Origin of the sequence: Rhodobacter sp. NSM (genome assembly GCF_052244495.1) — a bacterium.
GTDB lineage: Bacteria > Pseudomonadota > Alphaproteobacteria > Rhodobacterales > Rhodobacteraceae > Cereibacter_A.
Genome location: NZ_JBQPXH010000011.1, coordinates 1 through 87415 on the forward strand (window position 1 = coordinate 1; position 87415 = coordinate 87415).

The window sequence follows — 87415 nt, forward strand, 5'->3', positions numbered from 1 at the left end:
AGCGGGTCGCCGCGGTGCGGCCGGATGTGATCGACCTCGGCCGCGGCCACCACGAGCCCGAGCCCGGCGCAGTCGGCGCAGAGCGGATGGGTCGCAAGGAAGCGCGCCCGCGCCCGCCGCCATCGGCCGGTGGCGTAGAAGGCGGTGCCTGCCCGCGCCGCGGCGCCGGCCTTGGCTCGAGCTTTCCGGCTGCGGACCTTCGCCTCGGCCTCGGCGGCATGGTCGGGGCAGTGCGCCTGGCCGGCCGGCGCGAGCTCCTCGCAGCCCGGTGCGCAGCAGAGTTTGCGGATCAAGGGGAGGGCTCCAAAGCGAAGCCCATTATCCACAAGAAAAAGCAGAGGAAGAGCCGGGCCTGCGGGTGAAGGCGTTGCGGACCACGCGGAGGAAGCTGCCACTAACTTTGGGCGAGCCCATTTACGACAGTGGGCGCCTTCGTCCAGTGAATATCTGATTGGACATGGTCAGCGCGAACGTATTTTCCCATTCGGCGCGGGATCTCATCCTCCGGGAATGACCGGGCATCCCGGGCGACGAAACCTTCTTGCCGGTCCAGATCCAAAGCCGCCGCTATTTCTTCCAGCAGGCCATCTCGATACGCTCCGCGATAGAGCGTCGGCACCGGTTGGATGCCCAGCTCACTGAACCGCGCCAGTGTCGCGTCCCAAGGTTGAACGATTTCGTCGACGATCCACGCGAAGCCGAGGAAGTAAGACGGGAGCCTGTCATAGCTGACCGAGTGACGAGCATAGAGGTTCTCGCCAACGATCCGTTCGCTCTCGGACATCTGCGGGGATACGCCAGCGGCGAACGCCTTCAGCCAGTCCCGCGACGGGTGATAGCGACTGTCAGGGCTCCGAGCGTGCGAGCCGCCAGCGTGGATGGTCGTATTCTCCCCATCCATCTTTTCCGTGATGACGAGGGCTTCCACGATGAGACCTTCGAGCGACACCATCCTTTTGTCATCGCTGGTCGCACCGGGCGAGATCGGGAGATGGAAAGTGCGGCCGTATTTCCTCATGCACCTCTGATAGCAGGTGGGCCGGCCATCGACTATGGGCTCTTGCAGATCTCCCGTGTGACAGCATCACGGCCATTGCTGCTCAGGAGGTGGCCAGCAAAAACGCCCGGAGAGCTTGGGGCTCGCCGGGCGCTTGTCTTCGATGATGGCAATCTGCCGAACCGAACGGGCCGCGTCAAGCGGGTGTCAGCTCCAGGCTTCGTGGAGGGCCTCCAGGCCCCGCTGAAGCCGGTCGAGCTGGCGGGCCTCGTGCCGGCTGTTGAGCCGCCCGGGCAGGCTGCGGAGCGACTGATCGTCCAGAACGACATGCTGAATGACGGGTCGGGCGAAGGCGGGGATCTCCTCCCACATGCGGAAGAACTTGCGGCGCCGGTCCACCCGCTCGGCCTCGGGATCATGGGTGCCGCTGGTATCGACGCGGACGATGGCGGCCAGCGGATCGCGGGCCGGCATGCCCGAGGCCGCCTCGAAGAGCTCGGCCGCGATGTTGGCCTGCTCCACTGAGAGCTTTCCCTGCCGGTGGTAGCGCCCGACCCAGGTCTCGCGCCTCGTGCGGATCACCCGGTTCGGGTTGCTCGTCTTCCCTGTCTTCGGATCGACCTCGGCCACCTCCTCGATCCGCTTGCCCGCGATCTGCGCGGGCGTGAGCGGCCCGAGATCCCACGGCGCGAGCTTCAGGCTCACCAGCTTCGCCTTCATGGCCTTCCGGCCCTTCGCGCCCTTCATGCGGCACCCCTGTCCTTGTTCTTGTTGTTTTTGCTGTCCGCTCGTCCGCACCGGCTCTGCCCGCATCATGTCCACCGCGCCGCCGATCATGCCGCCGCCCCTTCCTTCCGGCCGCGGCCGGCGTCGACCAGCGCGCGGGCCTGCGCCCGGTCGCGGAGATAGAGCTCGAGCCAGTCACGATCCTCCCGGCTCACCGTCTCCCGGTCGATCCGGTCGCGGATCAGCTCGCAGCGGCGCGCGTTGTCCTGCGCCTGGTCCCGGATCTCGCGCAGGTCCATCGCGAGCGGCGGGCGGGGGTGTTTGAGCAGCCAGCGGTAAAGCTCGACCAGATGCCCGCCGGCCTCGGCCTTCGGCCCTTCGACCGAGGCGAGCCAACTGGAGACCAGCCGCCGCTCGGCCGGCGGTGGCTCCTCAATGGCGCGCGCGAACTGCCGGATCAGCACCTCGGAGGGCCAGACGCCATCTGCCGCGCTGTCGATCAGCACCTCGGCCAACGTCATGAGGTTCTCCTCGCCCATGTAGCCCAGCTGCTCGCAGAGCCGCGCCATTGCCGCCTCATGCGCCGCGGCCGCCGTGCCGCGCCGCCTCACCATCCCGGCCTGCTCCAGCCGGTCCACCACCAGCGCCTTCACCCGCGCCCGCTCCTCTGCCTTCGTCATGGCCATCCCTTTCTCAGCCAGCCACGCCTGCCGTCTCGCCACCGCCCGATCTTCTCACCCCTGCAGAAGGGATGTCTTGTCAGGTTCTGTTTTGTCGGGTCCTGTCCTGTCCTGTGGGGCAATTACAGTTCCGGCCCTGAAAATTGCTGTAAATGACTGTAAGGATTGCAGTCGATTACAGTCGATTACAGCTGTAACTCATTGGACCTGCACGAGCTTGGGCCCGCCGCGCGTGGCCTCGAAGGCCGCCCGCACATTGTCCGTCGTGATGTAGAGATCCCGCTCGCCGAGCCAGTCCGCGATGGCGATCACCACGTCCGGGCTCTCGGCCGCGCGGCCGCATTTGATCTCGATGAGCTTCTTCTTCACCCGCGTCCGCGCCACGGCCTTGGAGCCTTCCGTCCGCGCCTGATCGCGCCCGCGCTTCCGGCGGTGCATGTCGCGGGCGATGCCCGCGATCATCACATGGCCGAGCCGGCGGTTGCCCGGAGCCTCCTCCTGGTTCGAGATATGGGTCTCGCGCCAGCCGTAGAGCGCACCCTCCCGCGCGGCGCGCCAGCTCTCGAGATCCGCGCCGTAGCCCGCGAGGCGGGCGAGCTCGAGATCGTCGTCGGGGAGCGTCCCGGCCGGGTCCTGCCGGAAGGCCTCGCACCAGAGGAGGAGGGCGGTGCCGATGTCGGCGCGCCGGTTCTCGGCCAGCGCCCGGGCGACGAAGCGGGAAGTGAGGAGGCGGTTGATGTGCAAGGGCACCCATTCGTGGCTCGAGAGCGTGTCGCCGAAGGCCAGCGGATATTCCCAGAAGTCGCCGAGGATCTCGGTCGGGGGCTCGGTCGCGGGCTCGGTCAGTCGGTCATGCGGCACGGGCACCTCCCGCGCGGCATTCGAAGCGCTCGGGCTTCGTCATGGCAGGCCTCCATAGATGAAGACGGGCACCTGGGCGGCGAGGGCGCTCTGGACCTCGTGGCGGATGCCGGAGGATTGCGCCCAGCCGCGGATCTCGGGGACCACGACGGCGGCGCAGACGGAGAGGATGGGGCGGCACCAGTCCTCCCAGAGGACGGGGTTGAACGGATCGATCCGGAGCCGGGGGAACATGGTGGCATGGAGCGCGGCGGCCGAGAGGACGACGGGCGAGATCGCGGTGACGCCGACCTCGAGGAGCCGCGCCACCTCGCGCGCCGCCTCGGCCATGGCGGTCTCGGACTGATCCCGCGACCAGCACCCGTCCGGGCCGACGGCGCGGAGCGTGTAAGGGGTCGCCAGATAGACCGGCCGGCCCCAGCGCGCATGCCGCGCGACGAGCGCCGGATCGGCATGCCAGCGCAGCAGATCCGCGCGGCCCGCGGGATGGCGCCGCAGCGCGGCCCAGCCGTTCGATCGAAAAGCGCCGGAGGCCGCAGCCCCCGGCGAAGTGGCCGCGTCCTGTACAGGCAAGGGCGCGGCGGCGGTCACAGAAGGCTCCCGAGAGCCGTGGCGAGGATCGCAGAGCCGGCGAGAACGGAGGGCACGAGCCACCAGCCCGAGGGTAGGCGATAGGGGCCGTACGCCCGGTCATGATGCTCTGCCGTGCCCTCCTGCCCGAAGGATTGGTCCTCCGCGTCGCAAGAGGCGTCCTGCGGAAAGTGTTGGGAAAGTTTTCCCAAGCGCTTCCGGGCATGAGCCGCCCAGAAGTCCGCCACCGCACCGAGGTGGATGGCTGCCATGATTTCGGCCACGAGGACCTTGCGCATGATCGTGATCATTCCTGTGCCTGTAGGGTTGTCGCCGCCTCTGCGGGGAAATTCTGGTAGGCGAGGCCGACGACGAACCCGCTGGGGGAATGACTGCCGTCCCACCATTTGCGGGCCGTCGATCCGTCGACACCGAAGGTCATGGCCGCATGCTCGGGACTGTCGAAGTTCTCGCGCACGAAGCGCGACCAGCGCGCCGCAAAGAAGGCGCGATAGGTCATCGCCTCCCGCTTGGCGGAAGACTTTCCGGGGGACTTTCCTGACATGATTGCTCCATCCTGAACCCGACCAGAGGCTTTCGATGACGAAGCGATTTGATGAAGTGCGAGGGGGGCGGCGGGATACATCATGCTGCCCCTCTATTTTCGGTCGGAGGGTTGTCCTCAATGAAAGACAGGATGCGCCGCACCGTGGATCGGCGTGGGTCACGGCCCGCCTTCAGGCTAGCGACCAAACTTGCGTCGTTTGCCACGGCCTTCCCGAAGCGCGTCGGCGGCATGCCGGTTGCGTCCAAGTAGGTCGTAATCGTGTTGATGAGATCGTTCTGGTCCAGCTGCATGCGGAGAAGTTATGAAACTTCCGAACAACCGGCAAGGGGGTGGATTCGGAAATTTCCGCATTGCGGCTGTACGGAATTCGGATAACCCCGAACCCATGGATCGGGACCCGATATCTCAGCTGGTGGCGGAGAACCTTGAGCGCCTGCTCAAGGAAAGGGACATGAGTGCACTCGCTCTTGGAAAGAAGTGCAAGCTCGGCCGCTCAACCGTTTACGACATCCTGGACGGGCGCAGCGAGAGTCCGCGGCTAAAGACCATAGCGGCCTTGGCTGACGGCTTGGGGGTTCCGTTGAGCGACATGTTCCTCACGCGGGACCAGCTTCAGGCGCAGTCTGAGCTTCTTCGGGCGTATCAGATGCTTCCGCCGGCTGAACAGAAGCGGCTGGCGCAGGTCGCGAAAGCCTGGCGCCTAGACTGAGCAGCACCTCGGCCAGCAGCTTCTTTTGCTGCAGGCTGGATAGGGAGGCGATGTCGGAACTCGTCAGCGGCTCGGTCATGAAAATTACCAGAATTGTAGAAAGGAGCTCGGCGGGCTTAACCTTTGAGGCAGTTGCGGCAACCGATTCGGTTCGGATGCGACCGACTGACGCTGTCGCATAGTTCGGAAATATCCGACAATCCGGCTTGACATTCGGAATTATCCGAACAAGATCGCTCTGTCAAATTCACGGAGAGCGATCTATGCGACATGACCCTAGTTGTCCTCAGTTGATGCGTCGCCGCAGGTCCATGCCCCTGACGCCCCGCGATCTGAATGCCGTGCGCCATCGTGCCGAGCATGCGCCCACGCCCGAGACCCGCGAGGCCGCCAGCCGCCTGCTGACGGAACACGAGCTGGCCGTCGCCATCGGCCGCCCGCTGCACCGCGCCCGGCCGCGGCCCGCCTTCCGCACGAGCAGGCCGAGCCCGCTCGGGCCGAACCTGACCGGCTTTCTGGTGGGGGCGCTGGCGCTCCTGGGATTTCTGTTCGTCGCCACCGTGCTCTGGGCGCACGCTACCGACGTGGCCGAGACCATGCGCCAGCAGGCCAGCGCCATGCGGGGGATGTGATGGAGGCCGCCCCGCAACCCGCGCCGCGTGCGCATCCCGTTCCGATCGACAGCCTCAACGCGGCCGACCTCGACCGCATGACGGCCGCCATCGACAGCGGCCGGATCCGCAAGCCGCCGATGAAGGAGACGCCGGCCGACTGCGCCGTGGCGGAGGCCGCCTATCAGGTCGCGGCCGACGAGCTCCGTCAGTTCATCGAGCGCTACGAGCAGCTCGAGGCGGAGAAGAAGGAGATCGGCGGCCAGCAGAAGGAGCTGATGGCCGAGGCGAAGGGCAGGGGCTACGCGCCGAAGATCCTCAGGATGATCGTGGTCCTCCGCAGGCGCACCCCTGACGACATCGCCGAGGAGGAGACGCTCCTCGATCTCTACAAGGCCGCGCTCGGCATGGCCTGAGCCACCCCCGGCGCGGCGGGCGATCCGCGCAGCTTCCGTTCAACCTGCCCGGCGTCCCCGCGGCCCGGGCCCTGGCCCGCGCTCCGGCGCGCCGGAGAAGATCTGCATGAAGGGCATCCCGCATGGCTAAGGACTTCGCTTCCCGAGGCGATCTGCGCCTCATCCCGCTCGCCGAGCTCCGGCTCTCGCCCCTGAACAGTCGTCAGGAGATCGCGGCCGAGGAGGTCGAGGCCATGGCCGAGAGCCTCGCCGTCGCGGGGCTCCTGCAGAACCTGATCGGCCATCTGACACCCACGGGCATCGAGATCGTGGGCGGCGGCACCCGGCTCCGCGCGCTGCAGCTCCTCGCGGCCGAGGGCTGGAGCAGGCCCCCGGATCTCATTCCGATAGATCCGGTGCCGGTGAAGGTGACGGCCGACCTGCAGGAGGCGGTGGCCTGGGCCGGCACCGAGAACAGCGCCCGCTCGGCGCTGCACCCGGCCGACGAGGTCCGCGCCTATGCCGCCATGCGCGAGCGCGGCGCGAGCCTGTCGCGGATCGCGCGCAGCTTCGCGCGCTCCGAGGCCCATGTCGAACGGCGGCTGAAGCTCGCGGACCTGCCGGCCGAGGCGCTGGCGGCGCTGCGGGCGAACGAGATCTCGCTCGAGATGGCGAAGGCGCTGACGCTGGCGCCGAGCGGCGAGCGCTGCCTCGAAGTTCTCGCTTCGGTGCGCGGGCGCGACGTGCGGCCGGAGCAGGTCCGGCGCGAGCTCACGCCCGGGACCGTGCCCTCGACCGACCGGCGCGCGGTCTTCGTGGGGCTCGAGGCCTATCTCGCCGCCGGCGGAACCTCTCAGCGCGATCTCTTCGCCGACCGGACGCTTCTGGAGGACGAGGCGCTTCTCGACCGGCTCTTCGCCGAGAAGGGCGCGGCCGAGGCCGAGCGGAACCGCGTGGAAGAGGGTTGGGAATGGGCGACGTGGGTGCCGGAGGAGTACGTCTCCTGGACCGCGACGCAGAAGCTGGTGCGGCTCCATGCCCGTCCGGGGAAGCTCTCGGAGGGAGAGGAAGCGGAGCTCGCGGCGCTCGAGGAACGCGAGGCCGACGACACCCTCGACGAGGCCGGCTGCGCGCGCATGGCCGAGCTCGAAGCCCGGCGCGCGGGCGGCTTCACCGACGCGCAGCGCGCCTCGGCCGGGATCTTCGTCTATTGCAGCAGCCGGGAAGGACTCTCGGTCGAGCGGGCCTATCAGCAGCCGCGGGCGGTCCCGCGGGGCGCGGCCGAGGCGGCGCCCGACCTGCCGCAATCGCTGATCGAGGACCTGCACCGGATCCGGCTCGGAGCGCTGCAGGCGCGGCTGATGGACCAGTCCGAGCTCATGCTCGACCTTCTCGCCTGGTCGCTCGGCGCGGGTCTCCGCCCCTGGGCGCGCCCGCTCGCGATCTCGCCGACCGACCAGCCGATCGCACCGGAGCAGGGGGAGGGCACGCGCTTCCCGCCGCGGCTCGCGGCGCGGCTCGAGCCCGACACGAGCCTCGGGCCGGACGGCACCCCGGCCGAGTTCGAGGCCTTCCGGGCGCAGGGCAAGAAGCATCGCAACCAGATCCTGACCGAGGCGCTGGCACGGACCTTCTGCACCGGCAGCTCCGGCCTCTCGGCCGCGCTCGCGCGCCAGCTCGGGGTCGAAGTGCGCCGGATCTGGACGCCGACCGCCCAGGGCTTCCTCGGCCGCTGCAGCGCGGGCTATCTCGACCGGCTCTGGAGCGAGCTCGTGCCGGCGCCCGAGGCGGATCCGCTGCATCAGAGCTTCCAGAACCTGAAGAAGGGCGAGAAGGCTAAGCGCCTCGAGGCGCTCTTCGCGGATCCCGCCACGCGCGAGGCTCTCGGTCTCAGCCGCGAGGACTGCGCGAAGATCGACGTCTGGGTGCCGGCAGAGCTCGACTGGCCGGAGGGGGAGGGATGACGGATGCTCTGGATCTGGCCGAGATCGTGTCGCGGGCCGAGCTCGCGCGGGAGCGGGCGCAACGGGAATGCTCCCGAGAGGCAGTGCCCGCGACGTGGCAGGCCATCGCGGACGATATTGCGCGCGTCCTGATCGAGGACTGCGGTGCGTGGGTGTCCTGCACCGGCTGCTACGCAACCGATGAAGGCTATCCGTCAGCGGGCACCGATCCGGTATTCGGCTGCGTTCTGGTGATTGGGTGCCGGGAATGCAAAGGGCTCGGGGCGGTCTGGGATCCGACCGACTGGAGTGCTCTCGCGGCGGAGGACGAGCCGGCGGAGGGGGACCTCTGCCGGAATGAGCCTCATGCGGCGGCGCCCGGATCGGGTGCCGCGCCATGAGGCGGGCCTCCTTCCGTCAGGTGGACCTGACCCGCGCGATCCGCGCGGCCAAGAATGCCGGCATGGATGTCGGGGCCTGCGAGATCATGCCGGACGGGCGCATCGTGATCCGCGAGAGCACGAAGGCACCGCCGGTCGACGACGCATTCGGAGCATGGAAGGCAAAACGTGAAGGTCGAGTTGAAGGGCGTTCATAGGGTCCGCCGCAAGTTGGCGAACGGCAGGATCGCCGTCTACCACTATGCGTGGCGCGGCGGCCCGAGGATCGACGCGGCCCCCGGAAGCGCCGAGTTCGTGGCGGCCTATAACGCCGCCCACGCGGCGCGGGACCGGCCCGTGCATCACGACGGCACGCTGCAAGCGTTGATCACGGCCTATCAGAAGACGCCGGCCTTCACCGATCTCGCCGAGGCGACCCGGAAGGGCTACATCCGTCATATCCGCCAGATCGAGGCCGACTTCGGCGACATGCCGGTGCAGGCGCTGGCCGATCCGCGCGTCCGGGGCGAGTTCCTCGACTGGCGCGACCGGCTGGCGCAGAAGAGCAAGCGCAGCGCGGACTATGCCTTCAGCGTCCTCGCCCGGATCCTGTCCTGGGCGCACGACCGGCGGAAGATCCCGGTGAACCCCTGCGAGAAGCCCGGCCGGCTCTATACGGGCTCACGCGCCGACTCGATCTGGACCGAGGCGCAGATCGCGGCCTTCCTCGCCGCGGCGCCGCGGCCGGTCCGCCTGCCGTTCCTGCTGGCGATCTGGACCGGGCAGCGCCAGGCCGACATCCTCCAGCTCTCATGGACGGCCTACGATGGAAAGGCGATTCGGCTGCGCCAGAGCAAGACCGGCCGGCACATGCTGATTCCGGTGGCCCAGCCGTTGCGCGAGGCGATGGAGGAGGCGAGGGCGCGGCGCAGGACCCTGACCATCTGCGAGACCTCGCGCGGCCAGCCCTGGACCAGCGACGGCTTCAAGACGAGCTTCGGCAAGGCGCAGGCCTCCGCTGGCATTGAGGGCGTGACGTTTCACGATCTGCGGGGAACGGCCGTCACCTTCCTCGCGCTCGCCGGCTGCAGCGTTCCGGAGATCGCGGCGCTCACCGGGCACAGCCTCAAGGATGCCGAAGGGATCCTGTCGAAGCACTATCTCGGGCGGGATCGTCGCTTGGGAGAATCCGCCGTGGCGAAGCTCGAAAAGCACGGAGTCGGAACGCCCGCTGTAAAACGCGCTGTAAAACGGCGCGGACCAGAGGGCGGCGATTCGGTCTAAGTGCTTGGAAACCGATGGTGGCGAGGGGGGGACTTGAACCCCCGACCCCACGATTATGAGTCGTGTGCTCTAACCAGCTGAGCTACCTCGCCATCGGTGGACGCTGCACTATGGGATGAGCCATGGAGCGTCAAGCGCAAAAAAGCTGGTTTGCGCGCTCTTCACGCCCGTTGTGGTGACAAGGAACCGAATGCGTGTCCAGGAGCCGCCGCGGGTCGCCCTGTGACAACGCGTGCCGTGCCGCTCAGGTGCTCTGGCACCTGGCGTGGCAGGCGCGCCGCATGGGGCCCGCGCCCGGCTGAGCCGGTTTCATCGCAAGCCGCGAGGCGCGAGAACGCGGTGCCACCGGGCCGATCAGAAAGCGTTCAGCGTAACTGTGGCGGGGAGGCGACCCGGGGGACTTACGCGACGCGGGTGCGGCGGCGGCGGCGATGTCCCGGAGGGATACCGAGCATCTCGCGGTATTTCGCGACGGTTCGGCGCGCGAGGTCCATGCCCTCGGCCGCCAGCGCCTCGACCAGCGCACCGTCGGAGAGGGGCGCGCTGGCGTCCTCTCCCGCGACGAGGCGCGAGATCGCAGCCCGGATCGCGGCGGCGGATGGCCCCCCCTCCGCCACGCTGCCACTGAACATGCGCCGCAGCCACCACGTCCCCCGCGGCGTGTCCACGCAGGTGCCCGAGACGACGCGACTCACCGTGCTTTCGTGGATGCCAAGGGCCTCGGCCACGTCGGACATCGTGAGGGGCGCCAGCGCCCCCGGGCCCTCGTCGAGGGCAGCCTCCTGCCGGGCAAGGATTTCACGGGCCACACGCAGGAGCGTTGCGTTCCGGCTCTCGACCATCCTTCCGACGGCCTGGGCCTGCGCCCAGGCGGCACGGGCGACCGGCGTCGAGGGGCGCTTGTCCGGCTTGCGGATCTGCACCGACGGCAAGGCGGATCGGTTCAGCGCGACCTCCCAGCCAGCCTCGGTCTTCGTGGCGATCAGGTCGGGTTCCCGCACCGGAGCCGCACCCGGATCGAACTGCGCCCCCGGCTTCGGGTTGAAACCGCGGATGAGGCGCAAGCGGGCAGCAATCGCCGCTTCATCGACCTCGCAGATGCGGGCAAGCCGTGGGAACGCTCCCTGCGCAACCAGATCGAGGTGATCAAGCATGGTGGACAGGACCTCGTCGAGGCAGCCGGCCTCGATCGCCTGCAAGCGGAGGCAGTCGGCGAGGTTTCGGGCGAAAAGGCCGGCAGGCTCGATCTTCTGGAGCGTGGCCAGCACGGCCTCCACCTCGGCCGTCGCGACTTGGCATTCCTGTGCCACCCGCGCGGGGTCGAGGCCGAGCCAGCCGGACGGCTCCAGCCCCTCGGCGAGGGCGATGGCGATGCGCCGCCCGGGGTTTCTCGGGAAGAGCCGGTCGATCCGTGCCATTACATGCGCCATCAGGCTGGGCCCGGCTGCGGCCGTCGTGTCGTCCTGCGGCTGCCCGCCCCCGGCGCCGCGCGGAAGAACTCCGGACCAGCGGGGCAGCCAGTCCGTCGCCTGCACGCGCTCGAGCTGGATATGGGGGTTCTCCGCGGCCTGCTCTTCCAGATAACGTGTAAGCCCTTCCGCATCGGCATTCAGCACGCGGATCGACGCCGTGAGCCCAAGGTTCAGCTGCAGTCGCTGGGTCTGGGCGATACTGATGCGTTGCCTGGATTTCATGATCGGCCCGAGCGTAGCGCCCGTCTGCACCCCGCGCAACCGGATGGTGAGTTGCGGCCGAACGATATTTCTTCAGATTGATCCGCAGTGCAGATTTGCGGTTCGGCCGCGACCCGTTCGCCAGAGCGCAACAGTCGCTGACCCTTTGCGGCTGACACGCGCAGTCGACCCCGCCGGGAGAGCGGTCGGTGCTAAGGTCCGTCCCATGGTTCGAGGCATTTCAGCCTGCCGCGGCCGGTCCTGCCGCTGCCGTCAGGCCCGGAACTGGCTCATGAATTTCCGGTCGATCCGGTCCTTCCACCGCCAGAGCCACGCCCCTTCGAGCCTCAGGCCGAACTTGTCGGCGACGGCGACACGGCCTCCGCAGGAGATCAGCTTGAGATAATCCCTTTGCGGGTGATACTGCCGCAGTTGCCCGCCCTTCAGGGCCGCCTCAAGATTTGACCGCAGCACCGGAGCCTCGCGAACCGCGAAAACGCCGGCCTTCGGGCGGGGCGCATGTGTGAGATGCGCGCAATCGCCGGCCGCAAAGACGGCGGGATCGGAGGTCTGCAGCGTCGGCCCCACCCGCAGGAAGCCGCCCTCGAGATCGAGACCTGTGCGGGCAAGCCACTCCTGCGGCTGCGCCCCCGCCACGGCGAGGGTGAAGTCCGACTCCAGACGGGTCCCATCCGTGCAGAGGACCGCGTCCGGTTCGATCCGGGAGACCTCGATACGGGTCAGCAGCCGGATACCCAGCCGCGCTGCGCAGCCGAGAAGCGCCTTGCGCGTTCCGGCGGCGAGGCCGGACAGGGGAGTGGATGTCCGCTCGATCACCGTGATGCGGGGATGGGCGCCGGCCTCCTGCAACCTGAAGGCGGCGGCCATGGCGAGTTCGATCCCTCCGGTTCCGCCGCCGATCACCACCATCCGCGGCTCGGGCGGACAGTTCGACACGAAATGGTCCCAGCGGTCGGAGAACGGTCCGAGCGGCTTGGCCGCCACCGCATGGTCGGTCGCGCCCGGAACCTGCAGGCCGGAGGTAATGCCCGTGTCGATCGAGGCCACGTGGTAGTCCAGCGATGCGCCTTCGGCGAGGAGGATCCGGCGCGAGCGGGGATCGAGGCCGATGGCGCGATCGAGGACGAGACGCGCACCCTTCCGCTCTACCAGCGCGGCGAGATCGATCATCATCTCCGAGCGGGTGTAGTGGCCGGCGACATGGCCCGGCAGCATTCCGGTGTAGGGCGCCGAAGGCTCCGGGTTGATCAGCGTGACCCGTGTGTCGGCCATGGGGGTCCAGGCGTTCAGGACCAGGGCATGGGCATGTCCGCCGCCGACAAGGACCAGATCCCGGAGGCCGCCGCCCATTCAGCGCACCGCCACGTGCTCGACACGCTCGGCAATCCGGGCGGCCAATGCGGGAAGGTCATCCAGCGTCTCGGCTTCCACCACCTCCCGGGTGCCACCCGACCGCTCGCGGTGCTTCACGTAGCGCGGGTCGTAGTGCCGCTCCATCAGGCCCGCCGCCAGTTCCTCGTATCGGCCGGACGCGGCCATTCCGTGCCAATCCTCGATAAGCTTGGCCGGATGCAGCGGTCGCAGCAACTCGATGATCTGTCCGAGCCTTTCCGCATCCTCCACCAGATCGCGGTAGGCGCGGACGAGGTAGGCAGCCCGCGCGGGAAGTGGCGCCGACACCTCGATCCTCGGCGCGCTCCGCATGGCCTTCCAGAGGCCCGGTGGCAGGCGGACGTCGCCCACCTTGCTCGATTCTGCCTCGACCACCACCGGCCGGGCCGGATCGAGCCGCGACAGCGCAACCGCCAGACTGCTCTCGAAGCCGCGCTGCGCCGGCTGCCCGCCTGCCATCGCGCCGAACAGCGAGCCACGGTGGTTGGCGAGACCTTCGAGGTCGAGGACCTGCACCCCCAAGGCCGCGAGATGGCCCAGAAGGCCGGTCTTCGCGGCGCCGGTATTGCCGTCGATAACGACGACGGGTGGCCGCACCGGCGCCTCGTAAAGCTCTCGCGACACGAGACCCCGCCAAGCCTTGTAGCCGCCCTCCAGCACCTCGACGCGCCAGCCGATCTGGCTGAGGATCATCGCGAAGGAATTCGAGCGCTGACCTCCGCGCCAGCAATAGACGAGCGGCTGCCATCCGCCCGGACGGTCGGCCAGCACCTCCTCGATGTGGCGCGCCGCGTTGCGCGCAACCAGGGCCGCACCGATCTTCCGGGCCGAGAAAGGGTTGACCTGCTTGTAGATCGTGCCCACGCGAGCCCGCTCCTCGTTATCGAGGACCGGAAGGTTGATGGCCCCGGGCACACGGTCTTCCTGCCACTCGGCGGGTGAACGGACGTCGATCACGTCGTCGAAGCCGTGGTCGATGAGCTGAGAGAGATCTGTCGCGCGGAAAGCCATGCGCTCTCCTAGCCTGCCGCACGCCGCTTGGCCAGAAGCCCCGCACGGCCCTCCCGGTATCCCGCGCGGACAGGCCTGCGTTCCCGGGCACACAAAGCCAGGGCGGATGCCGCCATTCCCTTGTCGGTGAATGGCGGGACGCGTCAGTTCTTCGGCTTCATCGACGTGTCGACCAGTTCGGCCTTTTTCCGCTGCGCCCATTCGCGCCCGGGATCGCCTCCCCAGAGAAGCCAGCCCACATATTCCGGCGAGGGATCCTCCTCGTTGCCGAAATTGCGATCGGCCTTGTGCACCTCCTGCCTGTCGAAGAAATTCACCATCCGCTTGATCGTCTGCGGAGAAAGCGACTTTCTTCCCTTCAGGTCGCGGGCACGGGCGACGCCTACGTTCGTTCCGCCGCGCTTGTACTTCCGCCGAAGCTCCAGCCCCCGCTCGGCCACCGAGGCGACCTCCGGCGGCGGCGTCAGATCCACGGTCCTGTCTTTTATCTTAACCATACCAGTCCCCCCACGGAAACACTGCCTAACGCGCGGAGACGTGGTAAGGTTCCAGCCATCCTACTCCTGCGAGCGAAGAACCTGCGCGGGCCGCGCTCGCAGCGGCCGAAGCGCGAAGGCGAGACCGGCGAGAAGCGTGGCGAGCACGCCTCCGGCGACGATCGCCAGGGCCGAAACCGGCTCGAACCGGTAGCTCGAGTCCATGACGAAGGTCATCACCGCCCAGCCGGCGAGGCCGCCCGCGAGGATCGCGACGAGGCCCGCCGCCGCCCCGAGCAGCCCCGACCGGAGCGCGAAGCTCGCGAGGATGCGCCCGCGGGTGGCGCCGAGGGTCTTCAGCACGGCGGCCTCGTAGATCCGTCCGCGCTCGCCCGCGGCCGCCGCCCCGATGAGCACGACGAAGCCCGTGACGAGGGTCGCCGCCGCAGCCCAGGCCGTGGCCGTTGCGATGGCCGAGAGCGCCTCGCTCACCTGGTCTATCGCGTCCTTTACCCGGATGGCGGTGATGTTGGGATAGGCCTGGGCCAACTCGCGCAGGATCCGGCCCTCGGCCTCGGGTTCGGCGTAGACCGTGGCAATGAAGGTGTGCGGCGCACCCTGCAGCGCGGCCGGGTTCATCAACATCACGAAACCCATGCCCGCCGAGGAGAAGTCGACCTCGCGGAACGAGGTGATCTCGGCCTCGATATCGCGCCCGAGGATGTTGACCGTCAGGCGGTCGCCGAGCTTCAGACCGATCTCGGCGGCCTCCTCGGCGGCGAAGGAGACCTGCGGAGGACCCTGATAATCCTCCGGCCAGAAGCTGCCCGCCACCACGCGGGCCGTCTCGTCGGGACGCGCGGCATAGGAGATCCCGCGGTCGCCGCGGACCACCCAATGCTCGCCTGCAACCTCTCGGGCGGGGCGGTCGTTGATCCGGGTGAGAACCCCGCGCAGCATGGGTGCGGCCTCGACCCGGCTCACCTGATCATCGTCGTTCAGCCGGCCGAGGAACCCGTCGATCTGGTCCTGCTGGATGTCCACGAAGAAATAGGACGGGGCGCGTTCGGGCAGGTCGCGCGAAATGGCCGAGCGCAGGTTCGCGTCGATCTGGCCGACGGCGGCCAGCACCGAAAAGCCGAGGCCGAGCGACAGGATCACCGAGGCCGCCTCTTCCCGTGGACCTCCGATGGAGGAGAGGGCGAGCCGTAGCGCCGTCCGACCGCGCGTGAGGCCCGAGCGTGCGGCGCTACGGGCGGCGCGGCGCAGGAGAAGCGCCGCCACCGCGAGCACCGCCAGCGCGCCTGCGATGCCGCCGGCCGAACCGAGCGCGAGAAGCGCGGTGCCGGAGAAGGCCACCGCGCCTCCCACCAGCAGGGCTGCCAGCGCGGCCGTCGCCAGCAGCCACGGCCAGCGCGGCCGGCCGCCCCCGCCCGTGCCGCGATAGAGGGCGGCAGCCCGGACGCCCTCGGTCCGCGCGAGCGGCCAGAGCGTGAAGAGGAAGGCGGTCAGGATGCCGTAGAAGGCGGCTTCGGCGAGCGGTGCGGGATAGATGCCGAAGGAGATCGGGAAGGGCAGGGAGGCCACGATGAAGGGCGAAGCCGCGAGAGGCAGCAGGATGCCGAGCACGAGGCCCGCAGCGACGCCGATGGCCGTCAGGACGCCGATCTGGAACAGGTAGGCGAGAAAGATCGTCCGACCCGTGGCCCCGAGCGTCCGCAGCGTGGCGATCGTCGCGATCTTGCCCTCGAGATAGGCCCGGACGGCGGCCGAGATGCCGACACCCCCCACCGCAAGCCCCGCGAGCCCCACGAGGACAAGGAAGGATCCGGTCCGGTCCACGAAGCGCTCGACGCCGGGGCTTGCCCGGCGGCTGTCCGACCAGCGCATCCCCTTGTCGCGAAAGGCTGCCTCGGCCTCGGCCTCTGCCGCGGCAAGATCGGTGCCCTCCGGCAGGTCGAGCCGATATTCGGTCTCGTAGAGCGTGCCGGGACCGAGCAGGCCGGAATTGGTCAGGGCAGAGCTGCGGACCAGCGTCCGCGGCCCGAAGGCGAAGCCGCCGGTAATGCTGTCGGGTTCGCGCACGAGGAGCGCGCCGAGCCGGAAGCTCTGCGTGCCGAGCCGGAAGCTCTCGCCCACCGAAATGCCAAGCCGGTCGGCGAGCACCCGATCCATCACAGCGCCGGGCAGGCCGCGGTCGGCCAGGGCCTCCTCGAGCGGGAAGGGCGGGTCGAGCTCGATCGCGCCTTCGAGCGGATAGAGATCGTCCACGCCCTTGACCTGCGTCAGCGCCCGGTCTTCGCCCACCACGGCCATGGAGCGGAATTCCACCACCTCCGACACACGCTCGGCACGCTCTTCCATCCACGCCCGTTCCTCGGGTGTGGCGAAGCGATAGGTCAGCTCCATCTGCGCATCGCCGCCGAGAAGCACTGCGCCCTGTTCCGTCAGCCCTGCCTCGATGGCGGCTCGGACGAGCCCCACCGCCGCAATGGCCGCCACCCCGAGCGTCAGGCAGGCCAGGAAGACCCTGAAGCCGCCGAGGCCCCCCCGCAGCTCGCGCCGCGCGATCCGTGCCGCGTTCCTCATGCCGCCTTGCGCTCCTCGCCCTCGATGCGCCCGTCGGCGAGCCGCACGACCCGGTCGCAGCGAGCGGCAAGCTCCGGCGCGTGGGTCACGAGCACCAGCGTGGCCCCGTGCCGGTCGCGCAGCCCGAAGAGGATCTCCATGATCGCCGACCCGTTCGCCGCATCGAGGTTTCCGGTCGGCTCATCGGCCAGAAGGATCGCCGGACGCGGAGCGGCGGCGCGTGCCAGCGCCACCCGCTGCTGCTCGCCGCCCGACATCTGCGAGGGATAGTGATCCATCCGCTGGCCGAGTCCGACGGCCCGCAGTTCGGCCTCGGCGCGAGGGAAGGCATCCTCCTTGCCCGCAAGCTCCAGCGGGATCGCGACGTTCTCCAGCGCGGTCATCGTGGGGATGAGGTGGAAAGACTGGAAGACGACGCCCATATTCCCCCGGCGGAACCGCGCGAGCTGGTCCTCGTCCATCGCCGTCAGGTCCTGGCCAAGCGCCGTGACCGTGCCTCCGGTGGCGCGTTCCAGCCCGCCCATCAGCATCAGGAGCGACGACTTGCCCGATCCCGAAGGCCCCACGAGCCCCAGCGTCTCGCCGCGCCGGATATCCAGATCGATTCCCTTGAGGATTTCGACCGGACCCGCATTTCCCGCCAACGTCAGCCGCGCGTCCCTCAGCGCCAGGATCGTCTCGCTCATGCACCTTGCCTCTCTCAGCTTCAGCACCCGATATGGCGCGCCCCGCGCGATGCGCAACACGGCGCTGGCCTTCGTCTTCTCGGTCACGCCGGCGCTCGCGGCGGAAGAGGTGACGGTGCTTGCCCTCGGCGACAGCCTGACGGCCGGCTACGGCCTGCCCGAGGGCGAAGGCTTCGTCCCGCAATTGCAGCAATGGCTGAGGGATCATGGCGAGGCGGTCGAGGTGGTGAATGCCGGCGTCTCGGGCGACACGACGGCAGGAGGCCTCGCGCGGCTGGACTGGAGCCTGACGCCCGAGGTCGATGCCATGATCGTGAACCTCGGCGGCAACGACATGCTGCGGGGGCTGGATCCGAAGCTCAGCCGCAGCAACCTCGAGGCGATCCTGAAGGAAGCCCGCGCACGCGACCTGCCGGTGCTTCTCGTGGGGCTCGAGGCTCCGGGCAACTACGGGCCGGACTACAAGCGCGACTTCGACGCCATCTTTCCCGAACTCGCGGCCAACTACCATGCCGAGATCGAGACGAACTTCTTCGCGCCGCTCGCGGCACGTCTCGACGAACCCGATGCGCGGCAGCGCTACATGCAGCCCGACGGGATCCATCCGAGCGCCGAGGGCGTGGCCGTCATCGTGGACGAGATCGGCCCGAAGGTGCAGGCGCTGGTGGAGCGGGCGCGCGACTGACCGTGCACGCCGCGGGCGGCATGCGGCCAGGCCTGCAGGCGCAGCGGCCGGGCGGCCTTGCCTTCGGACTTGCGTCGGGCACTGCGGGCCGCCGCTGCCTGGTCAGGTCGGCGCCGGTTCTGTCCGCGCACCACGCAGGCGTCGACCTCCTTGCATCCTCATCGGCTGGGCGTTGGCCCCCCTTCCGGCGGACAGGCACCCCAACTCAACTCAGAACCACTGGCCGGGCTCCATCAGCCCGAGGTCCATCAGCTGCTGGGACGTCCAGTCGAAGCGAACGGAGTTCCGCCAGAGGAAGGTCGGGATCTCGTGACGCGAGCCGGGATTGCTTTTCAGCGCCTTCGCGGTGCGGAACGAGCAGATCGCGGCCGTGATGTTGTTGTGCCAGGGGCAGGCGTAGGTGTTCAGCTCTTCCTGCTCGAAGGTGAAATTCCGCCTGAGCACGAGGCCCGGACGCGCGCGGACGAGGGCGATCCTGTCGATCTTGCGCCGGTCGGGTGGCACATGTTCCTCGAACCGCCAGCGCAGGCCGCCGAAGAAGTCGAGCTGCCGTTCCTTCGGATGGCCATGATTGCTCGGGTCGGGCCGGGCGAGAGCGTAGTAGCCCGACCGGTCCAGCATGGCCTCGGACACCGACACCGCGTTCGGAAACCGGCCGAGATCGCCTGCGTAGAGGTCGATGACGTAGGAGAGCATCGCCTCGCGCCTCTCCTCGGTATGAAAAGCCAGCATCTCGCCGACCGTGCGCGTCTCGCAGAAGGGATAGAACAGGAACTCGGCGTTGTAGCCATAGTAGAGCCACTGCCCGGAAACCGCCGGGATCAGCCGGTTGACCGCCGCAACCAGCGCGTCGGGCGCGAAGGGATCGTGGTCGATGCGCTGGACGCGCGCCGCCGTTTCCTCGTCGAGGTCAAGCGCGGGATGGGCCAGAAGCAGGATCGTCCGGAAGCCCGCGCGGGCGTGGTGGTCCACGGTGCGGGCCAGTTCCACGTCATCCTCGGCCATCAGGAGGGCGACCGGCCCGCGGACCGGCGCCGCGCGGCACTGCGCGAGGAAATCGTCAAGCTGGCCGTATCGCATCGAGGCACCGTCCGTCGTCGCCGCAGCATTCGCCGCCGCTCCGGCGGATTGCAAGCTCCCTGCGATTCCGGTTAAGACCCCCCTTCATCGAAAGGGGTCGCGCCATGACCGAAGCCCGCAAGCTCTTCATCAAGACCTACGGCTGCCAGATGAACGTCTACGACAGCGAACGCATGGCCGAAGCGCTGGGTGCGAAGGGCTATGTGCTGACCGACACCGCGGACGATGCGGACATGGTGCTCCTGAACACCTGCCACATCCGCGAAAAGGCGGCCGAGAAGGTCTATTCGGATCTCGGCCGGCTCCGGCCGCTCAAGCTATCGAAGCCCGACCTGAAGATCGGGGTCGCCGGATGCGTGGCGCAGGCCGAGGGCGAGGAGATCCTCAAGCGGATGCCGCTCGTCGACCTCGTGGTGGGCCCGCAGAGCTATCACCGGCTTCCGGACATGCTGGAGCGGGCCGAGGCGGGCGCGCGCGTGGTGGACACGGACTTCCCCGAGGAGGACAAGTTCGACCACCTTCCCGAGCGCAAGGTGACCCGCGGGCCTTCGGCCTTCCTGACGGTTCAGGAGGGCTGCGACAAGTTCTGCGCCTTCTGCGTCGTCCCCTACACCCGCGGCGCGGAAGTCAGCCGGCCCTTCGCGCGGCTGATGGACGAGGCGCGCGCGCTGGTCGGGAAGGGTGTGCGCGAGATCACTCTGCTCGGACAGAACGTCAACGCCTGGTCGAACGACGGTCGGGGCCTTGGCGGCCTGATCCGCGAGCTTGCCCGGATCGACGGGCTCGAGCGGCTGCGCTATACGACCTCGCATCCGAACGACATGGCCGAGGACCTGATCGAGGCGCATGGGACCGAGCCGAAGCTCATGCCCTACCTGCACCTGCCGGTGCAGTCCGGCTCGGACCGGATCCTGAAGGCCATGAACCGCAAGCACACGGCCGAGCAATACCTGCGGCTGGTCGAGCGGATCCGCGCGGCGCGGCCCGACATCCTGCTGACCTCGGATTTCATCGTGGGCTTTCCCGGCGAGACGGATACAGATTTCGAGGCGACGCTCGACCTGATCCGGGCGGTGGGCTTCGGCTCGGCTTTCTCGTTCAAGTATTCCGCGCGACCGGGCACGCCCGCCGCCGAGAAGCCCGAGCTTCCGGCCGATCTTTGCGATGCGCGGCTCCAGACGCTTCAGGCGCTCCTGTCCGAACAGCAGCGGGCGACGCAGGAGGCGATGCTGGGCCGCGAACTCGGCGTGCTCTACGAGAAGGCCGGGCGGATGCCGGGCCAGATGGTCGGCAAGTCGGACTATCTTCATGCCGTCCATGTCGCCGATGCCGAGGCCCGGCCCGGCGACCTCGTCCGGGTGCGCATCACCGCAAGCGGCCCGAACTCGCTCGCCGGAGAGCGTATCGGAGCCTGATCGGCCCCACAGGAAATCAATTTTTCGGAAGGCTGCGGCACACTCCGCGGCCTCGTTCATTTCTTGCGTCCTATGCGTGCAGCATCACAAGAATTTGTGGTTTGGTCACCTATTTTCTTGCCTTGGAGCCTTTGCAGCCCCACTCTTGAGTCATTGCCCTCCAGCACAAGGAGATGTCTTTGGGCATCAGCGCGCTGACCCCCCCGACCCGTTCCGAGGATGTCGTGGAAACGCTTCTCGAATTCCCGGACAACCGTCTCTTGATCGATCTTTGCGGCGAATATGACCGCAACCTCGCCCAGATCGAGCACCAGATGGGAGTGCACATCCTGCGCCGGGGAAACCGGCTCGCGGTGATCGGCGACAGGGATGCGAGGGATCAGGCGGCCTCGATCCTGCGCGGCCTCTACTCGCGGCTCGAAGCCGGTCGTGGCTTGGTCGCGGGCGACATCGACGGCGCGATCCGGCTCGGCCGTCCGGCCCCCGACGCAGCCCAGGGCGAGCAGATCGAACTTTTCATGCCGGGAAAATACGAGATCCGCACCCGGAAGAAGCCGGTCGAGCCGCGCACCGAAGCGCAGAAGACCTACGTGGCAAATCTCTTCGACCATGAACTGGCCTTCGGGATCGGCCCGGCGGGCACCGGCAAGACCTATCTCGCGGTGGCCGTGGGCGTGACCATGCTGATCGGCGGCGTGGTCGACCGGATCATCCTGTCGCGTCCCGCGGTCGAGGCGGGCGAGCGCCTCGGCTTCCTGCCCGGCGACATGAAGGAGAAGATCGACCCCTACATGCAGCCGCTCTACGATGCGCTGAACGACTTCCTGCCGCAGAAGCAGCTCATGAAGCTGATGGAGGAGAAGCGGATCGAGATCGCGCCGCTGGCCTTCATGCGGGGGCGGACGCTTTCGAACGCCTTCGTCGTGCTCGACGAGGCGCAGAACGCGACCACCATGCAGATGAAGATGTTCCTGACCCGGCTTGGCGAGGGCAGCCGCATGGTGATCACGGGCGACCGCACGCAGATCGACCTGCCGCGCGGCACCGCCTCGGGCCTTGCGGACGCCGAGCGTGTGCTGAAGTCGGTAAGGGGCGTCTCCTTCAACTACTTTACCGCCAGGGACGTGGTGCGGCACCCGCTTGTGGCGCGCATCATCGAGGCGTATGAGGCCGAAGATGGAGCCTCTGGTTGACACGGTGATCGAAGACGCGCGCTGGGAGGGCCTCGACCTCCCCGCACTCGCGACCCGTGCCGCCGAAGCCACACTCGCCGGGCTCGACCTGCCCGGCGAGGGTTTCACCTTGGTGGTCATGGGGTGCGACGATGCACGCATCGCCGAGCTGAACGGCACCTTCCGCCAGAAGGGCAAGCCCACGAACGTCCTGTCCTGGCCTTCGGAAGAGCGCGGGTCGGAAGAGGCGGGCGTTGCGCCCGAGCGTCCCGAGCCTGGCGAGCCTGACGATCCGGAGCATCTGGGCGATATCGCCATCGCCTGGGAGACCTGCTCGCGGGAAGCCGCCGAGCAGGGGAAGCCGGTCGCGGACCATGTGACACATCTTCTCGTTCATGGCATCCTTCACCTGATGGGGTATGACCACGTCGAGGACGCGGATGCCGTCCTGATGGAAGCCACCGAGACGAGAATACTTGCGGGGTTGGGGGTGCCCGACCCATATTGAAACGGCGCCGCACCGGGCGTGGCCATTCGGAAAGGACAGATGGACAGTAGCAGCGACGGGTCTATGGCAGCGCAGGGCGCGCCGGACCAGACGGAAGACGACCAGGCGGACCCTGGGCCAAGGGGCCTTTTCGGGCGTCTATTCAGTGCCTTCTCGCCGGCCGAGGCCGGAGGAAGCAGCCTGTCCCCCGAGGACCGGACCTTCGCCATCGCGCAGAGCAGCCTGACCCTTCCCGGCATCGCCAACCTCCGCCGCCTGCGGGTGGACGACGTGGCGATTCCCAAGGTCGAGATCGTGGCCGTGCCCGTCGACATCGGCAAAGAGGATCTGGTTGCGGTCTTCCGCGAGCACGGCTTCTCGCGCCTGCCTGTCTACCGCGAGACGCTGGACCAGCCCCTCGGCCTCGTGCTGCTGAAGGATCTGGCGCTGGAGCACGGGTTCAACGCCGGTGGCGACTTCAACCTGAAGGCCATGCTGCGGCCGCTCCTCTACGCGCCGCCCTCGATGCCGATCGGGGTCCTGCTGCAGAAAATGCAGCGCGAACGCGTGCACATGGCCCTTGTGATCGACGAATACGGCGGCGTGGACGGTCTCGTGACCATCGAGGACCTGATCGAGACCGTGATCGGCGAGATCGAGGACGAGCATGACGAGGCCGAGGGCCCTCTCTGGACGCTCGAGAAGCCGGGCATCTACATGGCCCAGTCGCGCACCCCGCTCGACGAGTTCGAGGCCGAAATCGGCCTCCGCCTGCGCCGCGACGAGGAAGACGAGGAGATCGACACGCTCGGCGGCCTGGTCTTCCTGCGCACGGGTCGCGTGCCGGTGCGGGGCGAGATCGTCCCCCACGAAAGCGGGGCGGAGTTCGAGGTCATCGATGCCGATGCGCGCAAGATCAAGCGCCTGCGCGTCCGCCTTCCCGGTCACGCGACCGGCGCGTCATTGGCGAAGGCGGCCGAATAGGCCGCCGGTTCAGGTGGCGCCGTCTGTGCGCCGCCGGATCCCCACGACCCGATGATCACGCCCGCGCGACCGGGCGGCCCTTGACGGCGCGCGCCGTCCGGGGCACGCACGGCTCCGGAAAACCGGAGCCCGGATGATCGCCCTTGCCCAAAGCCGCCCGTTCGGAGCGCGTCTCGGCCTTGCCTTCGGGGTCGGGGTTGGCATGGCGTTCGGGCAAGCCCCCTTCGGCCTCTGGTGGCTGGCCTTGCCGGCGCTGGCCGGCCTGGTGGCGCTGGTCGCGGGGGCGGCGGGCCGCAGGCAGGCGGCGCTGCTCGCCCTCTTCGGGGGGGCGGGCCATTTCGCCTTCGCGCTGAGCTGGATCGTCGAACCCTTCCTGATCGACGTCGAGACCTATGGCTGGATGGCGCCCTTTGCGCTGGTGCTGATCTCGTTCGGGCTCGCCCTCTTCTGGGCCCTCGCCGGCTGGGTCTCGCATCTTGCGCCGGGCTGGCGGCGGCCGGTCGCCTTCGCGACCGCGCTCGCCGCGGCAGAGCTCGCGCGGGGCTATGTTCTGACGGGCTTCCCCTGGGCCCTCATCGGCCATGTCTGGGTGGGTGCCTGGCCCGCGCAGGTTGCCAGCCTGATCGGCCCGTCCGGCCTTGCCCTGATGACGACCCTCGCCGCGGCGCTGCCGGTGGCACTGCGCGCAAGAGGCCTCGCGCTATCGGCAGCCCTGCTCGCTGCCGCGTCGGGCTTCGGCCTCTGGCGACTGTCGCTGCCCGAGCCGGCACCGGCGGGCTCCGTCCTGCGTCTTGTCCAGCCCAACGCCGAACAACGGATGAAATGGGATCCCGACCTGGCCGCCACGCATTTCGGCCGGCTGCTTACGCTGACCTCGGACGGTTCCCGGCCGGACCTCGTGATCTGGCCCGAGACCTCGGTGCCATACCTGCTCGATCGCTCTCCCGGCATCCTGACCGAGGTCGCGGCCGCCGGTCGCGGCGCTCCGGTTGTCATCGGTATCCAGCGGGGCGAGGGCTGGCGCTTCTGGAACAGTCTCGCCGTGGTCTCGCCCGACGGGCGGATCGGGGGACTCTACGACAAGCACCATCTCGCTCCCTTCGGCGAATATGTCCCGATGGGCGATCTGATGTTCGACCTCTTCGGTCTGCGCGCCTTCGCGGCGCAGGAAGGCTTCGGATATTCCGCCGGCACGGGGCCTCAGGTGCTCGACCTCGGACCCGGCCTCGGCAAGGTCCTGCCGCTCATCTGCTACGAGGCGGTCTTCCCGCAGGACCTTCGCACGCAGGAGCGTCCGGACTGGATCCTCCAGATCACGAACGACGCCTGGTTCGGCACCTTCAACGGCCCGTACCAGCATCTGGCGCAGACCCGGCTCCGCGCCATCGAGAACGGGCTTCCCCTCGTGCGGGTGGCGAATACCGGAATCTCGGCGCTCGTGGACGCGAGGGGGCGCGTTCTCGCCGAACTGCCGCTCGGAGAGGCAGGCTACAAAGATGTCGCACTGCCGGGCCACCTTTCGGCTACCCCCTTCTCTCGCTTGGGAGAATTGCCGCTTCTGGTATGTCTGTTCTCCCTTTGCGCGCTCCTCTTCGCGACACGCGGCCCTCGTCGCGCTTGACCCGGCCCTCTCGCGGGGTGTAGCGCGGAAGGCAACCGTCACAACGGCTTCCTGGCGTGACGGGGTTAACCCCAACGGAGCACTTTCCATGTCCCGCATGAACTACGTCTTCACTTCCGAGTCCGTCTCGGAAGGTCACCCCGACAAGCTGTGCGATCGCGTGTCGGATGCCGTCCTCGATGCCTTCCTGACCGAGGAGCCCAACGCCCGCGTCGCCTGCGAGACCTTCGCCACCACGAACCGTGTCGTGGTCGGCGGCGAGGTCGGCCTGTCGGATCCCCAGAAACTCGACGAGTTCATGGGCCGCGTCGACGGCATTGTTCGCGACTGCGTGAAGGACATCGGCTACGAACAGCAGGAGTTCCACTGGCGCACGATCGAGGTGCAGAACTTCCTCCACCGCCAATCGGCGCATATCGCGCAGGGCGTGGACAAGGACGGCGCCGGCGACCAGGGCATCATGTTCGGCTATGCCTGCCGCGAGACGCCCGAGCTGATGCCCGCCCCGATCCAGTATTCGCATGCGATCCTGCGGCGGCTGGCCGAGGTGCGGAAATCGGGCCAGGAGCCCGACCTGCGCCCCGACGCCAAGTCGCAGCTCTCGCTGCGCTACGAGAACGGCAAGCCCGTCGAGGTGCGCTCGATCGTGCTCTCGACCCAGCACGCCCATGACGAGCAGACCTCCGACGACATTCGGGCCATCGTGGAACCCTACATCCGCGAGGTTCTGCCCGAGGGCTGGATCACCGAGGCGACGGAATGGTGGGTGAACCCCACGGGAACCTTCGTGATCGGCGGGCCGGATGGCGACGCGGGCCTGACGGGCCGCAAGATCATCGTGGATACCTACGGCGGGGCCGCGCCGCACGGTGGCGGTGCGTTCTCGGGCAAGGATCCGACGAAGGTCGACCGCTCGGCCGCCTATGCTGCACGCTATCTGGCGAAGAACGTGGTCGCCTCGGGTCTGGCCGACCGCTGCACCCTTCAGGTCTCCTACGCCATCGGCGTGGCCAAGCCGCTGTCGATCTACGTGGACACCCACGGCACCGGCAAGGTGGACGAGGCGCAGATCGAGAAGGCCGTGGCCGAGTGCATGGACCTCACGCCCCGCGGCATTCGCGAGCATCTGAACCTTTGCCGCCCGATCTATGCCCGCACCTCGGCCTATGGCCACTTCGGCCGTGCGCCCGAGGCCGATGGCGGCTTCTCCTGGGAGCGGACGGACCTGACCGAGGCGCTGCTGAAGGCCGTCTGACTCGCGAGAAGGCTGCGGGTCATCCCGATGTCGCGAGGCTTCGGGATGACGCCCGCCCGCGGATGGGGCCTGCTGCGACAGCCGGCAGGAGAACCTCGCGGCACTCTCGTTGGCCCGAGCGGTCGTGAACGAAATGAAGCCCCGGCGATCGCCGGGGCTTCTGTCGTTCTGAAACTCTTGCTGAAACGTGCTTTGTGAAATTCCGATCAGCCGCCGAGGCTGTCCATCACGCCGAAGGCGCCGGCGACGCTGCCAAGCTGGCCCGAGCGACCGCTGTCGCGGGCATAGGCCTCGACTGCAGCCGAAGTGCCGGGGCCCCAGGCCCCGTCGATCGAGCCCGAGTAATAGCCGTAGCGGGCGAGCGAAATCTGCACCTCGCGCCGCATCTGCGGCGAGAGCTCGCGGAAGGCCTGGGCTGCGGGCGTGTAGTGAACGCTCGGTGCGACGTAGCGCGGCTGGTAGGTGACACGGCGCGGGGCGGTGGTGGCGTAGGTCGCCCGCGGCTGGACGTAGTACTGCGTCGGCGCCGGCGCGGCATAGCGCGGCTGCTGGCGGGCGAAGGGCCACTGGCCGTTGCTGCGCATGTTCTGGATGACGACGCCCGCGACGGCCGCGGTCGCGGCGCCGGCAATGAAGGCCTTGTCCTTCTTGCCGAGCGCATGGGCCGGCGCGGCTGCGGCGGGCACCAGCGAGAGCGCGGCCAGCGCGGCGATGGCGGTCTTGCGAAGGTTGATGGTCATCTCGGTCTCCGTTGTTCGCGCCCCGGTCGGGGGGCGGTGGCATCTGCTGCGTCGGAACATGGTCCGATGGCCGCTGTCAGGCAAAAACTCCCGATTGCTATCGCATAACAGTGGCTACCAATCCGGCTAAGCATTTGAAATATAATAAGACGATGGCCGGCTCTGCTTCTGGTTCCATCGGAGGCAAGGAAGGGCCTTCGTGAAGGTTGACCTGCTGGGCTGGGGCGTTTAGGGGCTGGCGGACGCTGCAGAGGTGCCGAAATGAGCGACAAAGACACCCCGGATTCCGCCCCCGGTCCCCTCGACGGCGGCCCGGCCTCGCCCTGGCGCAATTTCTACGGTCGGCGGTCCGGCAAGACGCTGCGCCCCTCGCAGAAGGTCTATCTCTCCGAGGACCTCGGGCGGCTGCGGCCCACCGGCATCAGCCGGGAGGAGAACCCCGAGCGCCGACCACTCGATCTGGCGACGCTCTTCGGTGGCCGGCCGGTCTGGCTCGAGATCGGCTTCGGCGGCGGCGAGCACATGGTGCACATGGCGGCCCAGAACCCCGGGATCGGTCTCATCGGCTGCGAGCCCTTCGTCAATGGCGTCGCCATGCTGCTTGGCAAGATCCGCGCCGCTGGTGCGGAGAACCTTGCGATCCATCCGGGCGATGCGCGGGACCTCTTCGACGTGCTACCTGAGGCGTCGATCTCGAAGGCCTTCCTGAACTACCCCGATCCCTGGCCCAAGAAGCGCCACCACAAGCGGCGCTTCGTTACCCAGGGCCATCTCGGGCCGCTGGCCCGTGTCATGGCACCGGGTGCAGAATTCCGCGTGGCGACCGACATCCCGGATTATGTCCGGCAGACGCTCGAGGAGGTGCCGCAGGCGGGATTCGATCTCGTGGAGCAGAGCGATCGGCCGTGGGAGGACTGGCTGTCGACGCGCTACGAGCAGAAGGCGCTGCGAGAGGGACGACAACCGCATTACCTCACGTTCCGTCGGCAGTAGCGCAAGATCTGGAATTATGGCGCAAGGATATACCCTTACACCGTAATCTTCACCCGAACGATGAACACAGTTGCTCGCTCCGGAGTCAGAACAGACTTTTCGGATTCCTCGCAACGGCGATTGGTGGATCCGCTGACACCGGATCACATCGTGCCCGAGATGCTCAACGTCGGGGGCATCGGCTCCGGATTGGATCGCGAATGAATTGCGCCGCCCTCACCTTGGCTGGCAGCGTTTGGATGCAGGACCGGTCCAGAATTCCGATGCGACGCCCGGGGTCGGCCGGATCAGGTTTGAGGCTGGACCGGGATGGGCGCATTCGGTAAGGCTCACGCCGTCAATCTGGAGGAAGACCATGTCCGGACACGGGCCCGCGCAACCGATGACCGCCCGCCGCTCGGGTCCGCTCAGGGGGCGCGCCGAGATACCGGGCGACAAGTCAATCAGCCACCGGTCGCTGATCCTGGGTGCGATGGCGGTCGGTGAGACACGGATCAGCGGCCTCCTTGAGGGACAGGACGTGATCGACACCGCGACGGCGATGCGCGCCTTTGGAGCGGAGGTCATCCAGCACGGGCCGGGCGACTGGTCCGTCCATGGCGTGGGCGTCGGCGGCTTTGCAGAGCCCTCCGAGGTGATCGACTGCGGCAATTCGGGAACGGGGGTCCGGCTGGTCATGGGGGCCATGGCGACGTCTCCCATCACGGCCACCTTCACCGGGGACGCGTCGTTGCGCAAGCGGCCTATGGGGCGGGTGACGGATCCTCTGGGGCTCTTCGGGACGCGGGCCTACGGGCGCAAGGGCGGGCGGCTGCCGATGACCATCGTGGGGGCGGCCGATCCGGTGCCGGTGCGCTATACGGTGCCTATGCCCTCGGCGCAGGTGAAGTCGGCGGTCCTTCTTGCGGGGCTGAACGCGCCGGGAGAGACGGTGGTCATCGAGCGCGAGGCGACGCGGGACCATTCCGAGCGGATGCTGCGCGGCTTCGGGGCGGAACTGACCGTCGAGGCCGGGCCCGAGGGGCAGGTGATCACCCTCACGGGTCAGCCCGAGCTCAGGCCGCAGACGGTGGCGGTTCCGCGCGATCCGTCCTCGGCGGCCTTTCCGGTCTGCGCTGCGCTGATCGTCGAGGGCTCCGAGATCCTCGTGCCAGGCGTAAGCCGCAATCCGACGCGGGACGGGCTCTACGTGACGCTGCTCGAGATGGGTGCTGACATCGCCTTCGAGAACGAGCGCGAGGAGGGCGGCGAGCCGGTGGCCGACCTCCGCGTGCGCGCCTCGGCGCTGAAGGGGGTCGAGGTCCCGCCCGAGCGTGCGCCCTCGATGATCGACGAATACCCGATCCTCTCGGTGGTGGCGGCCTTCGCGGAAGGCGCCACGGTCATGCGGGGCGTGAAGGAACTGCGCGTAAAGGAGAGCGACCGGATCGACGCCATGGCGCGGGGCCTCGAGGCCTGCGGCGTGCGGATCGACGAGGAAGAGGACATGCTGACCGTTCACGGGATGGAGCGCGTGCCCGGCGGCGCGACCTGCGCCACGCATCTCGACCACCGGATCGCGATGAGCTTCCTCGTGCTCGGCATGGCTGCCGACATACCGGTCTCCGTCGACGACGGCTCGCCGATCGCGACCTCGTTTCCGGCCTTCCGGAACCTGATGGTCGGGCTCGGGGCGGATCTTTCGTGAGGCCGGAAAGCGGGGGCTTCGCGCCCCCGCACCCCCGCGGGATACTTGAGCGAGAATGAAAGGCGGCGGCATGCGCTTCACGGTGGCGATCGACGGGCCGGCGGCGGCCGGCAAGGGCACGCTCTCGCGGGCGGTCGCGGCGCATTTCCGCTTCGCGCATCTGGACACGGGGCTGCTTTACCGCGCCGTGGGCGCGAAGGTCGCCGAAGGGGCCGAGCCGGTGGCGGCGGCGCGCGGCCTGGAGCTCGCCGACCTCGAGCGTGGCGACCTGCGGTCGGCCGAGGCGGGGCAGGCGGCGAGCCGCGTGGCGGCGCTGCCCGAGGTGCGGGCGGCGCTCGTCGACTTTCAGCGGCACTTCGCCCGGCGCGAGGGCGGGGCGGTTCTGGACGGGCGCGACATCGGCACGGTGATCTGTCCCGAAGCGGAGGTGAAGTTCTTCGTGACCGCCTCGGACGAGGAGCGCGCGCGGCGGCGCTGGCTGGAACTGGCGGCGAAGGGCGGGGCGGGCACCGAGGCCGAGATCCTGGCCGATCTGCGCGAGCGCGACCGGCGCGACCGGGAGCGCGAGGCGGCGCCGCTGCGGCCGGCGCCCGATGCGCTCTTGCTCGACACGACGGAACTGACTATAGACGCGGCAGTGAACAAGGCGATCGAAGCCATCAGACTCAGGCAGGCGCAGGGTCGGGAGTAATCCTCGGCCCTTGTTGTTTTGAAGCGCCCGTGTTCGCTGCGGATGCGAAAAGACCGGCGGAGCCAACCGCCAGGCCCGTGAAAAATGATGTGAAAAGGAAAACTGACTGCATGTGCGCTAAAGCAACCATGGAAGAATTCGAGGCCCTCCTGAACGAGAGCCTCCAGATCGATACCCCCCAGGAGGGTTCGGTCGTGAAGGGCAAGGTCATCGCCGTCGAAGCGGGCCAGGCCATCATCGACGTTGGCTACAAGATGGAAGGCCGCGTCGACCTGAAGGAATTCGCCGACATGAGCGGCAACGTCGACATCTCTGTCGGCGACGAGGTCGAGGTCTACCTTGACCGCGTGGAAAACGCGCGTGGCGAGGCCGTCATCAGCCGTGACAAGGCCAAGCGCGAGGAAGCCTGGGACCGTCTCGAGAAGGCCTATGCCAACGAGACCCGCGTCGAAGGCGCCATCTTCGGTCGCGTCAAGGGCGGCTTTACCGTCGATCTCGGCGGCGCCGTGGCCTTCCTGCCCGGTTCGCAGGTCGATGTGCGCCCCGTGCGCGATGCCGGCCCGCTGATGGGCATGAAGCAGCCGTTCCAGATCCTGAAGATGGACCGTCGCCGCGGCAACATCGTCGTGTCGCGTCGCGCCATCCTCGAAGAGAGCCGCGCCGAACAGCGCGCCGAGGTCATCTCGAACCTCTTCGAAGGCCAGACCGTTGACGGCGTCGTCAAGAACATCACCGAATACGGTGCGTTCGTCGACCTCGGCGGCGTGGACGGCCTGCTGCACGTCACCGACATGGCGTGGCGCCGCGTGAACCACCCGTCCGAGATCCTGTCGATCGGCGAGACCGTGAAGGTCCAGGTCATCAAGATCAACAAGGAAACCCACCGTATCAGCCTGGGCATGAAGCAGCTCCAGTCCGATCCGTGGGATGCGGTGGAAAAAGCCTATCCGATCGGCTCGGTGCACAAGGGCCGCGTGACCAACATCACCGACTACGGCGCGTTCGTCGAGCTGGAAGCCGGTGTCGAAGGTCTGGTCCACGTCTCGGAAATGAGCTGGACCAAGAAGAACGTGCACCCCGGCAAGATCGTCTCGACCTCGCAGGAGGTGGACGTCATGGTGCTGGAAATCGACAGCGCCAAGCGCCGCGTGTCGCTCGGTCTCAAGCAGACCATGCGCAACCCTTGGGAAGTCTTTGCCGAAACCCACCCGGTCGGCACCCCGATCGAGGGCGAGGTCAAGAACATCACCGAATTCGGTCTGTTCGTGGGTCTCGAGCACGACATCGACGGCATGGTGCACCTCTCGGATCTCAGCTGGGATCAGCGCGGCGAGGAAGCCATCCAGAACTACCGCAAGGGCGACGTCGTGAAGGCGGTCGTCACCGAGGTCGACACCGACAAGGAGCGGATCTCGCTCTCGATCAAGGCGCTCGGCGACGACACCTTCTCGGAAGCCATCGAGGGCGTGAAGCGCGGCTCGGTCATCACCGTGACCGTGACGGCGATCGAGGACGGCGGCATCGAGGTCGAATACAACTCGATGAAGTCGTTCATCCGCCGCTCGGACCTGTCGCGCGACCGTGCCGACCAGCGCCCCGAGCGCTTCCAGGTGGGCGACAAGGTCGATGTTCGCGTGACCAACGTGGACGCCAAGACCCGCCGCCTCGGCCTGTCGATCAAGGCGCGCGAGATCGCGGAAGAGAAAGAGGCCGTCGAGCAGTATGGCTCGTCCGATTCGGGCGCGTCGCTGGGCGACATCCTCGGCGCGGCGCTGCGCAACAGCGAACGCGGCTGAGTTCGCCTCAGGGACTAAGGGAGGGCTCCGCGGGATCGCGGAGCCCTTCGCATTTCTCCGCCCATTGCCCGGAAGTGCCCCTGATTCCACGGTTTTCCAGTTTGTGCAGAGCTATTTTTTCCTCTATCCTCCCCTTGCATAAGGCGTCCGCCGAAGGCGGCTCAGGGGGGCAAGGATGATCCGATCGGAACTGATCCAGAAAATAGCCGACGAAAATCCCCACCTCACCCAGCGTCACGTCGAGCGGATCGTGAATACCGTCTTCGAGGAGATCATCGAGGCCCTGGCCCGCGGGGATCGGGTGGAACTGCGCGGATTCGGCGCATTCTCGGTCAAGTCGCGGGATGCCAGAGTCGGCCGCAACCCGAGAACGGGTGAAGCCGTCGAAGTCGAAGACAAGAAGGTTCCCTTCTTCAAAACCGGCAAGCTGCTGCGCGACCGCCTGAACGCGAAGTGAACGCGCGGCATTGCCCCTCTGAATGGTGAGCAGGACCCTATGATCCGTTGGTTGCGTATCCTCTTCCTCGTCGTCCTTGCGGTGGTGCTGCTGACCGTCGCGCTCGCCCACCGGGATCCGGTGGCGGTGAAACTCATGCCGGAAAACCTGTCGACCTTCGTGGGCACCGACTGGGCTGCCTGGTCGATGGAGCTTCCGCTCTATGCGGTGATCTTCGGCGGCATCGTCGCCGGCCTGCTGATCGGCTTCTTCTGGGAATGGATGCGCGAGCACAAGCATCGCGCCGAAGCCCGTCGCAAGGCGAAGGAAGTTAAGACCCTGCAGCGCGAGGTCTCCACGCTGAAATCCAAGGTCGAGACGGCGAACGCCGCCGGCGCTCCGAAGAACGACGTTCTGACGGCGCTCTCGAAATCGGCCTGATGGCCCCTGTCCGCGTCAAGGTCTGTGGGCTGCGGACGGAAGCAGATGTAAAGGTGGCCGCGTCCTCGGGCGCGGCCTACTTCGGTCTGGTGTTCTTCCCGAAATCGCCGCGCAATGTCTCGCTGGATCAGGCGCGCTTGCTGGCCCTGTCGGCACCCGCCGGCATCGCAAAGGTGGCCCTGACCGTGGATGCCGACGACGCGGCGCTCGACGCGATCGTCGAGGCCGTGCCGCTCGACATGATCCAGCTCCATGGCCACGAGAGCCCCGAGCGCGTGGCCGAGGTGCGCGCCCGTTACGGCCTGCCGGTGATGAAGGCGGTGGGCGTGGCCGACGAGACTGACCTGCCGCAGATCCTCGAGCAGTCGCTGGCGGCGGACCAGATCCTGATCGACGCCAAGGCGCCGAAGGGCGCGGCCCTGCCCGGAGGGAACGGGCTTTCCTTCGACTGGCGCCTGATCGCGGGAAGGCACTGGATCCGACCGTGGATGCTCGCGGGGGGGCTCACGTCCGAGAACCTGGCCGAAGCCGTGCGGCGGACCGGGGCGTCGCAGGTGGACGTCTCGTCCGGCGTCGAATCCGCGCCCGGCGTGAAGGATCCGGACCGGATCGCGGCGTTCCTCAAGGCTGCCCGATGATCGTATTTCGCGCGGCCGAACGCGCGGACGTGGCCGCCATCGTGGCGCTTCTGGCCGATGATGCGCTCGGCGCGCAGCGCGAGACCGCGGATCTGGAAACCTATCTCGCCGCCTTCGACCGCATGGCCGAAGCGCCGAGCATGTTCCTGCTGGTGGGGGAGATCGAGGGGCGGGTGGTCGCGACCTATCAGCTGGCGATCCTGCCCGGCCTGTCGCTGCGGGCCGCGACCCGCGCGCTTGTCGAGGCGGTGCGTGTGTCGGCCGACCTGCGCTCGCAGGGGCTCGGCGCGTTGCTGATGGCGGATGCCGAGGCACGGGCCCGTGCGGCCGGGGCCAGCCTGATCCAGCTCACGACCCACCGTTCGCGCGAGAGGGCTCACCGCTTCTACGACCGCCTCGGCTTTACCGCATCGCACATCGGGTATAAACGGGCGCTGGACTGAGAGGGAGTGGGCGCCATGGCGGACGACGGCATCAACAGCTATATGACCGGCCCGGACGAACAGGGGCGCTTCGGCATCTTCGGCGGGCGCTTCGTGTCCGAGACGCTGATGCCGCTGATCCTCGACCTCGAGGCGCGCTACGAACATGCCAAGACCGACCCGGACTTCTGGGCCGAGATGGACGACCTGTGGACGAACTACGTTGGCCGCCCCTCGCCGCTCTACTTTGCACCGCGGCTGACCGAGCATCTCGGGGGAGCGAAGATCTACCTGAAGCGCGACGAGCTGAACCACACCGGCGCGCACAAGATCAACAACGTGCTGGGCCAGATCATCCTCGCCCGCCGAATGGGCAAGACGCGGATCATCGCCGAGACCGGCGCCGGCCAGCATGGCGTGGCGACGGCCACGGTCTGCGCCAAGTTCGGGTTGAAATGCGTGGTCTACATGGGCGCGCATGACGTCGAGAGGCAGGCGCCGAACGTCTTCCGCATGCGGCTGCTGGGCGCCGAGGTTGTGCCGGTGACGAGCGGTCGCGGCACGCTGAAGGACGCGATGAACGACGCGCTGCGCGACTGGGTCACGAATGTGCGCGACACCTTCTATTGCATCGGCACGGTGGCGGGGCCGCATCCCTATCCGGCGATGGTGCGCGACTTCCAGTCGATCATCGGCAAGGAAGTCCGCTGGCAGCTGGCCGAGCAGGAGGGCGAGGGACGCCTGCCCGACACGGTCATCGCGGCCATTGGCGGTGGCTCGAATGCCATGGGCCTCTTCTTCCCCTTCCTCGACGACCCTTCCGTCCGGATCATCGGCGTCGAGGCCGGTGGCAAGGGCGTGGACGACCGGATGGAACACTGCGCCTCGCTGACCGGCGGACGGCCGGGCGTGCTGCACGGCAACCGGACCTATCTCCTGCAGGATGCGGACGGACAGATCCTCGAGGGCTTCTCGATCTCGGCGGGCCTCGATTACCCGGGGATCGGGCCGGAACATGCGTGGCTCCATGATACGGGCCGCGCCGAATATGTCTCGATCACCGATGCCGAGGCGCTCGAGGCATTCCAGCTCTGCTGCGCGCTCGAGGGGATCATCCCGGCACTGGAGCCGAGCCATGCGCTGGCCCATGTGATCAAGATCGCGCCGACGCTGCCCCGCGACCACATCATCGTCATGAACATGTGCGGCCGCGGCGACAAGGACATCTTCACCGTGGCGAAGCACCTCGGCTTCGACATGAAGATCTGACCGCGCAGGTTCGCGACCGCCCCTCCGGTCCTCCTGACCGTGAAGCGCATCCGAACCCGCGCGCGGAGGGCGGTCTGCCGCGGCCTGGTCGAATGGCCGGGCTGTCCCCGCGGCTGTTTTTCCGGAGTGAAGAATGCCTGGTCAGGCGAGGTCGATGGCGTAGAGCTTGAGAACCTCGAGGGGGACCACCTCGAGCGTGCGGCGATGCGTGGCGCCGAGACGCACGCGGGGGGCCGCGCCCTCCTCGTGCGCCTGCAGGAAGCGGCCGGCGCAAAGGCACCAGCGGTCGCCGGGCTTCAGGCCCTTGAAGCCATGTTCCGGTCGCGGAGTGGAGAGGTCGTTGCCGAGGTACTTCGACAGCGCAAGGAATTCTGCCGTCATCAGCGCGCAGACCGTGTGCTGTCCCCTGTCGGTCGGACCCGTATCGCAGCAGCCGTTGCGGAAGAAGCCTGTGAGCGGCTCCGTCGAGCAGGTCTCGAGCGGCTCGCCGAGCACGTTGATCGAGCTTTCCATCATGGTCCTGCCTCCTTCGGTGGCCACTCTGCCTGATGAAGGCTGCGGTGCGAAGGAAAAAGCTGGCAAACATGCGCGCGAGATAAAGAAAAGAATCGAGGGCGGCGCGTCGGGTCGAGCCGGCCACGCAGATCGCGGGTTGCGCATGGCGGCACGCCGCTGCTCTGCCAGTTCCGCGCCGAGCACCGGAGAGGGCGACGCGACCCGCGTCGTGGCGATTGAACTTCCCGTGCGATCCGGGAACAACAGGAAGACGGGCCCTGTGCGGCCGCAGCCGGGAGACTGCCGATGTACGATTATGCCGTGCTCTGGGAATGGGTGATGATCGCCGCACGCTGGACGCATGTCATCACTGCCGTCGCCTGGATCGGCTCGTCCTTCTATTTCATCGCGCTGGATCTCGGGCTGCGGAAGACGCCCTCCTTGCCGCCGCTTGCCTATGGCGAGGAATGGCAGGTTCATGGTGGGGGCTTCTACCATATCAACAAATATCTCGTCGCGCCTGATTTCCTGCCCGAGCATCTCACCTGGTTCAAATGGGAGAGCTATGCCACCTGGCTGAGCGGCTTCGCCATGCTGGTCCTGCTCTATTACTTCGGCGCCGAGCTCTTCCTGATCGACCCCAACGTGATGGATCTGACTGTCTGGCAGGCCGTAGCCATCTCGCTGGCCTCGCTGGGGCTCGGCTGGCTCGTCTATGACGGATTGTGCCGCTCCCCGCTGGGGCGGCATCCGACCGTGCTGATGCTCCTGCTTTTCGCGGTGCTGGTGGCGATGTCCTGGGGCTATACGCAGGTCTTTTCAGGCCGGGCGGCGCTTCTGCATCTCGGCGCCTTTACGGCCACCATCATGAGCGGGAACGTCTTCCTCACGATCATGCCGAACCAGCGGATCGTGGTGGCGGACCTGAAGGCCGGGCGGCGACCCGACCCGAAATACGGCGAGATCGCGAAGCAGCGCAGCACGCATAACAACTACCTGACGCTGCCCGTCATATTCCTCATGCTGTCAAACCATTACCCGCTGATCTTCGCAACCCGCCACAACTGGCTCATTGCCGCGCTGGTGTTTCTCATGGGGGTCACGATCCGGCACTGGTTCAACAGCCGGCATGCGAAGAAGGGCAACCCGCACTGGACCTGGGCAGCAACCGCCGTGATCTTCCTCGTTCTGGCTTGGCTCTCGACGGCGCCAATGCGGGCTGCGGCGCCGGCGGACGAGGCGGCGCTCGGCGGAAGCGCTGCGCGCTTTGCCGAAGCTGCGGGTTTCGAGGAGGTGACGGACATCGTGATGGGCCGTTGCTCGATGTGCCATGCGGCGGAGCCGGGATGGGACGGGCTCCTCTGGCCGCCGAAGAACGTGCGGCTCGAGACTCCGGCACAGATCGCGCACGAGGCACGGCGCATCTACATTCAGGCGGGGATCACCCATGCGATGCCGCCGGGCAACCTGAGCTACATGGAGCCCGAAGAGCGGGCGGCGATCGTGCGTTGGTATCGCGCGGCAGCGGGCTGAAGCGCAAGGCGTTCGGGTGGATCGGAGACGGCCGTCACTCCCTCGACGCCGAGAAGGCGAGGCGCGTCTCCTGCCGGAAGACCTCGCCCGGCGACAGGGTGATCGTCGGGAAGGCGGGGTGGTTCGGCGCATCCGGCCAAAGCTGCGGCTCGAGCGCGATCGCATCGAAGGCCCCGAAGGGGCGGCCATGGTGGCCCCGGAAGGGGCGGCTGTCGAGGTCGCGGCCGGTGTAGACCTGCAGGCCGGGGGCCGTCGTGGCAAGGCTCAGGCTGACGCCGGAGCGGCCGGTGAGGCAGGCCACCTCGGTCAGCGCACGCGCGGCTTCGGAGAGGCAGAAGTTGTGGTCGATCTCCTCCGCGGCCTGGAACGTGCGGCCGGGACGAAAGTCCATCCGGTCCCCGACCTCCCGGATCTCGCCAGTGGGCAGGCCGTCCCGGGTCGGCAGCCAGTGGTCGGCCGCCACCCGAAGGTGCTGTCGGGCGATCCCCGGCTCGGGGTCGAGGGTCCAGTAGCTGTGGTTCGCGAGGTTCATCAGCGTCGGCGCATCTGAGGTCGCGGTCAGGCGAAGGCGAAGCGTGGCGGGCGCTTCCAGCAGGTATTCCGCCTCGATGCGGCGGTTGCCGGGAAAGCCGTCGCTGCCGTCCGGCAGGTCGAGGCGGAGAAGCGCGCGGGCGTCCTCCATCACGACCGTGTGCCACCGATGGGCGAAGGTGCCCTGCGGCCCCGAATGCAGGAGATTTCCGCCCTCGTTCGGTGTGAACGCCACCTGCCGGCCGCCAATCCGCGCGCTGGCGCCGCCGAGCCGGTTCGCCACCGGCCCCACGATTGCCCCGAACCAGCGCAACGGCCCGAGGTAGGCCTCGAAATCCGGCGAGCCCGCCGTCAGCGGCCAGTCGATCCCGGCCATTCGCACGTCCTGCAGGATCGCGCCCCAGTCGAGCACGGCGATACGGAGATCGCCAGCCCGAAGCTCGATGCGATGGACGGTCTGCCCGTCGGGGGCGGTGCCGAAGCGGGTGGCGGACATCGGGTTCCTCCGGTTCAGGTGCGAAGGCTGCGCCGGAGGGCCCGCAGGGTCAAGGTGCGACGCAGGAGAGGATGCCGTCGGCGAGGCCGCGGATGAGCTGCGCATAGAGTTGCGGGCCGGGCTCCAGCGTGCTGCCCGAGGGATCGAGCGCGGGCCCGGCTTTTGCGCCCGTCTCCTGCGCAATCTGCTCGACAAGCCTCGGATCGTGCTGCGCCTCGGGGAAGAGGCAGGGCTGCCCGCCGGACATCTGTTGCCGAAGTTCGGCCAGATGCGCGGCGCCGGGTGCTGCCGCGTCACCGGCCGAGACGCTGCCGGCAACGCTCAGCCCGTAATGGGACGCGAAATAGCCGTAAGCTTCGTGAAAGACGTAGAACGGATGGCTCTGCGCCGCCTTCAGGCGGTCGGCCGTCTCGCGGTCGAGATCGGCAATCGCGGCAGCCGCGCTCTCGGCATTGGCCGAATAGGTCGCGGCATGTTCCGGGTCGAGCCGACCCAGTTCGGCCGCGACACGGGCGAGCCAGAGCTCGGCGTTGGCCGGATCGAGCCACATGTGCGGGTCGAGCCCCGCATGGTCGTGATCCTCGTCGTCATGACCTCCGCCCTCGGCATGGTCGGGCTCCACCTCTGCGGCATGGTCGTGATCGGCCTCTTGGGCTGCGGGGTTCCCGTCGTCGGCGAGGTGGTCGTCAGCGGACGCGGAGCCGTGGTCATGATCATGCGCGGCCCCCGGCCCGAAGTCCTGCCGGTGCGTTCCGCTTACGGTCGACAGACGGATGTCCTCGCCATCCCGGCCCTCGAGCGCGCGGTCGAGCCACCGGGTCATCTCGGGTCCGATCCAGACCACGAGGTCGGCATTCGACAGCGCCCGCGCCTGGCTGGGGCGGAGCTGGAAGGAATGGGCATCCGCACCACGGTCGAGCAGCAGGACCGGATCGCCCAGGTCGCCCATCACCTGGGCGACCAGCGAATGCACCGGCGGCAGGTCGGTCACCACACGGGGAACGTCGGCCATGGCCGGGCTGCCGAGCAGGCTGGCGAGGGCAATTGATATGGTATAACGCATGAAACGGCCTTTCCTTCGGGGTGGCACAGAGGTAATACGTTATAACGTAACACGTCAAGGGGAAGAGGATGGTCGCTTTCACCGCAGGCACCGCGGCCTTTGCGCCGCATGACCACAGCCGATGTGCGGCCTCGATCCTCGCCCATGCCGAGGCAGCGGCCGAGGCGGCCGGGGTCCGGCTGACACCGGTGCGTCGGCGGACGCTGGAGATCCTGCTCGAGGAGCATCGCGCTCTGGGTGCCTACGAGGTGCTGGACCGCCTGGCGCAGGAGGGTTTCGGCAACAAGCCACCTGTGGCCTATCGGGCGCTGGATTTCCTTGTGGAGCATGGCTTTGCGCATCGCATCCGGCGGCTGAACGCCTTCACGGCCTGCATGCATCCGGGCGAGACCCATGCGCCGGCCTTCCTGATCTGCAGCCAGTGCGGTGCGCTGGCCGAGGCACCGGCCGAAGCGGTGCGCGAGGCGCTGGATACTGCCGCCGACCGGTTCGGTTTCACGATCGAACGGACCAACATCGAGGCCGTCGGCCTGTGCCCTGCCTGCCGGACGGCCGCATGAGCCTGATCGCCGCTCATCATCTGGCCGTCCGGCGGGGCAGGGACGAGATCCTGTCGGACGTCAGCCTCTCGATCGCGCCGGGCGAGATCGTCACCATTGTCGGGCCGAACGGTTCGGGCAAGAGCACGCTGCTGCGCGCGCTTCTGGGGATCCTGCCGCCCGCCGCGGGCAGCGTGAGCCGAAAGCCGGATCTCAGGATCGGGTATGTGCCGCAGCGGTTGCAGGTGGACGGGACGCTGCCGCTGACGGCCGCGCGCTTCCTGTCCTTGCCCCGCCGCCGCTCGCGTGCCGAGGTCGAGGGCGCACTCGGGCGCGTGGGTGTGCCCGAAGTGGCTGGGCGGCAGCTTGCGGATCTTTCGGGCGGGCAGTTCCAGCGGGTGCTCCTCGCCCGCGCGCTGTTGACCGACCCCGAGATCCTGATGCTGGACGAGCCGACCCAGGGGCTGGACCAGCCGGGCGAGGCCGCTTTCTATCGGCTGATCGAGGAGGTCCGCTCGACCACCGGCGCTGCGGTCCTGATGGTCAGCCATGACCTGCATGTCGTGATGGCAGCCTCGGACCGGGTGATCTGTCTCAACCGCCATGTCTGTTGCGAGGGCACGCCGCGGGTGGTCTCGAATGCGCCCGAGTATCGCGCGCTGTTCGGACATGGCACGCAGGGGGCGCTTGCGCTCTACCGTCACGAGCACGACCACGATCATACCCACGACGCCGGCCATTCCCACGATCATCACCATCATGCTTGACGATTTCCTCATTCGCGCCGCGCTGGCGGGCATCGGCGTGGCGCTTGCGACGGGGCCGCTCGGCTCCTTCGTGGTCTGGCGCCGCATGGCTTATTTCGGCGACGCCACCTCCCACGCGGCGATCCTGGGCGTGGCCCTGGCGCTCGCGATGGAACTGCCGGTCGGGATCGGGACGCTGGCTGTGGCGTTGGCGATGGCGGCGACGGTGGCCATGCTCAGCGGGCGAGGCTGGGCGATGGACACGATGCTGGGCGTGCTGGCCCATTCGGCGCTGGCTCTCGGTCTCGTCGCGGTGAGCTTCCTGCCCTCGGTGCGCACGGACCTCTCGGCCTGGCTCTTCGGCGACATCCTTGCGGTATCGCCGCGCGACCTCGCCTTCATCTGGGCCGGAGCCGCCGGTGTGGTCGCGCTGCTGCTATGGCGCTGGTCGAAGCTTCTCACCGCCACGATCAACGAGGATCTGGCCGCGGCCTCCGGCATCGATCCTGGGCGCGAGAGGCTGATTCTCACCCTGGCGCTCGCGGTGACGGTGGCGGTGGCGCTGAAGGTCGTCGGGGCGCTGCTGATCTCGGCCATGCTGATCATCCCGGCCGCGGCGGCACGCGGACTTGCGCGCAACCCCGAGCCGATGGCGTTCCTCGCGGCACTCATCGGTGCGGCGGCCAGCCTCGCCGGCCTTGGCGCATCCTTCGCCTTTGACACGCCCGCCGGCCCGTCCATCGTTGCGGCCGCAGCACTTGCCTTCGCCCTCTCGGCGCTTCTGCGGCGCGCCTGAGTCTGGCTCACGAGGGTTCAGGGATCTCCCGTGCAAGGCGCAGGGAAGAGCGTCTCGGGCGTTGACACGCTCGTCGCCTGCGGCCGGACATCCCCGCACCGGGCCTCCTCGACACAGATCTGACGGGTTCGGCGCCGGCCTCGCCGGGCATCGACCTGCTCTCGCCCGTCGAAGCTGCGCATCCATCCCGATCCCATGTCGTTTTCGGACGCATTAGGTCGGGCTGACCTGTTCCGAATGGCCACGATGAGTCATTGATGCGGCAGACCCTGCGGTGACGGAGTGCGCGGATGAAGACCCATGTGAAAGCCCTTGTCGTCGGCGGCGGCGCCGTCGGGAACGGCATCGCCTACCATCTCGCCAAGGCGGGTTGGGATACGATGCTGGTGGAGCGCGACGAACTGACCGCAGGCTCGACCTGGCACGCGGCGGGACTGCTGCCGCTGTTCAACATGGGCTATGCCACCACCCACATCCACAAGTATTCGGTGGACTTCTACAAGGGGCTGGAGGCCGAGACCGGGCTCAACCCGGGCTTCTATGTGGTCGGCAACCTCCGCATGGCGCAGACCGACGCCCGGATGGACGAATACATGCTTTATTCCTCGGTCGCCGAGACCGCAGGCGTCTATCACGAGTTCCTCACCCCGGCCCAGATCAAGGAGCGCTGGCCGCTCGTCCGCACCGAGGATCTCAAGGGCGCGCTGTTCCACCCGCAGGACGGCTACATCAACCCCGCCGACGTGACACAGGCCATGGCCAAGGGCGCGCGGCAGCTGGGCTGCACCATCGAGCGCAAGATCCAGGTCAACGGCTATCGCTGGACCGGCAGCGAGTGGATCGTCACCTGCTGCCGGATGGCGGAAGTGGGCGGCAACCTGATCCCGACCGAGGAGACCTTCGAGATCCACGCCGAGCATGTGGTGACCGCGACCGGCAACCACGCGCAGCGCACGGCGCGACTTCTCGGCATCAAGATCCCGGCGATCCCGGTCGAGCACCAGTATATCGTGACCGAGCCCGACCCGGCGCTGGTCGAGTGGCGCAAGACCAACCCGCAGCACCCCGTCCTGCGCGACGCCGACGCGAAGTGGTATGTCCGCGAGGAACGCGGCGGCTGGATCCTCGGCCCTTATGAGCGGAACGCCCCGGCGCGGTTCCTCTATGACGTGCCCTCGAGCTTCCGCGCCGACCTCTTCCCGCTCGACCTCGAGCGGATCGAGGAGGAATACATGTCGATGATCCACCGTCTGCCGTCGTCGGAGACCGTGGGCCTGAAGGACGACTACAATGGCCCGATCTGCTACACGCCCGACGGCAACCCGCTGGTCGGCCCGGCGCCGGGCCTGCGCAACATGTGGCTGGCGGAGGGCTTCAGCTTCGGCATCACCGCGGCGGGCGGCACGGGTTACTACCTCGCGCAGATGATGACCGAGGGCGAAGCCGAGATCGACATGGCCTCGCTCGATCCCAAGCGCTACGGCTCGTGGATGACGACCGAATACGCGGCGCGGAAGAACGAGGAATGCTACGAGCACGTCTTCATCCTTCACCATCCGGATGAAGAGCGCGAAGCCTGCCGCCCGCTGCGCACCGCCCCTGTCTATGACCGGCAGAGGGCGCTCGGCGCGCAGTTCGGCCAGGTGAACGGGTGGGAGCGGCCGAACTACTACGGCCCGCTCGATGCCGGTTCGAGCTTCGATCACGACAGCCGCAGCTTCCGCCGCGGCGCCTGGGTGCCCTACGCGCGCGAAGAGGCCGAGGCGCTGCGCGCAACGGCCGGCCTGATCGACGCGACAGCCTTCACCAAGCACCTGGTGCGGGGCCCCGGCGCCACGGCCTTCCTCGACTGGTTCACCTGCAACAAGCTGCCGGCCGTCGGCCGGATCAACCTGACCTACGCCCTGACGCCCACCGGCACCACCCGCACCGAGTACACCATCGTGCGGCTGGCCGAGAACGAGTACTACCTCGTCTCCGCCGGCGCCTGGACGGCCTATGACGCGGATTACCTGCGGAAATGTGCCGAGGAGAAGATCGCCGACTTCGGCTGGATCGACATCCATGACGTGACCACCCAATGGGGCGTCTTCGCGCTGGCCGGCCCGAATTCGCGCGCGATCCTGAACGAGGTCGTCCGGGATGCGGACCCGGCGACGCGGCTGTCGAACAAGCGCTTCCCGTGGCTCAGCTATCGCGACATCGAACTCGGCATGTGTCCGGTGCGCGCGGTGCGTGTGGCCTATACGGGCGAGCTTGGCTGGGAACTGCATCACCCGATCGAGATGTCGACCTATCTCTGGGACCTGCTGCTGAAGGCGGGCGAGACGCATGGGCTGCGCCTCGTGGGCGCCCGTGCGCAGAACTGGCTGCGGCAGGAGAAGAGCTATCGCGCCTTCGGCAGCGAGCTCGGCCGGGATGCCACGCCGCTGGAGGCGGGTCTCGACCGCTTCATCGACCTCTCGAAGGACTTCCAGGGCAAGCAGGCGATGCTCGACGTGGGGATCCGCTCGAAATGCGTGACGCTGCTGATCGACGGTCCGGCCGATGCCGATCCCTGGGGGAAGGAGGCGCTGCTGCTGAACGGCGAAAAGGTCGGGCGTCTGACCTCGGGCGGCTGGTCGGTCGCCTTCGGCAAGCAGATCGGCATGGGCTACGTCCGCCCCGACCTCGCCGAAGTCGGCACGAAGCTGCAGGTGCGGATGTTCCGTGACACGTTCGAAGCCGTGGTTGCCGAGGATTCGCCCTACGATCCGAAGAACGCCCGGATCCGTCAGGACGGCTGAACCCGGGATGGGGGGCTGTCTGCCCCCCAACGCCGCCGGCCAAGCCGGCGGCCCCCCGAGGATACTTGGGCGAGAGCGAAAGCCTCAGCGCAGGTTCAGCGCCAGCCAGGCGGCCCATCGGGTGGCGTCGCCGTTGAAGACGTTGATGTCGGTGACCTTGCCGATGCCCGGCACGATGCCCGTGCCCGTATATTGCCAGAAGGTCCAGGGGTGGCCCGCGTAGCGCTCGTGCGGGTGGGCGGCTACAGAGCGGAGCCAGAAGTCGTAGCCCTCAAGGCGCCACATCTCGTTCCGCTCGAAGAAATCGATCGTCGTGTAGATGATCGGACGCTTTCCGTAATGCGCGCCGACCTCGCGCAGGAAGGTCAGCGCCTCTGCCCTGACGACCGCAGGCTCGGGGCGGAAGGTGCAGGTGGGCGAGAAGGGGTTCCACTCCATGTCGAGCACCGGCGGCAAGGCCCGCGGCGATCTCGGCACGTTGCGGATGAACCAGTCGGCCTGTTCCGCGGCGGGGCGGCAGAAGTAGAAGAAATGGTAGGCGCCGCGCGGCACGCCGGCGCGGCCCGCGCCGCGCCAGTTCTCGTGGAAGGCGACGTCGAGACGGTCGCCGCCCTCGGTCGCCTTGATGAAGGCGAAGGACACGCCCGCCTCGGCCGCCGTGGGCCAGTCGATCAGGCCCTGGAAGCGCGAGACGTCGATCCCGTGGACCTGATAGCTCGACGGCGCCCGCCCGTTCCAGGGGTGGGGTCGGGCGTCGCCGAAGCTGGGCGGCGCGATGGTGACGGTCTGGCCCGAGGGCAGTTCGGCGGTGACTTCGGGCTTGCCGCAGGACAGCAGCAGGGCCGCGAGGCCGAGGGCGAGGAGGCGTCGGGTCATGGGGCTCCGGGTGGGGTGGGGAAGACAGGCGCGACTTTGCCGCAACTGCGGACGGCTGTCACCCCTCGGGAGAGCGTCCGCCACCGGAGGTCGTAACGGCGGCGCCGAACGGGGCGTCCGGGCGAAGTTCCGCCGGCCGCGCAGGTTGGGCGCGGCCGCGCAGGATCAGGCGCGGCGGGCCACGAACATCAGGTTGTGGGCGGGCATCTCGACCACGCGCGGCCGGAGGCCGGCGGCAAGGAGTTGCGCCTCGACCCAGGCCCTGTCCTTCAGGCCGAGCCTCGGGTCCTGCGCGCGGAGGCTCGCGTCGAAATCCGCATCCCCGTCGCTGCCTGGGCGGCCGTCGCGCAGGAACGGGCCGTAAAGGAAGAGGGTTCCGCCCGCCGTCAGCGCGGAAGCGGACTGAGCGAGGACAGAGGCGGCGTCCTCGTCCGGAATCAGGTGCAGCAGGTTCACGATGAGCACCGCCTCGGAGGGGTAACGCTCCGGCCATCCGGGCCGGGCCGCATCGAGCGCAATCGGAGCAAGAAGGTTGGGGGCGGCAGCGGTCCTGCGCCAGGCCTCGATCGAGACGAGGTTCTCGGGATCAAGGTCCGAGGGCTGCCAGAGCAGCGCGGGAAACGCGGCCGCGAAACGTGCGGCGTGCTGCCCGGTGCCCGAGGCGATCTCGAGCAGCCGCCCCGTTGGCGCCTCTGCGCGCAGGACGGCGAGAATCGCCTCGGCATTGCGGTCCGCCGAAGGGGCGTGGCGGCGACCGTCCGGCCCCGTCGGCGCGCCGGAATCGGGCAGCTGCAAGCTCATGCGAACCGCTGGGGCGAGAGGGCCGCGACGAGCGCCGCAGGCATCTCGGGGCTGCGACCGCCAACAAGGTCGGCGATGAGGCGGCTTGCGGCCGGACAGGTCTGGAACCCGTAGCCGCCCTGGCCTGCGAGCCAGAAGAAACCGGGCACGCGCGGGTCCTCTCCGATGACCAGCACCCTGTCGGGCGCGAAGGTGCGCAGGCCCGCCCAGGAGGCGAGGAGGCGCGTCACGGGCTCCGTCACCATCTCCTCGTACCGCGCCAGCCCCTCGGCCAGCACCATGTCGTCCGCCCAGGCGTCATGGGGCTCCTGCGGATCCTCGTCGGCGGGCGAGACGATCAGCGCGCCCGCATCGGGCTTGGCATACCAGGTCTCGCCCACGCCGAACATCATCGGCCACCGCGAGACGTCGAGCCCGCCCGGCGCCGGAATGCGCGCCATGGAGCGCCGGTACGGCGTGAGGCCGAGCGGCCGAACGCCCGCCATTTCAGCCAGCCGGTCGGCCCAGGCGCCGGCGGCATTGACGAGGATGCGGGCGCGATGCTCCTCGCCCGCGGTCACGCGCCATGTTGTCCCATCGCGCGCGATGGAAGTCACGGGAGCGTTCGTCAGGATCCGGGCGCCCCTGCCGCGGGCCTCGCGCGCGAAGCGCTGCAGGAGGAGGTCGGTGTCGATGTCCCAGGCGTGTCCTGCCAGACCGACATGCGAGACCTCCGGCGCCAGGATCGGCACGATGGCGCGGGCCTCGTCCGGAGAGATCTGCTCCAGATGCATGAGGCCCGCCTCGGTGGCGAAGCGTTCGGCTTCGTGATCCCGGCCGAGAACCATGATCCCGCGAGGCGAGAGGATGCCGTCGGATTGGCGGAAGAAGTCGCCCGAGGCGAGCGACAGTTCCACGACCGGCGGAAGCCCGTAGCGTGGCTCGTAAAGTGCGGCAGAGCGGCCCGAGGCGTGATGCGCGAGGGAGTCCTCGGCCTCGAGCAATGTGACCGAACCCAGTTCGGACAGGCGGGCGGCGGCCGAGACCCCGGCTATGCCCCCGCCGATGATGAGGAAATCGCGATCCATGCGGCGCAGGCTGGCCCGCGGCGCGGGCGTTGGCAAGGGGTCATCCCTTGCGCGCGGCCTTGAGCTTGTCGATGCCGAGCATCTTCATTGCCGCCCATTCGTAGATCGGCTCGGCCGTGCCCATCTTCACCTTGCGCAGGAAGTATTTCTCGAAGCCAATCTTGGCGAAATGCACCCAGCGGCCCTCGGACGACCAGTTGACGTTGCGGGGCGGGATCTGCGGCTGCGCGATGAAGGCGATGCCGCGATCACCGAAATCCGCGAGGCAGACGGCGTTCCAGGTGGCCACCTCGTCAGGCTCCTTCCCGCGGACGAGCGCCGCGATGTTGTGGGCCGTGGCCGTCACCATCGATTCGATCATGAAGCCGGTCTTGGGCACGCCGACGGGCACGGGGGTCTCGCCCATCGGAGGGATCGCCACGCAGACACCGATGGCGAAGATGTTGGGATAGGTCGGGTTGCGCTGGTGGCGGTCGACGATGGTGAAGCCGCGCGGGTTCGAGAGGCCCTCGATGCCCGACACCGCCTTCACGCCGCGGAAGGCGGGCAGCATCATCGCATAGCCGAAGGGCAGGGCATGCGGCCTTGTCGTTCCGTCCTGACCCACCTCCTCGACATGCATCAGTCCCTTTTCGACCCGGGCTACGCGCGAAGAGGTCAGCCACTTGATGTGCCGCGTCCGCAGGGCGGATTCCAGCAGGCCCTTGGTGTCGCCCACGCCGTCGAGCCCGAGATGGCCGATATAGGGCTCGGAGGTGACGAACGTCATGGGCACCCGGTCGCGGATCTTCCGCTTGCGCAGGGCCGCATCAAGGATGAAGGCGAATTCGTAGGCCGGGCCGAAGCAGCTCGCGCCCTGCGCGGCACCGACGACGATCGGGCCGGGCTCCTCGCAGAAGCGCTCGAAGGCTTCGTGCGCGGCCTCGGCATGGTCAATGTGGCAGACCGATTGGGTATGGCCCTCCGGTCCGAACCCCTCGATCTCGTCGAAGGCGAGATCGGGGCCCGTCGCCAGCACGAGATAGTCGTAGGAGAGGGAGGTTCCGTCGGCCAGCTCCACCCTGTTCTGCGCCGGCAGAAGCCGGGTGGCCGGCGTCTTGCGGAAGGCTATGCCGAGACGCTGCATGGTTGGCGTCAGATCGGCGGTGATGTGGCCACGGGTGCGCCAGCCGACGGCCACCCAAGGGTTCGAGGGCACGAAGTGGTAGGCCGGATCCCTTGTGACGACGGTGATGCGATCCTCGCTACGCAGTTGCTGCTGCAGTTCGTAGGCCATGATCGAGCCGCCGAGACCGGCTCCGAGGACGACGACATGTGCCAAGGTGATTCCTCCGCTTCCCTCAACCGACAATACATCATAATTAATGAATATGTCGAGCGATCCGCATCGGGGCATCGGAGGTGGTCCGCCGTGGCCGCTGCCCGGAGAAGAAAAAAGCCCCGGTCGCAAGGACCGGGGCCAGGAGGTCGCATCGGGAAGGGGTATCGAGGTAGGAGCGGCTCCGGGGCGTCGTGATCAAAAAGGAAGTCTTTTCAAAAAAATACCGAACAAGGCAAACTCGCATCTGGGGGAAGGTCTGAACGAAAGCAACTGAAAGGTCATCCCCGGTTCCGCTGAATTCAACTTAGCACGTCCCTCAGCAGTGCAGAATACGGGGGGATGGGTCTCACCTCCGTTTTGACGGAACATTCACGTCAAAAAGAATGGCCCGGACCATGAGGTCCGGGCCTACGCCTCCGAACGGGGCAATCGTTACTTCGGGATCTCGCCCGAAATGCCCTCGACGTAGAAATTCATGCCGAGAAGGTCGGAATCAGGGGCCGTCTCGCCTTCGGCCAGCCAGGCCGATCCGTCCTGCTTGTTCAGCGGACCGGTGAAGGGGTGGTAGGTGCCGGCGGCGATCGCATCGTGGACCTCCATCGCCTTGGCCTTCACCTCGGCGGGCACGGCGTCCGTGATCTCGCCGATCTTCACCTCGCCCCCGGCGATGCCTTCCCAGGCGTCGGTGCTCTCCCAGGTGCCGTCGAGCACCATGCCCACGCGCTTGACGTAGTAGGGCGCCCAGTTGTCGATGATCGAGGAGACCCGCGGCGAGGGCTTGTAGTTCGCCATGTCCGAGGCCTGGCCGAAGCCGATCACGCCCTCGGTCTTGGCCGCTTCGGCCAGCGGCGCGGTCGAGTCGGTGTGGGCGAGGATGACGTCCACGCCCTGCTCGATCAGCGCCTTCGCGGCATCGGCCTCCTTGGCCGGGTCGAACCAGGTATAGGCCCAGACGACCGAGATCGATACGTCGGGATTGACCTTCCGGGCGTGGATGAAGGAGGAGTTGATGCCCTGCACCACTTCCGGGATCGGATAGGAGCCGATGTAGCCGATCTTGTTCGACTTGGTCATCATGCCCGCGATGGTGCCGCAGACCGCCCGGCCCTCGTAGAAGCGGGCGTTGTAGGTCGCGACGTTCGGATGCTCGCGCTTGAAGCCGGTGCAATGCTCGAACTTCACGTTCGGGAACTTGGCCGCGACGTTGTTGGTCGCGTCCATGTAGCCGAAGGAGGTGGTGAAGATGATGTCGCAGCCCGAGAGCGCCATCTGCGTCAGCACGCGCTCGGCATCCGATCCTTCCGGCACGCTCTCCTGGTAGACGGTTTCCACCCGGTCGCCGTATTCCGCCTCGACGGCCAGCCGGCCTTCGTTGTGCTGGAAACTCCAGCCGCCGTCGCCGATCGGGCCGACGTAGATGAAGCCGACCTTCACCTTGTCCTTGGCCTGGGCCACCGCGGCCCGGCCTCCCGCCAGCGACAGCGCGAGGCCCGAGGCGGCGCCCGCGAGAAGCGTTCTGCGATCCATTCCGTATGCTCCCTGTTCGGTGCCGGGCAGGCCCGGCCGATATGCTGCCTCAGCGCGAGGCGTGGAAGGTCTTGCCCAGCGAGGCTGGTGCCGCCGTGCTGCGGCGCCGATCCGCGGACATGATGACCAGCACGAGGATGGTTATCAGATAGGGCGACATGGACAAGTATTGCACGGGGATCCGCGCGCCGGCCGCCTGCAGGTTCAATTGCAGGACGGTGATGCCGCCGAAAAGATAGGCGCCGAGCAGGACGCGCCAGGGCCGCCAACTGGCGAAGACCACGATGGCCAGCGCGATCCAGCCCGCGCCGGCGGTAATCCCGTCGGTCCATTGCGGCACCCGGATGAGGCTGAGATAGGCCCCGCCGAGCCCCGCCATCGCGCCGCCGAACAGGATGGCGAGCACCCGGATCCGCACCACATGGTAGCCGAGCGCATGGGCCGCCTCGTGATTCTCGCCCACCGCCCGCAGGACGAGGCCCGCCCGGGTGTGGCGGAGCACGAACCAGACCGCTGCCACCGCCGCGATCGAGAGATAGACCATCACGTCATGCCGGAAGAGCATGGTCCCGAGCCAGGGAATGTCCGAAAGCGGGCCGAGGTCGAGCCGCCCGGTCGGAGGCGGCTTCACGCCGACATAGCTCTGGCCCAGAAGGCTCGAGAGGCCGAGCCCGAAGAGGGTAAGCGCAAGGCCCGTCGCCACCTGATTGGCCATCAGGACCTGCGTGAGCAGCGCGAAGATCACGCTCAGCGCGGCGCCGCCCGCAGCGCCCCCCACGAAACCCGCGAGGGGACTTCCGGTCTCGACGGCCACGACGAAGCCGCAGATCGCGCCGATGATCATCATCCCCTCGACCCCGAGGTTCAGCACGCCCGATTTCTCGACCACCAGCTCGCCGATGGCCGCGAGGATGATCGGCACCGAGGCCGTCATCAGCGAGGCCACGAGCACGGCCGGATTGATGCCTCCGAGCAGGTCCATCAGGCGGCCTCCTTCCGGCTGAGGCGGATGCGGTAGTTGGACAGAAGGTCCACGGCGAGAAGGAAGAAGAGAAGCATCCCCTGGAAGGCCTGGATCGAGGCCGCGGGCAGGCCGAGGTTGGTCGAGGCATTGTCGCCGCCGACATAGGTCAGCGCCATGAGCAGGCCCGCGAGCAGGATGCCCACAGGATTGAGCCGGCCGAGGAAGGCGACGATGATCGCAGTGAATCCGTAGCCCTGCGCGAAGTCGATCGAGATCTGCCCGGCCGGGCCCGTCACCTCGAAGAGCCCGGCGAGACCTGCGAGCGCACCCGAGATCCCCATGCACATGAGCACCAGCCGGTTGGGCGAGACGCCGGCGAAGCGCGCGGCTCGCGGCGCCTGGCCCGCAAGCCGGATCTGGAAGCCGAGGATATGGCGCTGAAGGAGGATGTAGGCCGCGATCACCGAGGCAAGGGCCGCGACCACCCCCCAGTGCATGCCGGTGCCCGCGATCAGTTCGGGGTTGGCCGAGGAGGCCCATTGCGAGAGGTTGCGCGAGCCGGGAAAGCCGCCGCCCTCAGGGTTCCGGAGCGCGCCGAGCGCCATCGAGGCGAGGATCGACTGCGCCACGTAGACAAGGAGCAGCGAGACGAGGATCTCGTTCGTGCGGAACCTCGTGCGCAGGATCGCGGGGATCATGGCCCAGATCCAGCCGCCGAGCGCGCCCGCGGCGACCATCAGCGGAAAGATGAGACGGCTGTCGGCCGGGTAGAAGGCAAGCCCTGCCGCGGCGCCGAAGATGGCGCCCATCATGTATTGCCCCTCGGCGCCGATGTTCCAGATCCCCGCCCGGAACCCGAGGCTGAGGCCCACCGCGATCAGGATCAGCGGCCCCGCCTTCACCAGAAGCTGGCCGCGGAAATACCACGCGAACTCGCCGAAGAGAGGATCCCAGAAGATCGTGCGGATAGCCTCGACCGGGCTCTTGCCCAGCAGCGCGAACATGAGACCGCCCGCGATCATCGTCAGGACGACGGCCAGGACCGGCGTCGCGTAATTCCAGAACCGCGACGGGTTCGGGCGCTTCTCCAGCCTCAGCATGGGTGCGCCCCCGCGCCGTCACCCGCGAGCATCGCGCCCTTACCCGTGAGCATGATGGGCCACCTCCATTCCATGCGCGCCACCCATCATCAGGCCGATCTCGTCGATGGTCAGCCCCTGCGTGGGCCGGGGCGCGCTCAGGCGGCCCTCGTTCAGCGCGGCGAAGCGGTCGGCGATTTCCAGAAGCTCGTCAAGGTCCTGGCTGATGACGACGACTGCCGCCCCCGCCGCTGCCCGGTCGAGGATCGCCTGCCGGATCGCGGCCGCGGCCGAGGCATCGACGCCCCAGGTCGGCTGGTTGATGACGATGACCGAGGGCTCCTGCGACAACTCGCGCCCCACCACGAACTTCTGCAGGTTGCCCCCCGAGAGGGCGCGGGCCGCAACCCAGGTGCCGGGGGTGCGCACGTCGAACCGCTCGACGATCTCGGAGGCGAAGGCGCGGGTGCCCGCCCAGTCGATGAAGCCGCGCCAGGTCAGCCGCTTGCGCACCACGCCCGAGAGAAGCGCATTCTCGACCAGGCTCATGTCGGGGGCGGCGGCATGGCCCAGCCGCTCCTCGGGCGCGGCGACCAGGCCACGCGTGCGCCGCTCGTTCGGGCCAAGGTCGCCGACGCCGTGGCCCTCGATCAGCACCGCGTCCTTCGGCGCACGCAGCTCGCCCGAAAGGGCGATCAGCAGCTCGTCCTGCCCGTTGCCCGCCACGCCCGCGATGCCCAGCACCTCACCACGGCGCACCCTGAAGCTGATGTCCTTGAGCGAGGTGCCGAAGGGGATGGGCGAGGCGACCGAGAGCCCCGCAACCTCGAGTGCCACCTCGCCCTTGGGCGTGGCATGCCGCTCGGGCGGGGTGAGGACTGCCCCGACCATCAGCTCGGCCATCTCGCGGGCCGAGCGTTCGCGCGGGGTGCAGGTCGCCACCACCTTGCCGCGGCGCAGGATCGTCGCCTCGTCGCAGAGCGCGCGGATCTCTTCCAGCTTGTGGCTGATGTAGAGGATCGCCGTGCCCTCGGCGGAGAGCTGCCGCAGGGTCTGGAACAGGATCTCGACCTCCTGCGGGGTCAGGACCGAGGTTGGCTCGTCCATGATGAGAAGTTTCGGATCCTGCAGGAGGCAGCGGATGATCTCGACCCGCTGCCGCTCGCCCGCCGAGAGGTCGCCCACCATGCGCGAGGGATCGAGCGGCAGGCCATATTCCTCGGACACCTGCCGGATGCGGGACGCCAGATCGCGCAGCTTCGGCGGGTTCTCCATCCCGAGCGCCACGTTCTCCGCGACACTCAGCGCCTCGAACAGGCTGAAATGCTGGAAGACCATGGCGACGCCCGCCCCCCGCGCCTCGCTTGGCTCTCGCGGGGCATAGTCCTGCCCGCGCAGGCGCATCCGCCCCTCGTCGGGCCGCACGAGGCCGTAGATCATCTTGACCAGTGTGGACTTGCCTGCGCCGTTCTCGCCGAGGAGCGCATGCACCTCGCCCTCCCGGATCGAGAAGGACACGTCCGAGTTCGCGACCACGCCCGGATAGGCTTTCGTCACCCCCTCGATCCGCAGAAGTTCCGTCATGACGCGATCTCCGCCCCCGCCCTGCGCTTTTCCCCCAGCAACCCCACCGCGACGCCCAAGGCAATCGCCTGGGGATGCTTGCCAAGGGACTTGTCGCCGATCGGGCACACCATCCGTGCGATCTGCCCGTCCGAATGGCCAAGGGCGCGCAATCTGCCGCGGAAGCGGGCGGCCTTGGTGCCCGAGCCGATCACGCCAAGCCTGGCCGAGCCGCGCGAGAGGATGCGGTGGCAGAGCTCGAGGTCGAGCGCATGAGAGAAGGTGAGGACGAGATGCTCGGCATGGGGCGGCGCATGGGCCACCAGCTCCTCCGGCCGCGGGGTCCAGAGCGCACGCGGTCCCCCGGGCAGCACTTCGGGGAAGCGGTCGCGCGCCACGTCGATCCAGGTGAGCGCGAGGTCGGGAAGGGGGCTCAGCACCCCGACCAGCGCCCGTCCCACATGGCCCGCGCCCCAGATCCAGATCGCGCGCTCTGGCAGGGCGAGCGGCTCGACCAGCCAGCCCTGCCGGATCTGCGTCGGAGGCCGCGCCCCCTCGCGCCGCGCCCGGTCGAGAAGGCGTCGGACCTCGAGCCCCATCGGCCGACCGTCGAGACTGCGCGCGACGAGCGCCTCCCCCAGACCCTCGAGCGCCGCCGCATCCCAGACCTCGGTCACGAGCGTCACCGATCCGCCGCAGCACTGGCCGAGCGCGGGACCGAGCGGCATCCGGTCCACCCGCCGTCCGCCCGCGGGCAGAAGCGCGCGGGCCCGCGCGATCGCCTCCCATTCGAGCGCACCGCCGCCGATGGTGCCTTCGGTGCCCGTGGCCCAGACCAGCATCGCGGCTCCCGCCTCGCGCGGGGCCGAGCCCTCGACGGCGGCCACCACTGCTCGGGCAACGGGTCCATGGCAGGCCACTGCGGCGCGCAGCCCCGCGAGGTCGAAGCCCTCAGCCACGCTGTCGCCTCACCGCCGCAAGGATCCGCTCCGGCGTGGCGGGCGCGTCGAGTGCCGGATAGATGCTGCCGTCGCCGCAGGCTGCGACCGCCTCGGAGAGCGCCATCAGCACCGAGATCCCGAGCATGAAGGGCGGCTCGCCCACCGCCTTCGACCGGCCCACCGTTTCCTCGGGATTGGGCCGCTCCCAGAGCTCGACATTGAAGATCCGCGGCCGGTCGGAACAGGCAGGGATCTTGTAGGTCGAAGGCGCGTGGGTCCGAAGCCGCCCCTCGCCGTCCCAGACCAGCTCCTCGGTGGTGAGCCACCCCGCCCCCTGCACGTAACCGCCCTCGATCTGGCCAATGTCCAGCGCCGGATTGAGGCTCGCGCCCGTGTCGTGGAGGATGTCGGTCCGCAGGATGCGGTTCTCGCCGGTGAGGCTGTCGATCACCACTTCCGACACCGCCGCCCCATAGGCGAAGTAGAAGAAGGGCCGCCCGCGCCCCTTCAGCCGGTCCCAGACGATCTTCGGCGTCCGGTAGTAGCCGGTGGCCGAGAGCGGCACGCGGGCCTGATAGGCCATGGCCGCGACCTCGGCAAAGGAGAGATCCGCGCCGCTCACGCGCACGCGCCCCTCCTCGAACCGCACCTCCTCCGCCCGCGCCTGATGCCGCTCGGCCACCAGCTCCGCCAGCCGATCCTGCAGCGTGACGCAGGCCGCACGTACCGCCATCCCGTTCAGGTCCGACCCCGACGAGGCCGCCGTGGCCGAGGTATTGGGCACCTTGCCCGTGTCGGTCGGTGTGATCTTCACCGCCTCGACCGGCAGCCCCAGTTCCGCCGCGGCCACCTGCGCCACCTTCTGGAACAGCCCCTGTCCCATCTCTGTCCCGCCATGGTTCAGATGCACCGACCCGTCCTGATAGATATGGACGAGCGCCCCCGCCTGGTTCAGCCAGGTCAGCGTGAAGGAGATCCCGAACTTCACCGGCGTGAGCGCGATGCCGCGCTTCAGGATCGGGCTCTGCCGGTTCCATTCGGCGATCTCGGCACGGCGGCGGGCATAATCCGCGCGCTCGGCGAGCTCCGCCACCAGCGCATCGCCGATGAAGTCCTCGACCGGCATGTGATAAGGCGTGGTCTGCACCCCCTCCGGCGCAGGCGGCGGCAGCTCGTGCTCCACCGCCTCCGCCCCGCGCGAGGTCAGATCCACCTCCTCCGCCTCCAGCCGCGCCCGGGCTGCGGCATCTTCCTCCTTCATTCTCGCGGAAATATCCCGGGGGTCCGGGGGCAGAGCCCCCGGCCTTGCCCCCGGCTCCGGCCCACCCCTCTCTTGACCGCCCCCTGCCATCGGCGCGTAAAAGTTCGCCTGCCGCACCTCCAGCGGATCGCGACCGAGCGCATGGGCCACGTGATCCATCACCCGCTCGATCCCGATCATGCCCTGCGGGCCGCCGAAGCCGCGGAAGGCGGTGGCGCTCTGGGTATGGGTGCGCAGCCGGTGGCTCTCGATCCGCACCGCAGGCAGGTGGTAGGCGTTGTCGGCATGGAGCATCGCCCTGTCCGCGACCGGCAGCGACAGGTCCTGAGACCAGCCGCAGCGGAAGAGATGGCGGAACTCGACCCCCGCGAGCCGCCCCTCGGCATCAAAGCCTGCCCGGTAGTCGATCCTGAGGTCGTGGCGCTTGCCGGTGATCACCATGTCGTCGTCGCGGTCATAGCGCATCTTGCAGGGTCGCCCCGTGGCGCGGGCGGCCAGTGCGCAGGCGATGGCCAAGGCGTTGCCCTGGCTTTCCTTGCCGCCGAAGCCGCCGCCCATGCGCCGCACCTCGACGCGCACCGCACTCATCGGCAGCCCCAGCGCATGGGCCACCTTGTGCTGGATCTCGGTCGGATGCTGGGTCGAGGAATGCACATGCATGTCCCCGCCCTCTTGCGGCAGGGCCAGCGCCACCTGGCCTTCAAGGTAGAAATGCTCCTGTCCGCCCACCTCCATCCTGCCCTCGACACGATGCAGGGCGGTGGCGATGGCCTCGGCGGCCCCACCCTTTTCCCAGATCACCGGGCCGCCCTCGAAGCGCGAGTCCGCGTCCATGGCCTCGTCCACGGTCAGGATGGCGGGCAGTGCCCGGATCTCGGATCGGGCAAGCCGGGCGGCACGGCGGGCAGCGCGATGGCTTTCGGCCACGACGAGGAACAGGGGCTGGCCCGCGTAGTGGACATGACCCTGCGCCAGCAGGGGCTCGTCGTGGATCGAGGGCGAGCAATCGGGCATCGGATCGAGATCCTCCGGCCCGATCACCCGCACCACGCCCGGCGCGCGGCGCACGGGCTCGAGATCGATCGCGAGGATCTCGCCATGAGCGACGGGCGAGAGGCCGAAGGCGAGGTGCAGCGTGCCCCTGGGCGTCGGAATGTCGTCCACGTAGCGCGCGGCGCCGGTGACGTGGAGCGGGGCCGCGTCATGCGGCAGCGGGCGACCCATGCTCATGCGTCCACCTCCAGCACCGAGATCGCGCGGCCGTCGAGATCGTGGAAGACGCGCGTCAGCATGTTGGCCGCGGCCTCCAGCCGGTAGTCCGCCGAGGCGCGCATGTCCGAGAGCGGCGTGAAGTCCTCGGCGAAAGCCTCGCGGGCGACTTCTACTGTCGCAAGGCTCCAGGGCCGGCCAATAAGGGCCGCCTCGACAGCCTTCGCGCGCTTCGGGATCCCGGCCATGCCGCCGAAGGCCACGCGGGCGGCCGTCACCCGGCCGTCCTCGACCGAGATGTCGAAGCAGCCGCAGACCGCCGAGATGTCCTGATCGAACCGTTTCGAGAGCTTGTAGCAGCGCAGGCCCGGCGCCTCGGTCGGGATCGTGACCGCCTCGACGAACTCGCCCGGGCGCCGGTCCTGTTTGCGGTAGTCGAGGAAGAAATCCTCGATCGGCAGGTCGCGGCGCACGTCGCCGCGGCGCAGGTGCAGCGTCGCCCCGAGCGCGATCAGCGCAGGTGGCGTGTCGCCGATGGGCGAGCCGTTGGCGATGTTGCCGCCGATGGTCGCCGCGTTGCGGATCTGGACGCTTGCGAACCGGCGGAGGAGTTCGGCGAAGGAGGGCAGGCGGGGCGCCAGCGCCTCGCGCAGCTCGGCGATGGTGACGGTGGCCCCGACGCGCAGACGGCTGCCCTCGTCTTCGATGCGCCGAAGTTCGGGAATGCCGCCGAGGAAGATGGGCCGCGGCAGGTCGCGCAGCTCCTTCGTGACCCAGAGGCCCACGTCGGTGGCGCCCGCGATCAGCGTAGCCTCGGGATGCGCCTCGTAGAGCCGCGCGAGTTCCTCAAGGCTGGTCGGGCGGATGCCGGCGGCCGGGGGGCTGTCTGTTTCCCCATGCCCGTCCGCGCTGCGGGCGATAGCGACCGCCGAGGGGCTCTGGCCGCTCACGGTCCCACCCGAGGATATTTGGGGCCGAGTGAAGGACGGCAGCCAGTCGGGCGGGGGCGCCTCCTCGGCGACGCGGGCGGCGCGGACGATGGGGGCATAGCCCGTGCAGCGGCAGAGGTTGCCCGCCAGCGTGTCGTCATGGTCGCGGCAGCCGGTGGCATGGGCCACTGCCATCGACATGACGAAGCCCGGCGTGCAGAAGCCGCATTGCGAGCCGTGATGGTCGATCATCGCCTGCTGCACCGGATGGAGGCGGCCGTCCGGAGCGGCGAGGCCCTCGACGGTGCGGACCTCCTTGCCCTGAAGCTGGGGCAGGAAGAGGAGGCAGGCGTTCAGCGCGCGGGGGCCGGCCTCGTCGATCACCATCACGGTGCAGGCGCCGCAGTCACCCTCGTTGCAGCCCTCCTTCGTGCCGGTAAGCTCGCGATCCTCGCGCAGGAAGTCGAGCAGCGTCCGTGTCGGATCGGCCGAGACGCTGAGGGGCGTTCCGTTCAGGGTGAACGCGATCTCCGTCATGTGAAAACCTGCCGCCTTCTGTGGGTCCGGCTTGCGCCGGTGCAGGTCCGCCCGATGCGGCGTAAAGCGGGCCTGCGACAATTGCGACCATCAAAGCCTGTCGGAGCCCGCCGTGGCAAGGGGGTCCTCTCCAGCGCCGCGCGTTGCCAGCCCCGTCTTTCCGCGGCTTTCCGCGGCGCTGCGGCTTCTGTAGGCTCCGGGCATGTCGAACGCCCCCCGATTCATCCATCTCCGTGTGCACACCGAATATTCGCTGCTCGAAGGCGCGGTGCCGGTAAAGAAGCTGATCGGCCTCTGCACGGCCGCCGCGATGCCGGCCGTGGCGGTGACCGACACGAACGCCATGTTCGCCGCGCTGGAGTTTTCGGTGCTGGCGAGCGGTGCCGGGATCCAGCCCATCGTCGGCTGTCAGGTGTCGGTCGCCTTCGAGCCGGCGGCACTCGGCGAGCGGCCGAAGCCGCCCGCGCCGGTCGTGCTGCTCGCCCAGAACGAGGCGGGCTACGGCAACCTGATGAAGCTCTCCTCCTGCCTCTATCTCGGCAAGGAGGGGGCTCTGCCGCAGGTCACGCTGGAGGATCTGGAGCGCCATGCGGAGGGGCTGATCTGTCTCACTGGCGGGCCCGACGGGCCGGTGGGGCGGCTTCTGCAGGAAGGTCAGCGGTCCAAGGCCCAGGCACTCCTGCACCGGATGGCCGCCATCTATCCCGGGCGGCTCTACGTCGAACTGCAGCGCCATCCGGGAGAGGGCGGGCGGCTGACCGAGGCCGAGCGCGCGACCGAGCCGGGGCATGTGGACCTCGCCTATGCGCTCGAGCTGCCGCTCGTGGCGACGAACGACGTCTACTTCCCGAAGTCCGAGATGTACGAGGCGCATGACGCGCTGATCTGCATCGCCGAAGGCGCCTATGTGGACCAGGCCGCGCCGCGCCGCCGCCTGACGCCGCAGCATTACTTCAAGTCCGAGGCCGAGATGGCAGCACTCTTCGCCGACCTGCCCGAGGCGGTGGAGAACACGGTCGAGATCGCGCGCCGCTGCGCCTTCAAGGCCGCCAAGCGCCCGCCGATCCTGCCGCGCTTCGCCGATGACGAGGTGGAGGAGCTGCGGCGGCAGGCCAAGGAGGGGCTGGCCGCCCGCCTCGCCGTGATCCCGCATGCGGCGCCCGTCGAGAAATACGAGGCGCGTCTTGCCTTCGAGCTCGGCATCATCGAGCAGATGGGCTTTCCGGGCTATTTCCTGATCGTGGCCGACTTCATCAAGTGGGGGAAGGCCAACGGCATCCCCGTGGGTCCGGGACGGGGGTCGGGCGCAGGCTCGCTCGTGGCCTATGCGTTGACGATTACCGATCTCGATCCATTGCGTTACCAGCTTCTCTTCGAGCGGTTTCTGAACCCAGAGCGGGTCTCGATGCCGGACTTCGATATCGACTTCTGCATGGACCGGCGCGAGGAGGTGATCCGCTACGTCCAGGAGAAATACGGCCGCGACAAGGTTGGGCAGATCATCACCTTCGGCGCGCTCCTCTCGAAGGCTGCCGTCCGCGACGTGGGGCGCGTGCTGCAGATGCCCTACGGGCAGGTGGACCGGCTGTCGAAGATGATCCCGGTCGAGGGGGTGAAGCCCGTCTCGATCCAGAAGGCGCTGGCCGACGAGCCGCGGCTGCGCGAGGCCGCCAAGACCGAGGAAGTGGTGAAGCGCCTTCTCGACTACGGCATGCAGATCGAGGGGCTTCTGCGCAACGCCTCGACCCATGCCGCGGGCGTGGTGATCGGGGACCGGCCGCTCGACGAGCTGGTGCCGCTCTATCAGGATCCCCGATCCGACATGCCGGCCACCCAGTTCAACATGAAATGGGTGGAAGCCGCGGGGCTGGTGAAGTTCGACTTCCTCGGCCTCAAGACGCTGACGGTGATCCAGAACGCGATCGACCTCATCCGCGGCACGGGGCGGGCCCTGCACATGGCTGCGGACGGGCGGGTGCTCTACGATCCGCCGCCGGGGGCCGAGAACGACATCGGGCATATCCCGCTCGAGGACAAGGCCACCTACGAGCTCTATGCGCAGGCCAAGACCGTGGCGGTGTTCCAGGTCGAAAGCTCGGGCATGATGGATGCGCTGCGGCGCATGAAGCCGACCTGCATCGAGGATATCGTGGCGCTGGTGGCGCTCTACCGGCCCGGCCCGATGGAGAACATCCCGGTCTATTGCGAGGTGAAGCACGGGCTGCGCGATCTCGAGAGCCTGCATCCGACCATCGACCCGATCCTGAAGGAGACGCAGGGCATCATCGTCTATCAGGAACAGGTGATGCAGATCGCGCAGGTCATGGCGGGCTATACGCTGGGCGGCGCGGACCTTCTGCGCCGCGCCATGGGCAAGAAGATCGCCGAGGAGATGGCCAAGGAGCGCCCGAAGTTCATCGAGGGCGCGAAGAAGACCCACGGCATCGACACGAAGAAAGCGGGCGAAGTCTTCGACCTGCTGGAGAAATTCGCGAACTACGGCTTCAACAAGTCCCACGCCGCCGCCTATGCGGTGGTCAGCTATCAGACCGCCTGGCTGAAGGCGAACCATCCGGTTGAGTTCATGGCCGCGGTGATGAACTGCGATATCCACCTGACCGACAAGCTCGCCGTCTACAAGCGCGAGGTGGACAAGCTCGGCATCCGCACGGTGGCGCCCTGCGTGAATGCCTCGCTTGCCACCTTCACGGTGCGCGACGGCGCGGTGGTCTATGCGCTCGGCGCGCTGAAGAACGTGGGCGTCGAGGCGATGCGTCTGATTGTCGAGGCCCGCGGCGACCGTCCTTTCGCCACGCTCTTCGATCTCGCCCGCAGGGTCGAACTGAAACGGATCGGCAAGCGCCCGCTCGAGATGCTGGCGCGCGCCGGGGCCTTCGACGCCCTCGACCGCAATCGCGCCCGGGTGTTCGAGGCGCTGGATGCGCTGGTTGCCTATTCCGCCGCCATTCACGACGCGCGGAATTCGAGCCAGGTCTCGCTCTTCGGCGAGGCGGGGGCCGACATCCCCGAGCCGCGCCTTCCCAACCGCGACGACTGGCTGCCGGTCGAGCGGCTGGCGCAGGAGCATCAGGCCATCGGCTTCTATCTCTCGGGCCATCCGCTCGACGATTACATGGGGGCGCTGAAGCGGCGCAACGTCACCACCCTCGCGGCGCTGACCGATCTGGCGCAGCGGGGGCCGATGGTGGCCAAGCTCGCGGGCGCCGTCTCGTCGCGGCAGGAGAAGAAGTCGGCCAAGGGCAACCGCTTCGCCTTCGTGCAGCTCTCCGACCCGACCGGGCTCTACGAATGCACCGTCTTTTCGGACGTGCTCGAACAGGCGCGCGACCTGCTGGAGCCGGGCGGCCATGTCGTTCTGACCGTCGAGGCGACGCTCGAGGGCGAAAGCCTGAAGCTGCTGGCGCGGAGCGTGGCGCCAATCGACGCAGTGGCTGCGGACGCGGGGGCCACCAGCCTGCGCGTCCACCTCGACCGCGCGGAGGCCGCGACCTCGGTCGCGGCGCTTCTTGCGCGAGCGCAGGGCCGTGCGCGGGCGCCGGTGAGGATCTGCGTGCGCGATGCCTCGGGCGGTCAGGAGATCGACATCGACCTCGGGCAGGAGTTCGCAGTCTCGCCCCAGATCCGCAGTGCCCTCCGCGCCGTGCCGGGTGTGGAGATGGTCGAGGAGATCTAGCCGAGGCGGTGCCAGACCAGCCGCGCGACAGTGACGCTGAGAACGATGCGCGCAACATGATGGGCCGTCACGTAGATGATGCTCATCTGAAGCGAGAGCGCGATCAGGCTCATCTCCGCAAGTCCGCCGGGGGCGAAGGCGAGGAACACGGCGCCGACCGGCTGGTCCGAGAGGGCGGCGACCGGAAAGGCGAAGGCGAAGGCCAGCAGCAGCGCGGCGCAGACGTTCAGCGCCGCAAGCCGGGCCGCAAGCGGCAACGCGCCGCGAGGCATCCCGGCGAAGCGGGCGCCGAGAACGCTGCCGATGCCGATCTGGGTGGCGCCCACCAGCCAGTCCGGGGGCACGCCATGCGTCAGACCCGACAGATGCGCGAGAGCCGAAAGCGCAAGAGGTCCGGTCATCACATAGGCCGGCAGGCGCAGCATCCGCCCGAGCCAGAGTCCCGCCAAACCGGCAGCGGTCAGAACCGCCATGTCGATCAGACCGAGCGGCGCACCCGCGACACCGGCGCCGGCGGCACTGCCCACGGCATGGCCCGTCAGGAACGTGAAGAATGTCGGCACGAGCACGATGGTCAGGATCAACCGCAGGAACTGGAGGAGCACCAGCATCTGCGGATCGGCTCCGGCCTCTTCCCCCAGCGTCACGGATTCGATCAGGCCGCCGGGAGTCGCGCCGAACCAGGCCGTGGCCTTCGACAGCCCTCCGATGCGGCGGAAGATCCGGTAGCCGATGACGTGGGCGAGCGGGATGAAGAGGCAGAGTGCGAGCAGGCTCGGCCACCAGCGCGGCGCCTCGGCAACGACGGAGGGCGTGAAGGCGCCGCCGATTGCGAGGCCGATGACCGGGATGAAGACCATCCTGAGCGTCTGCGGCACCGCGACGGCACGACCGAAGAGCCTCAGGCGGAAGGCCGCGGCCCCTCCCACGACGCAGAGCGATCCCATGAGCAGCGGCAGAGGCAGGCCGATGACGCGCGCAGCAAGCCCGCCGGCAGTGCCGAGGGCCAGGGTGAGGGCCAGGCCCATCGGATCGAACGGCAGACGCATCCGCGGCAAATCAGCACGCGGACGCGGCGAAGGCAAGCGGTGCTCAATAGTGCGGTGGCCGCTGGTCGGCGAGAACCGCCACGCCCTCGGCTTCGCGATCGGCCTCGCGTTCGAGCAGCATCTCGACCCGCCGGCGGAGCTGGGCGATCTCGGCCGACTGCCGCGCCACGACCTCGGAGAGGTCCTCGACGTTGCGTTCGAGATGCGCGATCTGCACTTCCGCGGCTTCGATCCTGTCTTCCATGCGCTTTCTCCTCGTGCTGCGCCCGGCGCTTGTCCGCGCGCCGCCCTTCCGATACACCGCGCCCGACCAACAGCGAAGGGTGCGACCCATGGCCAAGGACAAGGCTCCCCGCCGCCCGCGCGCGGAAACGCCGAAGGGCTTCCGCGACTATTTCGGTGCGGATGTCACCGAGCGCAAGGCGATGCTCGATGCGGTGGCCGAGGTCTATCATCGCTACGGCTTCGATCCGCTCGAAACCTCGGCGGTCGAGACGGTCGAGGCCCTGGGCAAGTTCCTGCCCGACGTGGACCGGCCGAACGAGGGCGTCTTCGGCTGGCAGGACGAGGACGGTGACTGGCTGGCGCTGCGCTATGACCTGACGGCGCCACTGGCGCGGGTGGCCGCGCAGTTCCGCAACGACCTGCCGAACCCCTACCGCCGCTACGCCATGGGCCCCGTCTGGCGCAACGAGAAGCCGGGGCCGGGCCGGTTCCGCCAGTTCTACCAGTGCGACGCCGATACGGTGGGGGCCGCGAGTGTTGCGGCCGATGCCGAGATCTGCGCCATGCTGTCGGATGCGCTCGAGGTCGTGGGCATACCGCGCGGCGACTACATCGTGCGGGTGAACAACCGCAAGGTCCTGAACGGGGTGATGGAGGTCGCGGGCGTGCTCGACCCTTCCGACCCCGCCAGGTTCGAGGCCGAGCGCGGGATCGTGCTGCGCGCCATCGACAAGATCGACCGGCTGGGAGAAACGGGCGTGCGGGCGCTGCTGGGGCAGGGGCGCCGCGACGAGAGCGGCGACTTCACCAAGGGCGCGGGCCTGTCGGACGAGCAGGCCGAGGTGGTGATGGGCTTCATGGCCGCCAGGCGCGCGACCGGAGCCGAGACCGCGGCGCGCCTGCGCGAACTGGTGGGAAGCTCGGCCCTCGGCCGCGAGGGCGTGCAGGAACTCGAGCTGATCGCGGAGCTGCTCGACGCGCAGGGCTATGGCGCGGATCGGATCGTCGTCGATCCCTCGGTCGTCCGGGGCCTCGGCTATTACACCGGCCCGGTGTTCGAGGCCGAGCTCACCTTCGAGATCCTCGACGAGAAGGGCCGCAAGCGGCAGTTCGGCTCGGTCGCGGGCGGCGGGCGCTATGACGACCTCGTCAAGCGCTTCACCGGCCAGTCGGTGCCGGCCACCGGCGTCTCGATCGGGGTGGACCGGCTTCTTGCCGCGCTGCGGGCCAAGGGCCGCGCGGGGCAGGAGGCCGCGGGGCCCGTGGTCGTGACCGTCATGGACCGCGACCGGATGGGCGACTACATGGCGATGGTGGGCGAGCTGCGCCGTGCCGGTCTCCGGGCCGAACTCTACCTTGGCAACCCGAAGAACTTCGGCAACCAGTTGAAATACGCCGATGCGCGGAAGTCTCCGGTGGCGGTCATCCAGGGCTCGGACGAGGCCGCCCGCGGGGTTGTGGTGCTGAAGGATCTCGTGCTCGGCGCGAAGATCGCCGAGGGCGCAAGCCTCGAGCAGTGGAAGAGCCGCCCGGCGCAGGTCGAGGTGCCGCGGGCGGATCTGGTCCGGGCGGTGAAGGACATGCTCTCGTGACCAAGGCCGCGGTCCGTGCCGAGGCCGAGGCGCTCTTCGCGGCATTCCAGGCGGCGGGGGCGCTGCCGGTCGAGGCCGACATCCTGCTGCCCGCGGGCACGCTGCTCGACCTCTACGGCGAGGACATCCGTGGGCGGGCCTATGTCACTTCGGACCCGCTTCGGGGCGAGATGATGCTGCGCCCCGACTTCACCGTGCCGGTGGTGCAGGCGCACATGGCCGAGGGCGCCGAGCCCGCGCGCTACACCTACATGGGCGAGGTCTTCCGACGGCAGGAACATGCGGGGCCGCGGGCCTCGGAATATCTGCAGGTGGGTTTCGAGGTATTCGACCGTTGCCGGCCCGAGTCCGCGGATGCAGAGGTCTTCGCCCTGATTGCGGAATTGCTCGCGCCGCTCGGTCTGCGGGCGGCAACCGGGGATATCGGCATCCTGATGGCGGCCGTTCGCGGTCTCTCGACGACGGAAAAGCGGAAGGTGGCACTTCTGCGCCATGTCTGGCGCCCGAAGCGGTTCAGGGCGCTTCTCGACCGGTTCGCCGGCCGGACGCCTGTGCCCGAGGCGCGGCTGCGGCTGCTCGACCGGCTGGCGGGGACGGATGCGGCGGCCCTGATGGAGGCTGCAGGTCCGGCCATCGGGTTGCGCGAGCCGGCCGAGATCGAGGCGCGTGCCGCGGCTCTGGTCGAGGATGCGCAGGCCGATCCGATCGCGAGCGAAGAGGCCTCGGTGCTCGACGACCTCCTGATGCTCGAGGATACGGCCTCGGCCGCTCTCGCGCGGCTCGAGGGGCTGGCGTCGCGGATGCCGAAGCTCGGCCCTTCTGTCGCGCGCTTCGGTCGCCGGCTCGAGGCGCTCGCCGACCGCGGCATCGACGTGGAGCGCCTGCCCTTCGACGCAAGCCACGGCCAGAGTTCGCTGGAATATTATGACGGCTTCGTCTTCAGCTTCCACGCCGCGGATCCGGCGCTGCCGCCGGTTTCGACCGGCGGGCGTTACGATGCGCTGACCGCGGTGCTGGGGCAGGGGCGGGCGATCCCCGCCGTGGGCGGCGTGATCCGCCCCGGACTGGTCGCGATGCTGAAGGGGCTCGCATGACGCTGAAGATCGGAGTGCCCTCGAAGGGCCGGCTGATGGAGAAGACCTTCGACTGGTTCGGCACGCGCGGCGTGACCATGCGCCAGACCGGCGCCGAGCGCGAATATGCCGGCGCCGTGGACGGGGTCGAGGGGGTCGAGCTCGTGCTGCTCTCGGCGGGCGAGATCCCGAGGGAGCTCGCCGCCGGGCGCATCCACCTGGGCGTGACGGGCTCGGATCTGGTGCGCGAGAAGCTCGCCGACTGGAAGACGCAGGTTGCCGAGATGGCGCAGCTCGGCTTCGGCCATGCCGATCTGATCATCGCCGTGCCGTCTTTCTGGATCGACGTGGATACGCTTGACGATCTCGACGCGGCGGCCGCGGCCTTCCGTGCGGCCCACGGCTTCCGCCTCCGGATCGCGACGAAATACCATCGGCTCGTGCGCGAGTTCCTGACCGCGAACGGCGTGGCGGACTACCAGCTGGTGGACAGTCAGGGCGCCACGGAAGGAACCGTGAAAAACGGCACCGCCGAGGCCATCGCCGACATCACCTCATCGGGCGAGACGCTGCGCGCGAACCATCTGAAAATTCTTTCCGATGCTCTCGTGCACAGTTCACAGGCGGTTCTCTTCGCGTCGCGCAAGGCTGATTGGACCGAAGCCGCAGGAGCGCTCCGAGCCCTCGGCGCAAGGCTCGGTCTGCCCGCGCCGGAGCCGCTGCTCACCTGAGGCCAATGTCGGCGAGCGCTTGCGCCAGTTCGGGCGGAAGCGGCTCCTCGCAGGCGCGTTCCTTCGGCAGGTCCGCGGGTGCCTCGTTCGCCGGCAGGTAGCGCCAGCCCTGGAACGGCCGCCGCGGCGCGGGAACCGTGCGGATCACCTCGGGATCGAGGACGAGGGCACAGCGTGCGATGCCATCCTCACCGGTGACGGAGTCAAGCGCGCGGATCCTCTGGCGGGCCAGCACAAGCCCCTTGAACACCCAGTAGAGCGAGCCGCCGGCCAGAACCTCGGCCTCGCGCTTCGGCCACATCCTCGTGACGTGGCGCGGGATGCCGTCCGGCCAGCGATGCTTCTGGCTCTCCTGCCAGCGGATGAGATCTTCCACCGCCTCCGCGCCGACGCAGAGTTTCAGGATGTTCACGTGACCGGACAAGGGATTCTCCGCCGAGGATGGCCTCCATATAGTCCAGCCCCCGGGCCGCTCCAACCCGGATCAGCGGCCGGAGATCGAGGGGGCAGACGGGGCACTTACGGTTTGACCCGTCCGGCGGACGGGCATATCTTGGGCAACCTGCCCCTGCCAACCACTAGCCCAAGGAAATCCCATGTCGCGCTTCCACGCCCCCATTGCCGAGCAGATCTGGGACATGAAATACCGTCTGAAGGACGCGGCAGGCCATCCGGTCGACGGAACGGTCGAGGATACCTGGCGCCGGATCGCCCGTTCGCTGGCCGAGGTCGAGGCCGAGCCGCAGGCGTGGGAGGACCGCTTCTTTCACGCCCTCGAGGACTTCCGCTTCCTGCCCGCGGGCCGGATCACCGCCGGAGCCGGAACCGGGCGCAGCGTGACGCTCTTCAACTGCTTCGTCATGGGCACGGTGCCGGACAGCATGGCGGGCATTTTCGACGCTCTGAAGGAAGCGGCGCTGACCATGCAGCAGGGCGGGGGGATCGGCTACGACTTCTCGACCATCCGCCCGCGCGGCGCCGAGGTGAAGGGCGTGGCTGCCGATGCCTCGGGGCCGCTGTCCTTCATGGACGTCTGGGATGCGATGTGCCGCACCATCATGTCGGCGGGGTCGCGCCGTGGCGCGATGATGGCGACGATGCGCTGCGATCATCCAGACATCGAGAGCTTCATCGAGGCGAAGAAGGATCCGGCCCGGCTGAGGATGTTCAACCTCTCGGTGCTGGTGACGGATGCCTTCATGGAGGCGGTGAAGGCCGACGGCCCGTGGGAGCTGACATTCGGAGGCAAGGTCTACCGGACGCTGCAGGCGCGCGACCTGTGGAACCGCATCATGCGCTCGACCTTCGATTTCGCCGAGCCTGGCGTCATCTTCATCGACCGTATCAACCAGATGAACAACCTCGCCTATTGCGAGACGATCGCCGCGACGAACCCCTGCGGCGAGCAACCCCTGCCACCCTACGGCGCTTGTCTGCTGGGCTCGATCAACCTTGCGAAGCTGGTTGCGAAGCCTTTTTCCGATGATGCGGACTTGAATCTCGGGGAGCTGGACGAGCTGGTGCGGGTCGCGGTCCGTATGATGGACAACGTGGTCGACGCCTCGCGCTTCCCGTTGCCCGAGCAGGCGAACGAAGCCCAGATGAAGCGCCGCATCGGGCTCGGGGTGACGGGGCTCGCGGATGCGCTGCTGATGGTCGGCCTCCGCTACGGATCCGAGGAAGCGGCTGCCCGCACCGAAGCCTGGATGAAGGCAATTGCCCGCTCGGCCTATCTGGCTTCGTCCGAACTTGCGCAGGAAAAAGGGGCCTTCCCGCTCTTTGACGCGGAGAAGTATCTCGCCTCGGGCTCGCTCACCCACATGGACGAAGACGTGCGCGAGGCCATCCGCGCCAACGGGATCCGGAACGCGCTCCTGACCTCCATCGCACCCACGGGCACGATCAGCCTCTATGCGGGCAACGTTTCCTCCGGGATCGAGCCGGTCTTCGCCTATGCCTACAAGCGCAAGGTGCTGCAGAAGGACGGCAGCCGGACCGAGGAAGAAGTTGTCGATCACGCCGTGCGGCTGTGGCGCGAGAAGATGGGCGACGCCCCTCTGCCCGACCATTTCGTCGATGCCCAGTCGCTTGCGCCCCTCGATCATGTGCGGATGCAGGCGGCGGCGCAGAAATGGATCGACAGCTCGATCTCCAAGACGATCAACTGCCCCGAGGACATCAGCTTCGACGACTTCGCCGGCGTCTACCTCGCGGCTTGGGACCAGGGGTGCAAGGGTTGCACGACCTATCGGCCCAACGAGGTCACGGGCTCGGTCCTCTCCGTCTCCGAGGCGGCGCAGGCAGCACCTGCAGAGGCGCCCGAGTCGAAGGCCGGCGAGGTCGTGTATCTGACGGATCCGCTCGACCGGCCTGCCGCACTGGAGGGCGCAACCTACAAGGTGAAGTGGCCGGGGTCCGAGCATGCGCTCTACATCACCGTGAACGACATCGTCATTGCCGGACACCGTCGTCCCTTCGAAGTCTTCATCAACTCGAAGAACATGGAGCATTTCGCCTGGACGGTCGCGCTTACGCGCATGATCTCGGCGGTCTTCCGGCGCGGAGGCGACATCTCCTTCGTGGTCGAGGAGTTGAAGGCCGTCTTCGACCCGCGCGGCGGCGCCTGGATGGAGGGGCGCTACATTCCATCGATCCTTGCAGCGATCGGCGGGGTGATCGAGCGCCACCTGATCGCGATCGGATTCATCGAGGGCGAGGGAATGGGTTTGAAGATGGATCCAAAGGCCGACGTTCAGGTGCTCGGCGTGAAGGCGAAGGCCTGCTCATCCTGCGGCAGCTACGACCTGCGCATGGTGGAAGGTTGCATGACCTGCGCCAACTGCGGGTTCTCGAAATGCGGGTGATGGATGTGCGGCGGTAGTCTCGCGGTTCAGATAAATTGTCCATTCTTGTTTGTTGAGACCTGAAAGGCCCCCGGCCGACATCGGCCGGTGGTGAAGTGCGAGATCCTTTGCCATGGCTTGAGGAGTACGATGTGGCACGGCGCATGACCCCCTCTCAATTCCGTTCTGCCCTTAGGCAACGGGAACAAAAGATCAATCAGGCAATCAACAAGCTTAACCAAGCGAACAAAAAGGCCATTTCAGCGTACAATGCGATCGTGCGTGCGCATAACGCTGAGGTCAAACGCCGCCGGCAAGCCTATCTGACTGCGGTTGCCCAATATAATCATGCAGTGGCCCTTCATAACTCGAAGGCCCAAGTTCGTCAGCCAGAGACGCAGAAGTTGATCGTTTCGATGAGAGCTCCCACAAGGACGAACTACGTCTCGACCCGAACCACCTCTATCGAAGTTTTGCAGCGGTTTGAGCAGGTTGCCGTTGAGACGCCTCGAACGGAAGAGCATAAAGACTTGATCTCGATGGCTGCTGTCGAGAGAGACAATGCAGCATTGCTGGCCCGGATCCTCTTTCCTGATGAAGAAGGGGCAGCTCCGCCTCACCTTGATGACGAGAATGAGCCTCCTACAGGAATTTTGTCGTATCTTTCGGACCTCTCCGAGGATCTTCTGCTACGGTGGAAAGGTGCGATGTTCGCTCTGAACCCCGCAAACCCTGATGCGGCTCGACATTTTTGCACCAGCGCCAGGGAGATCTTTACTGAAATACTCGAGCGATGGGCTGATGATCGTGAGGTGATCGAAGCCAATCCACAGTGCCAGAAGACGCCACAGGGAACGAAACCCACGCGTCGCGCCAAGATCCAATATTTGCTTGAAAAAAAAGGTGCTGACACGGCCGAGATGATCGGCTTCGTTGATGCTGACATCGAGAATGTCGTGCAACTCTTCGCGGAGTTTAATCAAGGGACGCACGGCCCCGCTCGCAAGTTTGCATTTGAGCAGCTACAAGCAATTCGGCGCAGGGTAGAAGGCGGCATAATGTTCCTTGCCACCATTGCGGCTTAATGATCAGGTTGCGCCTGTGGTCAGTAAGAGTTTTCGGTCGCGCTCAAATTCTTCTTCCGACAAGACCATTTCATGAAGGACTGCATGCATGTCTCGCGATGAGAACATGTGGTCTATCGCGTTCCTCCAAATCATTACATTCCAAGAAGCGGGATCATCACCAACCAGTTGATAATAAACTCCATCTGGTTCGTTGTGTCGGTTGTCCATGACCAGTAACCGCCGCGGACTAATTGGGAATATCACCATAGTCTCTGGATCACAAACGCCGCGAAATTTAAGAGATGGATGGACTATTGTTACCGGATTGTCCGACGTAACAAACGCGTCTCTATTTGATGCGACAACTACCATCCGCATTTTCAGCAGCGTTGGCGCCAAGTCACCAGCTGACGAAACGTAGTTATTCCAAGCAAACTTCATCTCTTCTTCAGTAGAAGAGACAAATTTTTCGTAATCTGCTTTGTCAACTGGGTGGCTTTTTCCCTTAAAGATAAAAGCAGAAGGCGGGCTGTCAGATCGAAGAAGTGTATCAGCAATAGTCCGGTGAGTATCCTTCCAACCTTCAAATTGGACTGGATTTCGGGCAAAAGTCGTCGCTACCATCAGCGAGAGCATTTTACGCAAGCTGGGATACTCCAGATCGAGATAGCCTGAGCACAATTCGCTCCAAACTTTACTCCCGAACCAGTTTTCAACACTTCCAAGTTTCTTTTCGAGGAAGTCATCGCGTTTCCCATCTTTCAGCGGTGAATACAGGTAATGCTTGACCGCCACCTTCCTTATCGGTTTCAACTCGGGGTCACCGATCGTTTTGCTAAAGCGCCAGATCTTCTCGCGGCGCTCATCAGCAGCGAAAGCTCGCAAGTATGACTGTGGCACCCAGTGGCATCGTTTTGTAATTTGGCTCATGGTTCACCCTTAATCACGCTATACGTCTTGCGCCGCGCACCGCTCGCCCGAACATCAGCCCCATGATCATCTCCCGTCCTTCTCGGTCTTGCAGGAAGGCGCTCTGCATCTGGCGATCGCGTTGGAACGCCAGAATGGCCCGACGCATGAACTCCTCGCCGAACCTGGGCCGCACGACCTCGGGCGGGTTGTTCCTCAGCATTTCGGCCCAAGCCTCGTCGTCGATAATGGCCTCGTTCACTGCCTCGAAGCGGATGTAATCGTCTTCGGTGAAGTTCGTGGCGTGACGGTCGTTGAACGCTTTGATGATCTCCGACAGCGTGCGCCGCTCTTCTTCAGTGAACGGGTTCGCGCCGAACCGGTCGATCGGAGACAGCGGCTTCGCCTCTGTCGCTTCAAGGGACGCATCGACCACGTCGCCTTCTTTAAGTCGGAAGGCCTGCAGCTCCAGCATGTCGTCGGTGACGTCGCCGCCTTGGGGCGCCTCGCGGGATGGCAGCAAGCGCTTCAGCCAGCTTCCGAAGAGGTACATCTTTTCGAGATCGCTGTCCTCGAGGGCGACGACTTGCGAGATGAAGGCATAGAACCGCAGGAACGACGCCAGCAACTGCCGGAACTCCTCCTGCTGCTCCTCGGTCAGGACTGTCCGGAATCGCTCCACCGTCTCCCGGACGATGCCTTCCAGCACCGGCCGCTCATCGGCCCGCTGCTGCGCCTGAAGGAAGCGCGACACGAACCGGTCGATCTCGCCTTGGTCGAGGATGTGCATCTCCTGCATCCTGGCCAGCAGCGCGTAGACCTGATGCGGATCGGAGACCTCTTCCATCGCGGTCGTATTGAAATAGGGCCGGAACGCCTCCTTGATGTCCTCCACCTCGTTGCGGAAATCTAGGACGTAGGTCCTTTCCTTCCCTGGGAAGGTCCGGTTCAGACGCGACAGGGTCTGGACCGCCTGAATGCCGCTCAGGTGGCGGTCGACATACATCGCCACCAGCTTTGGCTGATCGAAGCCGGTCTGGTATTTTTCCGCGACGACCACGACATTGTAGTCATCGCTGTCGAAGCGGCCCGGCAATTCCGTCTCACCGAAGCCGTTGATGCCGGGCTCGGTCAGGTTCGCGCCGTCCACCACGATTTCACCCGAGAAGGCAACCAGCGCCTTGAGATCGTCGTAGCCTTCTTGGCGGATGTAGCGGGTGATGGCGCGATGGGTCCGCACGGCATGCTCGCGGCTGGCCGTGACCACCATCGCCTTCGCCTGACCATTCAGTTCGGGCAGGGCATGACGGCGGAAGTGCTCGACAATGACCTCGGCCTTCTGTTCCATCGCCGTCTCATGGAAATCGACGTAGCGCGCGACCTTGCGGTTGGACTTCCGAGGCGACAGTTGGGGATCGTCCTCGATGGCACGTTCCAAAGCGAAATAGGTTTTGTAGGTCTGGTAGTTGCGCAGGACGTCGAGGATGAAGCCCTCTTCGATCGCCTGGCGCATCGAATAGAGGTGGAAGGGACGCGGCAGGCCATCCGAACCCCGCACTCCGAACCGCTCCAGTGTCACGTTTTTCGGCGTGGCAGTGAAGGCCAGGTAGGACAGGTTGGCTTGCGGGCCCCGCATCCGTTGCAGTTCGAGCAGCGCGCGCTCGTTGTCGTCCAGATCTTCGTCGGCCAGCACGGACTCGGCCAGAACCCGGCCGAGGTTGTCGGCGTGCTTGCCCGACTGGGAGCTATGCGCCTCGTCGATGATGATGGCGAACCGCTTGCCGGCCTCGTTCTTCAGGACGTTCACATGGTCGGTCGAGAACTTGTGGATGGTCGTGGCGATGATCCGCGCCCCGCTCTGAATGGCGGTGCGCAACTGGGCCGAAGTCTCGTCAATCGGCCGGAAATACCCGGGCGTTGTGACGAAGGACCGGATGGTGCCCTGCAGCTGTTGATCCAGCACCTTGCGGTCCACGACCACGATCACGCTGTCGAACACCGGCCGCTCATTGTCATCGTGCAGCAGGGCGAGCTGATAGGCCGTCCAGGCGATGGTGTTCGACTTGCCCGAGCCGGCCGAGTGCTGCAGCAGGTAGTTGTGTCCGGCGCCCAGCCGGCGGGCGTGTTTCACGATCCGGCGCACGGCATCGAGCTGGTGATACCGCGGCCAGACGGTGGTCCGTTTCAGCCGTCCACCCGGTTGTTCAACCTCCGACACCAGGGCGAACCGGTTCAGGATGTCGAGCAGCACGTCACGGGACAGCGCCGCTTCGGCTCCATCTATGTCGCGATAGAGAAAGGCAATGCGGAACTCATCCGACACGTCCGGATTGCCGGCGCCACCGTCACGGCCGCGGTTGAACGGCAGGAACCGGGTGCGACCGTTCTCCAGCTGCGTCGTCATCGACACGTTATCCTGGTCCACCGCCAGGTGCAGCAGCGCGCCACGCTTGAAGGTCAGGAGCGGCTCTCCATTCGGTGCCCGGTCCTTGCGATACTGCTTCTCGGCCGTCAGGTAGGTCGAGCCCGTGGCGGTGTTCTTCAGCTCCATTGTGATGATGGGCAGGCCGTTGATGAACAGCACCACGTCGATGGCGTTCTCGTTCCGCGTCGAATAGCGGACCTGCCGCATCACGGTCAGTCGGTTGCCCTCATAGGCGCGGACGAGATCGGCGTTAAGGCCCGAGGCAGGGCGAAACCCGCAGAGGCTGATCTTGATACCCGGGATGATCTTGATCCCGTTGCGCAGCACCTCGAGCGTGCCGACCGCCTGAAGCTGCTTTACCAGCTGCTGAACCAGGGTTTCGCGTGCCTTACCGACATACTGGTCCGACAGGCGCTTCCAGGCGTCCGGCTGGGTTGTCCGGACGTAGTCCTCGACCATCTCAGGATCGAGAGCTGACGATCGATCATAGGCGGACGGAGGACGCTCCTGCCAGCCCTGCCGCGTGACCAGCTGGTGAACGAGATGGAGTTCCACCGCTTCTTCGGTGTGCAGCTTGTCGCGGGACAAGGACGGGCTGGTCATGATGATATCCGACTGGCAACTGTTATGGGTGATTTCCGGCTTCGTCTTCCGCCAGAAAGTGCAAAAGTGCCTCGATGGCTTGTTTTTCTTTCTCGAGCGACGCTTTAATCGATGACACTCCGTCTTCGGATTTCGGTCGGTAAGCGGCGGTCATGGACGTTGAGGTGACGTTTCTTGCTGCGATCGCCGGTTTTAAGAACTTCTCGAACTCGTTTCGCCAGAATGCGCCACCCTTTGCATCGGGGCGCTCGACCAACGATATGGCCTCGCTTGCAACATCAAAAGTGCCACGACTGCTATCATCCCATCGGACTGTGACAGTCCAACCTTTTTGAGCCAGAGCATAGCCACCCGGGGCAGTTCTGTCTTTAACTTGCCCTACACTCACTTTGGGTTCTGAAACAATGGTGCCAAATCCACAAAACTTGTGATCGATCCGGTCGCCCCATACAAACGGGCACTCTTGTTGCCTTTCTTTGTAATGGTCACTCATTCTGCAATTTCCTCTTCCATCCGATCAAGCTCAGACAAAATGGTGCTGGTCTTTCCGTACGTTGTCACGTCAATTTGACCAGTGACAGCGGTGGTAATCAGGGTGGCGCGGAGCTCCTGCAGTTTTTTCACGCTGGCGGTGATGCGGGAATGAACCTGACGGTAGCAACGAATCGAGTCATCCAGTTCGCGGATGATCCGATCCTGCTCTGCCAGCGGGGGCAGTGGCGTCCGGAGTGCTCGGATGTCAGGCATGTAAATCGTCTGATGCGTCGAGCCCATCATGAGGCGACGGAACTCTGGTTTCATTGCGCGAAGGACATAATAGAGGAACTTCGGGCGGATCTTTGGGCCGCAGATCCATCCGGCGAAATCCTGGGTCGTGGCCATTGGCCGGGCCAAGATAGTTACGAAGCCAACGGATGCGGTACGAGACAGCACGACGGTGCCTTGCGGCAGCAACCGGGCAGCCGAGTTGGCCATGCCAATTTCGCTGATCTTCTCGGAGGTGTCCTCTAGGTAGACGGTCTCACCAGTTCGCAGTTGCCAGACGTCCGCAAGAGACAGCCAAGGGATCACGCACTCCTCAGGCACCCAGTACGTCGGTTCCTTTCGGCTTGGCGTGTGACCCGTCTCCTGACGTGCCACCATGGTGAACTTGGGCGTCGACCAACCTGCTGGCAGGCTTCCAATCCATTCCACGCCAGAATCCGCGCGAGGTCCAGCTGTGTTGCGTCCGGTTACAGCCGCAAGAAACGACGCTTCCTCCCTCTCAAGGATAAGGTCGGCGAAAGCGCGCTTCTTCGCGATCAGTTCGTCGATCCGCGTGGTTTCACGGTCGAGGAATGCGGCAATCCGACCTTGGATGCTGATGTCGGGAAGGGCAATTGCCTGCTCCCGCACCATGCGCGAATTCAAACCCGGTTGAGCTGCTCTGGCGGCCAAGAACCGTAGTTCAAGCGCAGTGATATAGTAGGACAAGAAGCGAGTATTAAATGCGGCACGCTTCTTTACGCGAAAGGCGTGCTCAGTCGCCCAGAAATCCGTATCGGGAATGTGGACATTTCCGCAAAGTGCGCCGTAACGGCCGATGATCATCGTATGAGCGGGGGCATTGCAGCCTCTAAAAAAGCCGCGCCGACCATTACCGCCAAAAACTGGGTATCCTTCATCGGTAAATTCATCAGGAGAAAGAAAATCTCCACTTGAAACAGACATGATTCTCTGGAGCGTGGTGACTTCCCAATCAGGTGGTGCATTCTTTGCCCAGATCACGCCAAGGGGACCAAGGTTCAGCCTAGCGTCCAAGGCTTGCCGCCGCGCATCGCGGTTCGGACGCGACCTCACGCCACCACCTCCCTAAGCAACCCGGCAATCTCCGCTTCCAGCGCCGTCAGTTCGGAGTCGATCTCCGCCAGCGGCCGCGGCGGCACATACTGGTAGAAATACCGGTTGAAGTTGATCTCGTAGCCGACCCGTCCGACCTTCCCATCCTTGTCATCGGTGTAGCTGGTGTCCACCCAGGCGTCGGGCACGAAGGGCGTGACCTCGCGGGCGAAGTACGCCTTCCAGTCCTCCTTCAGCGGCACCAACTCGAAATCCCGCAACTCCGGATCCGGCTCGATCTGCCCCTTGGCGTCGCGGCAGATCTCGGCCTCTTCGTCCCGCTCACCGAAATGCTGGACCAGCGCCTTCCGGACAGGTGTCGACAGTTTCACGCCGACGGCCTTGGCCAGCGCCGCGACCGCGCCTTCGAAGGCATCGCGGCTGGTGAAGCTTTGGCCTATCAGGCTGTCGCGCAGGACTGCTTTCAGGCCGGACAAGTCATCGCCAAGCTTGTCGAGGCCCTTCGCGTCATCCATCTCGACGATCATCGCGCCGGTGATGTCGAAGCGCAGCCGCAGCGGGCGTTCCACCCGGATTTCGCGATAGCCGAAGTCGGTGGTGTCGAAGATCTTCGACACGTCGCCATAGCCAGCCCTGCCGTTCAGGAACTCGTGGTAGATGCGGACGATCTCCGCCCGGGCCTCGTCCGGGATCTGCCGGCGCTTCGAGCCGAGCGACGGGCGCATGGCCTTCCAGAATCCTTCGCCTGAGGCGTCGATCAGCTGGACCTTGCCGCGTCGGGCGGCGTCTTTCCGGTTGTCGAGGATCCACACATAGGTCTGGATGCCGGTGTTGTAGAACAGGTCGGTCGGCAGGGCGACGATCGCCTCCACCCAGTCGTTCTCCAGCATCCAGCGCCGGATTTCGCTCTCGCCCGAACCGGCGCCGCCGGTGAAAAGGGGCGACCCGTTCATGACGATGCCGATGCGCGAGCCGTTCTCGTCGTCGCGCATCTTCGAGATCATGTGCTGCAGGAACAGCAGTTGTCCGTCGGAGATCCGCGGCAAGCCTGCCCCGAACCGGCCCTCGTGCCCCTTGCGATCGGCTTCGGCCTTGATCTCGTCTGCGTACTTCTTCCAGTCCACGCCATACGGCGGGTTCGACAGCATGTAGTGGAAGGTCTCGTTTCGGTGCGCGTCCTCGGTCAACGTGTTGCCGAAGGCGATACGCGATGCATCATGGCCCTTCACCAGCATGTCAGATTTGCAGACTGCGAAGGATTCTGCGTTCAGCTCCTGCCCGAAGAGGTCGACCTTCAGCCCGGGATTGAGGGCTGTCATCGCCTCTTCCGCGGTGGAGAGCATGCCGCCGGTGCCGCAGGCGGGGTCATAGATGCGCCGAATGATACCCTTGCCCGACAGCGCAACTTCGTCGTTAGCGATGATCAGGTCGACGATCAGGCGGACCACTTCGCGCGGGGTGAAATGCTCCCCGGCGGTCTCGTTCGAGATTTCCGAGAAACGCCGGATCAGCTCCTCGAACAGGTAACCCATCTCCAGGTTGGAGACCTTGCTCGGATGCAGGTCCGCACGGGCGAAGCTGTCGAAGACCCGCCAGAGGGACTTGGCATCCTCGAGCCCTTTCAGGACTTCGGTGAACTTGAACTTCTCGATGAAGATGTCGCGCACGTTCGGGCTGAAGCCCATCAGGTAGTCGACGAGGTTCTTGCGAAGGTGCTTGGGGTCCTGTTCGCGCAGCGTGGCGAAGGTGAAGGGGCTGATGTTGTAGATCTGGCCGCCAGCGTTCGCGACCGAGGTCAGGATCATGAACCGGGCTTCGTCGTCGATGCCTTCGGGCAGGCTGGCGGCGGCTTCCAGGACCTGGTCCTTGGTGGTCTCCAGAATGCAGTCGAGGCGGCGCAGCACCGTGAAAGGCAGAACGATCCGGCCGTATTCCGATTGTTTGAAGTCGCCGCGGAGCAGTTCCGCGATCGACCAGATGAAGGCCGCATTATTCTGAATGGCTTCCTGCCCCACGTCGTCACTCCAATTGCAGCCCTTCAATTCCGAGAGCTTTCCGGTCAATCCTAAATCGAATTGCGCAGGTGTTCAATGTGTCAATTGACACAGGAATGTGGAAAACCTCAAGTTTTTGCCGTGACCATCATTGGACATTAATGGAGGTCCCGGACTTAGAGGCAATCATTTTCTGATCCAACACCCAATTCGTACGCCACGTTAGTGAGCTGTTCGGCCTGGTCGTGTTTTAACGGTATGTTGCGCCCTTGGCTTCGCAGTGTTTCAGAACCTCTTCGATCCATCGGTCGAACCAAACCCAGTTTCCGTAATCTCCAACGCAGCCAAAGCCCTTGCCCTCCTTTTTCGCGTCAAGTTCCTTCCAAAGATCGGTGTGGTCTTGGATCCTGAAGCGCGGGAAACCAGCAGCGTTCACCTTATTGACGACCTTTCCGGGCGGATATCGCTCCTTGTTTACCTCCTTGAGGATGATCCTCTCGATCTCACCGGCCTCATCACTACCAGCCGATACAATCTGCACCGCAGTGTCCGCAGCACCAGCTTTCTTCGCAACCATCGGCACAAATCCATAGGAGATCCGGTAAGCCGGGTCCTTCATCTGATCTTCAGTCAACCCGTTTTCAAAGGCATTGATCGCGGCCTCGATGTGCTTGGGCAAGTTAGCGGCTTTCTTAAGTGCCGTTCGCTGCTCCGACCCGAATGAAACGAACTGCAACGCGAGAGGCAAACGCCTTTCCAGGCCGTATTGTACTCCAAACTCCTTCTTGAGAAGTTCGTTGAAATTTAACGCGCAGGACTGAAGCTTGGCTCCCAGTGCGTCGTCGATCCTGTTGGTCGATCGATGCTCGATCTCGTGTCTGAGCTCGATCAGGAATTCGAGGTTCTTCGCAACTCCACCTTTCGCCGGGCACTTCGTCTGTTTGAGGCAATGGCCGAGGTCCCAATACTTATCGGCACCTTCCTTCGTCTTTTGGCTCGGGTAGCGATAATCGACCCCTTCGCGCCGGAACCAAGCGTGCAGAAGGTATGTCCAGGCGATGATTGCAGTGACGATGAAGAGTTCGGCCCGGAAGGTCAGGCCCGCGCTGTTGAATGTCTGAACGGCGGCGATCATGGCCTCTCGCGCCTTGATCAGGAGCTCATCACCGCGGACACTTAGGCCCGTCTCATGGTCGACATCCGGCCATGTTGCAAGGAAGACATCAAGATCCTCATCGCTCCCGGCCTTTACGGCTTTATGCTTGGCTTCGTTTCTGATTTCGCCAATGAGCCTATGATTCACCGATCGGGTAGGGCGCGTGAAATAGGCGAGGATATCTTGGTCGTTCGTGAAGAGACCACCACGTCTGATCATGGCTTTCACGATAGCAATTTCCCAATTTTCCAAGGTATTGCCTCGGCGCCGCTTTGTTACCTTGGGCTTCTTGTCCTCTTCATCTGCCATGCTGCACCTCCTGGGAGATGAGTAACAAGCAACGGATCATACACGAAGAGACGCTTCAGCCGGCATCAAGCGACTATGCGCCGCACGGTTGCTTGATGCCGGATTCGCGGCGAATGAGTTCAGGTGGCAATTTCTCGGACATCGCTCACGACAAGCTTCCGCTCGTCCTGCGAGCGACAGTATGGGTACCGCCGGCCCGATCTGGCTACACCGGGTCAGTCAGTCTGATTTTACTCGGGGATCGAGGGCGCGACACCCGACAACGGCGCCAGCCAATCCGTCAGTGTCTTGCCGGCCAGCAGTCGCTCGCGCACAAGAACCCGGGCCATGGCCTCCAGACGGTCCTTATGCCCAGCGAGCAGAACTCCGGCCCGCGCCTCCGCCGCATCGACCCTCGCGCGGACGCGATCGCGAACCTCAGGATCGCGCAGAAGCACATCCGGGCTCGCGTCGATCCAGAGGGAGCCGTAGACCCCGAGGCCGAACCGGGTGTCCAACATGACCGCCAACGCGGTGACCTTGGCCAGATCAGAATGTTCCGGGCCGCCCGCCCCGGCAGAGACCTCGCCGAACACGAGCCTTTCAGCCGCCCGCCCAGCCATCAGATAGGCCATCTCCGCCTCGATTTCGGCAATCAGGCCCTCGTCGGTGACCGGCATCCGGGTCGTGATCCCGCCGTCGGGCGTCAGCGTGAGGCGTTCGATCGAGCCGCGACCGAAGGCGATGGCCGCAAAGGCGTGCCCGCATTCATGCACGGCGGTGCGCCATTCGACCGCCTCTGTAACGGGGCCGGCCGGCGCAAACTCCGCCCGGATGTCGTCGAGGCGAAGCGCCCGCCCTGCGCTGCGGGCAGCACTTCGGGCCTTCCGGACCGCCGCATCGACGTCCGCTGCACTCCGGCCGATGGCCGCCCGGGCCAAGGCGCGCATGTCCGCTTCTGGAAAATCGTTCACCAGACTGCGCCTCAGCATGCCGAAAATGGCTTCGCCATCGGGCAGGGGCACCTCGATCTTCAAATCGAACCGCCCGGCCCGCAGCACCGCCGGATCGATCCGCTCGGGAAAGTTGCAGGCCCCGATGACGATCACGCCTTCCTCCCTCGAGATGCTGTCCATCTGTTCGAGGAATGCGTTGATGACCTGGTGGGAATAATGCGCGCCGTGCCGGTCGCCGCTGAGCCGGGATCCGACGGAGTCGATCTCGTCGATGAACAGGATGGAGGGCGATTTCCGGCGCGCTTCGGTGAAGCTCCTTTGCATGGCGGCCAGCATGTTGCCAAGGTGACCGGCGGCCTGCCACTCGGCGAAGCTGGTGGCGATGAAGTCGACGCCGGCGCTGGCACCCATGGCCCGCGCAAGCCAGGTTTTGCCCGTTCCCGGCGGACCGAACATCAGCATGGATCGGCAAAGCTCATTCCATTTGATCCGGCGCTCTTTCCAGAGCCCGAGATCCTCCACCAGCCGCCGGGCTGCGGCCAGGGCCTCTCCATCTCCCGTGAGATCGTCAAGGCTCGGCCCGAGCTTGGTGGCGGGTCGCTGAAAATCTGCCAGATGACGCGCCACCTCCAACGCGAAGGGCGCCCGCAGAGCCGCCTTGAGAGCGAGAGGCGACAGATCAGCCAAGGCGCGATCGTCCGGCAGGGCGGCAAGGATTGCGCCCGCATCAAGGGTGCCGGACTCACCATGGGTCAGGCGCAGAAGCTCCAGCAGAATCATGCGGTCGGTCGGCACGAGCCTGAGCGGTGCCGGGAGAAATCGGGCGATATCGACCGGGAGTTCTTCCTCATCCGGCCAGAGGATCAGGACGGGGACGCGGGAATCGAAGGCATTCACAAGATCTTCGTGAAAAGTGCGAAGGTTGAACCGGCTGATTTCATGGCCGTCTGTCTCCGGGGCGCACAGGACCAGATCAGGCGTGATGCTTGGTGACCGCCGCGACATGGTCAGCGTCCGGGTTCCAGGAGGGAGAAGGCCGTAGTCCAGCACTTCCAACACCGGCTTGACCTCCGCCAGCCGCAGTCCGGACAACACTGTGAGAGCCTGGGGCGCGAGGCAGGAGTCGACGGCCCGGCGGCTGCCAAAGGTTTCAGCAAGGCGCAGGGCGAGCAGAAGTTGCGTGACGGTCGGGTAACATTTGTTGTCCTTGCCGTCGCCGGACGAAAAAACGACGGCATTGGCCTGCTCGACAGAGCGCAGACGCTCGACGACTTCGGCCGCAAAGGAGAGCCAGACGGGATCCGCCAGGCCGGCTGCGGAAATCTCCGGTGAAAAGGGAAGGGCCTGGCGCTCATCATTGGCGGCACCATGGGACCGATTGCTGGTCGTCACGGCATCGTCCGGACCGAAATTCCTGGTGCCGAAAAACTCCTGGCTCATCAGCTCTCTCCTGAACTCATCCCGATGAAGCCGGGGCATTGACTCCATTGCGGTGCTCACCGATCAGAAGATCTGGTTGGAGTCAACACACTGTTTTTGCTATGAAATTTGAAAAACGTGGGGATCGTCGGGGAAAAATCCCGCGCCTGTCCCGATTTGGAATCGGGAAAAAATGACAATGTGCCGAAGCCCTACGCAGTGGCGGCGCCAGCTCATGACCAGCGCCGCGGTCTCGAGCTGTGTTCGAAAATGCGGATGGCGTCCGGAAGCGCCCATCCGGTGCTTTCGAAGATCGGCAAGCCAGATCGGCAAAATCCATGAGAAACGTGCTGTAAGGCGCGGACAGGCCGCAGATTTCCGGGCTAAAAGATCGGCAAAATAACCCCGCAGCCGTTTGCATGCATCGCGCCTGTGAATTGCCACAGAACTTTTCCTCAAGGGGCAACTATCCTTCTTTTGAGGCAGGTTTCTGACCTTCACGATCGGTGCTGGAAGGCCTCGCATCGAACACACCGCACCCGGAAGTTGCTGATCTTTCGCTCGCGGTCGCAGCGACATCCAAGCACCGAACCCTCCGGGAGACAGGCGTAACCGTACGGGCTGTCAACGTGTGTTTCAGTAGGTCATGCCGCACTGCCGTCAGGCCACTCTCCACCCTCTGCGATACCACGTCGGAGCAGGGAGGCTCGACCCTTCCGGCGCCGACCTCCGAAACCGCTAGTCCAGCGCGCTGCAGCGAGGGGGCCGAGCAGCCCTTCTCAGAACTTCGAGCTCACCGAATGCCGCATGAATGGCTTCTTCAGTCTCATGCAGGTCCGCTTGGCAAGGGGTATTTCTTTTGTTCCCAAGGTCTTGAAAAGTTGACAATGCGTTACCTTATCGGTGCGGCAGAGAACTACGAGGTGACAACTTGAAGCTGACGGACGGTGAGAAGATCATCATTGCGATGCTGGCGGATATCCACAAGGCAATGGGGATCAAAGGTGAGACGAATTTGAACCTTTTGATGGAAGCCATTCACGGCGGACATCTTTGGTCCCTGGAATGGGACATGCCAGGCCTCCTCCACAATCATGTAGACGACGAGCGGGAAGTTTCAGAAACCTGCAACATTCTCGATATGTGGGGCTTTATAGAGCGGTCTTTCGACCAACTGAATACGCCTGAAAAGGATCGGGTCCGGGCCGCCAACCATAATCATGACCCGAAGTTCAGCGGCTTTGACGGCAACAACGAAGACCACTTCGGAATCGCAAAGCATCTAATCGATGTAATGGGCCGCTTCACAGAGTTTGCGGGCCGCGACTTGAACTCTCATTCCCGCGTGGTGCCGCATTACCTGCGAATGTATAATGTCTTTGAGCCCATGCGCGCCATGCTGGGGACACGGCGCGACGCGGTGCTTACTGCCGATGAGATCATTGAGATCTTACAGGCAAGTTGATCTGAACTCCCTTCGCTGCCCGGCGCTTTTGTTAGGGGAAGGACTGGTCTCACCTCATGGCCGGAACATGACGCTTGCGGCGAGGGCGACGGCGGAGAGAAAGCCCTTCGGGAACCTGTCTTAGCGAGTGGCGACCCGTCGTCAGCATACGTCTGGGGACGACAGGCTGAAACTCGCTCTCGGGCGGCAGTTCCGAAACATCGCAACGGCCGGATGCGCTGGGAGGCGCATCGATCCTGGTCGTGCCGTCAGTTGCAATGGCCGGTTTCGCAGGATGCCGCTGATGCCATGCCTCGTGTACGTCAGGCGGCTCCACCGCCCTTGGCCCCGATGGCGTCCTGTTCCCCGCATAGGGGCCCGGCCAATGGCTGCGCACAAGCTTGTACCAGCACTTGCGCATGGCTGATCATGCTCCTTCACCAACCTCGAGATCCCGTCTTGCGTTTGGAAATCGCGAGAGCTATGACCGCGAACGGCGAAGCGCCATGTGTCGCGCCGCCAGCCTCTTTCTTGATCCGAGCCCAGCCCCAACGGCTGGTGTCTCTGGCGTTATGATGAGGCAAACATGATCTCCTGTCTGACCGATTGCGCCCCCGGCAAGCCGCCCTTCATTGCTAAGGCTGCGCCTGTTCCTGCGGGCCCCTGACCGCATTCCCATCCCTCCGTTCCTGTGGCTCGACCGCTCCATCCTGAGGGCTGTGGTCGGCTGAACCGCATCTTGGCGCCCGGTCCCGGCAGATGGTCTGCCGGGGACGAACCGTCGCCATGCGAGGTTCATATGCAGATCCTGCCCAACGGAGAGATCCAACTTCCCGCCCCCAGCATCGCTTATCGCGACGTCCCGCTCGCGTCGAAGGGCCATTTCTCTGGCCATGTCGTCATCGGCGGCGGCGCCGGCCGTATTACCCAGACCGAAAGCCACCTCGAGATGAACGGCATTCTGTGCCTGCACTATCGCCCGGATGTTCGCGAGGTCCGCGAACAGGTGCGGTTCGACTGGTTCGACGAGAACGGCGAGGTCTTCTCCCATTACTTCGACTGCGTCGCTGTTCACCAGGACGGGACGAAGACCGCCTTTGCCTTCAAGGCCGCGCGCTTCGCCACCCCGAAATTCCTCCGGAAACTCGGCATCATTCGGGCGCAGGCGGTGGCCCTGAAGGTCATCGACGACGTCCGCGTGGTCACCGAAAAGGACCTCGATCCGACGGAGGTCCACAATGCCTGGCTCCTGCACGGCATGCGCCATCCGGATCCCGAAGCGGATGCCCGGGCCGCCGAAGTTGTCGGGGATGCCCGCGGCATCACTAGGGTGGACGAACTCAGCCGGGAAATCGGCCTCGGTGCGCGGGGAACGCGGGCCCTGTTCCGGTTGATCGCCGCTGGCCGGCTGCAACAGGCCGAGCTCGGCCGGCTGTCGCCGGAGATCCGGGTCACCTGCAGCGCCGCGCCCGCGAATGATCCGGTCCCGCTGAAAGATCCCGCGATCGACGTTGCCGCCTGATCCGAACAACCCAAGGACAAGACATGACCCTTCAGTTCAACTCCGAAGGACGGCGCCTTGCGCTGTCCACCCACGACCGCGTGACGATCAACGGCGTGGAATGGCGGCCGGCTTACGGCAACGACACCGGCTATGCCCTGGCGCGCGCCGACGGGACCGGCGTCACGGAAACCTTCAGTCACCGGCAGCTCAGCCGCCTCGCCAGCGAAGGCAAGCTTCGGCACGAACCCGACTGGTTCCTGCCCGAAACGGCCGTCAAGCGTCTGGAAGTGCCTGCTGTCATGACGTCGGCCCTTGCCGCGCCGGTGCGGCAGCGGATGACCGATAGGGAGGCCTTCGTCCTCGCCTTCATCGACATGTGGAACGCGAAGGCGATCGTGAAGACCGACGCCTCGATCGAAGCCAACATGCCGACCCTGCGCCGGAAAGCGATGGAATACCTGCAGGGTCCGGACGATGCCGGGCCGGGCAGGTTCGGGACCATCGAGCGGAGCATCAACCCGCCGTCCGCCCGCCGTCCTGGGCGCCCGATCTGGGTCCGGCCGAGGCGGACGGCAAGAAGCGCAACGAGGCCCCCCTCGAGGTGGCGCCGATCCATGGCGTCCTGCCCTTCACCGGCGCGCGCAACCCGCTGACCCGCAGCAACACCGCGCGAAGGGTGTCCTTCGCCGCCGCCACCCCGGCGACGGGGGGCGTGCCGCAGGTCTATCACTTCGAGAGCGAGGCGGAATCCGCCGTCGCGATCGAGGCGCTGCTTCATCCGGACCTCCACGGCCTCGAGGTCCAGCTGCCGCCGATCCCCTTCCGCTGCCGGCGCAGCGGCAGGATCCGTGAGCACCATTTCGACCGGCGCCTGACCTACCGCGACGGGCACCGCCGCGCCGTCTTCGTGCGCAACGGCTGGAGCCTCGGCAAGCGCGCGACGCAGGACGAGATCGACGACATCTTCACGGCGATCCCGGAGGGCTTCGCCGACGACGCCGTGGTGGTGAACGCCGACGATTATTCGCGGGCGTATCGCGACAACCTGCGCCGGATCTGGCATCTCAGCCGGAACCCGGATCCCGCGGCCGACGCCCATGTCGAGGCGGTGGCGCGGGCGGCCAATTACTGGCTGATGAAGGACCTCGTCGCGCAGTGCGACCTGCCCCCGGCCACGGCCTGGCAGTCGGCGATGCGGCTGATCGGCCGCCGCATCCTCCGGGCCGACTGGCACGCGGCGATCACCCTCCACTCCCGCATCGGGCTCGCCGCATGACAACCGGCCCCCTCTTCAAGGTCCCTGCGGGGTCGCACCTTGTTCTGGACGGTCGCCCCTGGCGGGTGACCGGCAAGGACCGGGACGGCTACGCCGTGGAGGGCCTCGAGGACGGGGAATGCCTCACGCTGGCCTTCGCCCGCGTCGACCAGGCGATCCGGGAGGGGACCTGCGAGATCACGACGCCCGCCGAAGAGGAAAAGCGCCGGGCGCTTCTCGAGTTCACCGGCGGCTATGAGCTGGTCCACCAGCTGCCCGAAGAGCAGCAGGACATCGTACGCGCCCGCCTGCCGGTGGTGCTGGCGATCCTCGAAATGGAGGCCGAAGGCTGGAAGCTCACCCAGCGGGCCATGAGCCGGAACCCCGTCACCGGCACCAATGGCCCGGTCCGCAAGGAGCTGATGCGCCGCGCCCGGGCCATCGCCCAGGACGACCGGATCCACGGCACCGCGCGCGGTGGCCGCGTGACCGCGAGTTTCGACTGGCCTCAGGGCCGCACCCTCCGGAAATACGCCGATCTTTACGTCCAGTACGGCCAGAACCCGGTCGTGCTGCTCGACCGCGATCACCAGAAGGGGCCACAGGGAGAGGACCGCCAGCGGCTGAGCACGTGCCAGGAGCAGTTCATCGCCTATGTCCTGAACCTCTGGCAGAGCACCCGGAAGCCGAAACTGGCACCGCTGGCGGCGGACGCGCAGGGGACGTTCCATGTGCCTCCGGCCGAGCTCGCGCGCGGCTTCACCTTCCCCTCGATCACCACCATCCGGACGAGGGCAAAGGCGATCTCGACGGTCGTCTCGACGCTCGGCCGCCGCGGGCTTCGCCAGGGCGCGAACCTGATGGGTGCGGGTTCGACCGACGCCCGGGCCCTGATGTACGGCGAG

General features: G+C 66.7%; 78 protein-coding genes, 1 tRNA gene, 1 pseudogene and 1 riboswitch. Of the genes and pseudogenes, 39 read left to right on the plus strand and 41 right to left on the minus strand.

The genetic code is table 11. The annotated features are described in order from the left end of the window. From ACTVZP_RS17235 to ACTVZP_RS17270, 8 genes are all read right to left on the minus strand, one after another. Nucleotides 1–293 (minus strand): HNH endonuclease (locus ACTVZP_RS17235; RefSeq protein ID WP_443213402.1); only part of this gene is annotated, 293 nt, incomplete at its 3' end. A gap of 101 nt (nt 294–394) precedes the next feature. Beyond that, nucleotides 395–1018, minus strand: a complete 624-nt coding sequence (locus tag ACTVZP_RS17240; RefSeq protein ID WP_443213403.1) for an RNA ligase family protein — start codon at nt 1016–1018, stop codon at nt 395–397. Nucleotides 1019–1204: 186 nt separating this feature from the next. Then, entirely contained in the window at nt 1205–1744 is a 540-nt protein-coding gene (locus ACTVZP_RS17245) for a hypothetical protein (RefSeq protein WP_443213404.1), read from the minus strand. An 86-nt stretch (nt 1745–1830) separates the two neighbouring features. Beyond that, nucleotides 1831–2409: a hypothetical protein gene (locus ACTVZP_RS17250; protein WP_443213405.1), complete on the minus strand. Its 579-nt coding sequence runs from the start codon at nt 2407–2409 to the stop codon at nt 1831–1833. Between the two features lie 192 nt (nt 2410–2601). Continuing rightward, nucleotides 2602–3264, minus strand: coding sequence for a DUF1376 domain-containing protein (locus ACTVZP_RS17255; RefSeq protein ID WP_443213406.1), 663 nt, complete (start codon nt 3262–3264; stop codon nt 2602–2604). A gap of 39 nt (nt 3265–3303) precedes the next feature. Beyond that, entirely contained in the window at nt 3304–3855 is a 552-nt protein-coding gene (locus ACTVZP_RS17260; RefSeq protein ID WP_443213407.1) for a DUF1937 family protein, read from the minus strand. Further along, nucleotides 3852–4145 (minus strand): hypothetical protein, encoded by a 294-nt coding sequence (locus ACTVZP_RS17265; RefSeq protein ID WP_443213408.1) that lies wholly within the window; start codon nt 4143–4145, stop codon nt 3852–3854. The genes ACTVZP_RS17260 and ACTVZP_RS17265 overlap by 4 nt, the downstream gene beginning before the upstream one ends. After that, on the minus strand, nt 4142–4399 hold the full coding sequence (locus ACTVZP_RS17270) for a hypothetical protein (RefSeq protein ID WP_227471926.1): 258 nt from the start codon (nt 4397–4399) through the stop codon (nt 4142–4144). The genes ACTVZP_RS17265 and ACTVZP_RS17270 overlap by 4 nt, the downstream gene beginning before the upstream one ends. A gap of 304 nt (nt 4400–4703) precedes the next feature. On the opposite strand from ACTVZP_RS17270, the gene ACTVZP_RS17275 reads away from it, so the two are divergent. The 7 genes from ACTVZP_RS17275 to ACTVZP_RS17305 all read left to right on the plus strand — a co-directional run bounded on the left by ACTVZP_RS17275 (nt 4704) and on the right by ACTVZP_RS17305 (nt 9724). Beyond that, complete coding sequence (locus ACTVZP_RS17275; RefSeq protein ID WP_443213409.1) at nt 4704–5111, plus strand: helix-turn-helix domain-containing protein; 408 nt, start codon at nt 4704–4706, stop codon at nt 5109–5111. Nucleotides 5112–5404: 293 nt separating this feature from the next. Beyond that, complete coding sequence (locus tag ACTVZP_RS17280; protein ID WP_443213474.1) at nt 5405–5743, plus strand: hypothetical protein; 339 nt, start codon at nt 5405–5407, stop codon at nt 5741–5743. Next, nucleotides 5743–6138 (plus strand): DUF2312 domain-containing protein, encoded by a 396-nt coding sequence (locus ACTVZP_RS17285; RefSeq protein ID WP_443213410.1) that lies wholly within the window; start codon nt 5743–5745, stop codon nt 6136–6138. The genes ACTVZP_RS17280 and ACTVZP_RS17285 overlap by 1 nt, the downstream gene beginning before the upstream one ends. Before the next feature lie 122 nt (nt 6139–6260). Next, nucleotides 6261–8081: a ParB/RepB/Spo0J family partition protein gene (locus tag ACTVZP_RS17290; protein WP_443213411.1), complete on the plus strand. Its 1821-nt coding sequence runs from the start codon at nt 6261–6263 to the stop codon at nt 8079–8081. Continuing rightward, nucleotides 8078–8461: a hypothetical protein gene (locus ACTVZP_RS17295; protein WP_443213412.1), complete on the plus strand. Its 384-nt coding sequence runs from the start codon at nt 8078–8080 to the stop codon at nt 8459–8461. Before ACTVZP_RS17290 ends, ACTVZP_RS17295 begins: the two co-directional genes overlap by 4 nt. Further along, nucleotides 8458–8658 (plus strand): hypothetical protein, encoded by a 201-nt coding sequence (locus tag ACTVZP_RS17300; RefSeq protein WP_012641281.1) that lies wholly within the window; start codon nt 8458–8460, stop codon nt 8656–8658. The genes ACTVZP_RS17295 and ACTVZP_RS17300 overlap by 4 nt, the downstream gene beginning before the upstream one ends. Continuing rightward, nucleotides 8630–9724 carry a tyrosine-type recombinase/integrase gene (locus ACTVZP_RS17305; RefSeq protein ID WP_443213413.1) on the plus strand — a complete coding sequence of 365 codons (1095 nt, stop codon included), beginning with the start codon at nt 8630–8632 and terminating at the stop codon, nt 9722–9724. Before ACTVZP_RS17300 ends, ACTVZP_RS17305 begins: the two co-directional genes overlap by 29 nt. 15 nt (nt 9725–9739) lie before the next feature. Here the strand turns inward: ACTVZP_RS17305 and ACTVZP_RS17310 are convergent. The 7 genes from ACTVZP_RS17310 to ACTVZP_RS17340 all read right to left on the minus strand — a co-directional run bounded on the left by ACTVZP_RS17310 (nt 9740) and on the right by ACTVZP_RS17340 (nt 17572). Next, nucleotides 9740–9816 (minus strand) — tRNA-Met (locus ACTVZP_RS17310). 309 nt (nt 9817–10125) lie between these two features. Continuing rightward, on the minus strand, nt 10126–11418 hold the full coding sequence (gene rpoN, locus ACTVZP_RS17315; protein ID WP_443213414.1) for an RNA polymerase factor sigma-54: 1293 nt from the start codon (nt 11416–11418) through the stop codon (nt 10126–10128). A gap of 252 nt (nt 11419–11670) precedes the next feature. Continuing rightward, nucleotides 11671–12768 carry an FAD-dependent oxidoreductase gene (locus tag ACTVZP_RS17320; RefSeq protein ID WP_443213415.1) on the minus strand — a complete coding sequence of 366 codons (1098 nt, stop codon included), beginning with the start codon at nt 12766–12768 and terminating at the stop codon, nt 11671–11673. Continuing rightward, the gene (mnmH, locus tag ACTVZP_RS17325; protein WP_443213416.1) at nt 12769–13821 is read right to left on the minus strand and encodes a tRNA 2-selenouridine(34) synthase MnmH; all 1053 of its coding nucleotides are present in this window, start codon (nt 13819–13821) and stop codon (nt 12769–12771) included. It abuts the gene before it with no gap. 143 nt (nt 13822–13964) lie between these two features. Then, nucleotides 13965–14294, minus strand: coding sequence for a hypothetical protein (locus ACTVZP_RS17330; RefSeq protein ID WP_443213417.1), 330 nt, complete (start codon nt 14292–14294; stop codon nt 13965–13967). Nucleotides 14295–14378: 84 nt separating this feature from the next. Further along, a complete protein-coding gene (locus ACTVZP_RS17335) occupies nt 14379–16886 on the minus strand; it encodes an ABC transporter permease (RefSeq protein ID WP_443213418.1) in 2508 nt (835 codons plus the stop codon). Beyond that, entirely contained in the window at nt 16883–17572 is a 690-nt protein-coding gene (locus ACTVZP_RS17340; RefSeq protein ID WP_443213419.1) for an ABC transporter ATP-binding protein, read from the minus strand. The genes ACTVZP_RS17335 and ACTVZP_RS17340 overlap by 4 nt, the downstream gene beginning before the upstream one ends. Here ACTVZP_RS17340 and ACTVZP_RS17345 point away from each other — a divergent pair. Continuing rightward, the gene (locus tag ACTVZP_RS17345) at nt 17571–18257 is read left to right on the plus strand and encodes an arylesterase (protein ID WP_443213420.1); all 687 of its coding nucleotides are present in this window, start codon (nt 17571–17573) and stop codon (nt 18255–18257) included. The two genes, ACTVZP_RS17340 and ACTVZP_RS17345, sit on opposite strands and share 2 nt — an antisense overlap. Before the next feature lie 210 nt (nt 18258–18467). On the opposite strand, the gene ACTVZP_RS17350 is transcribed toward ACTVZP_RS17345, so the two are convergent. Next, on the minus strand, nt 18468–19337 hold the full coding sequence (locus ACTVZP_RS17350) for a glycosyltransferase family 2 protein (protein ID WP_443213421.1): 870 nt from the start codon (nt 19335–19337) through the stop codon (nt 18468–18470). Between the two features lie 104 nt (nt 19338–19441). Between ACTVZP_RS17350 and miaB the strand changes: the two genes are divergently transcribed. The 6 genes from miaB to metK all read left to right on the plus strand — a co-directional run bounded on the left by miaB (nt 19442) and on the right by metK (nt 26271). Next, nucleotides 19442–20752 (plus strand): tRNA (N6-isopentenyl adenosine(37)-C2)-methylthiotransferase MiaB, encoded by a 1311-nt coding sequence (gene miaB, locus ACTVZP_RS17355; RefSeq protein WP_443213422.1) that lies wholly within the window; start codon nt 19442–19444, stop codon nt 20750–20752. A gap of 173 nt (nt 20753–20925) precedes the next feature. Continuing rightward, nucleotides 20926–21945, plus strand: coding sequence for a PhoH family protein (locus ACTVZP_RS17360; RefSeq protein WP_443213423.1), 1020 nt, complete (start codon nt 20926–20928; stop codon nt 21943–21945). Beyond that, a complete protein-coding gene (gene ybeY / locus ACTVZP_RS17365; protein ID WP_443213424.1) occupies nt 21929–22432 on the plus strand; it encodes an rRNA maturation RNase YbeY in 504 nt (167 codons plus the stop codon). Before ACTVZP_RS17360 ends, ybeY begins: the two co-directional genes overlap by 17 nt. 39 nt (nt 22433–22471) lie before the next feature. After that, nucleotides 22472–23395: a hemolysin family protein gene (locus ACTVZP_RS17370; protein WP_443213425.1), complete on the plus strand. Its 924-nt coding sequence runs from the start codon at nt 22472–22474 to the stop codon at nt 23393–23395. 133 nt (nt 23396–23528) lie between these two features. Beyond that, entirely contained in the window at nt 23529–25016 is a 1488-nt protein-coding gene (lnt, locus tag ACTVZP_RS17375; protein WP_443213426.1) for an apolipoprotein N-acyltransferase, read from the plus strand. 32 nt (nt 25017–25048) lie between these two features. Next, nucleotides 25049–25098, plus strand: a riboswitch (SAM-SAH riboswitch). A 6-nt stretch (nt 25099–25104) separates the two neighbouring features. Further along, complete coding sequence (gene metK / locus ACTVZP_RS17380) at nt 25105–26271, plus strand: methionine adenosyltransferase (protein ID WP_443213427.1); 1167 nt, start codon at nt 25105–25107, stop codon at nt 26269–26271. A gap of 206 nt (nt 26272–26477) precedes the next feature. On the opposite strand, the gene ACTVZP_RS17385 is transcribed toward metK, so the two are convergent. Continuing rightward, nucleotides 26478–27011 (minus strand): peptidoglycan-binding domain-containing protein, encoded by a 534-nt coding sequence (locus ACTVZP_RS17385; protein ID WP_443213428.1) that lies wholly within the window; start codon nt 27009–27011, stop codon nt 26478–26480. Between the two features lie 261 nt (nt 27012–27272). On the opposite strand from ACTVZP_RS17385, the gene trmB reads away from it, so the two are divergent. The 9 genes from trmB to trpB all read left to right on the plus strand — a co-directional run bounded on the left by trmB (nt 27273) and on the right by trpB (nt 35384). Beyond that, complete coding sequence (trmB, locus tag ACTVZP_RS17390; protein ID WP_443213429.1) at nt 27273–28004, plus strand: tRNA (guanine(46)-N(7))-methyltransferase TrmB; 732 nt, start codon at nt 27273–27275, stop codon at nt 28002–28004. Nucleotides 28005–28359: 355 nt separating this feature from the next. Further along, the gene (gene aroA / locus ACTVZP_RS17395; protein WP_443213430.1) at nt 28360–29691 is read left to right on the plus strand and encodes a 3-phosphoshikimate 1-carboxyvinyltransferase; all 1332 of its coding nucleotides are present in this window, start codon (nt 28360–28362) and stop codon (nt 29689–29691) included. Nucleotides 29692–29761: 70 nt separating this feature from the next. Next, complete coding sequence (locus tag ACTVZP_RS17400) at nt 29762–30382, plus strand: (d)CMP kinase (protein ID WP_443213475.1); 621 nt, start codon at nt 29762–29764, stop codon at nt 30380–30382. A gap of 110 nt (nt 30383–30492) precedes the next feature. Then, entirely contained in the window at nt 30493–32178 is a 1686-nt protein-coding gene (gene rpsA, locus ACTVZP_RS17405) for a 30S ribosomal protein S1 (protein WP_443213431.1), read from the plus strand. Nucleotides 32179–32353: 175 nt separating this feature from the next. Continuing rightward, the gene (gene ihfB, locus ACTVZP_RS17410; protein ID WP_011910760.1) at nt 32354–32635 is read left to right on the plus strand and encodes an integration host factor subunit beta; all 282 of its coding nucleotides are present in this window, start codon (nt 32354–32356) and stop codon (nt 32633–32635) included. 39 nt (nt 32636–32674) lie between these two features. Continuing rightward, a complete protein-coding gene (locus ACTVZP_RS17415) occupies nt 32675–33055 on the plus strand; it encodes a LapA family protein (protein ID WP_443213432.1) in 381 nt (126 codons plus the stop codon). Further along, a complete protein-coding gene (locus ACTVZP_RS17420) occupies nt 33055–33693 on the plus strand; it encodes a phosphoribosylanthranilate isomerase (RefSeq protein WP_443213433.1) in 639 nt (212 codons plus the stop codon). Before ACTVZP_RS17415 ends, ACTVZP_RS17420 begins: the two co-directional genes overlap by 1 nt. Continuing rightward, on the plus strand, nt 33690–34136 hold the full coding sequence (locus ACTVZP_RS17425) for a GNAT family N-acetyltransferase (protein ID WP_443213434.1): 447 nt from the start codon (nt 33690–33692) through the stop codon (nt 34134–34136). Before ACTVZP_RS17420 ends, ACTVZP_RS17425 begins: the two co-directional genes overlap by 4 nt. A 15-nt stretch (nt 34137–34151) precedes the next feature. Then, nucleotides 34152–35384 (plus strand): tryptophan synthase subunit beta, encoded by a 1233-nt coding sequence (gene trpB, locus ACTVZP_RS17430; protein WP_443213435.1) that lies wholly within the window; start codon nt 34152–34154, stop codon nt 35382–35384. A 141-nt stretch (nt 35385–35525) separates the two neighbouring features. On the opposite strand, the gene ACTVZP_RS17435 is transcribed toward trpB, so the two are convergent. After that, on the minus strand, nt 35526–35900 hold the full coding sequence (locus ACTVZP_RS17435) for a DUF2237 family protein (RefSeq protein ID WP_443213436.1): 375 nt from the start codon (nt 35898–35900) through the stop codon (nt 35526–35528). Nucleotides 35901–36185: 285 nt separating this feature from the next. Here ACTVZP_RS17435 and ACTVZP_RS17440 point away from each other — a divergent pair, with 285 nt between their 5' ends. After that, nucleotides 36186–37412 carry a urate hydroxylase PuuD gene (locus tag ACTVZP_RS17440; RefSeq protein ID WP_443213437.1) on the plus strand — a complete coding sequence of 409 codons (1227 nt, stop codon included), beginning with the start codon at nt 36186–36188 and terminating at the stop codon, nt 37410–37412. Between the two features lie 34 nt (nt 37413–37446). On the opposite strand, the gene ACTVZP_RS17445 is transcribed toward ACTVZP_RS17440, so the two are convergent. Together ACTVZP_RS17445 and ACTVZP_RS17450 are read right to left on the minus strand one after the other, a co-directional pair. After that, nucleotides 37447–38439, minus strand: coding sequence for an aldose epimerase family protein (locus ACTVZP_RS17445; RefSeq protein ID WP_443213438.1), 993 nt, complete (start codon nt 38437–38439; stop codon nt 37447–37449). Between the two features lie 49 nt (nt 38440–38488). Further along, the gene (locus ACTVZP_RS17450; protein WP_443213439.1) at nt 38489–39502 is read right to left on the minus strand and encodes a zinc ABC transporter substrate-binding protein; all 1014 of its coding nucleotides are present in this window, start codon (nt 39500–39502) and stop codon (nt 38489–38491) included. Between the two features lie 68 nt (nt 39503–39570). Between ACTVZP_RS17450 and ACTVZP_RS17455 the strand changes: the two genes are divergently transcribed. The 4 genes from ACTVZP_RS17455 to ACTVZP_RS17470 all read left to right on the plus strand — a co-directional run bounded on the left by ACTVZP_RS17455 (nt 39571) and on the right by ACTVZP_RS17470 (nt 44369). Continuing rightward, nucleotides 39571–40062, plus strand: a complete 492-nt coding sequence (locus tag ACTVZP_RS17455) for a transcriptional repressor (protein ID WP_443213440.1) — start codon at nt 39571–39573, stop codon at nt 40060–40062. Next, nucleotides 40059–40808: a metal ABC transporter ATP-binding protein gene (locus ACTVZP_RS17460; RefSeq protein ID WP_443213441.1), complete on the plus strand. Its 750-nt coding sequence runs from the start codon at nt 40059–40061 to the stop codon at nt 40806–40808. Before ACTVZP_RS17455 ends, ACTVZP_RS17460 begins: the two co-directional genes overlap by 4 nt. Beyond that, the gene (locus tag ACTVZP_RS17465; RefSeq protein ID WP_443213476.1) at nt 40801–41583 is read left to right on the plus strand and encodes an iron chelate uptake ABC transporter family permease subunit; all 783 of its coding nucleotides are present in this window, start codon (nt 40801–40803) and stop codon (nt 41581–41583) included. The genes ACTVZP_RS17460 and ACTVZP_RS17465 overlap by 8 nt, the downstream gene beginning before the upstream one ends. A gap of 290 nt (nt 41584–41873) precedes the next feature. Then, nucleotides 41874–44369 (plus strand): GcvT family protein, encoded by a 2496-nt coding sequence (locus tag ACTVZP_RS17470; RefSeq protein WP_443213442.1) that lies wholly within the window; start codon nt 41874–41876, stop codon nt 44367–44369. An 84-nt stretch (nt 44370–44453) separates the two neighbouring features. Here ACTVZP_RS17470 and ACTVZP_RS17475 read toward each other — a convergent pair whose 3' ends face one another. The 11 genes from ACTVZP_RS17475 to xdhA all read right to left on the minus strand — a co-directional run bounded on the left by ACTVZP_RS17475 (nt 44454) and on the right by xdhA (nt 58444). Further along, nucleotides 44454–45245: a glycoside hydrolase family 25 protein gene (locus tag ACTVZP_RS17475; protein ID WP_443213443.1), complete on the minus strand. Its 792-nt coding sequence runs from the start codon at nt 45243–45245 to the stop codon at nt 44454–44456. A 165-nt stretch (nt 45246–45410) separates the two neighbouring features. Then, nucleotides 45411–46046, minus strand: a complete 636-nt coding sequence (locus tag ACTVZP_RS17480) for a DUF938 domain-containing protein (RefSeq protein WP_443213444.1) — start codon at nt 46044–46046, stop codon at nt 45411–45413. Further along, nucleotides 46043–47113 (minus strand): NAD(P)/FAD-dependent oxidoreductase, encoded by a 1071-nt coding sequence (locus tag ACTVZP_RS17485; RefSeq protein WP_443213477.1) that lies wholly within the window; start codon nt 47111–47113, stop codon nt 46043–46045. The genes ACTVZP_RS17480 and ACTVZP_RS17485 overlap by 4 nt, the downstream gene beginning before the upstream one ends. A gap of 40 nt (nt 47114–47153) precedes the next feature. Next, nucleotides 47154–48434, minus strand: a complete 1281-nt coding sequence (locus tag ACTVZP_RS17490; RefSeq protein ID WP_443213445.1) for an NAD(P)/FAD-dependent oxidoreductase — start codon at nt 48432–48434, stop codon at nt 47154–47156. A gap of 432 nt (nt 48435–48866) precedes the next feature. Beyond that, nucleotides 48867–49961 carry a BMP family ABC transporter substrate-binding protein gene (locus ACTVZP_RS17495; protein ID WP_443213446.1) on the minus strand — a complete coding sequence of 365 codons (1095 nt, stop codon included), beginning with the start codon at nt 49959–49961 and terminating at the stop codon, nt 48867–48869. Nucleotides 49962–50010: 49 nt separating this feature from the next. Continuing rightward, entirely contained in the window at nt 50011–50943 is a 933-nt protein-coding gene (locus ACTVZP_RS17500; protein ID WP_443213448.1) for an ABC transporter permease, read from the minus strand. Continuing rightward, nucleotides 50943–52025, minus strand: a complete 1083-nt coding sequence (locus ACTVZP_RS17505; protein WP_443213449.1) for an ABC transporter permease — start codon at nt 52023–52025, stop codon at nt 50943–50945. Before ACTVZP_RS17505 ends, ACTVZP_RS17500 begins: the two co-directional genes overlap by 1 nt. A gap of 39 nt (nt 52026–52064) precedes the next feature. Further along, nucleotides 52065–53588: an ABC transporter ATP-binding protein gene (locus tag ACTVZP_RS17510; RefSeq protein ID WP_443213450.1), complete on the minus strand. Its 1524-nt coding sequence runs from the start codon at nt 53586–53588 to the stop codon at nt 52065–52067. Next, nucleotides 53585–54526, minus strand: a complete 942-nt coding sequence (gene xdhC / locus ACTVZP_RS17515) for a xanthine dehydrogenase accessory protein XdhC (RefSeq protein WP_443213451.1) — start codon at nt 54524–54526, stop codon at nt 53585–53587. Before xdhC ends, ACTVZP_RS17510 begins: the two co-directional genes overlap by 4 nt. Then, complete coding sequence (locus ACTVZP_RS17520) at nt 54519–56999, minus strand: xanthine dehydrogenase molybdopterin binding subunit (protein WP_443213452.1); 2481 nt, start codon at nt 56997–56999, stop codon at nt 54519–54521. The genes xdhC and ACTVZP_RS17520 overlap by 8 nt, the downstream gene beginning before the upstream one ends. Beyond that, nucleotides 56996–58444, minus strand: a complete 1449-nt coding sequence (gene xdhA, locus ACTVZP_RS17525) for a xanthine dehydrogenase small subunit (protein WP_443213453.1) — start codon at nt 58442–58444, stop codon at nt 56996–56998. The genes ACTVZP_RS17520 and xdhA overlap by 4 nt, the downstream gene beginning before the upstream one ends. A gap of 202 nt (nt 58445–58646) precedes the next feature. On the opposite strand from xdhA, the gene dnaE reads away from it, so the two are divergent. After that, on the plus strand, nt 58647–62138 hold the full coding sequence (gene dnaE / locus ACTVZP_RS17530) for a DNA polymerase III subunit alpha (protein ID WP_443213454.1): 3492 nt from the start codon (nt 58647–58649) through the stop codon (nt 62136–62138). On the opposite strand, the gene ACTVZP_RS17535 is transcribed toward dnaE, so the two are convergent. Both ACTVZP_RS17535 and ACTVZP_RS17540 read right to left on the minus strand, forming a co-directional pair. Further along, nucleotides 62135–63187 (minus strand): AbrB family transcriptional regulator, encoded by a 1053-nt coding sequence (locus ACTVZP_RS17535; protein ID WP_443213455.1) that lies wholly within the window; start codon nt 63185–63187, stop codon nt 62135–62137. The two genes, dnaE and ACTVZP_RS17535, sit on opposite strands and share 4 nt — an antisense overlap. Nucleotides 63188–63230: 43 nt before the next feature. Continuing rightward, complete coding sequence (locus ACTVZP_RS17540; protein ID WP_443213456.1) at nt 63231–63431, minus strand: SlyX family protein; 201 nt, start codon at nt 63429–63431, stop codon at nt 63231–63233. 88 nt (nt 63432–63519) lie between these two features. Here ACTVZP_RS17540 and hisS point away from each other — a divergent pair, with 88 nt between their 5' ends. The 3 genes from hisS to hisG are packed head-to-tail and all read left to right on the plus strand — an operon-like array spanning nt 63520 to nt 66808. Further along, a complete protein-coding gene (gene hisS, locus ACTVZP_RS17545; RefSeq protein ID WP_443213457.1) occupies nt 63520–65004 on the plus strand; it encodes a histidine--tRNA ligase in 1485 nt (494 codons plus the stop codon). Next, entirely contained in the window at nt 65001–66098 is a 1098-nt protein-coding gene (locus tag ACTVZP_RS17550; protein WP_443213458.1) for an ATP phosphoribosyltransferase regulatory subunit, read from the plus strand. The genes hisS and ACTVZP_RS17550 overlap by 4 nt, the downstream gene beginning before the upstream one ends. Continuing rightward, nucleotides 66095–66808: an ATP phosphoribosyltransferase gene (gene hisG, locus ACTVZP_RS17555; RefSeq protein WP_443213459.1), complete on the plus strand. Its 714-nt coding sequence runs from the start codon at nt 66095–66097 to the stop codon at nt 66806–66808. The genes ACTVZP_RS17550 and hisG overlap by 4 nt, the downstream gene beginning before the upstream one ends. Here the strand turns inward: hisG and ACTVZP_RS17560 are convergent. Then, nucleotides 66801–67232, minus strand: coding sequence for a DUF1489 family protein (locus ACTVZP_RS17560; protein WP_443213460.1), 432 nt, complete (start codon nt 67230–67232; stop codon nt 66801–66803). The genes hisG and ACTVZP_RS17560 overlap by 8 nt on opposite strands. A 172-nt stretch (nt 67233–67404) precedes the next feature. On the opposite strand from ACTVZP_RS17560, the gene ACTVZP_RS17565 reads away from it, so the two are divergent. Continuing rightward, nucleotides 67405–69672: an adenosylcobalamin-dependent ribonucleoside-diphosphate reductase gene (locus ACTVZP_RS17565; protein WP_443213461.1), complete on the plus strand. Its 2268-nt coding sequence runs from the start codon at nt 67405–67407 to the stop codon at nt 69670–69672. A gap of 131 nt (nt 69673–69803) precedes the next feature. Then, on the plus strand, nt 69804–70736 hold the full coding sequence (locus ACTVZP_RS17570; protein ID WP_443213462.1) for a pPIWI-associating nuclease domain-containing protein: 933 nt from the start codon (nt 69804–69806) through the stop codon (nt 70734–70736). A gap of 3 nt (nt 70737–70739) precedes the next feature. Here the strand turns inward: ACTVZP_RS17570 and ACTVZP_RS17575 are convergent, their stop codons facing one another. From ACTVZP_RS17575 to ACTVZP_RS17605, 7 genes are all read right to left on the minus strand, one after another. Beyond that, nucleotides 70740–71648, minus strand: coding sequence for a DUF4238 domain-containing protein (locus ACTVZP_RS17575; protein WP_443213463.1), 909 nt, complete (start codon nt 71646–71648; stop codon nt 70740–70742). A 13-nt stretch (nt 71649–71661) separates the two neighbouring features. After that, nucleotides 71662–74655: a type I restriction endonuclease subunit R gene (locus tag ACTVZP_RS17580; RefSeq protein WP_443213464.1), complete on the minus strand. Its 2994-nt coding sequence runs from the start codon at nt 74653–74655 to the stop codon at nt 71662–71664. A gap of 22 nt (nt 74656–74677) precedes the next feature. Beyond that, nucleotides 74678–75148: a hypothetical protein gene (locus tag ACTVZP_RS17585; protein WP_443213465.1), complete on the minus strand. Its 471-nt coding sequence runs from the start codon at nt 75146–75148 to the stop codon at nt 74678–74680. Continuing rightward, a complete protein-coding gene (locus ACTVZP_RS17590) occupies nt 75145–76455 on the minus strand; it encodes a restriction endonuclease subunit S (RefSeq protein ID WP_443213466.1) in 1311 nt (436 codons plus the stop codon). The genes ACTVZP_RS17585 and ACTVZP_RS17590 overlap by 4 nt, the downstream gene beginning before the upstream one ends. A gap of 35 nt (nt 76456–76490) precedes the next feature. Then, complete coding sequence (locus ACTVZP_RS17595; protein ID WP_443213467.1) at nt 76491–78557, minus strand: type I restriction-modification system subunit M; 2067 nt, start codon at nt 78555–78557, stop codon at nt 76491–76493. Between the two features lie 181 nt (nt 78558–78738). Beyond that, a complete protein-coding gene (locus ACTVZP_RS17600) occupies nt 78739–79953 on the minus strand; it encodes a DUF3644 domain-containing protein (RefSeq protein ID WP_443213468.1) in 1215 nt (404 codons plus the stop codon). 230 nt (nt 79954–80183) lie between these two features. Next, entirely contained in the window at nt 80184–82328 is a 2145-nt protein-coding gene (locus ACTVZP_RS17605; protein ID WP_443213469.1) for an AAA family ATPase, read from the minus strand. A 910-nt stretch (nt 82329–83238) separates the two neighbouring features. Here ACTVZP_RS17605 and ACTVZP_RS17610 point away from each other — a divergent pair. The 5 genes and pseudogenes from ACTVZP_RS17610 to ACTVZP_RS17630 form a co-directional block, all read left to right on the plus strand. After that, on the plus strand, nt 83239–83772 hold the full coding sequence (locus ACTVZP_RS17610; protein ID WP_443213470.1) for a YfbU family protein: 534 nt from the start codon (nt 83239–83241) through the stop codon (nt 83770–83772). Nucleotides 83773–84550: 778 nt separating this feature from the next. After that, nucleotides 84551–85273, plus strand: a complete 723-nt coding sequence (locus ACTVZP_RS17615) for a hypothetical protein (RefSeq protein WP_443213471.1) — start codon at nt 84551–84553, stop codon at nt 85271–85273. A gap of 23 nt (nt 85274–85296) precedes the next feature. Further along, nucleotides 85297–85908 carry a hypothetical protein gene (locus ACTVZP_RS17620; protein WP_443213472.1) on the plus strand — a complete coding sequence of 204 codons (612 nt, stop codon included), beginning with the start codon at nt 85297–85299 and terminating at the stop codon, nt 85906–85908. After that, nucleotides 85857–86531, plus strand: coding sequence for a hypothetical protein (locus ACTVZP_RS17625; protein WP_443213473.1), 675 nt, complete (start codon nt 85857–85859; stop codon nt 86529–86531). The genes ACTVZP_RS17620 and ACTVZP_RS17625 overlap by 52 nt, the downstream gene beginning before the upstream one ends. Next, a pseudogene (locus ACTVZP_RS17630) lies at nt 86528–87415 on the plus strand (hypothetical protein); the annotation flags it as partial. The gene ACTVZP_RS17625 and the pseudogene ACTVZP_RS17630, both read left to right, overlap by 4 nt.

Coding starts and splice junctions, on each gene's coding strand:
- ACTVZP_RS17240 (WP_443213403.1), bottom strand. CDS start 1,018: ATGAGGAAATACGGCCGCACTTTCCATCTCCCGATCTCGCCCGGTGCG.
- ACTVZP_RS17245 (WP_443213404.1), bottom strand. CDS start 1,744: ATGAAGGGCGCGAAGGGCCGGAAGGCCATGAAGGCGAAGCTGGTGAGC.
- ACTVZP_RS17250 (WP_443213405.1), bottom strand. CDS start 2,409: ATGGCCATGACGAAGGCAGAGGAGCGGGCGCGGGTGAAGGCGCTGGTG.
- ACTVZP_RS17265 (WP_443213408.1), bottom strand. CDS start 4,145: ATGATCACGATCATGCGCAAGGTCCTCGTGGCCGAAATCATGGCAGCC.
- ACTVZP_RS17270 (WP_227471926.1), bottom strand. CDS start 4,399: ATGTCAGGAAAGTCCCCCGGAAAGTCTTCCGCCAAGCGGGAGGCGATG.
- ACTVZP_RS17275 (WP_443213409.1), top strand. CDS start 4,704: ATGAAACTTCCGAACAACCGGCAAGGGGGTGGATTCGGAAATTTCCGC.
- ACTVZP_RS17280 (WP_443213474.1), top strand. CDS start 5,405: ATGCGTCGCCGCAGGTCCATGCCCCTGACGCCCCGCGATCTGAATGCC.
- ACTVZP_RS17285 (WP_443213410.1), top strand. CDS start 5,743: ATGGAGGCCGCCCCGCAACCCGCGCCGCGTGCGCATCCCGTTCCGATC.
- ACTVZP_RS17290 (WP_443213411.1), top strand. CDS start 6,261: ATGGCTAAGGACTTCGCTTCCCGAGGCGATCTGCGCCTCATCCCGCTC.
- ACTVZP_RS17295 (WP_443213412.1), top strand. CDS start 8,078: ATGACGGATGCTCTGGATCTGGCCGAGATCGTGTCGCGGGCCGAGCTC.
- ACTVZP_RS17300 (WP_012641281.1), top strand. CDS start 8,458: ATGAGGCGGGCCTCCTTCCGTCAGGTGGACCTGACCCGCGCGATCCGC.
- rpoN (WP_443213414.1), bottom strand. CDS start 11,418: ATGAAATCCAGGCAACGCATCAGTATCGCCCAGACCCAGCGACTGCAG.
- ACTVZP_RS17320 (WP_443213415.1), bottom strand. CDS start 12,768: ATGGGCGGCGGCCTCCGGGATCTGGTCCTTGTCGGCGGCGGACATGCC.
- mnmH (WP_443213416.1), bottom strand. CDS start 13,821: ATGGCTTTCCGCGCGACAGATCTCTCTCAGCTCATCGACCACGGCTTC.
- ACTVZP_RS17335 (WP_443213418.1), bottom strand. CDS start 16,886: ATGAGGAACGCGGCACGGATCGCGCGGCGCGAGCTGCGGGGGGGCCTC.
- ACTVZP_RS17345 (WP_443213420.1), top strand. CDS start 17,571: ATGCACCTTGCCTCTCTCAGCTTCAGCACCCGATATGGCGCGCCCCGC.
- ACTVZP_RS17340 (WP_443213419.1), bottom strand. CDS start 17,572: ATGAGCGAGACGATCCTGGCGCTGAGGGACGCGCGGCTGACGTTGGCG.
- ACTVZP_RS17350 (WP_443213421.1), bottom strand. CDS start 19,337: ATGCGATACGGCCAGCTTGACGATTTCCTCGCGCAGTGCCGCGCGGCG.
- miaB (WP_443213422.1), top strand. CDS start 19,442: ATGACCGAAGCCCGCAAGCTCTTCATCAAGACCTACGGCTGCCAGATG.
- ACTVZP_RS17360 (WP_443213423.1), top strand. CDS start 20,926: ATGTCTTTGGGCATCAGCGCGCTGACCCCCCCGACCCGTTCCGAGGAT.
- ybeY (WP_443213424.1), top strand. CDS start 21,929: ATGGAGCCTCTGGTTGACACGGTGATCGAAGACGCGCGCTGGGAGGGC.
- ACTVZP_RS17370 (WP_443213425.1), top strand. CDS start 22,472: ATGGACAGTAGCAGCGACGGGTCTATGGCAGCGCAGGGCGCGCCGGAC.
- lnt (WP_443213426.1), top strand. CDS start 23,529: ATGATCGCCCTTGCCCAAAGCCGCCCGTTCGGAGCGCGTCTCGGCCTT.
- metK (WP_443213427.1), top strand. CDS start 25,105: ATGTCCCGCATGAACTACGTCTTCACTTCCGAGTCCGTCTCGGAAGGT.
- ACTVZP_RS17385 (WP_443213428.1), bottom strand. CDS start 27,011: ATGACCATCAACCTTCGCAAGACCGCCATCGCCGCGCTGGCCGCGCTC.
- trmB (WP_443213429.1), top strand. CDS start 27,273: ATGAGCGACAAAGACACCCCGGATTCCGCCCCCGGTCCCCTCGACGGC.
- aroA (WP_443213430.1), top strand. CDS start 28,360: ATGTCCGGACACGGGCCCGCGCAACCGATGACCGCCCGCCGCTCGGGT.
- ACTVZP_RS17400 (WP_443213475.1), top strand. CDS start 29,762: ATGCGCTTCACGGTGGCGATCGACGGGCCGGCGGCGGCCGGCAAGGGC.
- rpsA (WP_443213431.1), top strand. CDS start 30,493: ATGTGCGCTAAAGCAACCATGGAAGAATTCGAGGCCCTCCTGAACGAG.
- ihfB (WP_011910760.1), top strand. CDS start 32,354: ATGATCCGATCGGAACTGATCCAGAAAATAGCCGACGAAAATCCCCAC.
- ACTVZP_RS17415 (WP_443213432.1), top strand. CDS start 32,675: ATGATCCGTTGGTTGCGTATCCTCTTCCTCGTCGTCCTTGCGGTGGTG.
- ACTVZP_RS17420 (WP_443213433.1), top strand. CDS start 33,055: ATGGCCCCTGTCCGCGTCAAGGTCTGTGGGCTGCGGACGGAAGCAGAT.
- ACTVZP_RS17425 (WP_443213434.1), top strand. CDS start 33,690: ATGATCGTATTTCGCGCGGCCGAACGCGCGGACGTGGCCGCCATCGTG.
- trpB (WP_443213435.1), top strand. CDS start 34,152: ATGGCGGACGACGGCATCAACAGCTATATGACCGGCCCGGACGAACAG.
- ACTVZP_RS17435 (WP_443213436.1), bottom strand. CDS start 35,900: ATGATGGAAAGCTCGATCAACGTGCTCGGCGAGCCGCTCGAGACCTGC.
- ACTVZP_RS17440 (WP_443213437.1), top strand. CDS start 36,186: ATGTACGATTATGCCGTGCTCTGGGAATGGGTGATGATCGCCGCACGC.
- ACTVZP_RS17445 (WP_443213438.1), bottom strand. CDS start 38,439: ATGTCCGCCACCCGCTTCGGCACCGCCCCCGACGGGCAGACCGTCCAT.
- ACTVZP_RS17450 (WP_443213439.1), bottom strand. CDS start 39,502: ATGCGTTATACCATATCAATTGCCCTCGCCAGCCTGCTCGGCAGCCCG.
- ACTVZP_RS17455 (WP_443213440.1), top strand. CDS start 39,571: ATGGTCGCTTTCACCGCAGGCACCGCGGCCTTTGCGCCGCATGACCAC.
- ACTVZP_RS17460 (WP_443213441.1), top strand. CDS start 40,059: ATGAGCCTGATCGCCGCTCATCATCTGGCCGTCCGGCGGGGCAGGGAC.
- ACTVZP_RS17465 (WP_443213476.1), top strand. CDS start 40,801: ATGCTTGACGATTTCCTCATTCGCGCCGCGCTGGCGGGCATCGGCGTG.
- ACTVZP_RS17470 (WP_443213442.1), top strand. CDS start 41,874: ATGAAGACCCATGTGAAAGCCCTTGTCGTCGGCGGCGGCGCCGTCGGG.
- ACTVZP_RS17475 (WP_443213443.1), bottom strand. CDS start 45,245: ATGACCCGACGCCTCCTCGCCCTCGGCCTCGCGGCCCTGCTGCTGTCC.
- ACTVZP_RS17480 (WP_443213444.1), bottom strand. CDS start 46,046: ATGAGCTTGCAGCTGCCCGATTCCGGCGCGCCGACGGGGCCGGACGGT.
- ACTVZP_RS17485 (WP_443213477.1), bottom strand. CDS start 47,113: ATGGATCGCGATTTCCTCATCATCGGCGGGGGCATAGCCGGGGTCTCG.
- ACTVZP_RS17495 (WP_443213446.1), bottom strand. CDS start 49,961: ATGGATCGCAGAACGCTTCTCGCGGGCGCCGCCTCGGGCCTCGCGCTG.
- ACTVZP_RS17500 (WP_443213448.1), bottom strand. CDS start 50,943: ATGGACCTGCTCGGAGGCATCAATCCGGCCGTGCTCGTGGCCTCGCTG.
- ACTVZP_RS17505 (WP_443213449.1), bottom strand. CDS start 52,025: ATGCTGAGGCTGGAGAAGCGCCCGAACCCGTCGCGGTTCTGGAATTAC.
- ACTVZP_RS17510 (WP_443213450.1), bottom strand. CDS start 53,588: ATGACGGAACTTCTGCGGATCGAGGGGGTGACGAAAGCCTATCCGGGC.
- ACTVZP_RS17520 (WP_443213452.1), bottom strand. CDS start 56,999: ATGAGCATGGGTCGCCCGCTGCCGCATGACGCGGCCCCGCTCCACGTC.
- xdhA (WP_443213453.1), bottom strand. CDS start 58,444: ATGACGGAGATCGCGTTCACCCTGAACGGAACGCCCCTCAGCGTCTCG.
- dnaE (WP_443213454.1), top strand. CDS start 58,647: ATGTCGAACGCCCCCCGATTCATCCATCTCCGTGTGCACACCGAATAT.
- ACTVZP_RS17535 (WP_443213455.1), bottom strand. CDS start 63,187: ATGCGTCTGCCGTTCGATCCGATGGGCCTGGCCCTCACCCTGGCCCTC.
- ACTVZP_RS17540 (WP_443213456.1), bottom strand. CDS start 63,431: ATGGAAGACAGGATCGAAGCCGCGGAAGTGCAGATCGCGCATCTCGAA.
- hisS (WP_443213457.1), top strand. CDS start 63,520: ATGGCCAAGGACAAGGCTCCCCGCCGCCCGCGCGCGGAAACGCCGAAG.
- hisG (WP_443213459.1), top strand. CDS start 66,095: ATGACGCTGAAGATCGGAGTGCCCTCGAAGGGCCGGCTGATGGAGAAG.
- ACTVZP_RS17565 (WP_443213461.1), top strand. CDS start 67,405: ATGTCGCGCTTCCACGCCCCCATTGCCGAGCAGATCTGGGACATGAAA.
- ACTVZP_RS17575 (WP_443213463.1), bottom strand. CDS start 71,648: ATGAGCCAAATTACAAAACGATGCCACTGGGTGCCACAGTCATACTTG.
- ACTVZP_RS17580 (WP_443213464.1), bottom strand. CDS start 74,655: ATGACCAGCCCGTCCTTGTCCCGCGACAAGCTGCACACCGAAGAAGCG.
- ACTVZP_RS17585 (WP_443213465.1), bottom strand. CDS start 75,148: ATGAGTGACCATTACAAAGAAAGGCAACAAGAGTGCCCGTTTGTATGG.
- ACTVZP_RS17600 (WP_443213468.1), bottom strand. CDS start 79,953: ATGGCAGATGAAGAGGACAAGAAGCCCAAGGTAACAAAGCGGCGCCGA.
- ACTVZP_RS17605 (WP_443213469.1), bottom strand. CDS start 82,328: ATGAGCCAGGAGTTTTTCGGCACCAGGAATTTCGGTCCGGACGATGCC.
- ACTVZP_RS17615 (WP_443213471.1), top strand. CDS start 84,551: ATGCAGATCCTGCCCAACGGAGAGATCCAACTTCCCGCCCCCAGCATC.
- ACTVZP_RS17620 (WP_443213472.1), top strand. CDS start 85,297: ATGACCCTTCAGTTCAACTCCGAAGGACGGCGCCTTGCGCTGTCCACC.